This is a genomic window from Celeribacter indicus, assembly GCF_000819565.1.
Taxonomy (GTDB): domain Bacteria; phylum Pseudomonadota; class Alphaproteobacteria; order Rhodobacterales; family Rhodobacteraceae; genus Celeribacter; species Celeribacter indicus.
In genome coordinates this window covers 986,579-1,098,319 of the sequence record NZ_CP004393.1, presented here as the reverse complement: position 1 = coordinate 1,098,319, position 111,741 = coordinate 986,579, and the positions used below count along the sequence as shown (strand labels likewise).

Here is a 111,741-nt window from a genome sequence, read left to right as displayed (position 1 = left end):
ACTCCTGAGCGCGATCTGGGGCGATTACGGCACGCTGATCGGCTCCTTCGTGCCGCCGACCGATCCGTGGTATACCGACCTGACCGGCGTGAACGCCTACGATCCGGACAGCGCGCGCGAGATGCTCGCGGAGGCCGGCTATGCCGACGGCTTCAGCTTCACGCTCGACACGCCGGATTACGACCCGCACCCGGTGGTGGCGCAGTTCCTGCAAAACGAGCTGGCCAAGGTCGGGGTGGAGGTGAAGATCAACATCATCACCGCGAACGAATGGTACACGAAGATCTACAAGGCGCATGACTTCGAGGCGACGTTGCAGGAACATGTGAACCATCGCGACATCGTCTTCTACGGCAACCCGGATTTCTACTGGGGCTACGACAACCCGGAGGTGACCCGGCTGGTGACCGGGAGCGAGAATGTCGCGAGTGTCGAGGAACAGACCGAAATGCTGGCCGAGGCCAACCGGATCATCGCGGAGGACGCGGCGAGCATGTGGCTCTACCTCTACCCGCAGATCGTGGTCTCGACCTCGAACGTGACCGGCTATCCGCTGAACGGGCTGAACTCGCAATTCTTCGTCTCGGACATCCGGAAGGCCAACTGACCGAAAGGCGGGGCCGGTGCCTGGCCCTGCGTCCCAAAGGGTGCAACCCGCCATGCTGCGCTACCTCCTGCGGCGGATCGTGATCCTGCTGCTGTCCCTCTTCGTTGCCGCGCTCGTGCTGTTCGTCCTGTTGCGGCTGCTGCCCGGCGATCCGGCGGCGGCCCTGGTCGGCGTCGGCGCGACGCCGGAGCAGATCGCCGCCGCGCAGGAGCAGGTCGGCTCCGACCTGCCGCTCGGCGAACAGTTCCTGACCTACCTGCACGACCTGCTGCGCTTCGACCTCGGCCGCTCCTTCGTCTCGCGCGCCCCGGTGATCGAGGAGATCCGGGCGCGGCTGAGCGTGACCCTGCCGCTCACCTTCGCCGCCTTCGTGCTCGCGCTTCTCCTCGCCGTGCCGCTGGGCGTGCTGGCGGCGGTGACGTCGAAACGCTGGTCCGGGCTCGGCCTGTCGGTGATCAGCCAGGCGGGGATCGCCGTGCCGGTCTTCTGGCTCGGCATCATCATGGTCTACATCTTCGCGCTCAACCTGCGCTGGCTTCCTTCGGGGGGCTTTCCGCTGCGCGGCTACGACGACCCGGCGCGCGCGATCCGCTCGATCATCCTGCCGGTCCTCACCATCGCCCTCGTCATGTCCGCCTCGCTGATGCGCTACGTGCGCGCGGCGACGCTGGAGGTGCTCGACAGCGAGTTCCTGCGCACCGCGCGGGCGCTCGGAGAGAGCTTCACCGGCGCGTTGCTGCGCCACGGGCTACGCAACGGCGCGGTGCCGGTCGTGGCCGTGCTGGGGATCGAGCTGTCGACGACCTTCCTCGGCGCCGTGGTGGTGGAACAGGTGTTCTCCCTGCCCGGCATGGGCTCGATGCTGCTCCTCGCCATCCAGCAGCGGGACTATCCGAACATCCAGGGCGTGCTCCTCGTCTCGACGCTTCTCGTGCTGATCACCGGCTTCCTCGCGGATATCCTCCAGCGCCTGCTCGATCCGCGGCTGCGCGGAGGGGCGCGGCGATGAGCGGCGGCACCGCACCCCGCGCCGCGAAACGGCGGATGAACCCGGTGCACTGGCTGGGCATCGCCATCGTCTCGGTGATCTTCGCCTGCGGGATCCTGTCCTTCTTCTGGACCCCCTACGCGCTGAACGACATGATCGGCGGCCGGCTCGAGCCGCCGGGCCCGGCGCACTGGGCGGGCACCGACCGGCTGGGCCGCGACCTGTTCACCCAGCTCATGATCGGCGCGCGCATCGCGCTGGTGGTGGGCGCGGGCGCCGTGGCGATCGGCGCGGTCATCGGCGTGACGACGGGCATGCTCGCGGCCTTCGCGACGCGCTTTCTCGACGACGCCCTCGCCGCGGTCTTCGACATCCTGATCGCCTTTCCGACGCTGCTGATCGCCATGCTGGTGGTCGCCGCGCGGGAACAGGCGAGCCTCGGCACGGCGATCCTCGCGCTCGGCATCGGGGTCTCGCCCATCGTCGGCCGGGTGACGCGGATCCTGACCAAGCGCATCCTGTCGCAGGATTACATCACCGCCGCGCGCGTGTCCGGCACGGGCTGGCCGGCCATCGCGCTCTGGCACATCATGCCCAACATCGCGCCCTTCCTCGGCGTGACCCTCGCGCTGCAATTCGGGCTCGCCGTCATGGCCGAGGCGTCCCTGTCCTACCTCGGCCTCGGCGCACCGCCGCCGAACGCCTCCTGGGGCCGGATGCTACAGGAGGCGCAGGGCACGGTCTACGCGGCGCCCTGGGGAGCGATCCTGCCGGGGCTGGCGCTCTTTGCGCTGGTGATCGGGGTGAACCTCGTGGCGGACGGGCTGCGCGACCGGTTCGACCCGACGGGGAGGGCCGGCTGATGGCGGATATCCTCACCGTCGAGGGGCTCTGCCTCGGCACGACCGGGACGCGGCTGGTCGAGGACCTCTCCTTCACCATCGGCGAGGGCGAACGCTTCGGGCTGATCGGGGAGAGCGGGTCGGGCAAGTCGCTGACCGCGCTGGCGGTGAACGGCATCCTGCCCGCGGCGATCCGGCCCGAGGGGCGGATCACTCTCGCCGGCGAGGAGGTCGTCGGCGCGCCGGAGCGGCGGCTTGCCGGGCTGCGCGGCTCCGCCGTGGCCACGGTGTTCCAGGAACCGCTGACGGCGCTGGACCCGCTGATGACGCTGGGGCGCCAGATCGCGCTGCCGGTGAAACGGCGGCGGCAACGTACCGGAGAGGACACGCGCCGGGCGGCCGTGAACCGCGAGGTCCTGTCGCTGGTCGAACAGGTCCGCCTGCCGGAGCCGGAGCGGATCGTCCACGCCTTCCCGCACGAGGTTTCCGGCGGACAGCGGCAGCGGGTGGCCATCGCCATGGCGCTGGCCTGCCGCCCCCGCCTGCTGATCGCGGACGAGCCGACCACCGCGCTGGACGTGACAACGCAGGACGAGATCGTGAAGCTGCTGCTGGCACTGGTCGAGGAGCATGGCATCGCGCTCCTGTTCATCAGCCACGACCTCGCCGTGGTCGGGCAGGTGGCCGAGCGGGTCCTCGTCATGCGCGACGGTCGCGCGGTCGAGACGGGGCCCGCCCGACAGGTGCTGACCGCGCCGGCGGAGGCTTATACACGGACCCTGGTCGAGGCGGCGCGCCGCTTCGACGCCGCGCTGGAGGGACGGCCATGAGCCTGGTTTCGGTCGAGAATGTCGGCTTTGCCTATCCCGGAGGCGGCCCCGTGCTCGAGGACGTCTCCTTCACCGTGCCGCGCGGGGCGAATGTCGGGCTGGTGGGCGAGAGCGGGTCGGGGAAATCGACGCTGCTGCGGCTGCTTCTCGGCCTCGACCGGCCGGACAGCGGACGCATCCTGTTCGACGGCGCACCGCTGGAGGCGGGCCGGGCGCGCTACATGCGCGGATACCGGCGCCGGGTGCAGGCGGTGTTCCAGGACCCCTATTCCTCGCTCAACCCCGCCCACCGGGTCGAACGGATCGTGACGGAGCCGCTGCGGTCCCTGAAGATCCCCGGCGACCACCGGCAGATGGCGCGTGCCGCGATCGAGGCGGTGGGGCTGACGGGCGACGTCCTCACCCGCTTCCCGCACCAGTTCTCCGGCGGGCAGCGCCAGCGGATCGCCATCGCGCGGGCCATCGTCAGCCGTCCCGAACTGGTGCTGGCCGACGAGGCGGTGAGCGCGCTCGACCTCTCGACGCGGGTGCGGATCGTGGACCTGTTCCGCGAGATCTCGCAGCAGGTGACGATGATCTTCGTCTCGCACGACATGGGCGTGGTGGCCGCGCTCTGCGACCGGCTCGTGGTGCTCGACCGCGGCCGGATCGTCGAGGCCGGGGCGACCGCCGACATCCTGCGTGCGCCGCGCCATCCCTATACCCGTGCCCTTCTGGCCAGCATCCCCCGCATGCCGGCCGCGCCCCCTGCCCCCTGGCCTCCGACCGAAAGGATCCTGCCATGACCGACACATTCGCCCGCGCCCACAGAGCCTGGTTCGAGGACCGCCTCGCGAGGCTGACCGCAGAGGACGGCTGGCTCAATCTGGCCGGGCGCTGGTGGATCACGCCGGGCCGCTACCGCATCGGCAGCGGCGCCGGGGCGGACATCCCGCTCGAACGCGCGCCGGAGCATCTCGGCACGCTGGAGTTCGGGACGGGCGACCGCGGCCGCTACGACCCCGCGGAGGGCGCCCCGGTGGATCTGGACCGGGCGGAGGGGCGGTTCTGCTGGCGGGACGGGGATTTCCTGATGGAGATCACCACGCTGAACGAGCGGCGCGCACTGCGCATCCGCGACGCCGCGCTGCCCCGCGATCCGGGAAAGATCGCCTTCTTCCCGCTCGACCCTGCGCTGCGCATCACCGCGAGGTGGGAGGACCTGCCCGAGCCGATGGATCTGGTGCTCGACACGGTGATCGGCATTCCGACCCGCGTGCCGGTGACCCGCCGCGCGATCTTCGATCTCGGCGGGCAGGAGGTCGCCTTCCTGCCGACCTACGGCACGGCGGACCGGCCGCAATTCGTGTTCCGCGATCTCACCTCGCTCGACGAGACCTATCCCAAGGCACGGTTCGTCTTCGGCGAGGAGGTGAGCGGCGACAGAGTGGTGATCGACTTCAACCGCGCGATCAATCCGCCCTGCGCCTTCACCCCCCACGCCGTCTGTCCGCTGCCCCCGCGCGAGAACCTCCTGCCGCTCCGGGTGGAAGCGGGCGAGAAACGGCTCGCGCCGCGCGGCTGACGCCCCCTCTCCCTTCCGCGCCGCAGGAATGACGAGGTTCCTTGCGGCGCGGACATCTCCCCGCCCTGCACCTCCTGCGCCGGCCGCCTGCCCGGTGCTCTCCGCGCATGTCACACTCGGATTGCCCCCGCTCCCCGGCGTGCTTCCGGGAATGTCCTGCGCCGTCGGGTGCGGTCCGAAAGCGGTCGGCGGACGGGAGCCCGCCCTCTCCGGCGGCACGCGCCTGCGTCTCCTCTCCGGCATCGGGCGCCGACGGCCGGGACTGGACAAGCGGGCGGGCATGGGATAGGCGCTGCTGCGGTGCAGCCAGGCCCGACAGATCCGCCACACCTCCGAACTCCCTTCAGGCATGGCGTTTCAGTTTCAGATGACGGATCGAAAACGAGCCCTTCTCCAGATGACCGGCCACAGGACGGATCTCGTGGACTATGCCGCCCGGCTCCTCGGGGACAGGACGATGAGCGAGGATCTCGTGCAGGAGGCCTATCTGCGCTTCGCCACCCGCGCCCCGGCCCGGCTTTCGGAACCCTTCGGCTACCTGAAACGGATCGTGCGGAACCTCGCGCTCGACACCGGCCGGCGGCAGGGGCGCGAGCGGAAGATGCGGGTGGCGGACGACATATGGGAGAACCTGCCCGACCATCGCCCGGACCCCGAGACGATCGTCGCGGACCGGGAGCGGGTCCGGCTGGTCCTGCGGGCGGTCGAGGCGCTGCCGCCCCGGACGCGCCGGGCGCTGGAGCTCTACCGCCTCGAGCAGCGCACGCTTCAGGAGGTGGCCGACGAGATGAAGATTTCCGTCAGCACGGCGCATGGCCTCGTGCGCAAGGGGCTGATAGCGTGCAGTCGAGCTTTGGATGGCGAGCATGAGTGATCAACGGAGCAGCGAACCGCCCCTCCTGTCAGGCGCGGAGATCGAGGAGCAGGCGATCGACTGGCTGATGAGGCTGCGCGAGGCCCCGACGGATCCGGACCTGCGGGCCGCACATGAGCGGTGGCTGGGCGATGACCCGCACCGTGCGGACGCCTGGTCGCTGGCCTGCCGCAGCTGGGACATGCTCGGAACGCGGGAGGCATGGCCCGCCACCCCCGCCCCCGTCCCCCCTGCCCCGAAACGTCACGCCTCCCGCCTGGGTGTGCGCCTCGCCGGAGGCATGGCGCTCGCGGCCGTGCTGATGCTGGCGCTGCTCTTCGGCCCCGAGCTGACGATGCGTCTCCGGGCGGATTACATGACCCGTCCCGGCGAGATACAGCACCTGACGCTGTCCGACGGCAGCCGTGTGACGCTGGCCGCGGGAAGTGCCGTCGCCCTCGAATTTTCCGGGGCGCGGAGGGGCGTCACGCTTCTGGAGGGCACCGCCTTCTTCGAGGTCGCCCACGATCCCGCGCGTCCCTTCGTGGTGTCCACCCGGACGCTGGAAGCGCGCGCCATCGGGACGGCGTTCGAGGTCGACCGGATGGGCGCCTCGGCCAGCGTTTCGGTGACGGAGGGATCCGTGGGCCTCGACGGGCTGTCCGGCACCGGGGCGAAGGCGGTGTTGCAGGCGGGCGACTGGCAAAGGCTGGAGGCCGACGGCACGCTTTCCCAGGGGAGCGGCGATCCCGCGACCTTTGCCGAATGGCGCGAGGGCAAGCTCTTTGTCGAGGATCGCCCGGCGCTCGAGGTCGCCGAACGGCTGCAACGCGAGGCGGGCGGCACGGTGATCCTCATCGGCGGGGCAAGGGACCGGCGCGTGACCGGCTATTTCGACCTGTCGAGCCCCGAGGAGGCGCTGCGGACCTTCGCCGCCTCGCTGGACCTCGTGGTCCGCCGGGTCGGCAGCCTGAGGCTGATCTACGGGGCGACGTAAAAAAATCGCGCCGGAGCCGAAAATCCGCGCCCGTCCATCGTCCTGACAGGGAAGACCGAAAGAACCCCAGGTAGCCGCAAGACGCTGTCCCAGGCGAGGTCGCAGATCATGGGACAGACAAGATGACAAGATTTTCCAAGCTCTTCGGACGGCCGCTGGTGCTTGCGGCGCTGGCGATGGGACCGGTGGCCGCGCCCGCGGGATGGGCGCAGGAGGCCGCGCAAACGGGCACGATCTCCTTCGACATTCCCGCCCAATCCCTTGCCGGTGCCCTGGCGCAGTATGGCCGGGTGACCTCCTACCAGGTGGCGGCGGATGCCACCCTGCTGCGCGGGCGGACGGCCCCCGCGCTCAGCGGGCAGATGTCGGCGGAGACGGCGCTCGACCGCCTGCTGGCCGGCAGCGGCCTCACCTGGCGCACCGCCGGCGAGGGGCATATCGTGCTGTTCCGCCCCGTGAGCACCGATGCGGCGGGCACGGAGGGCGAGACGCTCCTCGATCCGATCACCATGACGACCGCCCGGCTGGCGGAGGCGCCCTATCGCACCGGCTCCGCCGCCAGCTACATCTCCCCCGACCAGATCGCCAGACGGCGCGGGGCCTCGCCCGGCGACATCTTCAAGGGGACGCCGGGCGTGATCGCCTCGGCCAACCACAACGGCAGCCAGCTCGACGTGAACATCCGCGGCATGCAGGGGCAGAACCGGACGAAGGTCGCGATCGACGGCACGCAGCAGACATCGACCACCTGGCGCGGCTATATCGGCGTGGACGAGCGGGTCTACCTCGACCCGGACCTGATCGCGGACATCGGCGTCGCCAAGGGGCCGACGGACACGGCGCAGGGCGCGGGAACGACGGGCGGCGTCGTCGCCGTGCGCACGCTCACCGCCAAGGACATCGTGCCGGAGGGGGAGACCCAGGGATGGCGCCTGCGCTTCGGCGCCGGCGACAACGCCGCCTCCGCGCCGCATTCGACGCCCCAGTCCCCGGTCTACGACCAGCGCGACGACGCGCCGGGGCTGACGGAGGCCGACAACCTCTCCGGCAGCCTCGCCTATGGATATCTCGGCGACAATGTCGACCTGTTCCTCGCCTATGCGCGCCGCAAGCGCGGCAACTATTTCGCCGGCACCGAGGGGCCGACCACATACGAGTTCAACGGCCGCGACTATCCGCTGTCCTTCACCAAACCGGGGGAGGAAGTCTTCAACAGTTCCGAGGACAGTTCGACGCTGATGGCCAAGGCGACCTTCTACTGGCAGGACGGGCAGGCGCTGCAACTGGGCTACACGGATCACCGCACGAAATTCGGTGAATCCATGGGCTCGCTGCTCTTCATGCAGGACAATGGGTTCCGGCAGGTGAAACTGAGCGACATCGAGGCGAAGACCTATACCGCGCGCTACCGCTGGCAGCCCGGTTCGGACCTGATCGACCTCGAGGCGAATCTCTGGATGACCGACGTGTCCGGCACGACGCGCGCGGTGGGCGGTGCTCTTTACTTCCCGCCGAATATCCTGCCGGCCGACGAGCCGCGCTATTCGAAGACGCTGACCTACGGCGTGGACGTGACCAACACCAGCCGCCTGACCGCCGGCGTCGGGGAGCTGAGCCTGCGCTACGGGATCTCCTGGCTGAGGGAAGACATGGATGCGGAGGAATATTGCAGCCGCTCCATGACGAACACGCCCTGCGTCCGGATGTCGCCCAGCAACGGCACCCGCGACGTGGCCAGCGTCTTCTCGAGCGGGACCTGGACGGCGGGCAACCTGTCGCTCTCGGCCGGGCTGCGCTATGACGCCTGGCGGCTGAAGGACCGCAATGCCACGGACTCCGCCGACGCCACCCGCGACGGCGGCCGGCTGAACCCCAGTGTCGGCGCGATGTGGGAGGCCGTTCCTGGCCTGCAATTCTTTGCCCGCTATGCCGAAGGCGTGCGGCCGCCGACCCTGCGAGAGACCATGGGCAGCGACGCCAATGCCACGCCCAACCCCGACCTGCGGGCAGAGACGGCACATACGGTCGAGCTGGGCGCCAATCTGCTGCGCAAGGATCTGTGGCTGGCCGAAGACACGCTCGGCCTGAAGCTCGTGGCCTTCCACAACAGCTATGACGACTATGTGTCGCGCGTCCCCGCGGATCCGGTGCCGGGCCAGCCGGTCTTCACCTTCGACAACCTGTCGCGTGCCGAGTTCACCGGGCTCGAATTCTCCGGCCGCTACGACAGCCGCCGCTTCTTTGCGGAGGCGTCCGCCACCTACTATCTCGATTACGAGTTCTGCTACACGGAGGGCTGCCAGGATACCGCCGTGCTCTATGACTACGCGACGAACCACCTGCCGCCCGAGCTGATGACCAGCCTGACCGCCGGCATGCGGTTTCTCGACGAGCGCCTGACGGTCGGGGCGACGATCCACCACGCCGGCAGCCGCATGGCCCCGCTGACCACCAGCGACCGGCAGCGCACCGCGGTCTGGCGGCCCTATGCCGTCGGGGATCTCTTCGTCGATTACGATCTCAACGACCGGACGCGCCTGTCGCTCAGCGTCGAGAACGTGACCGACCGCTACTATATCGACGCCCTGGACGGCTGGACGCCGGCTCCGGGCCGGACCCTGCGCCTGAACCTCGAGACCACGTTCTGAGATGCGCGGCCGGGGCGGCGGGGCGCGACCCGCCACCGCCACCCCGGTGCGCACACCATCCACCCGCCGGCCCTGCCAGTCCAAGGTCGGGCCGCGCCCTTTCAAGGACCGGACTGCCAGATGACCGACACGACCGCCACGCTCGCGCTGCCCCTGAGCAAGAGGCTGAAAGCGGAGACCCGCGACACCCATGAACGGCTCGACCGGAGGATCATGGATGCAAACCCCTTCGACAGCCTCGGGAATTACCGGCGTTTCCTGAAGATGCAGCATGACCTGCACCGCGACGTCAGCCCGCTCTACGACATGCCCGCCCTCGGCGAGATCATCCCCGGCCTCTCCGCCCTGCCGCGATACGAGGCTGTGGCGCGCGACCTCGCCGATCTGGGCGGGGACGGTCCCGTCAGCGGGGCCTCGCCCGCGGCCACGCGAATCTCCGACCCCGCCGAGGCGCTCGGCTGGCTCTATGTCGTCGAGGGCTCCAACCTCGGAGCCGCCTTCCTGTTCAAGGCCGCGCAACGGCTCGGCCTGTCGGAAACCCGCGGCGCCCGGCATCTCGCACCGGCGCCAGAGGGGCGCGCGGAACACTGGAGGCAGTTCACCTCGGCCCTCGATGCCGCGGCCCTGAGCGAAGCGGAGAAGGACCGTGCCGTCGCCGGCGCCCGTGCCGCCTTTGCCCGCGCGGGAGAGCTTGTGCGGAGCCATCTCGGCTGAACACCGCCCCGCGCCCCGCCCTCCGCATCCGGTCTCAGACGGGACTGCGTGCGGAGGCGCGGCGGGTCTGTAGTCCCCTGCGGATGAAGGCGGCGAGGAAGATCGCGGTGAGGATGAGCACGATGGTCGGTGCGGGTGCGCTGTCGAGGAAGAAGCTGAGATAGGTCCCCGCCAGCATCGCGACCATGCAGACCGCGACCGAGACCGCCAGCATCCGTCCGAAGCTGCGCACCACGAGGAAGGCGATGGCGCCCGGCGTGATCAGCAGCCCCACGGCCAGGATGAGGCCGGTGGCCGAGAGCGTCGCGACGATGGTCAGCGACAGCACCGTCAGCAGCCCGTAATGCAGCAGGCCCACCGGCAGGCCCGAGGCCCGTGCCTGCGCCGGGTCGAAGGCGTGCAGCATCAGGTCCTTCCATTTCAGCAGCAGCGCCGCGGCGACACAGACAGAAATCACCCCGGCGGTCCAGAGATCGCCGGTTCCGACGCCCAGCATGTTGCCGAAGAGGATATGGTCGAGATGGACATTGGTGCGGATCGCCACGTATAGCACGATCCCCAGCCCGAACATGCCGGAGAACACGACACCCATCACAGTGTCCTGCTTCACCCGGCTGTTCTCCGACAGGTAGCCCGTGGCCAGCGCCGTCACCATGCCGGCGACAAAGGCCCCGAGGATCAGCGGCAGGCCGAGCAGATAGGCCAGCACGATCCCCGGCAGCACCGCATGGCTCACCGCGTCGCCCATCAGCGCCCAGCCCTTCAGCACGAGGAAGCAGGAGAGCAGCGCCGTCGGCACCGAAACGATGAGCGAGATCCAGAAGGCATTCTGCATGAAGCCGAACTGGAACGGCATCAGGAGCATGTCGATCATTGCACCTCCTCCGCCCGCAGCGCCTCGGCCGCCTTGCGCCGCGCCGCCAGAAGCCCGTGTTTCGGCGCGAGGACGAAGGTGGCGAGGAAGATCAGCGTCTGGAGGACCACGATGATCCCGCCGGTCGCGCCGTCGAGGAAATAGCTGACATAGGCGCCGGCAAAGCTCGTGACCGTGCCGATGGCCACCGAGGTCGCGATCAGCCGCGGGAAGCGGTCGCAGAGCAGGTAGGCCGTGGCGCCGGGCGTCACCACCATGGCGATGACGAGGAAGGCCCCCACCGTCTGCATCGCCGCCACCACGCAGGCCGAGAGCAGCACGAAGAACACCGCCTTCAGCAGGCCGGGACGCAACCCGATGGAGCGGGCATGGCTCTCGTCGAAGAAGACCACCATCAGGTCCTTCCATTTCAGGATCAGCACCGCCAGCGAGACGAAGCCGATGATCGCCAGTTGCAGCGTATCTTCCGGTGTGATCGCCAGGATGTTGCCCATGGTGATGGTCTGGATCGACACCGACATCGGGTTGACCGAGGCCATGAACAGCCCCAGCCCGAAGAAGGAGGTGAAGATGATGCCGATGATCACATCGACCTTGAGCCCCGAGCGGTCCGACAGGAACAGCATCGCCGCCGCCGCCAGCCCGCCGGAGAGGAAGGCGCCGAGCGCGAAGGGCAGGCCGAGGATATAGGCGCCGGCCACGCCCGGCACGACCGAATGCGACAGCGCGTCGCCGATCAGCGACCAGCCCTTGAGCATGAGATAGGAGGACAGGAAGGCACAGACCCCGCCGACCAGCGCCGAGACCCACATCGCGTTGGTCATGTAGCCATAGGAAAAGGGCTCGAGCAGCGCACTCATTTCCGCCCCTCCGAAACATGGACCTTGTCGCCGTACTGGACGAAGGGCCGCTCGTCATCGGTCAGGATCGAGAGGTGGCGCCCGTCGTCGTCATCGTGCAGGTCCGCCCCGCCGAGGGTGAAATGCCGCAGCACGCCGCCGAAGGCCGCCTCGAGGTTCTCGCGGGTGAAGGTCGTCTCGGTCGGGCCATGGGCCAGCACCGTGCCCTTCACCAGCACCACCCGGTCGCAGAATTCGGGCACGGTCCCGAGGTTGTGGGTCGAGACCAGCATCACCCGCCCCTCGTCGCGCATCTCGCGCAACAGCGCGATGATCTGTTCCTCGGTCTTCACGTCGACGCCGGTGAAGGGTTCGTCGAGCAGGATCACCTGCCCGTCCTGCGCCAGCGCGCGGGCGAGGAAGACCCGCTTCTTCTGCCCGCCCGACAGTTCCCCGATCTGGCGGTGGCGATACTCCTGCATGTTGACGCGGCCGAGTGCCGCCTCTACCGCGTCGCGGTCGGCCTGCGCGGGGCGGCGCAGAAAGCCCATGTGGCCGTAGCGCCCCATCATCACCACGTCCTCCACCAGCACGGGAAAGGACCAGTCGACCTCCTCGGCCTGCGGCACATAGGCGACGAGGTTGCGCTTCAGCGCCTCCTTCACGCTCATTCCCAGGAGGCTGATCTCCCCCTGTGCCACCGGCACGAAGCCCATGATCGCCTTGAAGAGCGTCGATTTCCCCGCCCCGTTCACCCCCACCAGCGCCGTGACGGTGCCGCGCGGAACCTCGAAGGAGGCATGCCGCAGCGCCGTATGGCCGTTGCGATAGGTGACGGTGACGTCCCGCGCCGCGATGCCGCCCCCCGAAGCTGCGCCTTCCGGAGTGGGGGGTGCGGTCTTGCGGGTCTCGTCTCTCATCTTGATCTTTCTGCCGGCAGGGCCGGCGCCTGATGCGGATATGAGCTGCCGGACGCGCATCGTCCGGCACGCCCGTTGGCGAAATGTCTCAGTTCATGCCGGCCCGGAGCCCCTCCGCGACCGTCTCGGACGTCACCTTCAGCAGGTCGAGATAGGAGGGAACGGCCCCCCCGGCCTCCGACAGACTGTCGACATAGAGCACGCCGCCGTAATGCGCCCCGGTCTCGCGCGCCACCTGCTCGGCCGGGGCGGTATTGACCGTGCTCTCGCAGAAGACCACCGGGATGTCGTTCTCCCGCACCCCGTCGATCACCGCGCGCACCTGCTGCGGCGTGCCCATCCGGTCGGCATTCATGGGCCAGAGATAGAGCTCCTTCATGCCGAAGTCCCGCGCAAGATAGCTGAACGCGCCCTCGCAGGTCACGAGCCAGCGCTGCGCCTCGGGGATCGTGGCGATCTCGGCCCGGAGCGGTTCCAGCGTGGCGCGCAACTCGTCCTTGTAGGCCGCGGCGTTCGCGGCATAGGTCGCCGCATTGTCGGGATCCTGCGCGCTGAAGGCGGCGAGGATGTTGTCGATATAGACGAGCGCATTGTCGAGCCCCATCCAGGCGTGGGGGTTCGGCCTGCCCTCATAGGCGCCCGCCGCGATCGGGATCGGATCTATGCCCTCGGTCAGCGTGACCGAGGGAACGTCCCCGAGATTGGTCAGGAACTGCTCGAACCACAGCTCGAGGTTCATCCCGTTCCAGAGGATGAGATCGGCATCCTGCGCCCCCACGATATCTCGCGGCGTGGGTTCGTACCCGTGGATTTCCGCCCCCGGCTTGGTGATCGAGACGACCTCCGCCGCGTCCCCCGCCACATGCTGCGCCATGTCGGCGAGCACGGTGAAGGTGGTCACGACCTTCATCCGGTCCTCCGCAGCCATCGCCGCACCGGCCAGCAGCACGGTCGCGGCCACGCCCCCCGCCAGTCGTATCGGTTTCAAAGACATGAGCGTTCCTTTCCTGTTGTCGAGATCCGGCACCCGCTCGCCCCCATTAGATTGCGAGCGAGTCGCAATATCAATAGCCCCCGTCAGAATTTTTGCAACTGCAATTCATTATTAATTACAATTCTCCGGACCGGATTGCGTGGAGAGGACCGCGCGAGCCGCTGACCGCCCCGCCCAGGCCTCGGGATCGGCACGCCCCGCACCTCCGCTCGGGCGTGTCGGGGAACCGTGAACGCGATGGTTTGGGAGACCGCGCGCCGGTCGCGCCGCGGCTCATGCCCCGGACAATGCGGTCATCACCCGCCTCGCGGTCACCCGGCGGGGTGCGACCGCAGCAGGGCCCGGATCCGGTCGGCATCGCCCTGCCGTACCGGGTTGTAGACGATCATGCCCAGGTCGGGACGGCCATCGACGGCAAAGCTCGAATATTCCAGCTCGATCAGGCCCAGCTCGGGATGGCGGATGCGCTTGGCCCCTTCGCCATGGGCGCGCACGTCATTGCCATGCCACAGGCGTTCGAAGTCCGGGCTGATGGCGCAGAGTTCCGCCACAAGGCCGCCCACCTCGGACATCGCCCCGGCACGGGCCACATCGGCGCGGAAGGCGGCGACCAGGAAGCTCGCCAGATTGTCCCAATCCGTCTGCGCCGACCGGATGCGGGCATTGCCGAAGACGAGCCGCAGGATGTTCCGCTGGTCCGGCGGGAGTGCGCCGTAATCCGTCAGCAGGGCCGCCGCGGCGCGATTCCAGGCGACGACGTCCCAGAGGGGGGTCTTGACGATGGCGGGGCTGATCTCCAGCGCGTCGAGCAGGCGCTGGAGCCGCGGCGTGATGCCCTCCGGGGGCGTGTAGCGGACTTCGGGCGGGCGGCCGAGGCCCAGCATGAAAAGATGTTCCCGCTCCGCATCCGTCAGCATCAGCCCCCCGGCGATGCGGTCCAGCACATCCGCCGAGGGCGCACCGCCCCGCCCCTGTTCGAGCCAAGTATACCAGGTGGGACTGATATTCGCGCGCTGCGCGACCTCCTCCCGCCGCAGGCCGGGCGTGCGCCGGCGCGTGCCGGAAAAACCGAAGGCCGCCGGATCGAGGCGCGCGCGGCAGTCTCTCAGATAGCGTCCGAGGGCAGTGTCTGGCGGTGTGCCCATGCCGAGCCTGTTGGTCCTTATACCGGGATAAAGTCCCTACTTTTCCCTGATAGAGAATAGCGCGATGGTGCCGTGCACAGCAATGTGGGAGACAGCACATGCGCGTTTTTCTGACAGGGGCCACCGGCTTCATCGGCTCTGCCGTCCTCTCCGAACTTCTTTCCGCCGGCCATGAGGTGCTCGGCCTGACCCGCTCGGAGCCGGGCGCGCAGGCGCTGAAAGCGGCAGGGGCCGAGATCCATCGCGGCGACATTGCCGATCCCGACAGCCTGCGCGCCGGCGCCGCCCTCTGCGACGGGGTGATCCACACCGCCTTCGACCACGACTTCACGCGCTTCGTCGAGAATTGCGAAAAGGACCGGCACGCCATCGCGGCGCTCGGCTCTGCGCTGGAAGGAACGGACCGGCCCCTCGTCCTCACCTCGACCACCGCGATCGGCACGCCGGCGCCGGGCCGGCCGGCCGTCGAGGATCATTTCGACCCAGAGCACCCGAATCCGCGCATTGCCTCGGAACTGGCGGGGCGCATGCTGTCGGCGCGCGGCGTCCACGTCTCGGTGATGCGGCTGTCGCAGATCCACGACACCCGCAGGCAAGGGCTCGTCAGCAATGTCATCGACCTGGCCCGCGACAAGGGCATCTCGGCCTATGTCGGAGACGGCGCGACCTGCTGGTCGGCCGCCCATGTCTCCGACGCGGCTCGGCTGTTCCGGCTGGCGCTCGAACGGCAGGAGCCGGGCGCCCGCTACCACGCCACGGCCGAAGGCGCGATCCCCTTCCGCGACATCGCGGAGGCGGTTGGCCGCCGCCTCGGCCTGCCTGTCGCCCCGATCCCGGCGGAAGAGGCGGCGGAGCATTTCGGATGGCTTGCGGCCTTTGCCGGTCGCGACATGTCGGCCTCGAGCGCATGGACGCAGGAACGGCTTGACTGGCATCCGGCGGGGCCGGGCCTGATCACGGATATCGACAACCTGCCACAGGGGAAGGGCTGACCCGCACGGCGCGGCGGTTCAGGACGGGGCGGACCCTCCGGCCCCGCCACCGGTACGGGCATCCCATGCGGCCATCGCGAGGTCTGCGGCGGCTTCCAGTTCGGCGCGGCCGATCCCGTCGCGGGCGAGGATCGACATCCCGTTCTGGACGGTCTGCACGAAACGGGCGAGCGCGTCGATATCGGACCCGACGGGGATCTCGCCCTCCTCCATTGCCTGTCCGAACCGCGCCTTCAGGCTGTCGAAGGTAAACGCCCGCGCCGCACGCACAAGATCGCCGAGCTCCGCATGGCCCTCGCTGCCGACGGAGGACAGGGTCACCATGCAGCCGTGTGGAATATCCACGACGCTGCCGGTGAGCGCGGCGGCGGAATCCATGAGCAGGACGTTCACCGCCTCGCGGGCCGTGGCCGCGGCGAAGAACCTGCCCCAGACCACCGACTCGTAGTTTTCCCGGTAGTACCGCACCGCCTCCGCATAGAGCGCCTCTTTCGAGCCGAAGGCGGCATAGAGGCTCGGCGCCCCGATCTCCATCGCCGCGGTCAGTTCGGAGATGGAGGTCGCCTCGTAGCCCCGCGCCCAGAACAGGCGGGTCGCCTTGGCCAGCGCCGCCTCGCGGTCGAAGGCACGCGGCCGGCCGCGCGCGCGTGCCGGGGCCTTGTCGTTCCTGCCGGTCGAATCCAATTTTTGCATCGGTCATTATATAAATTGGTTGACAGGCTCCGGCAACCCTTCTAGCCATTTAAATAGTGAGCGATACACAATAAGCGATGCGGGCTGCGACGAGGACTCGAGGACTCGCCGCAGCTCCGCCCGAGACAAGGAAAGACGATGGCAAGCCACCCAAACCGCCGGATCCTCCTGGCGACCCGCCCCGACGGCAGGGCCCGGCAGAGCGATTTCGAGCTTGTGGAAACGGCGATCCCCGCCCCGAAGGAGGGCGAGGTGCTGCTCCGCAACACACTCATCTCGATGGATCCCTACCAGCGCAACCTGATGGGCAACGGATCCTCCGAACTGCCGCCGATGGAGCTCGGAACTCCGATGTCTGGTCCGACCGTCGCCATTGTCGAGGAAAGCCACAACCCGGACTTCGCGAAAGGGGACTACGTTCAGACCTGGACCGGCTGGCAGGACTACGCGATCTCCGACGGATCCGACCTCAGGACGCTCGATCCCGGCATGGCGCCCCTCTCCACGGCGCTTGGCGTGCTGGGGCATACCGGGCTGACGGCGTGGGTCGGCATGACGAAATACCTCGACGACATGCCCGGCGGCACCTTCGTCGTCAGCGCGGCGGCGGGATCGGTCGGCTCGATGGTCGCGCAGATGGCAAAACTGCGCGACCATCGCGTCGTCGGCATCGCGGGTGGCGCGCGCAAGATCGCCTATCTGCGGGACGAGATCGGCGTCGATGCGGCGGTCGATTACAAGGCCGACGACTTCGAGGCACAGCTCGCGCGCGCCCTGCCCGATGGCGTCGACAGGTTCTTCGACAATGTCGGGGATTACATGTTCGAGGCGGTGATGCCGCATTTCAACCTGAACGCCCAGGCGGTCATCTGCGGCACGATCGCCGGCTATAGCGACACCGGGCTTCCCGACCGGCGCGATCACCTGCCCCGCCTGCTGAACCTGATCCTCTATCGCTTCATCCAGGTGCGCGGCTTCTCCATTCTCGATCACCTCGACAGCTATCCCGCCTTTCTCGAGGAGGTCGCGCCCTGGGTGACCGCGGGCCGGATCAAATACAGAGAAGAGTTCATCGAGGATTTCGAAAGGATCCCGGAAACCTTCCTCACGCTCTTCGAGGGTGGCAATACCGGCAAGCTCATCGCACGCGTGGGCTGACCGGTCTCCGGCGGAGCCGGCACCGGGATCAGATCACCTGCCCGGCCAGCGCCGCCAGCAGCAGCGGGATCGGCAGGCTGACCGCGAGGCGCATCATCGTGGCCTGCCGTCCCATGAAGGAGAGTTCGTAGGAAAGCAGTTTCGTCAGCGAAAAGAGCGACCACGCGGTGACATAGACGAGGACCGGCAACACACCCGCCCCCGCCTTCAGCGCGGCGGCTCCGATGGCGAAGCTGACGAAGGCGCCCCCCGGCGTCAGCGGCCCGAGCAGCATGGCCAGGGCAAGGGCCGACAGTCCCGCATCCTGCCCCAGATAGCTCCGCACCAGATCGGCGGGGAGCAGGTCGGCAAAGAACCCCGCCCCGAGCAGCGCCACGAGGACACGCGGCAGGGTGAATTTCAGCGTCTGGATCGCGGCCGCATAGGAGGCACGGCGCCATTCGGCATTCGGCAGGGTGCTCCAGAGCCAGACCGCAGCCGTGCAGATGAGGATCGTGCCGAACAGGATGTTCACGCCGGCACCCTCCCCCGCAAGGCCCGCGCACCAAGCCCCACGAGCACGGGGAAAGGCAGGGACAGCAGGTAGCGCGTCCAGACGAGATCATGGGGAAGGAAGGAAAATTCCCAGATCAGGGTCCGGTTCAGGCTCAGGAGGCTCCAGCCCGTGACGAAGGCCAGCATGGTCCCGATATCCGCCCCGGCCATGCCGAAGCCTGCCGCGAGGGGAAAGGTCATCATCGGTCCGCCGGGGATCGCCGCCCCCGCGACCGTGGCCAGGACGAGCCCGCGCAGCCCGCTTTCCGCGCCGATCCAGCGCCCGATCTCCTTGCCCGGAAGCACGAGGGGCAATGTCGCGGCGATGAAGACGCCCGCGACGATCTTCGGGGAAAGCAGCAGCAGAAATCCGAAGGTCTCCTGCGTGATCTCCCAGACGCGGAGCGGTCCGCGGGTCAGCAGGACCAGACCGCCGGACACGAGCGTGAGGCTCAGAAGAACGAGGAAGCCGCCGTCGACGATCCTGCGCCGGCGCGGCTCCGGGGGCGGATCAGCCGCCGTATTTCGCAATGAACGCATCAATATCCAGCGCCCGGATGTCCGGCAGCGCCGCCCTGTATGTTTCCCGCGGCCAGTCCCAGACGGCAATCTCCATCAGGGCCTCCGCCTGGGCCTCGGAAAACCGGCGCCTGATGGGACGTGCGGGCACGCCGCCCACGATCATATAGGGCGCGACGTCCTTCGTCACCACCGCACCGGCGCCGATCACGGCGCCCGTGCCGATGGTCACGCCCGCCGTCACCGTGACGCCGTGGCCGATCCAGACGTCATGGCCGATGGTGACCCAGTCGCTCTTGCGCCATTCGAAGAAATCGCGGTCGTCCTCGCCCAGATCGTAGGCCTCGGCGCGATAGACGGAGTGATGCTGCACCGCGCGCCATGTCGGATGGTTGCCGGGATTGAGGCGCGTCGCATTGGCGATGGAACAGAACTTGCCGATGGTGGTCCAGACCACATGGCAGTCCTGGGTGATGTAGGAATAATCCCCCATCCGCGACGCCTTCATCATCGTGCCCTTGCCCACCTCGGTCCAGGCGCCGAGGTCACAATCGCTGACGCTCGCCTCCGGGTGAATGGTGGGAGCCTCGGTGAGGCTGTTCTTCGATCCTGCGCCGCTCATTTCACGCCCTCCCAGTTGCCGATGATCCGGGCCCGGATCAAGGCGGAGAAATAGTCGATCACATAGACCAGCGCGATGATCAGGAAGATGATCGACCAGGCCTCGTCCCATTTGTAGGCCGCGATCCGGTCGGAGAGCAGGAACCCGATGCCGCCCGCGCCCACGATGCCGAGGATCGTGCCGGATCGCACGTTGGATTCGAAATTGTAGAGCAGGATCGACAGGATCACCGGGTTGACCTGCGGCACGATGCCGAAGCGGATCTGCTGAAGCCTCGTTCCGCCCGAGGCCCTGACCCCGTCGGTCGGCCTGGTGGAGGTGTTCTCGATGGCTTCGGAGAACAGCTTGGCAAAGGTGCCCACTTCGGAGATGGCGATGGCGAGGATGCCGGCCAGCGGGCCGAGGCCGAAGGCGCGAATGAAGATCAGCGCGATGATCAGCGTCTCGAAGGCGCGGATGACATCATAGCCGCGCCGCACACCGAGGCGCAGGACATTGAGCCGGTTGATGTTCTTCGCTCCGAGAAAGGACAGCGGGAAGGCGACGATGGCCCCCAGCACCGTGCCGAGGAAGGCGATGGAGAGGGTTTCGCCCAGCCCCTTCAGGATCTCGGAGAATTCCGCCCAGCTTTTCCAGACATAGGGCGGGAACATGAAGCCGAGGACGTCCCCGAGCCGCCCGAGCCCGGTCCAGATGCGCAGCGGCGAGACGTCGAAGGCCCAGAGGCAATAGCCCGTCAGCAGCGCGAACCCGGTCCAGAGGGCGATCCGGCGCATGCGCAGGGACAGCGGGGTTTCAAAAGCCTGCGGGGCACGGGCGCGCGCTGCTTCGATCTGTGCGGGTGTCAGGCTCATGTCCGCTCCTCCAGTCCGATGATCTTGTGTCGCAGTTTCTCCGAGCCGTAGTCGATGACGATCACGGTCACGAGGATGATGAGGAACAGGGCCGAGAGGTCGGTGTATTCCTGGAAACTCATCGCGATGCGGAATTCCTGCCCCAGCCCGCCGGCGCCGACATAGCCGATGATCGAGGAGGAGCGCACGTTGAGCTCGAACCGCAGCAGGGTATAGCTGACGATGTTCGGCAGCACCTGCGGCACGGCGCCGTAGCGGATCTGGTCGAACCATGTGCCGCCTGCCGCGCGGACGCCCTCGAGCGGGCGCATGTCCAGATTTTCGTTCGCCTCGGAATAGAGCTTGCCCAGCGCGCCCGTGGCATGCGTGCCGATGGCCAGGATGCCGGCCAGGGGACCGACGGAGAAACAGAAGACGAAGATCAGCGCCCAGACGATGTCCGGCACGGTGCGCGTGATCTCGAGAAACCGGCGTGTCAGCCACAGGACCCAGCGGTTGGGCGAGAGGTTCCGCGCCGCGGGGAAGGACAGCAGAAACCCGCCCGCCACGCCGAGCGTCGTGGCCATGAAGGCGATCAGGACCGTCTCCAGCAGCAGGGACAGCCAGATTTTCCAGCGCCAGAACCAGTTCGCGAAATCGGACCAGAACGTGTCCCAATGCAGCGTCGGAAAGGTCTGGACGATATATTCGCCCAGCCGCGGAATGCCCGCCGGAATGATCCAGCGCCAGTCGCGCGAACCATCCGGCATCGTCACCTGGGTGACCCGGAAGAAATCTCCGATCCACGCGGAAAAGCCGAAGAGCAGCGCGAAAATCAGCGCGCCGACGCCCCAGGCCCGCCGCGCGCGGCGGCGTTTCCCGGCGAAATCCGTCTCGAATTGCGACAGGCGGTCGGGCGCGGGAACGCCGGCGGCCGTCGGGGCGGCGGTGAAGGCCATGGGCACCTCGTCAAGGTCATGCGTGAACGGGGAAAGGGGGCGAAACGACCGCCCCCTTCACGCCCGGAAAGTTTACGAGCCGCGGCGCTGGTCCTTGATCCAGTCCCGCATCTCCACGATCCACTGGTAGCGTTCCCGATCCACGCGGGTGTAGCCCACCTCGGGATTGGGATCGTCCTCGCTGAAGGAGGAATACTGGGCATAGCCCTCGGGATCCTCGCTTGGGAAGGCCTCGATGGCGTCGGTCAGATCGGCGATCAGCCCCGCCGGAAGATTGGTGCGGACGGTCCAGGGGCCGGTGGTGATTTCCGGGCTCTCCCAGATCTTGCAGATGACGCCGGGCTCGATCATCCCCTTGCTTTCCATCCGCTGATAGATCCCGTCATGTTCGTTGTTCTCATAGGTGGCGGCCGTGTCGAACGTGCCGTTGACGACACCGCTCACCCCGGCTTCGTGCGAGCCGGAAAAGGGCACGGCGGCGAAATACTCCTCGGGCTTGAAGCCTTCCTTCGTGATGAAGTTGAAATAGGGAACGGCATAGCCGGAGGTGCTGTCCGGATCGGCAAAGGCGTGAACCTTGCCCTTCGCGTCCTCGAGGGACGTGATCCCGCTGTCGCATCGGGTGACGACGATGGAGCGATAGCCGGTGTTGCCGTCCTCCTTGATGCCGGTCAGCACCGGCTCGACCCCGCCATCGGTCGCGGTGAAGGCCGCGGCATAGGCGGAGGAGCCGAACTGGGCGATCTCGATCTGGTCGGCGGCGAGGGCCTGGACGACGCCGTCGTAATTGCCGGCGGTGAAGATCTCGACCTCCACGCCCAGCCTGGCTTGCAGATAGTCTCGCAGCGGCTCGGTACGGATCAGCCGATCCTTTTCGTTCTCGCCCGACAGGATGCCGAACTTGATGACCTGATAGTCCTCTTTCCAACCCTCGGCGAGCGCCGGGGCCGCGATCAGGGCCGCAAGGGCCGTGGCAGTGATGAAACGCATGTGGATCTCCCCATTTCAGCGTTTTCGGGTAAGGTGAAGGTCAGGCCGAAACGACGGCCCGGACCGGGGCCACCGACGTGGAGGTGACCGCTTCGTCGAATTCGCGCAGCCCCTCGAGGCCGTAGATATCCCGCACCACATCATCGGTGAGCTGTGCGGGGGTTCCGTCGAAATAGACCCGGCCATGGCGCATCGCGATGATGCGGTCGCTATAGGCGCGGGCGGTGTCGAGCGTGTGCAGGTTCACGAGGACGGTGATCCCGTCCTCGCGGTTGATCGTCCTGAGCCCGTCCATGACCAGCGAGGCATTGGCCGGATCGAGCGACGCGATCGGTTCGTCGGCCAGCATGATCCGCGGCTGCTGCACGAGCGCCCTGGCGATGGCCACCCGCTGTTGCTGGCCGCCCGAGAGCGTTCCGGCGCGCTGGAGCGCCTGCGGCACGAGGTCGAGCCGGTCGAGCGCACGGATCGCCATGGCGCGTTCCTCGTCGGTGAAGCGCATCGCCATGGACGACAGGAACCCGTGTTCCGCAAGCCGCCCGATCAGGACGTTGGTCAGGACGTCGAGCCGTTCCACGAGGTTGAACTGCTGGAAGATCATCGCGCAGTCGCGCCGCCAGCTGCGCAGCGCCCGGCCCCGGAGCGCCGTGATCTCGGTGTCGCCAAAGGAAATCGACCCCGCGGAGGGGTCGACAAGGCGATTGAGAAGGCGCAGGAGCGTGGACTTGCCGGCCCCGGAGCGGCCGATCACGCCGATGAACTGGCCCGGCTCGATGGAGAGCGAGACAGTGTCGACGGCGCGCGTCTCTCCGAAATGGCGCGAGACATTGGACAGGATCAGGGCGGAACTCATGGCTTGGACTCCGGGGATTCATTCGGATGTTTCGCCCTGAGGTTTACGCGCCCAGCTTGACGTCCCGCCGACACTTGGGTGACGATGCGCTTATAGTTTTACGACAGAACGGTGACGCCGGCGGTCTCCCGCCACTCGGACCGCGCCGGCACCCTTCCCCGGAGCCGCCCGAGCGAATGCACCATCTCGCCCGCCACGAACGTGGCCGCGACCCGCGTGATCGGCCCGCGCTCGACAAGGGCAAGATCGGCCCGCAAGCCCGGCGCGAGATGCCCGCGATCGCTCAGCCCCAGCGCCTTCGCCGGATTGGCGGTCACGAGCGCCGCCGCCCCCGGCAGCCCCTTCGGATCGCTCTCCGCGAGGATCATCACCGCCGCCAGCATCGCCGCGGGGTGATAATCCGCCGCCAGGATGTGCAAGAGCCCCCTGGCATGGGCCTCGCGCGCCGAAAGGTTGCCGGAATAGCTCTGCCCGCGCATCGCGTTGGGGGCGCCCATCGCGTTGAACATGCCACGCTCCGCGGCGACCTCGGCCGCCTCGACGATCACGGGAAACTCGCTGATCGCCGCCCCCATCTCCGCCATGAGATGCGCCTTCTCGGCGGTGTCGTCGTCGTGGCTGGCCAGGGCGACGCCATGGGCACGGCACAGCTCGGACACCTGCCGCAGGTTTTCCAGAAGGATCTCCTGCGGGCGCGTGCGCTCCGCGATCCGGGTCGCCACGATCTGCCGCGCCTCCATTTCGGAGATGCCCTCGCGGGCGGCGACGAGGGTGATGTGACGCTCGATGTCGCGGTATTGACCCTGTCCGGGCGTGTGGTCCATGACCGAGACCAGATCGACCTGCTCGTCCTTGATCAGGGCGGCCAGCACGGCGACCGCATTGTCGAAGGTGATATCGAACCGCGCATGGATCCGGTGATCGACGCGGCAATGGCCGCGCAGCGCGTGCAGCGTGCGAATGGTCTGGCTCGTGTGCTCGAAGGAGCGCCGCTCCCCCTCCTTCGCCCCGCGCGAGAAGCTCACCGCGGCATAGGCCGTGGTCACGCCCGCCGCCGCGAGCCGCGCGTCGAGATGCGACAGAGCCACCTCCATCGGGAAATCGACCCGCGCACGCGGCTCCATCTCGATCTCGATCATGTCGCCGTGCATGTCGATGAAGCCGGGGAACAGCAACCTGCCGCCGCAATCCATTCCCTCGGTCATGGGACGGTCCGCGATCTCGGCAATCCGGTCCCCCTCAATGCGCAGGGCGCCGTTTTCCACGACACGGTCCGGCAGGACCAGGGAGAGATTAGACAACCACATCTTCGCGGTCCTCCATTTGAGGGGCATCAGGGGTCAGGTCGATGACCCGATCAATCAGGTGCTCGACGTCATCGGGATGGTGGAACACGCCGATCATCGCCGTGCCCCCGTCTTTCAGCTCACGCAGGCGCGCGACCAGAGCCGCCCGCGCGCCCGCGTCGAGCGAGGCGGTCGGCTCGTCCAGAAGCAGGAGTTTCTGCGGCAGGATCAGCGCGCGGGCGAGGTTCACCTTTTGCTGTTCCCCGCCGGAAAAAGTCGTGGGATAGGCACGCCAGAGGCTTTCCTTCACCCCGAAAGCCCGCAGCCAGTGCCGCGCCTCCTCAAGTGCCCGCTCCGCGCTCCACCCCGCCATGCGCAACGGTTCCGCGACCAGCGCCTCGGCGGAAACACGCGGACGTGCGACGAGGAACTGGGTGACGAAGCCGATCTCCGTGCGGCGCAGATGGGTCACATCCACATCCGCCGCGCGCACGAGGTCGATCACCCCGTGGTCGGAATGGAACAGGACCTTGCCATCCTGTGCAAGATAGGTGCGATAGAGCGTGCGCAACAACGTGGATTTCCCCGCACCGTTCTGTCCCTTGAGCAACAGGAACTCCCCCGCGCGCAGGTCGAAGGAAATATCGGAAAATGCCGCCAGCCGGCTGTCCAGATGGTGCATGGTGAAGCCTTTGCTCAGGCCTTGGACGTCGAGAACGATATTCATAGTTTCGCATGCACCAGTTGTTGTGTGTAAGGATGTTGCGGGTCCTGAAAGATCTGGTCGACCAGCCCCGCCTCGACCACTTCGCCACGCCGCATGACCATGACACGATCGGCCAGGGTGCGGATGACACCGAGATCGTGCGACACGATGACCATGGTGATCCTGCGCTCCTGCTGAAGCCGCTTGAGCGTATCGAGCACGAGCGCCTGCACGCTGACGTCCAGCCCCGTGGTCGGCTCGTCCAGCAGCAAAAGCGCGGGCTCCAGCGCGATCGCCTTGGCCAGTTGCACCCGTTGCTGCATCCCGCCGGACAGTTCGATGGGGGGCGCGTCCAGCCGCTCGAGCGGGAACTCGGACGCGGCCAGCGCATCGCCCGCCTTCTCGCGCAGCACCGCAAAGCGCCGCTCCCCCGCGACCAGCAGGCGTTCGGCGACATTGCCGGAACTGGAATGCTTCATCAGAAGGCCAAGATGCGGGTTCTGATAGACGATCCCGATTTTCGTGGCGCAGAGCATCCGGCGCGCGAAACGGTCGAGCTCGAACAGGTTGCCCTGAACGTCGGGCAGATCGAGGGTGTAGCTTCCGCTGTCCGGCGTCTCCTCGAGGTTCATCATCCGCAAGAGCGTCGATTTGCCCGATCCGCTTTCGCCGACGATGCCGAGCACCTCGCCGGGAAACGCCTCCGCTGAGACGTTTTTCACCGCCTGGACCTTGCCGTAGGTTTTCGTGACATTGCGCACGGTCAGCAAGGGCCGCGTGGTGACGATCCGCGGGGCATCCAATGTGATACTCATGCCGGCATCTCCCCGTTCCTGTACCATGTTTCGCCGAGCCTGACCTCTTCGCCATCCGCGTGGCGTATGGTCTTCACCCCATATTCGCTGTCGGAGATCTCGTATTTCGAAGACCCGTCATCCTGCGGAATTTCATTCATGAAGAACCCCTTGGCCCCCGAACGGGAACAGGTCAGGGCTCCGTGCTCCTCGACCTTGTAAGGCACGTCATCGAACACGAGCGGTTCGACGCGGGTATAGGGCGGCACGGCAAAGATCCGTTTCTCGCGCCCCGCAGACAGGATCGTCAGGTGACGGGCCATGTGCAGCTTGGGCACGTCCCAGCGCGGAATCGGCGAGGGCGTCATCACATGGCGCCCGTTGACCATCGACGGATAGCTCGCCCCCTGCATCACCCGGCCCGACCGCACGATCTGCTCATAGAGCTGAAGCCACATCCGCCCGTAATCGGCATCGGCATGCATCTGGCGCGCCACCGACATGTTCGGCTGCACCGGGCGCAGCGGCTCGGGGTTCGGCACCTGCAACACAAGCACCTGATCCTCGCGCAGCTTTTCCTCCGGGATGCGGTGACGCGACTGGATCAGGTCGGCCTCGAGCGTGTCGAGCGTCGTCGGCGCGCCGGAAACCCGCGCCAGAAAGCGTCGGATCGAAGCCGCGTTCACGCTGTCGTCAGCCCCCTGGTCGATCACCTTCACCCGCGTCTTCGGATTGATGAGCGTGAGCGAAACCTGCAAACCGCCCGTTCCCCAGCCCCGCGCCATCGGCACCTCGCGGCTGGCATAGGGCATCTGGCAGCCGGGAACGGCAACGGCCTTGATCATCTTGCGACGGATTTCGCGCTTGGCGGAAGCATCGAGGAAACCATAGCTCATCGCCTCCCAGTCGCGTGTCAGGGATTTGAGGCTCATTGCGCCGGCTCCTGTGCTTTCTTCCGTTTCGAATTCGCGTCCCGCATCGCATCCAGAGAGGACTGGAAGGTGACGTAATGCGGCAGCTTGAAGTGGATGCAGAAGCCCGAGCTTTCCACGCCCTCGGTGTGATAGAGGAAGAATTCCTCCTCCGTCGGCGCGCCCTTCGGCGCCCCCTTGCTGTTGAGGTCGAGCGTGGCCGCGGCGATACATTTCACCTCGTTCCAGCCCAAAGTCGCGGCAAATCCGAGGTCGAGCTTTTCGCCTTTCTTGGACACCACCTCCGCCTGAGAGACCTTCACGCGCCCCGCGGAAAATTCCGTCCCCTTCGGATGTTTCACGACAATCTCCGCCTCGGACAGCCGCAACTCGTTGACCGTCGGGTGCGCCTGTCCATAGCCACGCATCGCCGCATAGCCGAGCGCCAGCGCGCCGCCCGTCTCCGCCCGCGCGAGGCTTTGCAGCGTATGGGCGCGTTTCGCCGGGAACAGCAGCGGCTCGCGGGTCACATCGGGAATGTCCTCCGGCGCCGTCTCGTCACGCGGCGGCAGATCCACCAGACCGTTGTCCGCCTGCCATGCCGCAACGGAGGGTTGAAACGCCGGTGACGGTTCGGCGGCGGGATCGACCGGTGCAGGCGCGCAGGTCTCCCCCTCCAGCACCGCGGTCGCCAGAACCCGGTGCGAATAATCCAACGTCGGCCCAAGAACCTGGCCACCGGGAATATCCTTGAACGCCGCCGAAATCCGTCGATGAGTGAACAGCGCCTCCTGCCCGACCGGGCGCGCCACCTGCATACGTGGCTGGGTCGTGCGCCAGGCCCGGAGCAGGAGAACCGCCTCGAACATCTCGCCGCCGGTCTGCGCGAGTGCGAGCGCGGCGAGGTCTTCGTCATAGAGCGAGGCCTCCCCCATCACCCGGTCGATCAGATAAGGCAGGGCGGATTTGACTTCGGCCACCCGTTCAGGCGCGATCTCGCCCAGTTCGGAGCGGAACAAACGCTCCGCCTGTTCAATCGCACGTTCTCCGCCGCGCGTCGCCACATAGGCCATCAGAGCACCTCCACTTCGGTCGAACGCGGCAGGCCTATGACCTTTGCCCCGTCGACGAAAAACACATCGAACCCCCTCGGATAGCAGACAAGATCACGACGCAGCCGCCAAAACCCGTCGGGCAGACCGCCGATCCGCACCGTCTCACCGGTTTCGATCCCCGGCCCGGTGAGGCGCAGCCCTTGCCCCTCGCCGAGGCGCGCGCGGACCACCACCGTCGCGCCATCGTCGGGATAGAGATCGGACCCGAGGCGCACAGGCCGCAGGGCGTCGGGATCGGTCAGGGCGCCGAGGAAGACATGATCGGCCTCCTCGATCTCCGAAAGCATCGCACCGCTTGCCAGAACCTGCGGCATGAGCAGGGGATCGGCGCAGAACACGCGGCATTCCCGGTCGAGAAGCGCCGCGATGATCGGCGTTTCGCCCGGCTCCGGCAGATCCCGGATCCGGCCGGGACGGCTCAGCGACCGGATCAGCGCGTCGAATGCCGTGTTCGCAAGGTTTTCCGTTTTGGAAGGAATAGGAGTCTTCAGCATCAGAACGTCTCCATGTCGACGCGCGTCGCCTCGACCCGGCGCAGGGTGGCCTCGTCTTCCGCCATCTGGATCTGCGCCTGTTCCGCCACGAAAGCCGTGCAATCCGCGACCGCCCGCCCCGCGTCTAGCGCCAGATCGACCAGAGCCATGGCCATGGCCGCCTCGAGATCGCGGCCGCGCCGCATGCCGTAGCCGTCATGCCCGGCCATGCGGACATGGGCCTCGCTCATCAGGACCTCGCCGAGGTGAAAGGCCGTGCCCTGCGCGGTGTCGCGCATGGGCAGCATCACGAGGCCGGTCCGGTTCGCGAGCACGTCGATCGGATCGAGACGGGGCAGCAGGCGCTCGGCGAAGGACTTCAGCGCCTCCGCGTCGGCCCGTGCCAGAATGCTCAGGGTGTCGCCGTGGGGTGATATCATCCGTTCAGTCCTTTTCATTCGCCATGGTGAATTTGACCCGCACCGCCGACCAGATGACCTCGCTGAAACTCAGAGGCATGCCGTCGAGCGTCTGGTCGATGGCGCGAATGACCATGACCGGGGTTTGCGGGTGCTGGCGCAGCATCTTCGCCTCGTCGGGACGCGCCAGGCGGCTGTGCAGCGTGGTCTCGGCGCGCAGGTAGTCGTCGATCCCGTAGGATCTGTAGGTTTCCGTGGTGGAGCCGATGACATCGCGGCGCGTGGCGAAATCGGGGAAACGTTCCGCGCTCCGCCAGGAGGTGCCGAAGGAGATCGGCAGCCGGTCGGCATAGGTGATGCGTCGGCTTTCGATCACCGGCGCGCCTTCGATCAGGCGCAGGGCACGCGCGACCCGCCCCGCGGCCGGAACCCGCTCGGCCCCCAGCAGGTCCCCGGAGACCTCGACGCCCTGGGACATGAGGTTGCGGTGCAGCCGCGTGCGCGTCCCGATCGCGTATTCGAGCATCGGCCCGGTCTCGACGAAGGTGCCCCGCCCCTGCTCGACGCTCACCGAGCCTTCGCGCGCCAGTTCGGAAATCGCGCGGCGGACCGAGTGGCGCCCGGTGCCGTATCGCAAGGCCAGTTCCGGCTCAGTCGGAAGCCTGTCGCCCGGCTGCCACGCGCCCGTGGCTATCTCTTTCTCGATCCCGTCGCGGACGAGACGCCATTTCTCTCTGACCATGGTCCACCATTCATTCGGATGAATCTGGGATAGGCCATGCAGGTAACAGGGGAATGACAGGAAAGGAGAAATCTGCGACAGCGCGTCCGGCCGGCGCCCTGCACCCGGAGAGGTGCGGGGCTCCCGCTCGGCCGCCACCGATGCGACAGGACGTTCTGCGGCGCCGGATCCGGTCGCCGCCGCGGTCTCAGTCCGACGGCCAGTGCAGCGGAACGTTCGCCCGCAGCTCCTCGAGCCAGGGAGTCGCGACACTGTCGGAGGGCGCACGCCAGTCGCCGCGGGGGCTCAGCGCACCGCCCGCACTGACCTTGGGACCGTTCGGCAGGGCGGAGCGCTTGAACTGGCTGGTGGCGAAGAAACGGACGAGGAACCGTTCCAGCCAGTGACGGATGGTCGCGAGGTCATAGGCATTGCGCCGGGTGGCCGGGAAGGCCTCGGGCCAGCGGCCCTGCTCCGTGTCATGCCAGGCGTGCCAGGCGAGGAAGGCGGTCTTCGACGGCGGCAGCCCGTAACGCATGATGTGGAACAGGAAGAAATCGTTCAGCTCGTAGGGGCCGATCATGGCCTCGGTGCTCTGGATCTCCTCGTCCTCGCCGACAGGGACCAGCTCGGGGGAGATCTCCGTCGCGAGGATCGCCTCGAGCACGCGGTCCGTCTCCGGGTCGAACTGGCCGCTGCGCGTGGTCCAGCGGATCAGGTACTGGATCAGCGTCTTCGGCACGCCCGCGTTCACGGCGTAATGGCTCATCTGGTCGCCCACGCCATAGGTACACCAGCCCAGCGCCAGCTCGCTCAGGTCACCCGTGCCGATGACGAAACCCTGCCGCTGGTTGGCCAGCCGGAACAGGTAATCGGTGCGCAGCCCCGCCTGCACGTTTTCGAAGGTGACGTCATGGACCGGCTCGCCGCGGGCGAAGGCGTGGTTCATGTCGGTCAGCATCTGCCGCGCGGCCGGGCGGATGTCGATCTCCTCCGCCGTGACCCCCATGGCCCGCATCAGCTTCCAGGCGTTGGATTTCGTCCCTTCGGACGTGGCGAAGCCCGGCATGGTGAAGGCGAGGATGCGGTCCCGAGGCAGCCCCATCCGGTCGCAGGCCTTGGCCGCGACGATCAGCGCATGGGTGGAATCGAGCCCGCCGGAGACCCCGATCACCATGGTCCTGCCGCGGGTCGCCTCGAACCGGCGGCGCAGCCCCTCGACCTGGATGTTGAACGCCTCGTAGCAGTCCTGGTCGAGATGGCTTTCCCGGTTCGGCACATAGGGAAAGCGCCGCACCGGGCGGATCAGCCCCGCCTCCTCGCAATGCGGGTGGTGGTCGAAGCGGATCCGCCGGAAGGCGGGCGCGTGGTGGCGGGCGGCATCGTCGAAACTGCCCGTGCGCATCCGCTCCGACAGGATCCGCCCCGTGTCCACATCGGCCAGCGTCAGTTCCGGCTCCACCGGAAAGCGCGTCGATTCCGCCAGAAGGTCGCCCAGCTCATAGATCATCCCCTGCCCGTCCCATGACAGGTCCGTCGTGCTTTCGCCCGGCCCGGCGGCGGAATAGGCATAGGCGGCAAAGGCGCGCATGGATTGCGACTGGCTGAGCACATGGCGGTCCGAAGATTTGCCGATCACGATGTTCGAGGCGGAGAGATTGGCGAGGATCAGCGCCCCGGCCATCGCCGCCTCCGAAGACGGCGGTGCCGGTGTCCACAGGTCCTCGCAGATCTCGACATGGAAGATCAGGCCGGGCAGGTCGGCGGCCTCGAAGATCAGGTCGGTGCCGAAGGGAACGCGGACGCCGCCAACGGTGATCTCCCCGTCCAGGCCGCGCCCGTGGGCAAACCAGCGCTTTTCGTAGAATTCGCGGTAGTTCGGCAGGTAGGATTTCGGCACCACGCCCAGCATCCGCCCCCGCGCGATCGCCACCGCGCAATTGTAGAGCCGCCCCTCGCGCCGCAGCGGTGCGCCGACGAGGACGACGGGGGAAAGCGCCGCGCTCGCCTCGACCAGCCGGAGGAGGGCGGTCTCGACCTCGGCCAGGAGCGCCTCCTGCATGTGCAGGTCGTCGATGGCATAGGAGGAGAGGCAGAGTTCCGGGCAGACCAGCAGGTCGGCGCGGGCGCGGTCGGCGCGCTGCATCTCCTCCAGCAGACTGTCGCGGTTATAGGCGACATCGGCGGGGCGCACCCGCGGCGTGCTGGTGGCGACGCGGACGAAGCCGTGACGATGATAGGCGGCAAAGGGGGCATGTGCGGTTCCGGTCATGCGACTATGTCTTCCAGCATGTCCAGCACGGTTTCAAGGCATCTTTGCCGGATCGGATCGCGGCCAAGCGGTCCGAAGCCCTCCTCGCGGTGCAGGGTCTCGCCGTCTTGCCGGGCCAGGGCGAAATGCACCCGGCCTTCCTCGCCGCCCTCGGCCGACGGTCCGGCATAGCCGGTGACCGACACCGCGATATCCGCGTCCGAGCGGTGCAGCGCCCCCTCGGCCATGGCGATCGCGACCGCCGCCGACACCGCGCCGCAGCGCCGCAGCATCTCCCGGCTGACGCCCAGCACCTCATGCTTCGCCGCGTCGGTATAGACGACGAAACCGCGTTCGAAGGCGTGGGAACAGCCCTCGATATCCGTCACCAGCGCCGCGATCAGCCCGCCGGTGCAACTTTCCGCGGTGGTCAGTTTCAGCCCCCTGTCGCAGATTCGGATGAGTACGCGCCTGGTGCGCCGTGTCATCATGTCGGAGGAAATTGCCGTGTTCATCTCGCCATCCCGCCCCTTCGATCTCCATCCAATCTGCATCATACGGAAAACCGGTCGAAGCCCTGGCGGTTCCGCGGGCCCGCGCGGCCTGTCCGGCAGTCTCCCCCGACGACGGCCGGACCGCAAGCCCCGCGATGGCGCGCGCGTCTTCCCGGCGCGGTGAGGCGGCGCCCTCGGCATGGGCCGGAGATCCGGCGGCGGCGCCCGGTCCGGCCTCACCACGGCGCGGGAAAACTTTTACAAAACCGACGCGGTACTGTCATGGCCCGGTTCTACGGAAACAGCGCAACTTCCCGCGGGTGGCGGGGCAGAAACGACTGGAGCCAAAGATGACCATCACGTCCAAAGGACGCCTCACGCTTTCCGTGGCCGCTTTTGCGACCATCGCCGCGGGGGCCTGTGCCGAACCCTCCGAGGAACTGATCGCCGCCGCCAGGGCCGAAGGCATGCTGACCACCATCGCCCTCCCCCACAGCTGGTGCGGCTATGGCGAGGTCATCCAGGCGTTCAAGGACAAATACGGCATCGAGGTCAACGAGCTGAACCCGAACGCCGGATCCGCCGACGAGCTGGAAGCCGTGAAGGCCAACAGGGGCAACACCGGCCCGCAGGCGCCGGACGTTCTGGACGTGGGCCTGTCCTTCGGTCCGACGGCCAAGGAACAGGGGCTGCTGCAACCCTACAAGGTCTCCACCTGGGACAGCATCCCGGCCGATGCCAAGGATGACGAGGGCTACTGGTACGGCGACTATTACGGCGTGCTGGGCTTTGCCGTGAACAATGACATCTTTCCCGACGCGCCGCAGTCCTTTGCGGAGCTGAAGGACGGGCAATTCGCGAATTCGGTCGCGCTTCAGGGCGATCCGCGCACCGGCAACTCCGTGATGATGGCCGTCTATGCCGCCGGCATCGCCGAAGGCGGGGAACCGGGTGCGGATGCGCTGAACAAGGGGATCGCCTTCTTCAAGGAGCTGAAGGAGAGCGGCAATTACGTGCCCGTCAACGGCAGCGCGCAGAACATCGCACAGGGCACCACCCCGATCTATTTCGACTGGGACTACAACCTGCTCGCCATGCGCGACAAGCTCGACGGCAACCCGCCGGTCTCCGTGGTCGTGCCCACGGATGCCGTGATCGCGGGGGTGTATGTGCAGGCGATCTCCGCCCATGCCCCGCATCCGAATGCCGCGAAACTCTGGATGGAATACCTCTATTCCGACGAAGGCCAGCTTGGCTGGCTGAAAGGCTACTGCCACCCGATCCGCTTCAACGACATGGCGGAGCGCGGCGTGATCCCGCAGGAGCTGCTCGACAACCTTCCACCGGCGGAAAACTACGCCCGCGCGATCTTCCCCACGCTCCCGGAGCAGTCCGAGGCGAAGGACGCCGTGGCCGCCAACTGGGGCTCGGAGATGGGCGTCCAGTAAGCCGCCCCGCCAGACATGGACGCATGGCGGTCATCGGGCCGCCATTCGCCGTTCCCGCCGATCGCTTCCGAAGGAGATCGCCTTGGCCGACCAAGCCCATGCAGCGCCCCTGCCGCAGGCCGCCCGCGCTCCGCGCCGGGTGAACCTGTCCTGGCTGGGCGTCGCGCCCTTCATCCTGTTCACGGCGCTCTTTCTGATCTTCCCCATCTTCTACCTGATCAACGGCGCCTTCCGGACCGCCGAGGGCGCCTTTACGCTCGAGAACCTCATCGCCCTGACCGGCCCGGAGATCTGGCCGAGCTACTGGCTGTCGATCCGGCTGAGCTTCGCCTCCGCGCTGCTGGGAGGCATCTTCGGAACGCTTCTCGCCTGGGCGGTGCACCTGGGCGGCCTGCCGGGCTGGGTCAAGCGCGCCTTCCTGACGTTTTCCGGCGTGGCCTCCAACTTCGCCGGCGTGCCGCTGGCCTTCGCCTTCATCGCCACGCTCGGACGGCTCGGCCTCGTGACGCTGATCCTGCGCGACGTCTTCGGGATCAATATCTACGGCCAGGGGTTCACCCTCTTCTCCTTCTGGGGGCTGGCGATCACCTATCTCTATTTCCAGCTGCCGCTGATGATGCTGCTGATGATGCCCGCGATGGAGGGGCTGCGCCCCGAATGGCGCGAGGCGGCGGCAAGCCTCGGAGCCTCCGGCGGCCAGTTCTGGCGCATGGTGGCGCTGCCGGTTCTCGCGCCCTCCGCGCTCGGCTGTTTCCTGCTGCTCTTCGCCAACGCCTTCGGCACGCTGGCGACGGTCTACGCGCTGACCTCCGCCAACTTCCCGGTGGTGCCGATCGTGCTCTTCCAGCAGATCCGCGGCAACGTGCTCTACAACCCGAACCTCGGCTACGCGCTGGCGCTCGGGATGGTGCTGATCATGGCCCTGTCCAACACGCTCTATTTCCTGCTGCGCAACCGCGCGGAAAGGTGGCGCAAATGACGCGCTTCCCGTTTTTCGCAAGCCTCGTGGCGCTGCTCTGCGCCGCCTTCTTCCTGATCCCGCTGGCCGCCACGATCAACTTCTCGCTGCGCATGAAGCGCGGCGAGATTTCCCTCGAGGCCTATCGCTGGGTGTTCCAGGACGACACCTTCGTCTCGGTGCTTGGCTTTTCCGCGGCCGCCTCGCTCGCCGCGATCCTGCTCGGCGCGCTGCTGGTCGTGCCGACCGCCTATTGGGTGCAGCTGAAACTCCCGGCGATGCGCCCGGTGACGGAATTCCTGTCGCTCATGCCCCTGATCATCCCGCCGGTGGTGCTGGTCTTCGGCTATGTGCGGATCTACGGCACCTCCTCCATCCTGCCGCTGACGATGAGCGATGCAGGGACCAACCTGCTCCTGATCATCGGCTATACCGTGCTGTCGCTGCCCTACATGTACCGCGCGGTGGACAACGGCATGTCGGCCATCGACGTCGCGACGCTCACCGAGGCGGCCGAAAGCCTCGGCGCCTCGCGGCTGCGCACCATCGCCACCGTGATCTTTCCCAACGTGCGCTCGGCGATCATGTCCGGCGCCTTCCTGACCTTTTCCATCTCGCTCGGCGAATTCGTCATCACCTCGCTCCTGAACCGGCCTGCCTTCGGCCCCTATCTCGTGCAGATGGGGCAGGATTACGCTTACCAGCCCGCCGCGCTCGCCATCATGGCCTTCGCCTTCACCTGGGCCTGCATGGCGCTGATGGACCTCTTCGCCACGCGCCGGCCCGGTCAGGGCCTCCTGCCCTTCCTTCGGAGAAAGAACGCATGAGCTTCCTGAAACTTGACGGCATCACCAAGACCTTCGGCACGAACACCGTGGTCAAGGGGTTCGACCTGTCGGTGGGACAGGGCGAATTCGTCTCCTTCCTCGGCCCCTCGGGCTGCGGCAAGACCACGGTGCTGCGGATGATCGCGGGGTTCGAGACGCCCACCTCCGGCCAGATCCGCATCGGCGGCACCGATGTCACCGCCCTGCCCGCCAACCGGCGGCGGATCGGCATGGTATTCCAGGCCTATGCGCTTTTCCCGAACATGACCGCACGCGACAACGTGGCCTTCGGGCTGAAGATCGCGGGCCTGCCGAAGCGCGAGATCGACGCCCGCGTCGAGGAGATGCTGGCGCTGATCAAGCTCGGCCATCTCGGCGACCGCTACCCCTACCAGATGTCGGGCGGCCAGCAGCAGCGCGTGGCCCTCGCCCGTGCCCTGGCGCCGCGTCCGCAACTGCTGCTGCTCGACGAACCGCTCTCCGCGCTGGACGCGAAGATCCGGGTGGCGCTGCGCGACGACATCCGCGCCATCCAGCGCGACCTCGGCATCACCACCGTCTTCGTCACCCACGATCAGGAGGAGGCCCTGTCGATCTCCGACCGTGTGGTGGTGATGTACGAGGGCCGCGCAGACCAGACCGGCACGCCCGCCGAGATCTACAACCGGCCCGAAACCCGTTTCGTCGCCGGTTTCGTCGGCCATCTCAACATGTTCGAGGCCGAGAAGGCGAGCGAGACCCATGTGGCCTTCGCCGGGCACCACCTGCCCACGCCGCGCCCGCTCCCGAGCCTGCAATGCGGCGCGCCCGTGACCGTGGCCCTGCGCCCGGAGGCGCTGGCCCTCACGCGCCGCAGCGCCGCGGATGTGCCGATTTCGGGCCGGGTGCTCGACGTGAGCTTCCTCGGCTCGGTGATCCGCGCGAAGGTCGAGGTGCAGGGCCGGCCCATCTCCTTCGACATGTTCAACCAGGCAGGGGCAAGCATGCCGCCGGTCGGCCAGACGGCGGACCTGTGGTTTTCCGGCTCCGATCTCCTTGTCCTTCCAGAATGAGAGACCACATGCAGCTGACCGCATTTTCCGCCCCCGGCAGGTTCTGGCGCGGCAATCTCCATACCCATTCGACCCTGTCCGACGGCGTCCTCGACCCGGCCGAAGTCTGTCGCCGGTACAAGGCCGAAGGCTATGACTTCATCGCCCTGACCGATCACATGATCGGCCTCTACGGCTATCCCATCGCCGACACGCGGCCCTTTCGCGACGCGCAGTTCACCACGCTCCTCGGCGCCGAGCTGCATTCCGGGGCGATGCAGAACGGCGAGTTGTGGCATATCCTCGCCGTCGGGCTGCCCGGCGATTTCGCCCCCGCCAACGCGCCGGGGTTCCATCCCGTCGCGGATCAGGAGAGCGGGCCGGAGCTTGCGGCCCGTGCGGCAGAGGCCGGCGCCTTCGTCGCCGTTGCTCATCCGCAATGGTCCGGCATGACGCTGGCCGACGCACGCTCGATCACCGCTGCCCATGCGGTCGAGATCTACAACCACGGCTGCGCGACGGGCTGCGACCGGGCGGACGGGTTCCAGATCGCGGACCTGCTCCTTTCCGAGGGACGCGAGCTGTCGCTCGTCGCCACCGACGATGCGCATTTCTCCGAACCGGACCATTTCGGCGGCTGGGTCATGGTGAAGGCGGAAGAGAACGCGCCCGAGACCCTGCTCGACGCGCTGAAGGCGGGCGCGTTCTACGCCTCGACCGGCCCCGCGCTGCACGATGTCCGGGTCGAGGAGGGCACGCTTCATGTCGCCTGTTCCGCCGCCGTCGCGGTCATCGTCCAGGGCCACGGCTGCGCGGCCAGGGCGATCCACGGCGCCTCGATGACCCGTGCGGCCATGCCGCTCGACCGCTTCGCGCACAGCCCGTGGATCCGCGTCACCGTGATCGACCGCGCCGGCAGACGCGCCTGGTCGAACCCCCTGCGCGGCTTCTGACCGGGTCGGCCGATCCGGGGAACGACATCGCGACGGCGGCGGCTCGCTGATCCCTCAGTTGGCCGAGGCGGTCGGGCGGATGGTGATCTCCGTCGTGTCCACGCTGTCCGGCGCCTCGATCACCTGCCGCACGGCGCGGGCGATGTCGGCGGGCTGCAGAGCGATGGCACGATAGGCGTCCATCGCCGCCATCGTCTCCTCATGGGTGATCGTCGCGGCAAGCTCGCTTTCCACGACGCCGGGATTGACGCAGGTGACGCGGACCTTCGCGCTTTCCTGCCGCAACCCGTCCGAGATCGCGCGCACCGCGAACTTGGTCGCGCTGTAGACGGCCGCCGTCGGGACCACCGCCAGGGCCCCGATGGAGCCGATGTTGACGATCTGGCCGCTGCCCTGCGCCTCCATGACGGGAAGCACGGCGCCGATGCCCCAAAGTACGCCCTTGATGTTGACGTCGATCATGCGATCCCATTCGTCCAGCTTGCCGGCGGCCAGCGGCGAAAGCGGCATGATGCCGGCATTGTTGACCAACACGTCGATGCGCCCCCATTCGTCCATCGCAGCCTGCGCGAAACCGGCCATGGACCGGCGATCCGTGACGTCCAGCGCCAGCGCCTTTGCGGTGCCGCCAGCGGCGTGGATTTCCGCGGCGACCGCCTCGACCCGCTCGAGTCGGCGCGCGCCCAGCAGCACCCTTGCGCCGGCGGACCCGAGTTCCCTTGCGATTCCCTCACCGATCCCGCTGGAAGCGCCGGTGATCAGCACGACCTTGTCCATGACATGCTCCTTTTCCTTGTCCACAGCCAATATGGACGCAAGACGCTGTCTTCGGTATCCATCCAGCGATGGACCCTATGGTTAGCAGGATTCGACAATGAAGATCGACCTCAACCTCCTGCCGCTCTTTCTCGCCGTTGCGGAGGAGCCCAATTTCCGCGCCGCCGCCGACCGGCTCGGCGTCACGCGCTCGGCCGTCAGCCAGGGCATCCGGCGGCTCGAGGACAGGCTCGGCACGGCGCTGGTCCTGCGCACGACCCGCTCGGTCCGCCTGACCGAAGCGGGCGCGCGCCTGCATGAGGCATTGCGCGGGCCGCTCTCGGACGTCGGCGGCGCACTCGAACACATCGCCGAGGAGACCGCGCCGAGCGGGCTCTTGCGGATCGCGGCCACCTCCATCGCCGAGCAGTTCCTGTCGGGGCCGCTGATCGCCTCCTTTGCGCAGGCCCATCCGCGCATCACCCTGGACATCACCGTGACCGACGAGGAATTCGACATCGTGGCCGCCGGTTTCGATGCGGGCGTCCGGCTGGGCGAGGTGATCGAGCAGGATATGATCGCAGTTCCGCTGACTGGCGATCAGCGCGAGGCGGTTGTCGCGGCCCCCGCCTATCTGGAGGCGCACGGGGCACCGGCGCATCCCCGCGACCTGATCCATCATCGGTGCATCGGCTGGCGGCCGGCACCGAACATCGCGCCGCATCGCTGGGAATTCGAAGAGAACGGCGTAGCCTTCGACGTGGCCATCGAACCGCAGGTCACCACCAACGATCTGCGACTGATGCTCCGCAGCGCGCTTTGCGGCGGAGGGATCACCTTTGCGATGGAGGAGACGTTCGCCCCCTATGTGAAATCAGGGGAACTCGTCCCCCTGCTTCAGGATTTCCTGCCGCCGTTTCCCGGCTTCTTCCTCTATTTCCCGCAACGCCGGAACCTTGCGCCGAAATTGCGCGCCCTGGTCGACCATGTGCGACAGTGGCGGCGCGAGACGGAAGGCCGGCGCTGATCCTGTCCACCCCGTCAGCTCCGCCAGGGCAATGTGCCGCGCGGCAGGTGCGGGGCAAGCCGGTCGAGCGCCAGCGCGATCCCCAGCACGAGCGCGACGGAGGCAACCGAGACCGCGGCGGCGGCGGTGGAATTGCCCTCGTATTGCAGGGCAAAGACCATGACGCCGATGGTCTCGTTGCCGCTCGACCACAAGAGCGCCGACAGCGTGAGTTCGTTCACCGCCGTCATCACCGCCAGCATCGCCCCCGCCGACAGCGCCGGCAGGACCGCGGGGGCGAGGATCGCCCCCATCCGCCGCAGAGGCCCCGCCCCGAACAGGCGCGCGGCCTCGTCCTGCGCGGGTTCCATCGCCCCGGCGGCCGCCAGAACCGGGCGCAGGACCAGGGGCATGAACCGCGCCAGATAGGCCACCAGCAGGATCGTCCATGTGCCGTAGAGCGAGCCGATCAGCGGCAGCGGACGCAGGAAGGCGAGGATCATCGCCAGTGCGACCACCGTGCCGGGCACCACCCATGGCCCGTCCGCGAGCCAGTCCAGCACCCGGATCACCGGCCGCCGCACCATCACCCGCAGGAAGGCGAAGGGCACCGCCACCAGCGCGCACAGCGCCGCGGCCGCGACCGACAGCGCCAGCGAATTGGCGAAGGCGCGCAGGATTGTCGGATTGGCGAAGGCATCGGAGAAGTTGCGCAGGGTCAGGGTGGACAGCCGAAGCTCCACCCCCAGCGCCGGCGACAGCGCCGTGGCCAGCAGCGCCAGCATCGGCAGGATCGCGATGCCCGCCAGCACGGCCCAGACCGCCGCCTGGATCCAGAGCCGCGCGCGACCGGCCTCGAGAGGCCGCAGGGGCGCACCGCTTCCGGCGGGCACCGCCAGCCGCGCGAGCACCAGCGCCCGCAGCCCCAGCGCGGCCAGCGCGAGCGCCACGAGGATCATCGCCAGCACCGCCACCTGTCCCGCGACCGAGGGGCCGAACCCGTTCAGCCGCTGATAGATCAGCGTCGTCAGCATCGGAAACCGCCCCGGAATGCCCAGAAGCGCCGGGATGCCGAAGTTTCCCACCGCCGCGGCAAAGGCGAGGATCCCGCCCGCCAGCGCCGCGGGCAACGCCAGCGGCAGCAGGATGCGCGCGATGATCCGCGCCCGGCCGGCGCCGGCGACGCGGGCGGCTTCGACGAGGTCGCCGGGCAGGCCGGTCAGCGCCGCGCGCATGGCGATGAAGACCAGCGGCATGTGCTCGATCCCCATCAGCAGCGCGATGCCCCAGCCGGAATAGATCGGATTGGTCGTCCCCGGCGGCGGCGCGAGCCCGAGCGGGCGCAGGACGGGCGAGGTGCTGCCCGTCAGTTCGATCCAGGCGAGCGCCAGCGTCTGCGAGGGGATCAGCAGAGGCGACAGGACGAGGAAGGTCATCGCCACCCGCCCGCGCAGCGCGAAAAGCCCGGTCGCCAGTGCCAGACCGGCCCCCAGCACCAGCGACACGGCGACGGACCCGCCCGAGGCCGCCAGCGTGTTGAACAGCGCCCGCCGGGTGGACCGGGCGCCCAGCACCTCCGCCATCAGTCCAAGGGCGCGGCCGTCCTCGCCGGGGCCGAACGCCTCGAGGAACAGGCGCGCAAGCGGCCAGACCGACAGGCCCGCCACCCAGACGAAAACGAGGGCGACGAGCAGGTGCTCGCCGCCCCGGACCGGCCGCGACAGGGCCGGGTCAGCCGCCATAGATCTCGGCAAAGGCTTCCTTGTTGGCGCGGTCCTCGGACAGCATCGTCGCCAGATCCGCGGGCAGGATCTTCAGGCTGGCGGGATCGGGATAGCCCTCGGGCGGGGCGACGCCTTCGAGGATCGGGAAATACCCCTGCGCGACGGACTGCTCCTGCGCGGTCTGCGACAATTGCCAGTCCACGAAGACCTTGGCTGCCTCGACCGCGTCGCTGTCCTTCATGATCGCGACGGGCTGGGTGATGACCGAGACGCCCTCCTCCGGGAAGACGAAATCGACGGGCGAGCCCTTGGCCTTGGCGTTCAGCGCCATGTATTCGATGATGATGCCATAGGCTTTCTCGCCGCGCGCGACCGCCTCGACCACGGTGCCGTTGCCCTGCCCCGCGACCGCGCCGCCATCGGCCAGCGTCTCGTAATACTCCCAGCCGAACTCGGGCTGCTGCGTCATGGTGCCGACATGGATCACCGCCGCCCCGGAATAGAGCGGGCTCGGCATGATCAGGCTTCCCGCGACCTCGGGGCGCGCCAGATCGGCCCAGGACGCCGGCGCCTGCTCCACCATGTTCGTGTTGTAGATGATGCCGGTGGTGATCAGCTTGGTCCCGAAGAAGGTCATGTCGGGGTCGATCACCGCCTCGGGGATGCCAGCGACCGGCGCATCCTCATAGGCGAGCAGGCGGTCCTCGTTCTTCAGCTGGGTCATCGCCACCGCATCGGCGATCAGCATGACATCGGCGGGGGACTGGCCGGCGGCGAATTCGGCGGCGAGCTTCGCCATCAGCTCGGTCGTGCCCGAGCGGAAGATCTCGACCGTGATCTCGGGATGGTCCCTGTTGAACGCCTCGACCACGCCGGCCATCTGGTCCTGCGGCTGCGACGTATAAACGGTGATCGTCTGCGCATCCTGCGCAGCGGCGGCGCCGGCCACCAGCGAGCCGGCCAGCAGGGGAAGAAGGCGGAGGGTGTTCATCTTGTCCTCGTCGGTTGTCGTTCGCCGGGTTGGTAACGGCGGTTTTCAACGGTCGGGTGACAGTTTCGTGCAGATCCAGTGACAATCGCGGTCCTGCCGCCATTCCACCGCCTCCGCGTTCCCAAGGCGGCGAAACGGCACATCGGTCAGCACCGCATGGAGTTCGCGTGCCGTGCCGGAATGGGCGACGATCAGCACGGGAAAGGGCGCGGTGATCTCCGCGAGCGCGGCGCGGATACGGGCGCGGAAGGCTTCCGGCCCCTCGCCGCCGGGCGGGGTGGCCTCACGGATCAGGACGGCGCGGTCCTGCCCCTCCCAGACGCCCCAGTTGCGTTCGGCCAGGCCCGGCAGCGATCTCATCGGCGCTCCGGTCACGCGCGCCACCGCCAGCGCGGTCTGCCGCGCCCGGACCAGCGGCGAATGCCAGATCGCGCCCAGCGGCCGGTCCGCCAGCAGCCGCGCCGCCGCCTCCGCCTGCGCAAGGCCAGTCCGGTCCAGCGGGTCGTCGGTCGTCCCGCCGATCCGGTTCGCCGCATTCGCCGCCGTCTGCCCGTGGCGCAGGAAGAGAAAGGGATGGGACAGGAGCGGGATCACCACACCACCTCGGGCGTCGTGACGAGCGGACGGCCCAGCGCAGCAGCCAGGCCCGCCGATGCCTCGGGGGCGCAGAAGGCCGGCATCGCCTGGGCCGGACGCACGGCGCCGAACAGATCGCGGAGCCCGCTCAGCGTCGGATGCACGTTCCAGCGGCGGAACAGGGCGCTCCCGGCGGCGACCCAACCGGGGGCCGGGGTGCCCCGCGCCAGATGGCCGGTGAAGACCACGCGCCCGCTGCCCTCCGCAATCATGCGCCGGGCCAGTGCCGCGGCGGTATCGCGTTCCGCATTGGGCCCGGCGGCGACCATGACACCGGAGACGGGCCCGTCGGGCGTCAGCGTCCCGGCCTCGGCCAGAAGCCGCCCCAGCGCCCCGGCACCGCCCGGCACGAGCCAGTCCGGCCGGTCCGCCATCGCCCCGGCCACCGCCCGATGCGCCGCGCAGATCGAGACCCGGTGCCCCGCCGCCCGGAAGGCGAGTGCCATTTCCAGCCCCCGCCCACCCGCCGGGGCGGGCAGCAGCAGCGGCCTCTCCGCGAGTGTCAAAAGATCCGCCACCTGATCGGCCAGCGGCTCGTCCGCCGCGCCATAGGACGCATCGAAGACCATCACCCGCGCCGGCGGCGGCAGGGTGCCGCGGTAGAGCGTGCTTTCCGCCGACACATCGCCGGTATAGACCATCCCGCCGTCACCGCCGATCCGCATCCAGCAGGCCCCCGGCGCATGGCCCGCGGGACCGCAGTCGAAGGGAAGGCCGAATTGGGCGAAAGCCGCGAGCGGGCGCGCCGTCTTCATCGCCGGATCGCGGGACAGGGCGATGGCGGGTTCGGGAGCGAAGAGCGGCGGATCGCCCAGCCGCACCGCGAGAGGCAGCCCCCCGGTATGATCGGCATGGCCATGCGAGAACAGGATGGCATCGACCGGCCCCACCCCGGTCAGGTCCGGCAGGGTGTCCCCGTCCGGTCCCTTCCCGAGGTCCAGCATCAGCCGGCGCCCCGCGATCTCCAGCAGGAAACAGGCCGGCCCCTTGGTGCCCAGCCCCGAAAGCGCCGTGAGCCTCATGCCGTCGCGCCCGCCAGCAGCCGGTCCTGAAACGCCGTCTCGCCCCTCGGTGCCTCGCGCGAAAGAACCCAGCCTCCGCGTAGCGACAGCTCGATCCTCTCGCCCGAGGCGGGGGCGCGCGGCAGCATGACCTCGACCACGCCGCCCTCCTCCACCCCTTCGAGGGAGGCGGTGACCCGATAGCTCCCGCCCTGGAAGCGATGATCCAGGACCCGTGCCCGCAGCCCGCCTCCCGGCGCCGCCGCAAGATCGCCGGCACGCAGGCACAACCAGCCCGGACCGGGCGGCGCATCGCCGGGCGAAACGACGCTCCGCCCCTGCACCGAAAACCGGCACAGCCCGTTCTCCCGTCCGGTCACATGCACCGGCAGCGTCCGGCCATGCCCGACGAAGCGGGCGACCATCGGCGTGGCGGGGCGGCGATAGAGATCGGAGGGGCTGGCCAGTTGTTCCAGGCGTCCCCGGTTCATCACCCCGACCAGCCCGGCGACCGCCATCGCCTCGTCCTGATCGTGGGTGACGAAGACGAAGGTGGTGCGCGAGGCGGCGTGAATGCGGCGGAACTCGGCCAGCATCGTCTCGCGCAGATGGGCGTCGAGATTGGCCAGCGGCTCGTCGAGCAGGATCAGGCCCGGCCGCACCGCGAGGCTGCGGGCCAGCGCCACCCTCTGCCGCTGCCCGCCCGACAGCTCATGTGGGCGCCGGTCCTGCATTCCGGTGAGGCCGACCATTTCCAGCGCCTCGCCGATGCGCGCCTGTTCCTCGGCGCGCGACATCCTTTTCGCCCTCAGGCCGAAGCGGATATTGCCCGCGATGGTCATATGCGGCCAGAGCGCATAGGACTGGAAGACCATCCCGAGCCCCCGCGCCTCGGGCGGGACGAACCGCCCGCGGCCGGCGACCACACGCTCGCCAAGGGCGATCCATCCCGCGTCGGGCCGCTCCAGCCCCGCGATCAGCCGCAACAAGGTGGTCTTGCCGCACCCCGAGGGTCCCAGCAACGCCAGAAACGTGCCCGAGGGCACGGCCAGGGACATCCTGTCGACCGCCGGCGTTGCACCGAAGGCCCGTGACACCCCCTCCATCTCGATCGCTGCCATGTCAGCCCCCTTTCCCGCCCGTGCATTACGACGTGGCCGCGAAGGTTTTGTGACAGTCCCCCGGATTGAGCCGGGGAAAGACCCGCAGCAGGGGCGGACGCCGCCGAGACTGTGAGGGGTCTCGACCCTCCGGGCGGGGTCCGGGCCATGTGCGGGCGTCGGCCATCGAACCAGCCTCACGCGCATGCCACGCGATTGCGCCCGTGCGCATGGCCTCCTGATGCCGGGGCATATACCCCCCTCTACCGCGCAGGGGCGGGCGCGGTCTGCGGCCTGCGAGGACAGGAGGAGCAGGGTTTGACCCGCGCGTCCCCCGTGCGGCTAAGCTCCGCGGGATCGGAACCGCTTGTGGAACAAGCCTCTGAGTCGATGGAGAGAGCATGGATAAAGGCAACGGAGCAGCTCAGAAGGACCGCCAATTCATTGCCGCTCTGGCGAAGGAGCTGGTGGTTCTTCAGTGCTTCACACCGGAGCAATCCGAGTTGGGGTCGAGTGAACCCGGTTTATTCATCCAAATCGATGGGGGCAGGTTGCGTGCGCCTGAAAGCGCCGTAGAATCAAGTTGCTACACCAAAATCCGCCAGCAGCTTCGGACGCACGCATGGGTGAAACGCTACGGCCGGTCACGGCCGGATTCAACCGCTCTCTTTCGATCGAAACTCGCGCCGAGCGCCTGACGGGCGATCCTGGCGCAGTACTGCTGCGAGAAGCTCTCGACGCGACCGGGATTATCGGCTGGATGGCGGCGCGGATGAAGGACAGCCGCCGCCAAGCCGATGTCGTGCATGACCTGCCGTCGCTCTTGCGGACCATGGTGCTCCTGGTTGCTCAGGGTTGGCAGGACCACGACGATGCGGATGCCCTGCGGCATGATCCAGCGATGCGTGTGGCGGCCGCCTCGTCGGCCGGGCTGACGCCGCTGACTGGGCACCCTGGGCTGGCCTCTCAGCCCACGCTTTCGCGTTGCACAGCGATGCTGGCGGAGCCAGGCAACCTGAAGGTTCTGCGGGAGGCTGCCCTCGAACTCGCCGGTCGGAACCTGCGCGCCGAGAATGGCGGGCAGCGGCGCACTCGCATGACGCTGGACGTCGACAGTCTGCCCATCGAGGTGCATGGCCATCAACCGAAGGCCGAGTGGAACGGGCACTACCGGACCCGGGTCTATCACCCGCTGGTCACCTCCATCGCCGAGACCGGCGACATGCTCGACGCGCGTTTACGCCCCGGCAATGTCGGCACTGCCGACGGTGCGCTGGACGTCATTCTCGACGTCGTCGATCGGGCCGAGGCCAGCCTGTGCAAGATCACGACCGTGCGCATCGATGCAGGCTTCCCCTCTGGCGCGCTCCTGTCGGGCCTGGAGGGGCGCGGCATCCACCACGTCGCCCGCCTGCGGGCGAACGCAGCCCTCGACAGGCTCGCGGCGCCGCACATGAAGCGACCGCCGGGACGACGGCCGACGGAACCGCGGCTTTGGACGCATGAGCTGGAATACCAGGCGCAGGGCTGGGACGAGCCCCGCCGTGTGGTGCTGGTGGTCAAGGAGCGCGAGGGCGATCTGCTGCTCGACCGCTTCTTCCTCGTCACCTCGATCTCGCGCTTCCAGATGAAGGGGCAGGCCCTGCTGGACCATTATCGCCAGCGCGGCAAAGCAGAAGGCCACATGGGCGAGCTGATGGACGTGCTGTCTCCAGCGCTGTCCTCCACCAATCGCGCCAAGACCCATCTGCGCGGCAAGAAGCCGAAATCGGTCACGCCCCCCATCGATGCCTTCGCCTGCAACGAAGTCCGGTTGCTCGTCGCCATGCTCGCCTACCAGATCATGCACGTGGCGCGCCGGGCCATGGCGCGCGCCACGAAAGCCCCTTGGAGCCTGCGCCGCCTGCGGGAACGCGTGCTGCGCGCCGGCGCTCGTCTCATCATCTCAGCCCGGCGCATGACCTTGATACTTGCCGCAACGGCCGCGCCCTACTGGGCCGCCATCTGGCCGCAGATCCAGATGCTACGCGGGGCCGACCCATAATCGCGAGCAAGTTGCAGATGCCGCCGACAGAATGAACGCCCAGGGGCGGCCAGAAGTCGTGGCCGATCCAAAGGGCGAAATCATCCAAAGGATGTCGTCTCGTCCACTCTCTCAACCAAACCGGGATGCGTAGCTCTCATCGGCAACATGCTGGTGCCCAGAAGCCGGCAAGAACGGCTTCAACCCGCCTCCAGCGCGCCGCCGAGCCGGCTCGGCGAATAATGCGGGGTGAAATCGCCCAGCTCACCAAGATCGGGAGGTCGACGATATACTTCGCGGAATCTGCGACGGAATAGGACTTCAGGAAGGTGAAGGGGATGATGGCGCAGTCGATCTGTCCACGCGCCATGGCCTCGGCAATTTCCGGCGCCGTCACGACCACGCGCGTCGCGCCGAGCCTTTCGAGGAGCAGCGCCTGGGTGCCCGAGGCGACGCGGGCGCGCTTGTCCTGCCAGTCCGCGGCAGTCGGAACCGGCGCCCTGCACATGGCGTAATAGGACGAGGTCGCAAAGGGTGCGAGGGAGACCGCATTCATGGCCTCCAAGGCGACGACCAACCCCACCACCGGCAGAATCCATCGCGTCGGCCACGTCGTCAGAATACCGGTCGTCGTCTCCACGAATTCGGAATGCCGTGTGACATGCATGGCCACGAGCGCCGAAACCCATGCGAAAAAGGCTGCAACCCCATGCCTCGCCGACTTAAAAAGCGGGAATTTTCGTGCGGACCCTGATACAGGGGATATGAGAACGGGTGGTTTTTAGCCAGAGCCCGAGGCGCTCTGTCACACCCTGCGCTTCGGTCAACTCGCCAGGTTGCCCACAAGCTCGGCGACGAAATCCCAGTCCGAGGTGGTGACGAACAGATCCGCCACTCCTTGAAGGGCTCGAAGCTCCGGCGCAGGCGGGACAATAACGTCTATGTTTGCCTCGATCACCACCAGCGACAACATCGACGCCGTGCGCAGCACGGGTAAAGCCGAAACCACTGGCTCACCGTTAACATGCACAACGATCACGGCGTTCGGCACCTGTCCTGCCACCGGTAGATCGAGCCGCACGCCTTCCGTCGCTACCCGGTCGCAAAGCAGATTGGGCGGACCCTCATAGAGGATGTCCGCTACCAGTCTCTGCGCCCCGGCGCTTGCACCGAAAAGCTTGATATTGCGGGGAACCGAATTGCGGTAGCCATGAATACGCGTGCCGATGGCCATTTATGCTGTCCTTTCGCATGTATCTGTGGATAGGGCTCAGTCCATGAAACGTCCACCGGACATGTTCAGGGTCTCGCCGGTGATGTAACCGGCATCTGGCGCCAGCAGGAACAACACCGCATGCGCCGCCTCGACAGAGCGACCGAAGCGTCCGACAGGCACCTCGCGCAGCAGCCGGCTCCGCTTCTCCTCACTCATGCGCGCAGTCTGCGGCTCGAACAGCGCGGTCGCTATACCATTCGCGGTCACGCCGCTGCCAGCGATCTCGGCCGCAAGCACGCGCATGAAGGCAAGAAGCCCGGCCTTTGCGGCGGCATGGGGGGCGACGTGATGGTGAAGGCCGGTCTTGGCCGACATCGAGGCAAAGACCACGATCCGGCCGAAGCCGCGCGCGGCCATCCGCCGCGCCGCCTCCTGCATGACGAGCGCGGGACCGACCATCTCGGCCTCGGCAATTGCACGCATTTCCGCCGCGGTCATTTCCAGCACCGGTTTGTTGCTCACCGGCGGCGCGGCAAGTATCAGGGTATCAATCGGTCCTTCCGCCTCCTCGATCCCGTCCAACCAGGCGTCGGGCTCGGACCCGTCCAGGTCGCGGCGCAGCACGGCAGCCCCCGCAGCCTCGACCGTATCGGCGACGGCGGGACCAACGCCGTGCGATGCATCGATCACCAGAACCCGGCGACCATCGAGAGAAAAAATGGGGCTCATGCGGCGTCCTTTGGATAGCGGAGGAGGTTGCGGGTCGGATCGGCAAGGAAGGCGACATCCGCTGGACGGCCGCCAAGGATCAGCCCGCGCAACACCCGAATGTCGCGTGCCGCGTTGAAGCCGATCGCGCCGACGACACGGTCGCCAAGCATCTGCATTGCGAGAAAGCTGCGGTCGCCCGGCATGCCGCGCCAGATCAGTCGGTCATGGGCGGCTGGCAGGCCAGCCATTTGCACCATCCAGTCGTACTGCTCGGTCCAGAACGCGGGCAGTTCGGCATAGGGCTCCTGCCCTCCCGCCAGCGCCCGCGCGACAGCGATCCCCTGATTTTGGGCATTGGCCCAGCTTTCGAGTCGGATCGTGCGGCCCAGAAGCGGGTTCGGATGACGCGAGATGTCGCCGACGGCGAAGATGTCGGGGTCGGAGGCGCGGCCGAATTCGTCGGTCATCACGCCATCGTCACAGACGAGGCCGGCGGCCTCGGCGAGTTCCGTCCGCGGCCTGCTGCCGATGCCCATGAGCACCAGATCAGCCGGAATGTCGCCCGCCGTGCTGCGCACCGCTTCGGGGGTGATCATGGTGACACCGACGTTAAAGGCAAACCGCACCCCCTCGGCCCGATGTCGCGCCACAAGAACCTCGGCGACCTCGGCCGGCAGCACCCGGCCAAGCGCGCGCGCAGCAGTGTCGAGCACGGTCACCTCAGCCCCTGCCCGGACTGCCATGGCGGCGAATTCGAGTCCGACGAAGCCAGCACCCAGGCAGACCACCCGCAGGCCCGGCCGCAGCCGCGCCCGCAAGTCAAGCGCATCCTCCGCATCTCCCAGCACCCGGACATGCGGCAGTTCCGCCCCAGGCACTTGAAGCCGCCGGGGAGCTGAGCCAGTAGCCAGCACCAGTTTGTCATAGGCAATCGGCCCGCCCTGCGAGAGATGCACGCAACGTGCCCCCCGGTCGATATGCAGCGCCCGAGTGCCGAGGCGGAGATCGACTCCGGCCCCGGCCTGGAATTCCGCAGGGCGGATCAGCGCCGTCGACACGTCCGCCCCTGCCAGCACCGCCTTCGACAACGGCGGGCGTTCATAGGGCGGCAGCGCTTCGGCACCGATCAGCGTGATCTGCACCTCCGGTGCAGCCTCTCGCAGCGTCAGTGCGACCCAGGCCCCCGCTTGTCCAGCGCCGAGAATGACGACCCGCATCAGACCGCCACGAACGGTTCGCCGATTTTCATCTGCGAGGCCGCAAAGGCCGTCTCCTTGAACTCGGGCGAGTTTTCGGGAAGGATGAAGCTTGCGGATCGAACCTCCTGTGCCGCCGCGTCGAGCCCCGGCGGCACCTTCCCCGCCTCCAGCGCCTTCGCCGCCTTGCGCAGCCGCATCCGCGCCATGATGATCGCATTGTCAGTCGAGACGAGATTCTCCTTCGTGCGGTCGGCGATGAAGCCCATGCTCTCCTGTAGTGAAGAATCCTGAATAGAGATCCCCTTGATACCGGAATAGTGAATTTTCCTGCGCTGCGCCTCGCGGTCCATGAGGTAGTCATTGTCCTTGTTGGCAAGCGGGCGGAAAGTGCCTGGGATCAGCTCGCAATGAACGCCGCCGCCCGCCTTCATTGTGGCGAGCTCGGCCTCGGTCAAGTCGCGGGTCGGATGGAAGGTCATTGTCCAGGCCATGCAGTTGTTGTCGTCCATCGGCACCCAGGCATGGCCGTTGAGAGCATTGCCCTTGTAAGGCGGAATCAATGTATACCACGGCAGCATCCATTGCGTGATGCGCCAGTAATGATAGCCTGGATCGGCTTGGCGACGTGCGCCGATCAGAAGCCCGCCGCCGGATTCATGGATGTCAAAGGTGGTGCTGGTCGAACGGGCATATTTGGCGCCGTCGGTGCCCTTGTGCAGCGGGTCACGGTTCAGGTCACCGCTGTGAAGGAAGGAGACGTGGCTCGAATCGATGCCGCCCTCCATCGCCTGGAGGTAATTGCTCTCCTGCCAGCGCTTGGAGAGATAGCGCTGCTCCGGGCGGACGTGGACCCATTCAAAGGTAGGCGGTGCTGGCTTATGCTCAGACGGCCCCATATAAGTCCAGATGACGCCGCCTGTTTCCACGCAGGGATAGGCCTTCAAACGGATCTTCTGGCAAAAGCCCGAGGAGACCGGCTCCGACGGCACCTCCACGCACTGGCCGGTGACGTCGTATTTCCAGCCGTGATAAGGACAGCGCAGCCCACCCTCCTCATTACGGCCGAACCAGAGCGACACGCCGCGGTGGGCACAGAATTCATCCATCAGCCCGATCTTGCCGTCGGTGTCGCGGAATGCGATCAGCCGCTCGGACAGCAACTGGACACGCACCGGGGGGCAGTCCGGCGCCGGCAGTTCCTCGGACAACAGAGCCGGAATCCAGTAGCGGCGGAACAGATTACCCATCGGCGTTCCCGGCCCCGTACGGCAGAGGTATTCGTTCTGTTCTTCGGAAATCATGGCAGGTTCCTCTCGCGGCTTTGCTAGGTCATGAGGAAGATTGACCTCCGACAAATATTCAGTCCAATATAAATATTGCATCAGTTAATTCGGTGAGGTGAATGATGGAACTGCGCCAACTCCGCTACTTTGTAGCCGTCGCCGAGGAGTTGCACTTTACCCGCGCGGCCGAGCGGCTGCATATCGGTCAGCCGCCGCTATCGCTTGCGATCCAGGGTATTGAGCGTGAGTTGGGGGTGGTTCTGTTCAAGCGCACCAAGCGCAAGGTCGAGTTGACCGCGGCGGGTGAGCAATTCCTCCAGGAAGCACAACTCGCCATCGCACAGTTCAACCGCGCGGTTGAAACCGCGCGGCGCGCTGCCCGCGGAGAGACCGGAACGGTGCGGCTCAACTACGTCACCTCGCTGCCGCTGATCGATGTGTTCACCCGTGCGATCCGCCGCTTTCGCATCGAGAATCCCGAGGTGCATCTCGAACTTGGCATCCGCACCACACAGCAGATCGTCGACGCGGTGCTGTTGAAATCCATCGACGTCGGCTTCATCCGGCCCGCGCTGCATACGATCCTGCCGCGCTGCATTGAGGTCCACGAACTGTTCACCGACCGACTGATGCTTGTGCTGCCGGTGGATCATCCGCTGGCGGCACATGAGGGGCCGGTACCGATCGGACGTCTGCACAACGAGCCCTTCGTGCTACGCCCGCGCGGCACCGGGGCTGGTTTCTATGAACAAGTCTTCGCGCTCTGCGCCGAGGCGGGTTTCGTGCCCGAGATCGTGCAGGAGGCAGAAGAGGCCGCAACGATCTTGGGGTTGACGGCGGCTGGTGTGGGGCTGACGATCGCACCGAAGGCCCTTGGCGCGATCAGGATCAGCGACATCGTGTGGAAGGAACTGGAAACTGCATCGGACCTGACGAGCCGGGTCATCATGATCTCCAACAGCGAAGCGGAGAACGGCCTGCGTGATCGTTTTGTCGAGGAGATGATGCGCTGAACGGCGCCCGCACAAGGCACGGGCGCCAATGCTTCAGACGGGGTTGAGAGGGTCGATATGAATCGCACCGTCGATCACCACAGGTGCCCAGGCCGACACCGGATGCTCGCAGGGCGCCGCCGTAGCCACGCCGGTGCGGATATCGAAGCGGCCCTGATGAAACGGACACTCGACCTCGCAGCCCTCGACGAACCCGTCCGACAGATAGCCAGGCCCATGCGAGCACAGGTCTGCCAGTACGTAAAAGGCATCGCCGAGCCGGAAAACTGCGTAGCTCATGTCCCCGACCTCGACGCGCAGGGGCAGATCCTCCTGGACATCGTCGGCCGCGCAAAGGCGCAGCAGCGTCTCGCCCTTCACCGCCACGCCGATCATTCCGCCGCCACGCCGACGCGCGCGGCCTCCGCATCGAACGCCAGCAGATCAGTGAGCTCGCGCACGGATTTCAGGCTGTCGATCCGCGCCAGTGTTTCGATAATCCGCTCGGTCAGCGCCGGGCCCGCGAAGGGAACGGCGTTGACGCGGATCTTTTCGGCAATCTCCGCGTCGGTGAAGGGCGCCTCGGGGTGTCCGGGGAAGGGCTGCGCAGAACCATGTATCACAGTCTCGTCCTCGAGTTCGATCTCGACGCGCGACAGATAACCCGCCTTCGCACGCGAGATCTTCGGATCCGACAGACGACCGAGGGCAGGTTCCTTCTCGACCTTCACTGCCGCGACAAAAGCCTGTCGCACCGGATCGAGCACGCGGGCCGGATCGAAGCTCTCGGTCCGGATATAACCATCGAGGATGGCGGCACCGACGACGTAGGGCATCGAATGATCGGCCGTCTCGCGCGAGATCGGGTGCCATGGGTCCTGCCGCATCTCGACGAATTGCTGATACACCCCTTCGCAGCAATAAACCCGGACCTGCTTGATCCGCGAAAGGTCAGGCACCTGTGCCCGAGCCTCGAGCGCGGCGCGGATCGCCGATTGCGCCATCGAGCCGACCGGCCAATATTTCATATAGGTTCCAGCCACGCGCGAGGGCCGCTTCGCCGGGTCGAGCCGCGCGGCGAGGATCGGCAGCGGATCCCAATTGATGCCGAGCTTTGCGACGAAGCCCTGCCGGCCGGTGAACGGGCGCACCGCGCCCTCTGCCCCAGCCTGCGCCATCAGACAGGCGACCAGCGCGTTGCGCGAGGCATCGCCGGCATTAAACCGCTTCCACATAGTCAGGTCGCCACGTTCGTTCAGTTCGCAGCTCTCGACCTCATCGGCGGCGAGGTGATTGCCGACCATGATGCCGAGCGCCTCGCGCGTCTGCTTCTCGTCGAGCTTCAGTAGCCGGGCGATCGCGGCGCAGCTCCCGAACTGGCTGAGCGTGGTGTAGTCCCAGCCGCCCGGTGCGGTGGAGAAGGCATCCATCGCGGCGCCGACGAGCTCGTAGCCGATGACGATTGCTTCGAGCAGTTCGGTGCCGTTCGCGTCCACCCATTCGGCCGCCGCCACCGCGCCGGTGATCAGATCGCTGCCATGGCCGGAGTTCTTTTCCCCGACGAAGAAGTCATTGTAGTCGTAGCAGCGCAGCAGCACGCCGTTAACTATCGCGGCGCGGTCGGGCGCGGCGCGCATCCGGGTGCCCCAAATCACGCAACCACTCTCAGCCGAAAAGGGCGCAACGAACCGGCGCCCAACGGCGACGGCGGGATAGGCGAATGCGCCCAGCGCCACGCCGATCGAATCCGACAGCGCACGCCGGGCTGCCGCCTTCAGCTTGTCGTCGAGCCGGGCATCCGCCCTGACAATGTAATGCGCCATCAGCTGAGCGATATCGTCGGTATAGGTATCGACCGCGTTGGGTAAGGCCATCTGGCAAGTCTCCTTGTGCTTGATCTGCCGTTGCCGCCCGGACTCAGCGGAGGCACACCGCCTCTGCCTCGGGATCGGACAGAGAGTTCTCGAGAAGGTTAGCCAAAGGAAATCATCTTGGTCCAATATGAATGCATGGGATATATATTTGCATCGCAGCATTACTCTTCTGCTCCACCCTGCATCCGCGGAGCACAGAACGGCAGCAGCACAGTGAGCAGAAGGAACCGGGCGACCTGGAGCAGCACGACGAAACCGGCGTCGAGGTGGAGCGCAAGGGCGAGTATCGACATTGCGTCGATGCCACCCGGCGCGAAAGCAAGAAAGGCAAGCATCGGCGGCACCGAAAGCACCGCAGCGGCCCCCCAGGCGACGCCTAACGCGACGACGATCCCGCTGCCGGTCGAGGCGAGGGCAGGCAGGATCAGGCGGAGCAGAACATCCGGGCTGGTGCGGCCGAATCGGGTACCAATATGGGCGCCGATGACGACATAGGCCGGGATCAGCAGTGGCTGTGGCACATGCGCGGCGTTGAGCCCGGAACCGTGCAACAGGAGGCTGGCGAAAAACGGGCCGATAAGCAGGGCGGCGGGCAGCCGCAGCCTGTGGGCGAGGAACTGGCCTATCGCGCAGGTCGCCAGCAGAAGAAAGAGCGGCAGGTCGAACGGCACTTCCGCCACAGGCACCGGAACGGGCGCGCCGACCGACCCGATGATCAGCGGCACCACCGTAACCAGCACGATCAGCCGCAGCGTCTGCACCATCGCCACCACTGGCACATTTACGCCAGGCACCGCCTCGGCCAGCGCGACGGATTGCACCAGCGCACCGGGCACGGCGGAAAAAAAGGCCGTCTCCGCCCCCCAACCACACAGCCGCAGCACGACATAGCCCGCTGCCGTGGTCGCGAGAATCGCGAGGAGTATGGCGGTGGCAGAAACGGCGGGATGCCCGAAGTCCAGGAGTAGGTCGGGACGGACCGCCGAGCCCATGCCGGCGCCGAGTACGACATAGGCCGGCATCACCAGCGCCGGAGGCACCGCCAGCGGCACCTGCCGGATCGCCGCGACGGCGACAAACAAGGCTGCTCCGCAGAGCCAACCTGCGGATACGCCCGCCGCTGTGGCGAGCGCACCGCCGCAGCCGGCGAGCAGTAGCGCCAGAGCGGTGCGGGCGACAGTTTTTTGGGGGAAAGTCATGCGGAGCTCCGGTTCTGGGCTCCGGTCGGTTGCAGGCGCGGGCCCGGTGGCCGCCGAGGCAGCAGGGGGTCTGGGTGTGGTCGGCGGGAGGTCAACTCCGCGAGATCCGGGCGCGTGCCCAGTCTCCAATCAGGCTGACGGCGAGAGTAGAGAGGAAGATCGCCGCAGCGGGCATCGCGGCGATCCACCAGGCAGTCGTGAGGTAATTGCGCCCGAGCCCGACCATCGAGCCGAGCGAGGACATCGGCGGCTGAATCCCAAGGCCGAGAAAGGAGAGCGAGGTCTCCAGCAGAATCACCTCGGGAAAGTTGATCGTTGCGGTAACGAGCAGGGAGGAGGCGATGTTGGGAAGGACGTGGCGCAGGTAGATCCGCGGCCAGGAAAATCCAAGCGTGGACATCGCCAGCACATAGCCGCGCCCGCGCGCAACCAGTGTCATCGCCCGCGACAGCCGCGCGAAGCGTTCCCAGCCGAAGAGGCTCAGGATGAACAGAAACAGCATGAGATGGTTGCCGAAGAAGGCGGTGAGGGTGAGAGAGACAATAACGAAGGGCACCGAGGCCTGTGCGTCGACCGCGCCAACCACGGCCTGATCAACCCAGCCGCCGAAATGTGCGGCGAGGATGCCGAGCAGCGTGCCGAGGACGGCGGAGAGGATGGTGGCGAAGAAGGCGAGCAGCAGACTGGTGCGCATCGCCGCAATCAGCCGGGCGAGGATGTCGCGACCGAGATCGTCGGTGCCGAGCGGATGGACCGGCACGCCGCCGAGGCCAACGGGCGGATTGAGACGCGCGAGCAGGTCGAGCTTGTCAGGCGCGGGGATCGGCAGAAACGGCGCAAGCACGATCGTCAGCACCGCCGCCAGCAGCCACAGCATCGACAGAGCGACGCCGGGCGGGACACTACCCACGTGGAGGCGCCTGGGGATCGGCATATCGGTCATGTGGCGCTCCTCACGGTGCTGCGCGGGTCGAGCCAGGCATAGGCGACATCGACCAGCAGATTGGTGGTGATCATGATAAAGGCGATGAGCATGATCGTGGCCTGCAATACGGCGAGATCGCGCTGCGAGACGCTGTCGATCACCAGGCGGCCGATGCCGGGCCAGGCGAAGACGGTCTCGACCACCGCACCTGCCGAGATCATTGCGCCGACGAGCAAGGGCAGCATCGTGACGAGCGGGATCATGCAGTTGGGCAGGATGTGGCGGAAGAACACCTGCCCCGGCGGCAGACCGCGCGCGGTGGCCGAGGTCACGCAGGGCAGCTTAATCGCATCAAGCACGGCAGAGCGTACGAAGCGGGTGAATATCGACGCCTTTGCCAGCCCGACAGTGAGCGCCGGCAGGATGAGGTGCTGTGCACTGCCGGTACCGCCCGAAGGCAGCAGGCGGAACATCACCGAGAACACAAGGATCAGACCGATGCCGAGGACAAAGTTCGGCAAAGCGAAGCCAACGGTCGAGCCGGTCATGATCACGGTGTCGAGCCGCCCGCCCGGGTTCATCGCTGCGAGCGTACCGAGAGGCACGCCGATGCCCACCATAAGCACCGTGGCGATCGCCACGAGCTGGAGCGTCGCCGGCAGGCGCTCCAGCACCACCGTCACCGCCGGCTTGCCGCTGATCTGAGAGGTGCCGAGATCGCCCTGTACCACGCGGAGGAAATAGGTGGCATATTGGTCAAAGATAGAACCTGAATAGCCCCACTGTCGGCGATAGCTCTCAAGCATCTCGGACGACATGTCGTCGGGATTGACTACGGCGAGTACCGGATCCCCGGTCAGCCTGAGGCAGACGAAGACAAGCGTGACGATCAGCCAGAGCGAGATCACCGCGCGCAACAGACGTATGGAAAGGTTCATCGGAATCTCCTTCTCCTGTGCCTCGAGTTCATGCCGGGGCCCGCTCCTCGGTCACAGAGCCGGCGACGAGATTCCGGCCAGGGATCGCATCGATCAGCCGTTGGGTGTAAGGGTCGCGCGCGCCATCGGCGAAATCAGCCAGCGGCACGTCCTCGACGACGCGACCGTCGCGCATCACCACTACCCGGTCGGCAAGTTCGAGCACGATCCGCAGGTCATGGGTAATAAGCAGGATGGCGATGCCGAGTTCGTCACGCAGGCGACGGAAGCAGGCGACGATCTGTTTCTGGATCTGAACATCCACCGCCGAGAGCGGTTCGTCGGCGAGCAGCAGATCCGGTTCCAGCAGCAGCGCCCGAGCGATCACGGCGCGCTGCGCCTCACCGCCGGACAGAAAGCCGGGGCGCCGGTGGAGCAGCGCCCGACCGAGGCCGACGCTGTCGCAGATCTCCCCGATCCGAGCCTCGCGACGGGCAGCGTCACGCCAGCCGTGGACCCGCAGCACCTCGTGGAACTGTGCGTCGAGCGTCATCAGCGCGTCGAGCGAATCGCGCGGGTGCTGGAACACCATCTGCGGCCGCAACGGTCGGCCATCGTTGCGCGGCAGTTCGATCCGGCCGCTGTCGGGCTGCACAAGGCCCATGGCCATCTTCGCCGCCGTGGTCTTGCCCGAGCCGCTCTCGCCCACCAGCGCAACGATCTCGCCCGCGCCAACTTCGAAGGACACCTTTTCAGCCGCGACCACCCGCTCGCCCCCCGCGCGGCCTTGCGGCGCATAAGATTTGTTGACACTTTCGAAACGCAGCACCGGCACGGGGCGCATCGCGGGCGGCAGCGGCGCGGTGTTCCATTCCACCCGCGCAGCGGCAAAGAGCTTTCGCGCATATTCGGCCTTCGGCGCCGCCACGACATCGCGCGTCGGTCCGGCCTCCACGAGCCGCCCTCCTTGCATTACAGCGAGGCCGGTTGCGCGGTCGGCCACGATGCCCAGGTCATGCGTCACCATCAGCACTGTAAGTCCCTTTGCGGCACGCAACTCGTCGATCAGATCAAGGATCTCCGCCTGTACCGACATGTCGAGCGCGGTCGTCGGCTCGTCGGCAACCAGCAGCGCCGGGTCGCCCATCAGCGCGAAGGCGATCATCACCCGCTGATTGAGCCCGCCCGAAAGTTGGTGAGGATAGACCGAGAGGCGCTCGCCGGGCTTGGCCACCCGCACTGCACGCAACGCCTCGACCGCGCGATCCTCAAGCTCGGATTTCGGCGCATCGGGATGATGCAGGCGCAGCGTTTCGACCATCTGCGCCCCGATCCGGCGCACCGGGTTGAGCGCGGCCAGCGGATCCTGAAAGATCATGCCGACAGAACGCTGCCGGAACTGTCGCAGGTGGCCCGGCGACAGCGTCCAGACATCGGAGCCGTCGACGATGATCCTCCCCGAGATCTTCGGCCGGAACGGCAGGATCCGCATCATTGCATGGCAGGTTACGCTCTTGCCCGAGCCGCTTTCGCCAACCAGCGCGAAATATTCGCCCTGACGGATGGTGAAGGAGACATCCTCGATAATTTGCCGCCCGCCCTCGATCGCCACGCCCAGATTCTCAACGATGCAGACCCGGCGAGGATTGTCGTTGCGGCCCGTCCGGGGCCCGTTTCCCAAACCGCCCTCCATCACGCCACGACGCCACGGAAGTCCATGTAGACATTGGGAATTGGCGTCCAGCCGAGCGCCTTCCGCTTGCCGTAGAACAGGCCCATGTTGTGCAGGATGACTGCCGGCGGGTCGGCGTCGAAGATGTCGAGCATCTTGCGCAGCGCGGTCTGCCGGGTGGGGAGGTCCATGCTCGATTCGAAGATATGACCCGCCTCATAGAACGCCTCGTTGGACCAAACCTCGCGCTCGCTTTCGTTATAGGAGCGCCAGATACCGAACAGCGGCTCGTTCACCAGAACCGGATCGACGCCGTTGCGCATTCCGGTACCGGGGAACTCGAGCATCTGGGCAAAGTTCTCCTTGATCTGAAGGTCGATCTTCAGGCCCACCGCTTCCCACATCGAGACGAGGATCTGCGCCGTCGCGAGTTCGGGGCCGTACGCGTTGGTGCGAATACGGTAGGGGATCGGCGTGCCGTCGTAGCCGGCTTCCCGAAGCAGTGACTTCGCCTGTTCCGGATCATAGACATAGGCTGGATGATCAGCGAAGTAGAGCTCGCCGTAGGACTTCAGCTGATGACCGTTGGGCACGTCGACCAGCCCCTGCCAGAGCGCGTCGACGATTGCCTGCCGGTCGATCGCGAGACCGAGCGCGCGGCGCACGCGGGCGTCCTTCAGCGTTTCGTTGCGGGTGTCGAACTTGACCACCCGGATCGAGGAAATGGGTCCGCCGGTGATAGAGAGGTCATCCGAACCGGCAACAGCAGAGAACTGGTCGGGCGGAACATCGGCGATCACGTCAAACTCGCCCGCCTGCAGCCCGGCGATACGCGACGACAATTCGGGCACGGAGCGGAACACAAGCCCCGCCGCACCCGGCGCCCCGTCCCAGTATTCCGCGTGGGTGACCAACGTCACCGCCTCAGGCGAGAGCGCCTTGAACCGAAACGGGCCGGTACCGATCGGGGCCTGTGCGAAGCCATCCCATCCCGCTGCCTCGAACGCCGCCTTGGGAATGATCTGCGACCCCCAGGTGCTGAGCCGCTTCTCCAGCGCCGGATCGGGCACCGAGGACGTTACCCGTACCGTCTGGTCGTCGATCTTCGCCGCGCCGGAAATGGTCGAAAGGAATTGCTGGGCGGTACCGAAGCCGGGTGAATCCGGATCGGCGAGACGCACCTCCGAGAGCGAGAATATCACATCTTCGGCGGTCATTGTATTGCCGTCGTGGAATTTGACGCCCTGCCGCAGGACGAGGTCGATTGTCTGCGCATCGACCCGCGTCCAGTTCTCGGCGAGACCTGGGCGCAGCGCGCCATCAGCGGCATAATCCACCCGCAGCAGCGTATCGTACATGTTGGCCATCACCCGGTAGCCCGGATTGGTCTGGTAGCGCAGCGGGTCGAGCTGGTTCGGTACGGATTCGAGCGCGACAGTGAGCGTGGCATCGGCGCCGGCGAGGACACGTTCGGGTCGAGCGAGGATCGCGGCCCCGGCGAGCGTTCCGGCGGTCTGGAGGAATCGTCTGCGGTTGAGTGTCATCGTATTTCCCTGTTGTTTATGTTTCCGGGCCTCCCCTCCCCCTCAAGGCCAGTCCGTCACGTCGGGGCCGCCCTCCCGCGCGGCAGGTGTCCGCTCATCGCCGCACCGATATCGCGCGGCAGCCGCAGGAACATGAGCGCAGCCACGGCCGGCAGCGCCGCCAGTATCCCGAAAGTAAGGTTGATGTCGGTCGCCGACGGCTCCCCTCCCCCCGCGATCAGCACAAGCACCACGGCGGCGAGCGCGACACCAAGGCTGTTGGACAATTGCCGCACCATGCCGGCAAAGCCGGTGGCGGCACCGACATCGTTCGGCTCGATCTCGGCATAGGTGAAGGAAGCCACCACCGAGAATTGCAGCGACCGCGCTACCCCGTAGGCGACCAGCACCCCCATCAGCACCACGATCGGCATCGCCGGGCCGATCATCGCCGCACCCAGACTGGCGGCAGCGAGGATGGCGGCATTGGTGCAGAGCACCGTGCGGAAGCCGAAGCGGCGCAGCACGGTTGGGGTCGTCGCCTTCATCACCAGCGCAACAAGCGCCCAGACGAGTGTGAACATTCCGCTCTCGAAGGCATTACGGCCAAGACCGATCTGGAACAGCATCGGTAGCAAGAAGGGCACCGCGCCGGCGGTCATGAAGAACAAAGTGCCGGGGCCGATGGCGGCGGCGAAGCTCCTGCGGCGCAAAAGCGCGAAATCGAACAGCGGCACTGCCGCGCGCCGGTTGTACCAGAGTGCAAGCGCGCCCGTCGGCAACACCACCGCCATCAAGCCCCAGAACAGCAGACCGCTTGCCGCGCCGGCCGATACCATACCGAAAAGAATCGTCAGTCCCGCCAGCGCAACGCCGAAGAGCACGAAGGCGGCGGGGCTGAGAGGACGCGGCGCGATCGGCGCGCCGGCTGGCACATGGCGCAGCACCAGCACCGCTGCCGCCAGGGCGACTGGCAACTCGGCCCAGAACAGCCATCGCCAAGAGCCCCATGTCGCGGCCGCGCCGCCAAGCGAGGGTGCCAACACACCGCCCAGAATCGCTGGTGTGGTGACGATCGCCATTGCCCGAACGAATTCCGACCGGGGGAAGCTGCGCATCATAACCACCCGTCCGACCGGGACCATCATCGCTCCGCCGACCCCCTGCACCGCCCGAGCCAGCACAAGTCCCGTCAACCCGCTCGCGAGCGCCACCCCTGCTGCGCCCAGCCCGAAGACCGCGAGCGCGCTGGCCAGCACCCGCCGTCCCCCGAACCGATCGGCCATCCAGCCGGACACCGGGGTGAAGATCGCCAGGGCGACCAGATAGGCGGTAACGGCCATGCTCGCCGCACCCACCCCAGCACCAAAATCTCGCGCCACGACAGGCAGGATCGAAACGATGGCGGCGGCGTCGAAATTGTCGAGGTAGAATACCCCGGCGACAACCCAGGGCAAAATCCGGGGCGTTTCGATCACGCTTTTGTCGCTTGCTGTGCCGTGCATTTGCCTGCCTTGGAGGTCGGAGGAACCATCATTCACCCCCGAACTCTAGGTCCGATTCGCAGCGGCGGTCTAATACCGACTATTCCGGGTATTATTTTCAGCACATATAAGTTTACCCCTATTCTTCCGCCCACGGATATGAATGCCCGTTGATCGAACCGAAAGGTAAACACCTGAAACGGCGACTTTATTCACTCCCGACAACGCTGCTCCATCCACCATGGCGGCGCACATCTTTTCTGCGGCCTCCCTCGTCGGGACGAGGCATGCGGGGAGCGAACAGCTACAAAAGCTACAAACGAAATATCCGTTTGCCTAATAAGAGGGCGGGAAGAGCTACGCCGGGAACGGGGTGATCCTGCCGAGTGACCAGAATGTCGAGTCCGTTGCCTAAGGAATGTGTCATCCACCGATAAAGGAGAAGATGACCGCATTCGAAGCCCGCATGGCCGAGTTGACGGCTCTCCTCGCCCATGCGCCGGAGGACCAACCAGACCGCTGCCGACGGCTTCGGCGATCTATGCAAAAAAGGTCGCAAAGTTTAAGAGGCCTGTCTCTCTGCCGAGCGTCAGGAAGCGGCCGAAGCAGATCATACTCACGCCAAGCCCCAAACGCGGCGAAATCGACGCTACGCTCTACGGCAAACTGGATACATCCGGGACGTTTTGCGGCTACTCGAACAGGTCCAGCTCTTCATCAATAGCTGCCAAGGTGGAGATGCGCTGCCCGACAGCCTCGGGATTGCGGCCCATATAAGCCACAGCGATCAACCGCAAGACCGATGACATCGTGGCGTGTGTCGGAAAGGCGCCGTAACTGGCGACATGGCACGGAAGGACAATTTCGGAGAACCGCTCCGCCTGAGGTGCATAGACATGATCCGTGAGCGTGATCACCCGCATGCGCGTGGTGCGGGCATGGGCCAATAATGGTCGCAGCACCTTTGGACGCGGCTCGAAGGTCAAAAGTATCAATGCGTCACGGAGCCCTGTCATCGAAAGCTCATTCGCCCAAGACTGCCCTTGCCCTCTCAATTCGTGAACACCATGACGCAATCGCGCAAACAGCGACTGACCCAACCGGGCCAGCCCCTGTTCATCGCCAAAGCCCACGAACCAGATACGGGGCGCATCTTCCAGAACCTGGGCGATATCGGGCAAAAGATCCGACCGCAGCTCCTCGAACGTGCGTGTCAAGTTGCGCAGTTCCAGCTCCAGGTGATCGGAAATGGTTCGTCCGAATGTCGCAGGCTGGGCGACCGATTCGCTGTCCGCATAGGGTTCGCGCCGGTTGCGCTCTTCACGGGCCTGTAGCCGGACCTCTTCAAAGTCCGCATACCCCAAACTGCGGAAAAAACGGGCAGTTGTCGCTTTCGAAACCCCCGCCAGTCGGGCCAGCTCCGTGGCGGTATGCGTTTCAACAAGGCTCTGATTTTGCAGCAGAACCTGAGCGATCTTCTTCTCACTCGACGTCAGTCGCGCGGAACGCTCCTGAATTCTGAGGATCAGGCGAGAGGCCATAGGGTACGATTTCTCTTGATGTATGAAACCAATGTTTCATTCTTATGAAACAATGAAACGCACGAAATGGGCAAAATGTCGACCTCCAAGACAATCCGTGAAAAGATATGGGCGAAACTGAAGGATGTGGCGAGACCGGATACTCGGTTTCACATGAACTTTGCAGAAGTCATCCCCGATTTCGAAGGGTCCGAGGCGGCAACCGAGCGTGTCGTTCAGGATCCCGCCTACCAAAACAGCAGCTTTGCATTCATCACGCCCGACAACTGCCTTGCGGACCTCCGGCGTCGGATGATCGAGGCCGGTAAGCCCTTCGTGATGTCGACCTATGGCATTTACCGCGGTTTCCTTTACCTCGATCCCGCTACGGTGCCTGAGGGTGCCGCGCTTTACGCCTCTTGGCTGGACGGCATGGAGCATTTCGCTGTGCCGATCACGCTCGAGGAAATCGCGCGGAAAGGCCGGTTCGACTACCTCGTGACGGGCGCTTCGGCGGTGTCGCTCAACGGAGTCCGCTTTGGCAAGGGGCATGGCTTCTTTGACCTGGAATGGGGCATGTTCACCGACCTCGGCCTCGTGGACGAGGACACGCCCGTTCATGCAGTGGTGCATGACGTGCAGCTGGTCGAGGATCAGTTGCAACCGTCGGAAACCGACATTCTGGTGGACACCATATTTACCCCCACGCGCGTCCATGTCGTCAAACGCCGGGCCAAGCGGCCCTGTGGCGTGAAATGGCCCCTGCTCGAGCCCAAACAGATTTCCGACACACCGCCCTTGCAGGAGCTTCAGCGTCTGCAAGGCCTCGCCTGATCCATCCCAACCAGAGGAGCCCTCACAATGACCCTCCGACTGAACCGCCGTCACTTCCTGGGGACGGCAGCAGCATCTGCTGCCGCTGCTGCCGTTCCCCTGCGCGCACGCGCCGCCACACCCCTCACCATGCAGGCTGCATGGATCAATGACGCGGAATTTGCGGGGTATTTCCTCGGCATCGACGAAGGTTACTACGCAGAGGAAGGGCTGGACCTGACCTATCTGTCCGGCGGCCCCGACGTGATCCCAGAAAGCACGATCATCGCTGGCCGCGCGGACCTTGCCCTGACCACGCCCGACACCACGATAAAGGCGATTGCCGATCAGGGCGCGCCCTTGAAGATAATCGGTGCGCAGTACCAGAAAAACCCGATCGGGATCGTTTCACTCGTATCCAACCCCATCAACGAACCCCAGGAGCTGATCGGCAAGACACTGGCCGTGCCGCCGGTCAATGTGATTTCCGTGAACGCCATGCTGGCGCTGAACGGGATCGATCCGTCCGAGGTCAACATCGTTCCTTACGCCTATGACCCCACGCCGCTGATCCAGGGCGAGATCGACGCTAGTCTCGATTTCACCACAAACGTCCCGTACACGATCAGCCAGCACGGCGTCGAGGCGACGTCCTTCCTGCTCTACGATTTCGGCTTCACGATCTACAACGATACGGTCGTCGTGACCGAGGAAACGCTGGCCAGCAAACGGGCCGAGCTGGTGTCTTGGCTGCGTGCCTCGCGCAAGGGCTGGGTCGAAAACTTCAAAGACCCGAATCTCTGGCCGCCGAAATGGGCCGATTCGTGGTTTGCGGGTACCGGCCGAACCATCGAAAACGAGATTTTCTTCAACAATGCCCAGCAGCCGCTTATGGAAAGCCCGGCGGGCTTTATGGCGATGACCGAAGAAGGTATTGAGGCGAACCTGCGCGCGCTGGCTGAGGTCGGCATCAACGGCAGTCGTGACATGTTCGACACCACGCTTATCGAGGAGATCTGATGAAGGCCCCGGACGGGATCTCCCTTTCTGGTGTCTGCAAGACCTTCACGGGGCGGGGTAAGGTGGTTGAAGCGCTGCGCGACATCACCCTGTCCTGCCCCAAGGGATCGTTCACCGCGATCATCGGCCCATCGGGCTGCGGCAAGTCCACGGTCATGCGTATCGCGCTTGGGTTAGAGACTCCCGATGCTGGAGACGTGCGGATCGCGGGCAAGGTGCCGATGGCGGCAGCAAAGGCGGGCGAGACCGGTATTGCCTTCCAGGACGCAGCGCTGCTGCCCTGGCGCAGCGTCCGGCGCAACATCGAAGTCCCGTTAGAGGTTCTGGGGCGTCCAATTGCCAAAGCCGCAGGCCATATCCAGAACATGATAGAACTCGTCGGGCTCAAGGGGTTCGAGAATGCGCTGCCCGGCGAGTTATCCGGCGGCATGCGGCAGCGGGTCGCCATCGCGCGGGCGCTGGTGACACATCCGCAGATCCTGTTCATGGACGAACCCTTTGGCGCTCTGGACCAGATCCTGCGCCGCCAGATGAACCTCGAATTGCAGCGGATCTGGACTGAGACCGGTTCAACCGCACTTCTCGTTACACATGGCATCGACGAAGCCGTCTTTCTAGCCGACCGCGTTGTGGTCATGCATGCGAGCCCAGGGCGGATCGTCGATGTGATCGACGTGGCCTTTAATCGACCCCGCGCGCCCGAACTGTTCTCAAACCCGGATTTCCACCGCGTCTGCGACCACGTCGCCGAGGTGCTGCATGGCGGCTGAGACAACAGGACCTTGGCGCGGACTGCGCAATGCGGCGATCCTGTTCGCAGTCTGGGAAATTGTCGGACGGTTGGACCTTGTCGCGGGCGGCGCGCTGCCCGGCATCTCCGAAATCCTGATCCGGCTCTGGATCGATTGGGGCGACTATCCCCGCCACATCTGGGCGACACTCTATGCCTCCACAATCGGTTTCCTGATCGGCAACGCGTTGGGGATCGGCGCGGGAGTCATCTTTGCGCTCTCGCCCACGGCGCTGCGGCTGTTTCGGGGTGTGAATATCGCAGCCTTCGCGCTCCCTCCCATCGCCATCGCACCGATCCTCGTTCTGACGCTTTCCGGAATGGCACCGCGCATCGCTCTCGCCGCGCTCGGGGTCTATTTCGTCACGATGACAGCCACCGTGATCGGGCTGAGCCAGGCCGACAGCCGCGCGACAGACGTGATCCGCGCCTATGGCGGCACCCGATGGGACATCCTGCGCCGGGTGCAGTTCCGGGGCGCATTGCCTTCGATCCTAGCGGGGCTTCGCGTGGCCGCGCCCAATGCTGTTCTAGGCGCGATCCTGGCCGAGTTTGGCGGCGGCGGACGCTGGGGGCTGGGTGCCTATCTGCTGGGCTCGCTCGGACGCGGCGAGCCTGACCGGCTCTGGGGCATCGGCCTGGTGGCCACGCTGATCGCAGGTCTTTCCTATGGTGTTTTCGCGCTTCTCGCCACCCGGACCATCGGTGCCACGCGTGCGGTGACGCTGAACACCGCCATGCCCCAGGAGTCCAAAGCCGCTGGGCGCCCCGCCAAGCGGATTGTCCTGACGCTGGGCACCATCGCGCTCCCCTTCCTCGTCTGGTGGGCTTTCATCAAAGCAACAGGTGTCCCGGACCTGATCTCGAAAACACCCTGGGGCGTGGTCGACTACCTGTTTCTGGCCCCAACGGCCGAAAGCGCACAGACCCGCTTGCTGGCCGCACTGGCCGAAACCTTGCCGATCACGTTTGCGGGCATGGCCGCCGGGCTCGGGTTTGCCTTCCTGTTGGCGATCTCGTCACGGCTGTTTCCCCGCGCCATCGAGGCCTTCATGCCGGTGGCACTGGTCACGCAGACCATGCCGCTGGTGGCTCTGACGCCGCTTCTGGTGCTGATCCTCGGGCGCGGCACGTCGCTGACACTTTGGGCGACGATCTCGGTGACGTTCTTTCCTGCTTTCGTGACGCTGGCCCAGGGACTGGCGCTGGTACCACGCAGCGCACAGGATCTGCCCCGCGCCTACGGGGCGGGACGCTGGAAAGAGATGCGCATGGTGACGCTCCCCACCTCGCTGCCATATCTGTTCGCTGCGACGCGCCTGACCGTGCCACGCGCGCTGTTGGGCGTGATGATTGCAGAATGGCTGGCCACCGGGAAAGGCCTGGGCAATCTTCTGAACCAGTCCCGCGGATTTCTCGACTACGGCATGATCTGGGCCGTGGCAGCCGTCTCGGTTCTGCTGTCTGTGCTCTTTTACCTGGCGGTGGTCCTCGTTGAGCGACGAGTTCTTCAGCGGCTTGGTATGGCAACGGCGGAGTAAGGCGATGAGCGATCCGGAAAGCGGAAGTGGCAATCGTGTGGACGACTTGGTCGAGGCCCTTGCCGTCAGGGCCTAAAGCGTTTCGGCTTGAATTTGAATCGGCGGGGGTTTCCTTGAGGTGGCTGATGTGATTCATCCTGTTTGGGAGGATGGATCATGTCAGCACCTTTGCCGAATGCGCTTCGGGCGCGGTTTCAGGAGTATATTGAGGAAGGGTTAAGCGGGCGGGCGGCGGCGTTGCGCCTGAAAGTGTCTGCGGCGACAGGCGCGCGGTGGGCGCGTCAGGTTCGGACCAAGGGCCATGCGGAGCCCGCACCGCAAGGCCCGCCACGTGGTCGGGGAAAGCTGGCAGCGCATCAGGCTTTCCTGAAGGAACTGGTCGCGCAAGACCCCGACATCACGCTCTTTGAGTTGCGCGACGCGCTGGCGGCCGCGGCAGGCGTGCGGGTGCATCATTCTTCCATCGCCAACCTGCTGTCCCGGCTCGGTTTCACATACAAAAAAAGTCGCTGGTCGCCACCGAGCGCGGTCGCGCCAAGGTAAGACAGCAGCGGACTGAGTGGTTCAAGCATCGGCTGCCTGCCATTGCGGCCTTTCCCGAACGCGTTGTCTTTATTGATGAAACGGCAGTGAAGACCAACCTGACCCGTCTGCGTGGCCGGGCCAAGCGGGGTCATCGCCTGACCATGGATGCACCGTTTGGCAGTTGGGGAACCCAAACGCTGATCGCCGGGCTGGCCTCGGATGCTTTGATCGCACCATGGGTCATCAAGGGTGCCATGGATGGCCCCGCCTTTGCCGTCTACATCCGAGAAGTGCTTGTCCCGGAGATCGCCCCCGGCACCGTTGTCATCCTGGACAATCTGGCGACCCATCGGAACAAGGAGGCGGCTCAGGCCTTGCACGACCACGGCTGCTGGTTTCTGTACCTCCCGCCTTACTCGCCGGATCTCAATCCCATCGAGCAAGCATTCTCCAAACTGAAAGCTCACCTTCGAAAGATCGGCGCCAGAACCTTCACCGAAGTCTTCGACGCCATCGGCGCAATCTGCGAGCTCTACGACCCAACAGAGTGCTGGAACTACTTCAAGGCTGCTGGATATGTCTCGGGTTAAAGCCGAAACGCTTTATCGGCTTTTGCCCCGATCCTCCGCAATGAGGCGGCAGCGCTGGAGTAGGTGAACACCGGCTGGTTCCGCGACCTGCGCCCCTATCGTCTCTGAATGCGAAGGCAGGCATTCTGAACACCATTGTCTAACTCTGCCCTCCATAACTTTTTGCGCGCTTGCTTTGGAAAAGGCGGTTGGTTACTTGTCCGTTGTCGGTTTCCGCAAGGAATCAAAAGGGAATCCGCCGCCGGCCCGCCGGCGAACCGGAACTGCCCCCGCAACTGTAGGCGGCGAGCGCGCAGCGATAATGCCACTGTGGCCATGGGCCATGGGAAGGCTGCTGTCAGCAATGACCCGCCAGTCAGGAGACCTGCCGACACTGTCAGCAACGCGGCCCGGACGGGGTGTCCGGGGAGGTGTCGAATGAAGTCTTCCCAAAGACGTCCCGTCGCGGCCGTCACAGCCAGAACGGACCCACCCGCCGCCATTCCGGCGATGGCCGTCGGCCTGCGGGTCGGCATTCCCTCCCTGTCTCCGGTCGCATCACATACCGGAGACGATTCATGTTCATCAGACCCCTGACCGCGGCGGCCCTGGGCGCCGCATGGCTTGCGCTGCCAGCGCAGGCCGAAACTCAATACCCGCTGACGCTCGCCAATTGCGGTGTCGAGGTGACGTTCGACGCGGCACCGGAAAGCGTGGTGACGGTCGGGCAAGCCGCGACCGAGATCCTCTATTCGCTGGGCCTTGGCGACAAGGTGGTCGGAACCTCCGTCTGGTTTACCGAGGTGCTGCCCGAATTCGCCGAGTTGAACGCCGGGGTCGCACGGCTCGCCGACAACGATCCGAGCTTCGAAAGCGTCGTGGCCAAGCGTCCCGGTCTGGTCGCGGTGCAATACGAATGGCATGTGGGCGCGCAGGGGATCGTCGCCACGCGCGAGCAGTTCGCCGACCTCGGCATCCCGACCTATACGCTGCCTGCCGATTGCGTCGGCAAGGACAACACCGCGGGCTCGGACGGCACCCGGCTGGAGCTGTATTCCATGGACAGCCTCTATCAGGGCATCAGCGACCTGGCGCAGATCTTCGACGTGGCCGGGCGCGGCGAGGCGCTGGTCGCCGATCTGAAGGCGCGCGAGGCGGCGGCGATCGAGAAGGCGCAGGGCCTCGGCCTGAAGGAGGCATCGGCGGTGTTCTGGTTTTCCTCGGCAGAGATGGACATCGACCCCTATGTCGCCGGCCAGGGCGGCGCGCCGGCCTACATGATGCAGGCGCTCGGGCTCAGGAACGTGGTCGACAGTAACGAGGAATGGCCCACCGTAAGCTGGGAGACCATCGCCCGCGCCGATCCCACCGTGATCGTCGTCGCCCGCATGGACCGCCGCCGGTTCGAGGCCGACGATGTGGAGCGGAAGCTGGAATTCCTGCGCTCCGATCCCGTCGCAAGCCAGATGGAGGCGGTGAAGAACGACCGGATCGTCATCCTGGACGCGCATGGCATGGATCCGTCGATCCGCAATATCGGCGCGCTGGAAACACTCTCCGACGCGCTGGCGGAGTTCGACCTGCAATGACGGATACCGCCGCCCCCGCCGCAGTGCTGCGGCCCGTCGCGCTCTGGGCAGCGGCGGGGGCGGCCGCGCTTGCGCTTTCGATCCTCGCCGGTGTGATCATCGGCGAGACCCCCCTGCCCGTCGCCACCATCGCGGCAGTCTTTGCCAACAACCTGTGGGGCGCGGGCCATGCGGTCGATCCCATCGACGCCGGCATCGTCTGGAGCTACCGCCTGCCGCGCACGCTGGTCGCCGCGGCCTGCGGCGCGGGGCTTGCGCTGTCCGGCGTGGTGTTGCAGTCGCTGGTGCGCAACGCGCTGGCCGATCCCTACCTTCTGGGCGTTTCCGCCGGGGCCGGAACCGGGGCGGTGGCGGTCACGATCCTCGGCGTCGGCGGCGGCCTTGTCGGCATATCGGCCGGCGCCTTTGGCGGGGCTGCGCTGGCCTTCCTGCTGGTCGCAGCGCTGGCGCGGGCGGCGGGGGGCGGTTCGGCGCATCTGGTGCTGGCGGGGATCGCAGGTTCGCAACTGTTCAACGCGCTGACATCGTTCTTCATCGCCAAATCCGCCAATGCGGAACAGGCACGCGGCATCATGTTCTGGCTGCTGGGCAACCTGTCGGGCGTGCGCTGGCCGGATGTCACGCTGGCCGCGCCGGCGGTGGCGCTGGGGTTCCTCGCCTGTCTGTGGTTCGCCCGCGCAATGGACGCCTTTTCCTTCGGCACGTCCTCGGCCGCCGCGCTGGGTATTCCGGTGCGTCAGGTGCAGGTCGTGCTGATCGGGGCGACCACGCTCATGACCGCCACGATGGTCAGCCTCGTGGGCTCCATCGGCTTCGTCGGCCTGGTGATCCCCCATGCCATGCGCTTCGTCGTCGGTCCGCGACACGGGCGGCTCATTCCGGCCGCTGCGCTGGCGGGGGCGATGTTCCTGATCGCGGCCGACGTCACCTCGCGCATTCTCATTCCGGGACAGGTGGTGCCCATCGGCGTCGTCACCGCGCTGGTCGGCGCGCCGGGCTTTGCGCTGATCCTCGTGCGCAACCGGAGGCGGCCGTGAAGCTGCGGGCAACCGATCTGGGCTGGCGCGCCGGAGGGCGCAGCATCGTCGATGGCGTCAGCATCGACGTCGAACCCGGCGAGACCTTCGGCCTTGTCGGCCCGAACGGATCGGGCAAGTCCACGCTGCTGCGCCTGCTGGCCGGTCTTGCGCCGCGCCCGGCGGGGGCGGTGCATCTCGACGGCCGGCCGCTTTCCGCGCTGACAAGGCGCGAGGTGGCGCAGCGGATCGCACTGGTCGAACAGATGGCCGACACCTCCGAGGCGCTCAGCGTGCGCGACGCGGTGGAGTTGGGGCGCACGCCCTGGCTCTCGGCGCTGGCACCCTTCGGCCCCGCCGACACGCGGATCGTGGAGGAGGCGCTGGCCGCCGTCGACATGGCGCATATGGCGCGCGACGCCTGGTCGACCCTCTCGGGCGGAGAGCGCCAGCGCGTCCACATCGCCCGCGCGCTGGCGCAGCGTCCTCGCCTTCTGATGCTGGACGAGCCGACCAACCATCTCGACATCCACCACCAGCTTACGCTGTTGCGGCTGGTCAGCGACCTGCCGGTCACGGTGATCATGGCGCTGCACGACCTCAATCAGGCGATGGGCTGCGACCGGCTCGGCGTGATGGAAGACGGACGCCTGATCGCCTGCGGCCCGCCGGCCGAGGTTCTGACGCCCGACCGCCTCGCCGCCATCTTCCGGGTGCGCGCCACGCCGCTGCACGATCCGGCCGACGGCGCCACGATCTTCCGTTTCCATTGTCTGGAGAATGTCCGATGAAAACCGCTGCCGCCTTTCTTCTGACCTGCCTCACGGCAGGCACCGCCCTGGCCGAGACGCATGAGGTCGGGATGTATACGCGGAACGACCAGGGGCCGATGATCTACGAGCCGCAGTTTCTGGCCATCGCGCCCGGCGACAGCGTGCGCTTCGTCCCGGCCCAGCCGGGCCACAATGCCGCGGTCATCGACGGCATGATCCCCGAAGGGGCAGAGCCGTTCAAAACCCAGATCGACGAGGATGTCACGGTGACGCTGACCGAGCCGGGCCTCTACGGCATCAAGTGCAGCCCGCATTACGCCATGGGCATGGTGATGCTGATAGAGGTCGGCGGGCCGACCGCACGCGAGTTGCCCGAGGATCTGCCGGACCGCGCGCGGCAACGCTTCGAGGAAATACTGGAGGCGGTGGCCCGGTGACGGCAAATCACGATCTGACCGAGGAGATCCGCGATTACTGGTCGCGCCGGGCGCAGACCTTCGATCTGGCCTTCGGCCACCGCATCGCGCCGGGGCCGGAGGCGGACGCCTGGGCGCAGCCGATGCGCGACCATTTGGGTCCGGACCCGGCGCGGGTGCTGGAGCTTGCCTGCGGCACGGGCGAGGTCACGCGGCTGGTCCACAATCTCGGACATGAGGTGACGGCACTTGATTTTTCCGAGGACATGCTGCGCGTGGCGCGGGACAAGCACGCCGGAAAGCCGCGCCTGCGCTTTCTGCTGGCGGATGCCGGACGCACGATGGAACACGGCGAAAGCTATGACGCGATCCTCTGCCGCCATCTCGTCTGGACACTGGTGGAGCCCGAGGCCGCCTTCGCCGACTGGTTCCGCATCCTCCGCCCCGGTGGCCGGCTGCTGATCTATGACGGCGACTGGACCCGGCCGAAACCCACAGGCCGCTGGGCGGCGCTGTGTGACGTCAGCGCCAATGGGACAGCTTAGGGCGATTTGATAAGAGAGGATTTCTGGCTCATCGTAACCACCAAGGAGTGAAGATGAGACAGAAATCCGTACCCAAACAGAGCCATGGCGAGAAGGTTGTCAAAGACATCCGGCGCGCAACCCGCAAACAGTATTCAGCGGAAGAGAAGATCAGGATCGTGTTGGATGGCCTGAAAGGTGAGGACAGCATTGCTGAGCTGTGTCGCCGGGAAGGTATCGCTCAGAGCCTGTATTACAGCTGGTCGAAGGAATTCCTCGAGGCCGGCAAGAAGCGTCTCGCCGGCGACACGGCGCGAGAGGCAAACTCGACCGAAGTCAAAACCCTGCGTCGTGAATCCCGCGAACTCAAAGAAGTTGTTGCCGAGCAGGCGCTCGAGCTTCGCCTGCTCAAAAAAAGCATTCTCGGGGATGGGGGCGACGACTCATGAGATACCCTGCATCCGAGAAGCTGGAGATCATTCGTTTGGTCGAGCAGTCGCACTTGCCGACGAAGCGAACCTTGGACAAGCTGGGCATCCCCAGGGCTACCTTCTACCGCTGGTATGATCGGTATCTATCGGGCGGCCCCGAAGCGCTGGAAGATCGCAGTTCGAGACCGTCACGGGTCTGGAACCGTATTCCCGAGCCTGTTCGCAAGAAGGTCGTTAGCTTGGCGCTGGAGGAAAGCGAACTGTCGCCGCGGGAACTGGCCGTGCGCTTCACGGACACGGAAAAATATTTTGTATCAGAGTCTTCCGTGTATCGCGTCCTCAAGGAGCACGACCTGATCACAAGCCCGGCTTACGTGGTTTTATCCGCCGCCGATGAGTTCAAGGACAAGACGACGAGACCCAACCAGCTTTGGCAGACCGACTTCACCTATCTGAAGGTCATCGGTTGGGGCTGGTTCTACCTGTCGACCATCCTGGATGATTACAGTCGCTATATCATCGCCTGGAAACTCTGCACCACGATGAAGGCGGGGGATGTGACCGACACGCTGGATCTGGCGTTGCAGGCCTCCGGCTGCGATCAGGCAACCGTCGTTCACAAACCGCGGCTCCTCAGTGACAACGGAGCCAGTTACATCTCGGTTGAACTGGCTGAGTGGCTGGAAGATCAAAAAATGGAGCATGTTCGCGGTGCCCCATATCACCCGCAAACCCAAGGTAAGATCGAGCGGTGGCACCAGACCCTGAAAAACCGGATCCTGCTGGAGAACTATTACCTGCCCGGCGAACTCAGCAGCCAAATTGAGGCCTTCGTCGAGCATTACAACCACCGGCGCTATCATGAGAGCCTGCATAACCTCACGCCCGCCGATGTCTACTTCGGTCGCGGACAAGCCATTCTAAAACAACGAGAGAGGATCAAACGAAAAACCATCGAAACGCGACGTTTGCTTCACCGCAATTCCGCCGCATAATTAAATCAACCGGATGAGCCAGACCCTCTCTTAGTTCAGCCAACTAACTGCCCCAAATTATCTGACGACGGACACCGGACGACCTCGTCGCGTTCTTCGCGCAGTGCGGCATGGTGATGAAGCGGATTGGCCTTGAAGCCGGCGCTCCGTCGCAATGGCTTTACGGCGGCATGGCCGAAGCCGGTCTGCCAGTCGTGTGCATCGAGACGCGGCACGCCAAGGCGGCGCTGTCGGCCATGCCGAACAAGACCGACCGCAACGATGCGCGCGGGATCGCCAACATCATGCGCACCGGCTGGTTCCGCGCCGTGCATGTGAAGACGCAGACCGCGCAGGAACTGCGCTTCCTGCTGGTGGCCAGGCAGACGCTGGTGCGCAAGCTGATGGATATCGAGCTGGCGATCAGGGGCATGTTGCGCAGCTTCGGTCTGAAGATGGGCGTGGTGTCCAAGCGCAACTTCGAGGTGCGCGTTCTGGAACTCGCCGGCGACCGTGCGATGCTGATGCGGGCGCTCAATCCGATGCTGACCGCGAGGCGCGCTCTGGCTGTCGAATATGCCAACCTGCAAAAGGTGGCGATGAACTTCGTCCGTGACGATGACGTGTGCCGCCGGCTGATGACCGTTCCCGGCGTCGGTCCCATTGTGGCGCTGACCTATCGTGCGACCATCGACGTGCCATCTCGGTTCCGGCGCTCCAAATCGGTAGGCGCACATCTGGGGCTGACGCCGCGCGCCTACCAGTCTGGCGAGGTCGATTGGACTGGGCGCGTGTCCAAGAGCGGTGACGCGATGGCACGCGCGGCGCTCTACGAGGCCGCGCACATCCTGCTCATCCGCGTGAAGCGCTGGTCGTCGCTCAAGGCATGGGGCATGCGGCTGGTGAAAAACCGGGGCCATAAGCGCGCGGTCACCGCGCTTGCGCGCCGGATGGCCGTTCTGATGCACCGCATTTGGGTCGAGGGAACCACCTTCCTCTGGAAGACGGGTGACGGTCAGGCAATCGGGCCGAAGCCCAGTCCTTCTGTTTAACGCCGTTTGCCTGTCATCCGCATGGATGCCGGCTGACATAGGCTGAGAGTTCCGCTGCCGCGGAGAGATGTCCCCCGAGGGGACGAGGGTTCGGGTGAGCACGTTGAGAATCTTGTCCGCATCGCATTCTGCGACAGCGAAGACGCGAGTTAGCTTGGCCGCCCGACCTTCCGATCCCTGCTTGTGGCGATCCTGATATCGACCACGGAAAGAAGCGTGAGCCGCTCGGGGTGATATCGATGATCCGCTCATGGCGTGTCCTCCGGCTTGATGGCTGGAATCCACGGAAGACGGACAGATCGGGATGGCTCATATGCTGCTTGTTGCGAACGCCCAGGATCATTGGCAAGATGATCGCGGGTGGCACTGGGCGCGTGCTTCACACCCACAGAAACAGTTAAAGAAGATTCTTTGTTAGATTCTTCTATAGAGTCTGGCGAACGATTTGCGCCTGATGTCCCGATATTGCGTGCGCCTGATGTCCCGATAGGATTCACATGGTTATCAACAGGCACTGTGGATAGTTTTTCGGGAAGGAAACGCAGCAGCTCCTGCCCGTTCTCCCATTCGATCTGGAGCAGGTAGCCGGGCAGCGACTGGCGGGCAGCGATCCGCCGGAGGTCGAGCGCGAAGTCGGACGGCCGGGCGAGGCTGCCGGACTTCTGGTGAAGGTGAGCGACCTCGAAAGACCAGCCTTCCGGCTGGCGGCCGGCGTGCTTGCGCGCGACGCGGTAAAGCCAGCGCTCGATGCCACCCTTCAGCCGGAAATAGGCCGGATCAATCGCCAGCACGAGCGAGCGATCAATGACGCTGTTGTAAAACCATTCGGGCAGGACAAATTCCATGCCCTCGACGCGGCCGGCGCGCGTGGTCATTTCCTCCCATTCGTTGATCCAAGAAAATTGCCGCCGCCGCCAATGCGCGCCGTTGCGGATCGTGGTGGCGATGACAGTGGATTGCAGCCGTGCGAGTGCCGCCTTGAGCAGAAGATAGTCCCGGTTGCCCGTCGCCCGCCCGATGGCGCGCAGAAGCTGGTAGGGCATGAAGCGAAAGAAGCGCGACGTGATGAGGCCGTTGTTCTCGGCCGCGACGATCTGGCTCGCCGCCCATATCAGCACGTCGGCGTCCCAGATGGTTGCCATGCCGTGCTCGGGCATACCGAGGACTTGAACCTCGACATCGGCGGCTTTGTAGAGAATCGGCTTGGTGCGCGGCGATTTCGCCAGGGAGAAGAAAGGCCGCTCCATCAGGTCTCGCTGGTCGCGCGGTGCGGCGTCGCCGGTTGCGACCACGAAGGGGTGGAGGCGGCTGCGCTCGCTGGCGCTCTCCGGTCGGGCGGGGCTGTGATCGTTGTCCCGCAACATTCAGAGCCGATTCCGTTCGTCGGGCGTGAGCGGGTGCGGGGGAAAGACCGTGCCGGCGTCCTTGTCCCGCGTGCATTTGCGGGCGCCAGTTTCGGTCCAGGCTTCCAGATCGCGGATCGAATAGAGGACGCGGCCGCCAACCTTCCGATAAACCGGGCCGGTGCCATAGGTGCGATGCTTCTCAAGTGTTCGGCGCGAAAGGCCGAGGAAATACGCGGCCTCCTTGGTGCGCAGGAATCTCGGTGGCAGGTCCGCCAGCGGGTCGGGCATGGGATCACCTCAGGTTCGTCGGTCGATGCTGCTGTCAGCGGCGACAGCGGGCTGTGGCGAACCTTGGCGAGGAATCGGCGACCTGTAGCGGGCCGAATTTGTGTCTATACTTTCACGGCCCCCATTGCGGCCGTCTGCGATGGCGGGGCTATTCGTGTCGGCGCTTGACAGGATAGTGCAGCAGCAGACGGTAGCCGCCTTTCATCATGGCGAGGCCATGGGCGGCCAGGCGGCGGGCCCTGTTGCGGCGCGGGTCGTTCTCCCAATCGGTCTTGTCGCCGCGAAAACCGAGCAGCACTTCGGCGATGGTGCGATGGCTCTCGCCATGCAGCTTTGCGTCAAGCGCGCGCAGAGAGAGGATATGAAACTGGCGCAGCTGCGAGGGCATGGTGCGGAAATCCGGGCCTGGCGCGCGCCCGTTCAGGGACCGCCACAAGCGCCGCGCCGCATGGGCACGCAGCTCGAGAAAGGAATCCATTGGCAGGGTGACGGTATAGAACGCCGCCGCGTCGGGGACCGCCTCGGGAAGCCAGAACTGATGCGCGACGCCATCCACGCGCCAGAGTCCATGCCAGCCATCGTCCGCCCGCCGCAGATCGAGACCATCGAGGTGGGCGAGCGTGAAGCCCGGCGTCTCGGCGCTGGCCGGCTCCGGCGCTGGCGCCGGCGACAACATGACGGCCTGGGGCTGAAGGCTCGGAATCCAGAATTGGGATTGCCGGTCGGCGAGCGTTTCAGGATCGCAGGGGAAATCGCAACCCCCAGCGTCGTGCGAATGCATCGAGCCGGGAGCCTGTAGGGTTCTTCATTCGCGAAATTGCGCGGAAATCGTGATGATACTCGTCGTCGCGCCGCAGATATTCCCAAGCGAAACCGGCGGCAGGGATGGTCTTCGTATGTCTGTAGTCCGCCGATGTACGCCAATCGATGCCCAACAGCATGGCGTCACCTCCCTATGTAGGGCGGCGTTTCGATTTCAGTACTACCGCCCCTATCACAAGCGTCAGCCATGGCCAGTGGCGGAGGTAGCCATTCTTTCAAGATAACCGGATCGTATATCCAATGAACGCATTGGATGTGTGCGCCCTCAAAACCCCGTTCGCTTCGACTCGCGAGCCGGCGGTGCCGGCGAGCGCAATTTCCAACGCGGCCAGTGGGACATGCAGTAACAGCAGATCGTTCCAACTGATCTGGTAGATGCTTTCCATTGTTTTTGGCAGAGCACGGAGCCAAGCACAGGCTTCGGAACTCCTTCAACTCCCGCCTTAGCGTTCGGCTTATGGCTGCTTAAGCAAGCGCCAGGGTTCTTTGCTTCCAGCGCGGCGATAATAGAGGCGACGGCAACGGAACGTGTTCCAAGTCGCGATAAGCGGCTCAAAGCCATGCCACCAATCCGCTTCAATGTCGCCGCAACGGCCTTCGAACACCACGTTTTCCTTTGCGTCGCAAAGCCAGAACTCCATCGGCAGGGCGTCGGCCTGTTCCGGCGTGCCACGGGTAGGAACGCCGTCCGCGTCTTCTCCCATGCCAAGGCAGTTTCCCCAATAGTCGGCGGTCACGATCCAGCGCATTGCAAAATCCTCTCTCGGTCCGTTGGAAAGGTGGGGCGGCTCATGCCGCCGCCCTTCCGTTCTGCTGCTGCATCCATGCAAGCCGTCTGCTGGCCGTCTCGTGGTGCCGGCTGTCCAGTTCGACGCCGATCCAGTTGCGGCCGAGCTGCTGCGCTGCCGCCAAGGTGGAACCACTGCCGCTGAACGGGTCCAGCACAATGTCGCCGGGCTTCGTGAACGCCTCGATGAGCGGCGTCAGGGCCTCGACGGGCTTTTGCGTTGGATGAAGCTTGTTACCCGCATAGGGGAAGTCGATCACGTCCGGGATGGGGTTTTCGGGCAGACAAACATTGCCCTTCGCCAGCAAGTAAGCCTGCTCATGCTGATAGCGCAGGAACTTCGCCGATGACGCATAACGCTTGCGGAAAACGATATGCCCGACAACGCGAAAGCCTGCCGCCTTCCATGCGTCCATGAACAAATCGACCTTATTCCAGCCGTAGAAGCTGACGCAAAAACCACCATCCTTCAAAACGCGATGCATCTGATTGAAAGCGGGCCGCAGCCAGCGGGAGTTGTCGTCGTTCGCCACCTTCCTGCCGTTACGATCGCGATAGTTCACGAGATAGGGCGGATCGGTCAGAATGAAGTTCACTGATCCCCCGTCAAATGAGCGCATCGCCTGGATACAATCGGCATTGAAAATCACGTTGCGGGAGGTATCGGTGTTGCCGGTCATGTCTTTCTTCCTTTGGGTTTGGGGTTCAGAGAAGCGAAGCGCCGCTCCTGAACCCTTGCCCGTCGGCGAGACCGGGGTAGCAAGGTGCAAGGGAAGTCTTTGGCACCGTGGAATAAATGAGAGGGGACCCGCTTGCGGGGAGTGGGCCGTTTATGCCGCGAAAGGCCGGAGAGTTCCCTTGTGCCGCGCGAGGGCAGCGCCCTTAGTAATCTGGCGCGGCGCGTAGCCTACCGTTCGTGCCGAACTGACCAACCTGGAGATGTGGTTGATATCAACGGAATATGCTTCAGTGGAGTTGACGAGCGAAAATAGACGACCTGACTTGCCCACAAAAAGTCTTCGACAATGGATTATTCTACGGTCCACGCATCTTGACCGGAGGGAGGCTCAAAGCCTTGGATGTAGCGCTGTAGGAGATCGTCTGTAATTGGAAAGAGAGTGTCCGACCTTTTGTGTATGGCTGATCCGGTTCATGCTGCACCGAAAGGAAGCATGAATGACTATTTCGAAAGACATCTTGGACGAACTGCTTAAGGGTGTGGAGCGCCCTGAGGATCTGCTCGGCGATGCCGGGCTGATGAAAGAGCTGAAGATCAAGCTCATGGAACGAATGCTGGGCGCGGAGCTGACGGCGCATCTTGGCTACGAGGAAGGCAAAGACGCTCCACCCGGCCAGACCAACCGCCGCAATGGCGCCTCGAGCAAGGTGCTGAAGAGCCAAGACGGCGAACTGCCGCTGGCGGTGCCTCGCGACCGCGACAGCAGCTTCGAGCCCGAGCTGGTGAAGAAGGGCCAGACCCGGATCGACGGGATCGATGACAAGATCATCGGGCTTTATGCGGCCGGGCTGACGGTCCGGGACATCCAGGCTCACCTGCTTGATCTCTACGGCCTGAAGGTCTCGCCCGACCTGATCAGCCGCGTCACCGATGCGGTGCTGGACGAGGTCAGGGAATGGCAGACCCGCGCGCTGGATCGGATGTATCCCATCGTGATCTTCGACGCTCTACGGGTGAAGATCCGTGACGCCGACAGCCGGACAGTGAAGAATAAGGCCGTCTACGTCGCCCTGGGCGTCACCCGTGATGGGAGCCGTGAGGTTCTGGGCCTGTGGACCGCCGAGAACGAGGGCGCCAAATTCTGGCTCTCGGTGATGAACGAGTTGAAGAACCGGGGCGTGCAGGACATCCTGATCGCGGTCGTGGACGGGCTGAAGGGCTTTCCTGAGGCCATCACCGCCGCGTTCCCGGACGCCATGGTCCAGACCTGCATCGTGCATCTGGTGCGCCATTCCCTGAATTTCTGCTCTTGGAAGGACCGCAAGGCCGTGGCTGCGGACCTACGCCGGATTTACAGTGCCCCGACCGCCGATATGGCCGAGGCCGAGCTCGATGCCTTCGAGGAGAAATGGGCCGGGAAATACGCCTCCATCGCCCCGGCCTGGCGCCGGGCATGGCAGGAGGTGATCCCGTTCTTTGGTTTCGATCCCGCGATCCGGAAAATCATCTACACCACGAATGCCATAGAAAGCTTGAACCGCGTGATCCGGAAAACGATCAAGACGCGGGGCTCCTTCCCGACCGACGAGGCCGCAACCAAGTTGATCTATCTGGCAATCCGCAAATTCGAAAAGGATGGCCGAAATGTCCGGGAATGGTTTGCAGCCCGCAACCAGTTCGCCATAATGTTCGGCGAGCGCTTCGACGCTTGAGTATCTGAAACCGCATGGGCCGGGCCAGATACACATAGTTCATGACACTCCCATTGGAAAGGCCGCATTAGCATCGCGACGGGAAGCTCTATTAACTAATCGCTTCCGCAGCACGTTCTCTGGAACTTTCAGAAACACAATTTGGCAATGGTGACCATTACGATGCACAAGCTCACGGTAGTCAGCTCGCGTTTGGGATTTCCAGAAACTGAAGTCGATTACCGCCTTTGTTCCTGTCTGCAGCATTTCGACGAGTTGCTCGCGCAGTATTTTCTCTGCCGAAGCCTGCAAGATGGGATATTCATCCTCAGGATAGTCGACACCAAAGCGACCATAGGTACGCCAAATTTCCTCATCTATAGATAGCCGTCGGCAGCCCATGCCCTCTAATGCTTGGGCGAAGGTTGTCTTCCCTGATCCTGCTATCCCGCACATCATGAAGACGATGCGAGGATGAGTACGCAGGAGCGAGGACGCGCGATCAAGTGCTTGCTGAAAGCCCAAGGCTTCCCCGTCTTCACCGGCGCTGATCAACGTACCACTCCAAGCGTCACGAGGCGACTATGCCTGCAACAACCATCGCTCCCGCAACGACGACAGTTGCAGATACTATCATGTGAACCGCTCCGGGTTTGCCGGAGGCTCCAACTCTTGAGTAGGATGGAGCATCATGAGCAAGACAACGAACAAATATTCCCCTGAAGTGCGCGAGCGAGCGGTTCGTATGGTTTTGGACAACGCCGGTCAGCATGAGAGCCGCTGGCAAGCGATCGTATCGATCTCGGCGAAGATAGGCTGTTCGACGAACACGCTGAATGACTGGGTCAAAAAGGCAGAGATTGATCGTGGCGACCGTGCTGGGGTCAGTACCGAGATGGCCGAGAAGATGAAGGCGCTGGAGCGCGAGAACCGCGAACTCAAGCAGGCGAATGAGATCCTGCGGAAGGCGTCGGCGTATTTTGCGATGGCGGAGCTCGACCGCCGACCGAAGTCATGATCGCCTTTATCGACGATTATCGTGGAGAGCTCGGGGTCGAGCCGATCTGCAAGCACCTGCCGATTGCCCCGTCCACATACTACGATCATCTGGCCAAACGGGCCGACCCTGATCTGCGCTCGGATCGGTTCAAGCGCGACGACGAGCTTCGCCCCGAGATCGAGCGCGTGTTCGATGAGAATTACAAGGTCTATGGCGTGCGCAAAGTCTGGCGCCAGATGCGGCGGGAAGGATTTGATGTGGCCCGATGCACGATAGCCCGGTTGATGAAGGATTTGGGCCTGCAGGGCGTCATCCGGGGCAAGCCGCATAAAACGACGATCCCTGACAAGAAGCAGCCGTGCCCGATGGACAAGGTAAACCGGCAATTCCGGGTGCCGGCACCGAACATGCTCTGGGTCAGCGATTTCACCTATGTCGCCACCTGGCAAGGGTTCGTTTATGTGGCATTCGTGATCGACACGTTCGCGCGCCGGATCGTTGGGTGGCGCGTCAGCCGCACGGCTCACACAGGCTTCGTTCTCGACGCTTTGGAACAGGCTGTTCATCAGCGGCAGCCTGGTGTGGGACTGATCCATCACTCAGACCGCGGATCGCAATACCTGGCGATAAAATACACCGAACGCTTGGCCGAGGCAGGAATCGAACCCTCGGTCGGCAGCGTCGGTGACAGCTATGACAACGCTTTGGCCGAGACAATCAATGGTCTCTTCAAGGCGGAGGTCATCCACCGCCGTGGCCCGTGGCGCAGTCTGGACGCCGTGGAATACGCCACTCTGGAATGGGTCGACTGGTTCAACAATCGCCGCCTCCTCGAGCCCATCGGGAACATCCCACCAGCGGAAGCAGAGGCAAACTTCTACGCAGCTCTGGTAACTAAGACCATAGCCGCATAACTTAAACCAAACAGCCTCCGGCAAACCCGGAGCGGTTCAGCCGTGCTTCTGGTCAGCATTCTCGGTTGCGATACTGTCCAGAACCTTCGCCGCACGCAGCAGCGCCGTACCACCCCCAGGAAGGATGCCCTCCTCCACGGCAGCGCGGGTCGCGTGGAGTGCATCGTCGACGCGGTCCTTCTTCTCCTTCACCTCGACTTCCGTCGCACCGCCAACACGGAGCACCGCAACGCCGCCTGCGAGTTTTGCCAGCCGCTCCTGCAGCTTTTCGCGGTCGTAGTCGCTGGTGGTTTCCTCGATCTGAGCTCTGATCTGGGTGACGCGTGCCTCGATATCGGCCTTGGTGCCTGCCCCATCGACGATGGTCGTATTGTCCTTGTCGATGACGACCTTCTTCGCACGGCCGAGCATATCGAGCGTGACGTTTTCCAGCTTGATGCCCAGTTCCTCGCTGATCGCAGTGCCGCCCGTGAGGATGGCGATATCCTGCAGCATTGCCTTGCGACGATCACCAAAGCCCGGCGCTTTGACCGCCGCGATCTTCAGGCCACCGCGCAGCTTGTTCACCACCAGGGTCGCCAAAGCCTCACCCGTGACCTGCTGGACCGGGCCACGCGAGACAGTCTGATCGAGGGGCACCACGCACTGATCGCGACGCTGAGCTTGCCCGATCCTGAAGACTGGCACGTGCTGGCCGCCGCCATCACCGGGCGCTGCGACGTGATCGTGACCCAGAACCTCGTTGACTTCCCGGTCGATGCGCTGACGCCTTTCAGCATCGATGTGCAACACCCCGACGAATTCCTGGTCAACCATCTGCACCTAGCACCCGGCCTGCTCTGCGCCTCGGTCCGCAAGGTGCGCGCCCGGCTGAAGAATCCGCTCTACAGCGTCGACTACTATCTCGGTACCCTGACGCAAACTGATCTGGTCGCCACGGCGGCAGAGCTTGGCGGGTTTGCGGAACTACTTTGACGCCACCCGCCACAAATTCTGAATTAGTCGGCAGAACGCGGCTCATTTCCGGCGGTCGAGCTCAACAAATGCTCCTTTGCCGCATCCTCGAAAGCCGACGTTCGGCTAGCTCTGCAGCGAAGTTTCGGCCAAGGGATCTGACCTCACTCGTGTTGCTTCTGTCGAATTGCGGCCCGCAACCAGTTCGCGATAATGTTCGGCGAGCGCTTCGCCGCTTGAGTATGTGAAACCGCATGGTCCGGCGCAGATACACAGACTTTAGGACACTCACCTTTTATGCGTCAGCCTTCGGGCAATTAATTCAGGAATGACGGTCAGCTATCTTGCTCAGTCGAATAGCCTGTGGCCGCTCGACCTTTTGTAAGAGCTTCAATATCGGCCGCACTTGCAAATTCCTGGGCCTGCAATACCTCTTCCTCCAAAGGATCTACCGGGCGACCGTCGACCAGAACCTCATAGTGAAGATTAGGGCCGCTCACGAGACCTGTCGCGCCAACGGCGCCGATGCGATCTCCGGCACGGATGCGTGCCCCAGGGACAATTCCTTCGTTGAATGCTGAGAGATGGGCGTAGCGGGTGGTTACGCCTCCTCCATGGTCGATATCGACGGTCAATCCGTAGCCCCGCATTGTTTCGGCCCTGACAACCCGCCCGGCTCCGGTTGCACTTACAGGTGTTCCGGTCGCGGCAGCATAGTCTATGCCTGTATGCATACGGCGCCCGCCAAGAACCGGGTGGTTGCGATTTCCGAATACAGAGGACAATCTGGCGCCCATGATCGGTGGCGAGCTTCGTTGAACGAGTTCGCCGTCCTCGAAGAGCAGGACCGGACTTGTCGGATCTGTGGCGACCAATTCAAACTGATGCCCATTGAGTGAAAGACGAGCGTATGACATGCGCGGTTCGCCTGCCAGGCTCCCATCGGGCAATCGATCCTCCTGCCAAACCAGCGCGAATTCCTCGCCACCGCGCAGATCGCGCCTGAAATCCACCTGGCCTGCCATCAATGCCGTCAAATCGACAGCAAGGCGCGCCGGAGCATCCGCCGCGACCAGAGCGTCATAGAGCGAGCCATCGAGCACAAATGCCTCCTGACGATCCTGTGTCGTGACCTCAGGCTCGAGTCTTACGGCCTCGACCGCATCAGTGAAGGACAGCGATACTTCCACCCCATTGCTGACCAAAAGCTGAAGGCTGGAAAGCCGACTGGAATCGCCTGCCTGAGTGGTCCAGCGCAGCAAATCTCCTGGTCGCAAGTCTCGGAGATCATAGACGCCCTCAAGCGCCAAGGCAGCTTCTAAACGATTGGCCGGCAGAATACCGCTGCGCGCAAGAACCCGGTCCAGAGAGTCACCCACTGCGATAACAGCTTCGCTGGTGGTCGTTGTCACGACGGACGGGGTGTCGGTATCTGTTGCTGGAATTGCCTCGGCGTGAAGTGGGCCCGCCAGAAGGGCTAAGAGCAATGCGATCGTATTTTTGGTGTTGGTCATCTGGCAGGATGTCCTTGGTTTGTTAGTGAAATTTAGATCTTGGGTGTGGCGGGTTCGGGTGCTGTCAACTCATCCTGAAAACAGCACCCGCCCGATCCAGCGCCTCATAGAGCCGGGCATCGCGGCCATAGACATCCTTGCGGAAGTGAACCCCGCCGCGGGCATCGGTGAACGCCGTCCGGTATTCGAGATGAACCGGGACATGTTCGGCCAGTTGGATCCGGGTTTGCCGCTGGCTTCGAAGCGTCGACTGGAATAGGCCCACTGGGTCATCGGTCTGGCGCGACAGGAGTTCATAGGCGAAATCGTGTGGTCTTTGCAGCCGGATGCAGCCGGCGGAATAGGCGCGCAGCGTGTTGTCGAACAGGTTTCGTTCCGGGCTGTCGTGGAGATAGATCGCCCAAGGGTTGGGAAACATGAATTTGACCGTTCCAAGTGGATTGGTCGGCCCCGGTGCCTGCCGCAGGCTGTAGGGGAAATTGCGCGGCGTATAGCGTGAGAAATCAATCGAACTGCGCGGCACGACACGGCCTGCGCTGTCAATGACCTCCAGCTGCCTTGCCCCACCCGCTGAGAGGCTGTTCCAATAGGTGCGCGCAATGATCGAGCGCGGCAGGGTCCAATCGGGGTTGACCTCCAAATAGGACATCTCGTGCGAGAACTCTGGTGTCTGCATGTCATCCGGCCGACTGCCGATGATCGATACCGTGTCCAGTGTCACCAGATCGTTGTCCATGATCTGGGTGGTAAAATCGGCAAGGTTTACCCAGATGTGACGCTGTCCGCGCGGCACATTGAGCCAGCGTTCGCGTTCGAGGGCTACAGTCAGGGACCGCAGGCGCGCATCGGCAGATAGGTTGATTTCGTCCTGCGTGGCCTCATCGGCGATACCGTTGGGCGCAAGCGCGTGGAAACGCTGAAAGGCGGCAACGGCGGCCTGAATGCGGTGATCGTAGGACGCCGTTGCAGTGCGGGGCAGATATCCCATCTCGATCAGGCGATTGCGCAGGATCACCACGGATTCGCCTGTATCGCCGGGTCCGAGCCTGCGGGCGGTGATCTGCGGTCCCCAGCCTCCACCGGCGATACGTTCCTTCAGTTGGTAGATCGCGCGCAGCAGGCGGGAATATTCGGGGCAGGTTGGCACCAGACTTTGCATGAACATCGTGGGCTCGGCAGCCACGAACCCGTGCATCAGCTCCGCCACATCGGGCCGGGGAAGGGTGCGAACGATCTGCGGGATGATCCGGATGGGTTCCAGAACACCGCTGCTGATGTCTTTGGCATATTGCACGAAAAGGCTGGAGGTCCGCGCTTCCAGCCTTGCCCTGTCCCGTTCGCTCGAAACCTCGCGGTAAGCAGTGATAAGGCCCTCCAGATCGTAGCTATCTGTTGGCAATCCGTGATTTCCCGCCTGCGACAGGGCGGTAACAAGCGCCGATCTGCGCGCAGCATGCTCGGAACCGGTCCAGACCGGTGCATAGTTGGTCTCCCGGTAAAAGGTTGCCAGCCCGGGGTCATTGGAGACACTTTCTGCCAATGCAAAGCTGAAAGCCGGGAATCCTTGCGCAAACACCTGCCGAGGCACCAACCCCATCAACCCGCTTCCCGCCATCATTCCAAGAATGTGTCGACGGGACGCACCAGAGCGCAATCTGGGTCTTCTCTCAGTGCTCACGGTTCTCGGTCCTTTCGCAGTATCGGCGCTTCTGTGCCGACACAGAGACGGGACAGTGAACCAGCAGCCTGCCTTTAAGGCGGCCGGTCGGAAGGTGGGTTATTTCGGGGGTGATAGGACCTCTAGCTACTTGAGGTTCAAGACCAATATGTGGCTGGACGTCTGCCCTCACAGGAATATGAGGCTTCGTGAGCAGGAGGCGATTGGCCAGTGCCGCTCATTCCAGACCCAATAGACAAAGAATCCTGCCCAACCTATTCGAAGGTCTCAACGGTTCCTGTTCAGCCCCCGGCGATGGATGTCAGCAGGTTGAGATTCAGCCAGATAATGGTGACGGCGATCACGGCGCATAGTGAGGTCAGCCAAAGCGGCGCAACCAGATCGCCCATCTTCTTCCGGCTGGCGGTGAACATGACCAGCGGCACGATGGCAAAGGGCAACTGAAAGCTCAGTACCACCTGGCTGAGGATCAGAAGTCGCCCCATCTCGGCGCTGCCCCAGATCAGGATAACCAGCACTGCCGGCACGATGGCGATGGAGCGGGTGATAAGCCGCCTGAGAACCGGGCTGATGCGGAAATTGATGAAGCCCTCCATCACGATCTGCCCAGCCATGGTCGCAGTCACCGTGGCGTTCAGCCCCGAGCACAGAAGTGCAATACCGAACAGCGTCGGCGCCAGTGATCCACCCAGAAGCGGGGCCAACAGCGCATGGGCCTGATCTATCTCGACGATCTCGGTATTGCCGGTTGAGTGGAAGGTGGCCGCCGCCAGGATCAGGATCGAGGCGTTGATCACCAGCGCCAGCATCAGCGCGATGGTGGAATCCCATGTCGCCATGCGCAGCGCCTGATGCCGTGCGTCGGGGGCGGTGCCCCAGTTACGTGTCTGCACGATGCCCGAATGCAGATAGAGGTTATGCGGCATCACCGTTGCCCCGATGATGCCAAGCGCAAGATATAGCATTTCGGGGTTGGTCGCGATCTCGACCGAAGGGGCAAAACCTATGATCACCGCATTCCAGTCCGGGTCGGCCATGGCGATCTGCACGAAGAAACAGGCCGAAATCACCACAAGCAGCGTGATGACAAAGGCCTCGACCCAACGAAAGCCGCGGTTTTGCAGCCAGAGGATCAGGAACACGTCGACGGCAGTCAGGAACACCCCGATCTCCAGCGGGATGCCGAACAGCAGGTTCAGGCCGATGGCGACGCCGATCACCTCGGCCAGATCGGTGGCGATGATCGCGGCTTCGGCAAAGAGCCAGAGCGGCCAGGAGACCCAGGACGGAAAGGCGTCGCGGCAGGCCTGCGCCAGATCGCGCCCCGACCCGATGGCAAGCCGCGCGCACAAGGATTGCAGCAGGATCGCCATGATGTTCGACAACAGCGCAACGAACAGCAGCGTATAGCCGAATTTCGCCCCGCCAGCCAGCGAGGTGGCCCAGTTGCCTGGGTCCATGTAGCCTACGGCGACCAGATAGCCCGGCCCGACAAAGGCCATAAACCGCCGCCAAGGCGTGCGCCCCTGCGGCACCACGACCGAGCCATAGACCTCGGACAGCGAGGGCATCGGGCTTTGGCTGCGCCAGCCTTCGGACGGTTGGAAGCGTGGAGTGGGGGCCTTGACTGTCATGGCGACTCTGTTGCGAATGATTTGCAGTTGCAAGTTATTCGCAACAGAGCCCAGAGGTCAACTGCTGACGGCTTCTAGCCTCCAGTCAGACTTTGCGACTTGTCATGTAGGGCGCAGGCTCGAGGCATTGGTTTGGATGCTCAGAATGCTTGGCCACCATAGCGCTGAAAATTTTATGAGCTGGCTTGGTGAAATTCAGCCCAAGACCTTGATCGTTTCCCTGGAGTTTTGAGGTCGCGTTAAATTGAACTTTGGCTGCTGCGGCGAATTGTCAGAGACATAATGTCCAATCGTCAAATCCTGCAGATCAGATGAGTTATTTGGGCAGAACCAGCATGTGGCCACTTTTGAAGTGGTCGCTCTGATGAACCATGCGGACAACTCATGACTGTTAACCGATCCACTCGGCATGGAAGCCGTACGCTTGCAAGGCTGGACGGATCTCCGGCACTGCGGAGGGCCGCAATCCTTTCTATTTTGTCCGTGCTTGTCTGGCCGGTGCAGGCGGCGCTGATCGCTTGGGCCATATCGGATCTGATCGCGGGCGAGGTGCCGGCCTGGTATGCGGCGCTGCTGTTCATCCTGCTCAGCGGGGTGCGCGCGGGTCTGGACTGGCGGGCCGAAGCGGCGGCGCAGGTCGAGGCATCGCGCAGCATTGCCGATCTGCGATTGCAGCTGCTGGAGGCGGCGGTCTGGCGCTCCCCCTCGGGACCGGGCGAGGATGCGGCCGCACAGGCAGCTTTGATGGGCGAGAAAGCGGCTATGCTGCGCCCCTGGCTGGAGAAGTTCCTGCCCGCCATGGCCCGTGCCCGGATCGTGCCGTTGGTGATCCTGGGGCTGGTCGCCAGCCAGAGCTGGACAGCGGCGCTGGCACTTGCGGTCACAGGGCCGCTGATCCCGGTCTTCATGATGTTGATCGGCTATGCGGCGCAGGCGGCCTCGCGTGATCATCTGGTCGAAGCGGGGGCGCTGAACCGGCTGCTGATGGACCGCATCGCGGCCCTTGCCGACTTGCGGTTTCTGGGCGCCGTGGGCCAGGCCGGAGCCGATCTGGAAACCCGCGCCACTGATCTGCGCGAACGGGTGATGAAGGTTCTGCGCCTTGCCTTCCTGTCCTCGACGGTGCTGGAGCTGATGGCCTCGCTCGGGGTGGCGCTGGTCGCGGTGCAGATGGGGGTCTCGCTTCTTGGGCTGGTGTCCTGGGGCGGGTGGGGCGGACAGATCAGCGCCTTCGGGGCGATCTTCGTTCTGCTGATCGTGCCGGAGTTTTATCAGCCGATGCGGGATCTGGCAGCGTCCTGGCATGATCGGGCGGCGGCAATGGCGGTGATGGACGAGGCGCGGGCCGCTCTGGCGCAGGAGGGGCCGCGCATCCTGGGCGAGGGCGCAGCCCCTCCTGCCCGCTGCGACAGGCCCTTGCCGCTGCGCTGGCAAGGGCTGGTAATTTCGCCCGGGCAGGATGCTGCGATTGCTGTGCCGGACGGATGCCTGTTGCCCCGGACGGCCACGGCGGTCACGGGGCCAAGCGGGATCGGAAAGACCACATTGCTCGGCACGCTTGCGGGACTGCGCCCGGCCCTGTCCGGCACCATCCGCTATGGCGATATCCGTCTCTCGGACGCGACAGCTACAGGTCTGCGCGGTGCAATAGGCTGGCTGCCGCAACAGCCGCGCTTTCCGGCGATGAGCCTGCGCCGCTGGCTGCGCCTTGCCGCACCGGATGCCACTGACGACACCCTGACCGAGGCGCTGCATCGCGCGCGCGCCGGTCATGTCCTGGCCGCGCTGCCGCAGGGCCTTGGCACCCGTCTTGGCGAGACCGGCGGCGGTGTCTCGGGCGGTGAGGCGCGCAGGCTGATGATCGCCCGCGCGCTGCTTGCCCCCCCGACGCTTCTGCTGGCGGATGAGCCGACTGCGGATCTGGACGCGACCTCCGCGCAAGAGATTACCGGGGCGCTTCTGGCACTGCGCGAATTGGGCAGCGCGCTGCTGATCGCGACACATGACGCGCGGCTGATCGGGGCGATGGATCACGTCATCGCGCTGCGGGCCGGGAGGGAGGCTGCATGAGACATCTTGCCGCCGTCATCCGGGAAATGAACGCGGGCAATGGTCGTCATTTGCGGCGCGCGGCCGTTCTAGCGGCGATGGTGCCGCTTGCGGGGGCCGCCCTTCTGGGCCTCTCGGGATGGTTCATCACCGCATCCGCGATGGCGGGTGCGGCCGGGCTTGGCCTTGTCTTCGATTTTCTGCGCCCCTCGGGTGGCATCCGAACGCTGACGCTGATCCGCGCCGCCTCGCGCTATGGCGAGCGGCTGCTGGGGCATGATGCTACGCTGCGGGCGCTGGAACGGCTGCGGCTGCGGCTGTTCCGTGATCTTTCCGCTGTGCCGCTTCCTACGCTGGCGCGGCGCCATTCGGCGCAGATGCTTAACCGGCTGACCGCCGATGTGGAGGCGCTTGAAGGGCTGCTGATCCGTCTGGTCTTCCCGACGATTGCGGCGGCGCTGTCGCTGCTGGTCGGGCTGGCGGTGATCTGGATCATCGGCGGCGGGGCGCTTGCCGGGGCCTTGGCGGCCATCTGGGCGATGGGAATCCTGTGCCTTGCGCGGCTGGCCGGGGCCGGACAGCGCGCCCAGGCCCGTCGGGAAGAGGCGGCTTTGCAGGCGATCCGGTCACGCTCGGCTGGGCTGCTGGCGCTGCGCGGCGATCTGCTGATGCAGGGGCTGCTGCCGCAGGGGCTTGACCAGACAAAGGCGGCGATCGCCCACGCGGCTCTGGCGCGCAGCGGTCAGGATCTGATGGGTCGTCTGGCGGGGGTGGTGATGCACCTCACGCCGAGCATGGCGATTGCCGCGACGCTGATCCTAGGGGGCAGCCTTTCGCCGGCGCTGCTGCTGACGGTGATCCTGATCAATCTTGCCCTGACCGAATGCCTTCGGCTGTTGTGGCGTGGCTGGTCCGAGCGGGGTCGGATAGAACTTGCGGCCCGCAATCTTGCGCGGCGGGTTCCGGATGCCCAACCGGCGACGGCGGAGATGCCGGCACCCCTTCGCCCCGGCGCAGCACTCCTGACCGTCAACAAGCTTGTCGTGCGCGCCCATGGCAGCGGCAGGGAGCTGAGCGCGCCTCTGGATTTCACGCTGTACCCTGGCGAAACACTGGCGATCCATGCGCCATCGGGCGCGGGCAAATCCACCCTTCTGGCAATGTTGGCCGGAGCAGCCGCGTCAAAGCCGGGCGAGATCACCCTTCTGGGCCGCGATCTGTGCGAATGGCCCGAATCCGATCTGCGCGCCCGGCTGACGCTGGTGCCGCAGCGGCCCGCGCTGATCGCCGGATCGCTGGCCAACAATCTCCGCATTGCCGATCCGCAGGCCGATGACGCGGCACTTGCGGCGGTGATGCAGGCTGTGGCCCTGTCGCATTTTCTTACGACGCCCGAAGGGCTCGTGCGGCAATTGGGCGAGCGTGGCGCGGGCCTTTCGGGCGGCGAGACCCGGCGTCTCGCGCTAGCGCGCGCGCTGTTGCGGCAGCCGGACCTCCTTCTGATCGACGAACCGACCGAGGGGCTGGACCCGGCTAATGCGGCGTCTGTCCTGCAGGGGCTGCGCGCCTGTCTGCCCCGGTCGGGGATCATTCTCGTCTCGCATCGCGAAAGCGATCTGGCCGGTGCCGACCGGCGCCTGCAACTGCCACCGGCTGACCGTGACAGTCAGATGCCACCAGCCGCGCCACCCCTTCCCCACATCACAGTCCGGGGCACCGCCCCCTTCAGAAAGGAGGCCACTGATGGAAATTGATGTCGTTGATCTGTCACGACTGCAATTCGCCGTGACGGCCATGTATCACTTCATCTTCGTGCCGCTGACGCTTGGCCTCTCGCTGCTCGTGGCGATCATGGAGACGGTCTATGTCATGACCCGCCGCCCCATATGGCGGCAGATGACGAAATTCTGGGGCACGCTTTTCGGCATCAATTTCGTGCTGGGCGTCGCCACCGGGATCACGATGGAATTCCAGTTCGGCATGAACTGGAGCTATTACAGCGTCTATGTCGGCGATGTGTTCGGGGCTCCGCTGGCGCTGGAAGGGCTGATGGCCTTTTTCCTTGAGGCGACCTTTGTGGGCCTCTGGTTCTTCGGCTGGGACCGGCTTTCGGCCCGCGCCCATTGCATCGTGGCCTGGTGCGTGGCGATCGGCAGCAATTTCTCGGCGCTGTGGATCCTGATCGCCAATGGCTGGATGCAGAACCCGGTCGGTGCGGTGTTCAACCCCGATACGATGCGGATGGAGATCGAAAGCTTCTTTGAGGTCATCTTCAACCCGGTCGCCCAGGCGAAATTCGTCCATACCGTCAGCGCGGGCTATGTCGCTGCCTCGATCTTCGTCATCGGGGTTTCAAGCTGGTTCCTGCTCAAGGGGCGCCACACCGAACTGGCGCGGCGGTCGATCACGGTGGCCTGCTCTTTCGGTCTGGCCTCTGTCATGGCGGTGATCGTTCTGGGGGATGAAAGCGGCTACGAGACCACCCATGCGCAACGCATGAAGCTGGCCGCGATGGAGGGCATGTGGGAAACGCAGGCAGCCCCCGCATCCTTCACGCTTTTCGGTCTGCCCGACCAGGAGGCGCGCGAGACGCGCTATGCGGTGCATGTTCCCTATGTGATGGGGCTGATCGGCACTCGGTCCCTGACCGAGGAAATTGCCGGCATCGAAGATCTGGTGAAGGAGTCCGAGGAGCGTGTCCGCTCCGGCATCATCGCCTGGGACGCACTCCAGACCATTCGCACCCAGCGTGCGGCTACGCCGCCCGAGGTGCGCGAAACCTTCGAGGCGAACGGCGGCAACCTAGGCTACGGTATGCTGCTGATGCGCTATGTCGAGGATCCGCGCGACGCCACCGAGGCACAGATCGCCCAGGCCGCTGCAGATACGATCCCGACGGTCTGGCCGCTCTTCTGGTCCTTCCGCATCATGGTCGGCGCGGGTTTCCTGATGCTCGGCTTCCTGGCCTACATGTTCTGGCGCACCAATTTCCGCCAGGGGCGCTATCCCACGTGGGTCCTGCGCGGCGCGGTCCTGATGATCCCGGTGCCCTGGATCGCCATCGAGGCCGGCTGGTTCGTGGCCGAGTTCGGGCGCCAGCCCTGGACGGTGGATGGTCTGCTTCCGACCTTCCTGTCGGCAAGCCGCCTGTCTGTCGCAGATCTTCTGATCACGCTGGCGGGCTTCGTCGCGCTTTACACCGTGCTTCTGGTGATCGAGGTCCGGCTGATGCTGGCCGCGATCCGCAAAGGCCCGGTGCAGGATGCGGTAGAAACCGACGCCTGGAACAAAGCGCATCAGGCCCGCCTTTCCGGCGTGCTTGCCACCGATATCAAGCCAGCGGAGTGACCCGAGCATGATCCTGCATGAATTTATCAGCTACGAGATGCTGCGTCTGATCTGGTGGGGGCTGATGGGGTTCCTCCTGATCGGCTTTGCGATGACCGATGGCTTTGACATGGGGGTTGGCGCGCTGTTGCCCTTTGCGGCCCGCACCGATGTCGAGAGGCGCATCGCAATCAACACCATCGGCCCGGTCTGGGAGGGCAACCAAGTCTGGCTGATCCTTGGCGGCGGCGCGATGTTCGCCGCCTGGCCGCCGCTTTATGCGGTCAGCTTCTCGGGGTTCTATCTTGCGATGTTCCTGATCCTTGCGGCCCTGATCCTGCGGCCTGTCGGGTTCAAGTACCGCAACAAGAAAGAGGACCCGAAATGGCGGACCCGCTGGGACTGGGCGCTGTTCATCGGCGGCGCGGTTCCGGCGCTGACCTTTGGCATCGCGGTCGGCAATGCGCTGCAGGGCGTGCCCTTCCAACTGACCGAGATGATGGTGCCGCTTTACCCCGGCAATGCGCTGATGAAGCTGCTCGCGCTGCTTAATCCGTTCGCGCTGCTGGTTGGCATGGTCAGCCTGACCATGCTGATTACCCATGGCGCGGCCTGGCTTTCGTTCAAGGCGGAAGGCATGGTCGCGGTCCGGGCACGCCGGATCGGGGTTGTCACCGGGGCGATTGCGATCCTTGGGTTCCTGGTGGCCGGTCTCTGGCTGGCGGTCGGGATTCCGGCCTATCACTATGTTGGCGTTGTTGATCCCGCAGGCCCGTCAAACCCGCATCTGACTGCGATGGCGCGGGGAGGCTCCTGGCTTGCAACCTATCAGATCCGGCCCTGGATCGCGGTTGCGCCGGTGCTGGGGGTGATCGGTATCGCTCTGGCCGCCTTCGGCCTGTCGCGCGGGGCCGGCGGCTGGTCGCTGCTCGCCTCCAAGCTGGGCATTCTCGGGGTCATCTCGACCGTCGGGCTGACGATGTTTCCGTTCATCCTGCCATCCTCGCTGGATCCGAATTCCTCGCTGACCGTCTGGAATGCCTCCTCGTCGCACCAGACCCTGTTCATCATGCTCGGGGCCACGCTGATCTTCATGCCTGTCATTCTGGCCTATACCGCCTGGGTTTACCGGGTGCTCTGGGGCAAGGTCGGCGCTGACGAGCTGACAAAAAATCCCAATGCCTATTAACCCGGAAGGAGCTCTGAAATGTGGTATTTCGCCTGGATGCTCGGGCTGCCGGTGGCAGCGATGTTCGCAGTCATCAATGCGATGTGGTTTGAAATGAGCGAGGATCGCCGTCATTCCGGCACACCGGAAGGATGAGAACCGACCGTCATGCGGGGTAAGGCGCTGCTCGCAGTTTGCGGGCAGCTGCCGACCTTTCTTGTCTCATCCGCCTTGCTTCCCTGAAACACAACCCTCTCAGCCACTTACGCGGTGCTGACAATGACGGCGAATTGTTCGGGCTGTTGCGCCATCGGGCCAGACTGCTCTGGTCGCGTCCGGTTGAGCAGATTGCGCCCGCGAGGTTTTTCCTTGCACCTATAGTTACTAGAGGTGTCATAGGATGATTCATCAGAAGCCAACCCGCTGATGGGACGCAGGAGAATTAAGATGAGCACCTCTGGATCGGATCCCGCGGCCCACGGCCCGAATGATGGCCACGATCACGCCGAGGTCGTGACGGCCGATAACGAACGGCGCATTCGCTTTGTATTTTTCTTCACCGCATCTTACGCAGCCATACAGGCGGTGGGTGGCTGGATTTCCGGCTCGCTCGCGCTCATCGCGGATTCCGGCCATATGGTGTCAGATGCGGCGGCGCTGCTTCTGGCATTGATCGCCTATCGAGTCGCGCGACGCCCGGCGGACGGCACGCGCACCTACGGTTTTCACCGGGTGCGTGTGCTGGCAGCGCTGGCCAATGGCGCATCTCTGCTCCTTTTGGTGGCTTGGATCACATGGGAAGCGATCCAGCGTTTCAACGCGCCGGTTGAGGTCATGGCCTGGCCGATGCTGATCGTGGCAACAATCGGCCTCCTCGTAAACCTTGGCGGCGTCTGGATCCTGTCACGCGGTCGTAAGGGTGATAGCAACCTGCGCGGCGCAATGCTGCATGTGATCGGCGACCTGCTGGGCTCGGTCGGAGCGATTGCGGCGGCCATCGGCATCATGCTGACGGGCTGGACAGTCCTTGACCCGCTCCTGTCGGTGCTGGTCTCTGTGCTGGTGGTGCGCTCGGCATGGGGGCTGGTGCGCGACTCGCTGCGGGTTCTGTTGCAGGCGGTTCCACGCGGGTTCGACGCGCGCGAGGCCGAAGCGAAACTTTCCGAAGAACTGCCCGAAGTGGCCGAGGCCGGGCATTTCCACGCCTGGACCCTGACGGATGAGACGGTTGTGGCCACGGTGCATGTGACTCCCGCGCCCGGAACGGATCCGCTGTCGCTTCCCGTGCTCGTCGCCGACTGGCTGAAGGCACGTCACGATATTGATCACGTGACGGTTCAGGTCGATCCGCCCGGCGAGCTCTGGCGGGGCGAAGGGCTCTAGCGCCTGACGTCGTCGTGATCTTTGCTCACGCAAACGGGATTTGAACCTCTAGCTACTGGAGGATGCAGGAATTCCATGCCCGCATGACGGGTATGGACTTTCGAATAGGCGCAACATGGACCCTGTTTTTGCATCCGAACCCTCCCGCCGCAGTGGTGGTTTTCCCTGTCCCCATTGCCGGGTCGATCTGGTAATGTCTGACCGCCAGGGCATAGAGATCGACTATTGCCCGCAATGCCGCGGCGTCTGGCTGGACCGGGGTGAGTTGGACAAGATCATCGAGCGCAGCACGGTCGAAATGCCCGCACCCCGGCGGGCAGAGCCACCGCGCAACGATCAGCGCGCCCGGTATGGTGATGATTGCGACGGCGATCACGGTGGTCGGTCGCGTGGTCACGGGCACGACTCGGGCCATGATTCCGGCCACGGCAGAGACCGGCGCGATCACCATGGTTCCTTCCTGCGACGGCTGTTCGACTGAGGTCAGAAATCGCTTGAACCTCTAGTTGCCAGAGGTTGTAGCAATCCGAATCAGTGAAAAGAAGGCCCGGGGTTCCGGGCAGGAGACTGAGATGAGCGAGCCGAAGCGGCAGGAATGGACGGTCAGCGGGATGGATTGCGCCTCCTGCACCGTCAAGGTGACGAAAGCGGTCGAGAAACTGCCCGGGGTCAGCGAGGTTAGGGTCGCGCTGATGACCGAGCGGCTGTCGCTCAATCTTGTGCCGGGCACGACGGACACGTCCGAGATCGAGGGCATCGTCAAACGGCTCGGGTTCGGCATCGTTCCACGTGGCCAGAAACCCGAGGGCAAGAAGACCTTCGTGCTGCCCGAAAGTACCAAACCCGCCCATGTGCATGGCCCCGATTGCAAGGGCCATGACCACGACGATCACGATCATGCAGGGCATGACCACAGTGATCATGACAATTCGGGCCATGATCATTCTGCCCACGAACATGACCATGCAGGCCGGTCTCACAGCAAAGCGGAAAATGCGGTCGTGTCCGACAGCGGCCATGGCAGCCCGGGCCATGTGCATTACGATCCGGCAGATCGCGGCAAAAGCTGGTATCAGACGAAAAAGGGCCAGTTGGTGATCTTTACCGGCATCCTGTTGGCTGCGGCATGGATCTTTGAACTGCTGACCTCAACCGAATGGGGCTATTGGGCCTTTACGCTTGCCTGTGTGATCGGGGTCGCGCCAGTCGCCAAACGTGCGTTCGAGGCACTGCGCCTTGGCCAGCCCTTCACCATCGAAAGCCTGATGACCATCGCCGCCGTGGGCGCGCTGTTCATCGGCGCGGCGGAAGAGGCGGCGCTGGTCGTATTCCTGTTTGCTGTGGGTGAGGTGCTGGAGGGTGTGGCCGCCGGCAAGGCGCGCGACAGCATCCGCGCGCTGGCCAGTCTGGTGCCGAAAACTGCGCTTCTCGAGGAAAACGGCAAGACCCGCGAAGTGTCCGCCGAAAGCCTGCAGATCAATCAACGTGTTCTGGTGCGCCCGGGGGACCGCATTCCGGCGGATGGCGAGATCGCCGAGGGCACCTCTGGCATCGATGAAAGCCCCGTCACCGGCGAAAGCGTGCCGGTCACGCGCGGGCCGGGTGAAAATGTCTTCGCCGGCTCGATCAATACCGAAGCCGTGCTGCGCATCACGGTGACCAAAGCTGCCGCCGACAACACAATCAGCCGCATCATCCAACTGGTCGAAGAGGCCGAGGAGGCCCGCGCGCCGACCGAGCGGTTCATCGACCGGTTCTCGCGTTGGTACATGCCCGCCATTGTCGCCGTCTCGGCGCTGGTGATCCTGATCCCGCCGCTGGCCATGGGCGCCGACTGGGATACCTGGGTCTATCGCGGCCTCGCGCTTTTGCTAATCGGCTGCCCCTGTGCGCTGGTGATTTCGGTCCCGGCCTCCATCGCCTCTGCCCTGTCGTCGGGCGCAAGGAAGGGCCTGTTGATGAAGGGCGGCGCGGTGATCGAGGCCGCCGCCCATGTCAGCCGCATCGCTTTCGACAAGACCGGCACCCTGACCCATGGCAAGCCGCGCGTGACGGATGTCGTCACCGCCCCCGATGTCGCGGAAAGCGATCTGCTGGCGGTCGCGGCAGGCGTGGAAACCGGATCGTCGCATCCGCTGGCGCTGGCGATCCTGAAACGCGCTGAGGCGGCGGGGGTCGAGGCGTTGCCTGCGCGTGATGCCCGCGCCATGGTCGGCAAGGGGGTCGAGGCTCTGGTCGGTGGTGCCAAAGCCTGGGTTTCCTCACCGCGCCACGCTTCTGAGGTGCGCGGCCTGGCGGGCGAGCATATCCGCCGTGCCACAGAACTCGAATCCGAGGGCAAGACCGTGGTCGCGGTGTTCCGCGAGGGACAGCCGCTTGGTCTGATCGCCATGCGCGACGAGCCGCGCACCGATGCCGCCGATGCAATGCGCCAGCTCAAGGCCATGGGGATCTCGCCTGTGATCCTGACTGGCGATAATCCCCGCACAGCTGAAGCCATCGCAGACCAACTCGGCATGGATTTCCGCGCCGAGATGATGCCGGAAGACAAGCTGACCGTGATCCGTGAAATGGTCGCGCAGGGCGGCGTGATGATGATCGGCGACGGCATCAATGACGCCCCGGCGCTGAAACAGGCGGGCGTTGGCGTGGCCATGGGCTCGGGCACCGATGTGGCGCTGGAAACCGCCGATGCGGCGATCCTGCGGGACCGGGTTGTCGATGTGCCGGCGCTGATCCGGCTGGCGCGCGCCACCATGGGCAATATCCGCCAGAATGTGGTGCTGGCGCTTGGGCTCAAGGCGGTGTTTCTCGTGACCTCGGTTCTCGGGATCACGGGACTCTGGATCGCGATCCTCGCCGATACCGGCGCAACGGTTCTGGTGACGCTGAACGCCCTCCGCCTGTTGCGCTTCGATCCATCGAAGGAGGGCTGATCCATGCCATCAGCCATGGGCTGGGCCGCTTTTGCGGCCCTTTCCTTCTATCTGATCCTGTTTGCACTTGGTACCATGCGATTGGCATCGTCAGAACAACGGGTCTGGCTGTTCGCCACGGCCCAGGGGCGGGAAAGGCTTGCAGCTTTCGGGTTTCGCGCCGCCTTCGTGCTCGCCTTTCTCGGGCCTTTGCTGTGGATGGCCTTGCCCCTCCTGCACAAGACCGATCCGCTCTGGAGCGAGACCGGACTGCCATTGCTCGGCGCAGCAGGTGCCTCGTTGGCATGGCTGGGCACCGGGCTTGCGCTGCTGGCGCAATCGGGGATGGGTGCGTCATGGCGGGTTGGAGTCCAGTCCGGTCAGGCCGGGGCGCTGGTGACGACGGGCCTGTTCGGCCTGTCTCGCAACCCGACCTTTCTCGGGCAGGCGATGGTGCTGGCCGGGATGGCCCTTGCTGTCCCCTGCCTGCCCACCCTGGTCGCGCCGGTTCTGATGGTCTGGTCTGCCAGCATCCAGATCCGCAGCGAGGAATCTGTTCTGCTGGCGACCCATGGCGAGAGCTATGCCCGCTACATGGCCCGCGTGCCGCGCTGGATTGGCTTTGTAAAGGGTCAGAGAACATGAGCAGAGTTCTGTTTTTTGGCTTTGTGCTGTTGGCGCTCACGATCGACCAGATCACCAAGGGGATGGCGCTCGCCTGGCTGACGCCCTTCCAGCCGGTGCCGGTCCTGCCGGGCTTCAACCTGACGCTGGGCTTCAACACCGGCGCGAGTTTCGGAATGCTCTCGGGAATCATGGCCAATACGCCGCTTTTGATGGCGGCGCTGACCGGGGTGCTGACACTGGGCCTTGCCTGGATGGGCCTGCGCGCGAAACTACCCCTGGAGGCCGCTGGTTTCGCCCTGATCACCGGCGGATCGGCGGGCAATATCCTTGACAGGCTGCGCCAGGGCGCTGTGACAGATTTTCTGGATTTCTACTGGCGGGACTGGCACTGGCCCACCTTCAACGGTGCGGATATCGCGATTTTCCTCGGCGTCGTGGCGATCCTTTTCGCCGGGTTCCGGGGCTCGAAGGAGGCGAAAAATGCCTGACCTCGCAACGCGCCAGACGCTGGCTTTCCTGATCGCGCTGACGGCCACGCTGTCGGCGCTGTTCATCGGTGAAGTGCTGGGCCAGATGCCCTGCACGCTCTGCTGGTACCAGCGCATCGCCATGTTCCCGCTGGTGGCGGTGCTGGGCATGGCGCTCTGGTCCGATGACCCGAGGGGGCGGCTCTATGCCCTGCCGCTGGCTCTCATCGGTCTTGTCATCGCGGGCTATCATTCCGGGCTCTATGCCGGGCTGATCGCCGAGCCACTGGTGCCCTGCACGCAAAACGGTCCCTCCTGCACCGACCGCACGGGCCAGAGCATCCTTGGCCTGCCGATCCCATACCTGTCGCTGGCTGCATTCGCCGCGATTGCCATCCTGCTTGCGCCGAAAGGCCCACCTCTGACCAAAGGAGAAACCCGATGAACCGCCGCACTCTTCTTCTCGGTGCCAGCGCCCTTGGCCTTGCCGCCTTTGCAGGTGGCAGCTGGTATATCCGCGATCAGCGGGCTCGCGAGGCGGCAGCCGAGGCTGCGGCCCGCGCAGCAGCCGTGCCGGATCTGAACTCGGTCCTGCTGCGCCCGGCTGCCCCCGTGCTTGGCCCGTCGGATGCAAAGGTCACGCTCGTCGAATTCTTCGACCCGTCCTGCGAGGCCTGCCGCGCCTTCCATCCTGTGCTCAAACAATTGCGCGATGAGTTCCCGAATGATCTGCGCATCGTCATGCGCTATGCGGCCTTCCATCAGGGATCGGACGAGGCGGTGGCCATTCTCGAAGCTGCGCGCCGTCAGAACCTGTTCGAGCCGGTGCTGAACATCCTGCTGGAAACCCAGCCGAACTGGGCGCTGCACGACGGGCCAAACCTCGATATTGCCTGGGCGGCAGCGGCGCAGGCAGGGCTGAACATTGCCAACCGGGATATCGAGACTCGCGCCCCTGGCACGGTGGCGATCCTCAACCAGGATCGTGCGGATATCGAAACCCTCGGCGTTCGCGCGACCCCGACCTTCTTCCTGCAAGGACAGCCTCTCAATGTGGAGAGCTTCAATGCACTCATTTCGGCAGTTCGCAGTGCCGTAGAGGCCGAGGTCTGACATTCGCGTGAGAGCTGGGGTTTTGCTTTGAAGCTCTAGCAGGTTGAGGGTGTAGAGCCCCATCCTTGAGAACAAATGCCGGTCCTGACCGGCCGCAACCAGAAAGATATCGGGTGATTGCTGCAATGGGACTGGCGATTGGCGCCGGGTGGGGGGCGTTTGTTGCCCGGAGGCGCGGAGGAAAGCTCCTGGACATCTTGCAATACGCTGCAGGCTTCGGGTTGGCATTCGCCCTGGTCGCCATGTTCGCAGGTATTCTTTTACTTCGCCTTTCCTGAGTGGGTGCCGGATGCGTCTTCGCACAATCCAGATCGTCCTTTGGTCGGCTGCGCTTGCAGCAACAGCTGCGTTTTCCATCTGGAAGCTTCAGGAACCACCTGCGCCAGCTGTCTTGACCGAGACCGAGTTTCGACCGGTTTTCTCCTTGCCTGACGAAGCAGGACAACAGCGCGGGAGCGCCGAGTTCCGGGGCCGGTATTTGCTGGTGTTCTTCGGTTTCACCAATTGCCCCGATGTCTGCCCCACAACCCTGTCAGAGGTCGCGCAGGTGATGGAGGATCTGGGCTCGGATGCCGGTCAAGTGCAGCCCATCTTCATATCCATCGACCCCGAACGCGACCGCGCTCTGGGAATCGATGATTACACTGCGGCTTTTCATCCTGCCATTCTTGGGCTTGCCGGCGATCAAGTGGCGACAGCGGCTGCGGCCAGCAGCTTTCGCATCTATTTTGAACGCGAAGAAGATGATGCCGCGCCCGATGGCTACACCATGTCGCACAGCCCGGGTCTTTTCCTTATCGGGCCGGACGGGCAATGGTTGCGCCAATATGCCTATGGCACTCCCGCCGAAGATATTCTGAGCGATCTGAAAGAAAGGTTCTGAGCCATGCGCATTCCCGCTCTCGCCATGCCGTTGGTATTTCTCGCCTCGACCGCCCTGGCCGAATGCCCCATCTGGCAAACCGGCGATCTGACCGTGAGCGCAGCCTGGTCGCGTGCCACCATCGGTATGAACCGGCCCGCCGTATTCTACGCGACGATCTCGAATACCGGCAACGAAGACGATGCATTGCTGGATATTGCCACTCCGGTCTCGCGGATGCCGATGCTGCATGAAACGGTGGTAACGGATGGGGTTGCCAGCATGCCGCACGCCATGCGGATACCCGTCCCGGCAGGCGGATCGGTCGCGCTGGCCCCCGGTGGCTATCATGGGATGCTGATGGACCTGACGCAGGCGCTCGCGCAGGGTGAAACCTATCCGATGGTCCTGACCTTCGAGAAGGCAGGAGAGGTGACTGTCGATGTTGCGGTCACCGCTATGACTGCAAGGGGAGCGGAATGCCTGACAGACGCCAACTGATTCTTGGCGCGGGCGGCGTGCTGGCCGCAATGGCCGGCACCCTGGCCCTTGGTGCCTGGCGCAGCCGCGGAGACGAGACCTCAAGCCTTAACCCGGTGCTGCCCCTGCCGTTTCAGGCGATGGGCTGGCGGCTAACCGATCATCAGGGTCGTTTGGTCACCGCCCAGAACTGGCTTGGGCGCCCGGCCATGGTGTTCTTCGGCTTTACCTGGTGCCCGGACGTCTGCCCGACCACATTGATGGATATCGCGCTCTGGCTCGAAGAATTGGGTGACGACGCCGAACAGCTCACCGTGGCGCTGATCTCGGTTGATCCTGCGCGGGATACGCCTGAAGTTCTTGCTGAATATGTAGCGATGTTCGATCCACGCATCCTCGGGCTGACAGGAAGCGACGCACAGATTGCGCAGGCCGCGGCGGACTTTCGTATCCGCTATGAGCGCATCGAGCGTGAGGATGGTGATTACACCATGAATCACACTGCCGGCGTCTTCCTGTTCCGTGCTGACGGAAGTTTTGCCGGTATCATTGACTTCCATGAGGATCGGCAATTCGCAGTCCCGAAAATCCGCCGCATCCTGACGTGAAGGATTGCGCGGTCTCGACTTCCTGTATCCAGCCTGGCCCAGATCAGGCCGGTTCTGGGCAGTGTTCTTGCACCGGCCATCTTCACAATCTCTGAACTTCCCGTGAGATACGGCCCGAATGGGCGTTTCCGGTATTGAAGCTCAAGTAGCTAGAGGAATTACAACCGCCTCGCTTCACGAAGACGGATTACAATGCCTGAAACCATCCTGAACCCTTCCATCGGCATGCTTGGCGCTCCTGCGGGCCGTTCAGCGTCCGCCGGTTCCAAACTGATGCTGTGTATCGGCCTTTCTCTGGCGCTTGCAGGTTGTGCTCAACTCAACCCATCGGCTCCGCCTCGCCTGGATGAGACGGGGGCCTCCGTACAGGGGATCTATCCTGTCACGATGGAAAACATCGTGCAGATCAGGGCGCGGGCGGAAGCAACCGTCAACAACACGCGCACCGCACGGGGCCTTGCTCCAGTCACATTGGATTCTGCGCTTGTCGCGGCGGCTGATAGCCATTCGCGGTCCATGGCACAGCAGCGCCGAGCCTGGCACTTCGGGGCAGATGGCAGTTCTCCGATGGATCGCGCCCGACGCGCCGGTTTCGTGGGTGAGATCCTCGGTGAACTTGTCTCAGAAACCTATGAGAGTGAAGTACAAGCTATCGCGACCTGGATGGGAAGCCCGGCGCAACGCGCTGTCCTGCTGGATCCAATGGCACGTCGGATCGGTATGGGGGTGTTCCAGGAGCCCAACAACAAGCTGTGGTGGACCCTTACAGTCGCCAACTGAGCGCAGGAGAAGCAAGATGAACGAACTCCCGAACAGGCGCCGGGTTTTGGCATTCGGCATGACCGCAGCGACGGCTCTGGCCGCGCCTTCAATCCTGCGCGCCCAGGAGGTAACCATGGTTGCGCCCTCCGCAGCAAACCGCCACAATACGGCGAGTTTTCGGGCGCAGCGCTGGCAGGATCACTTTCAAAACCTGCGCAAGGGAGCGATCCTGTGCGATCTCGAATCCCGCGTGCTGCACTACTGGTCCGAGGATGAGAGCCTCTATCTTGTCCACCCCTCTTCGGTGCCCATGAGCGAGGAACTCACCCGTCGCGGCTACACAGAGATAGTCCTCAAGCGTCGAAATCCAACTTGGATTCCAACGCCCAATATGCGCGAGCGCGACCCAACCCTGCCGCGATCCATTGGCCCAGGTCCGGACAATCCGTTAGGAACCCGGGCGCTGAACCTGAGCTGGCAATACTATCGAATCCACGGCATCGATCTTGTTGAGAAAATCGGCAGACCGGCTTCGAATGGCTGTGTTGGTATCTATAATGAGAATATTGAGCGGCTGTTCGACCTGGTAGAGATCGGCACACAGGTGCGGCTTCTCTGATCTTCGCATCGATAATTTGATGGTTGGCTTTGACATGGGGGTGAACTGCCAACCATTTCAACCGGACAGCTATGCCTGAACATGAAGGCTGGCGTGCCAGTGAAATCGACGCAGAGGATTCTCAGGCCCTAGCCACCATTCAGCAGTAAAGAATTGGGCTCCGCATATCGACAGGCAGACATCGCAATCATTGCTTCGCAGGAAGGGAGCACATAATGAAGGAGGTCACACAGCACACATCAATCGAGTTGCGCCATCTCCGTCATTTCGTTGCGGCCGCAGAGCATGGCAGCTTTCGCAAAGCGGGTGCCGCGCTCGGACTGTCACAGTCGGCCATCAGCAGATGTATAGCCAAGCTTGAAGACCAGATCGGGGCCTCATTGTTTCATCGGCATACGTGGGGGGTATCCCAAACCTTCGCCGGTCAGCGCTTCCTCAGTACCGCTCGCAAGACTATCAGGATGGTTGGTGAGGGTGCCCAAGGTGTTTCAGCAGCGGGTCGAGGCGAGACCGGATGCGTGAGGATCGGCATCTATTCCTCGATTGCTTCGGGTTATCTCACTGACTTGCTGCAGAGCTATGGCGAGCGCCATCAAAAAGTTCGGATCGAATTAATCTACGGGAGTGCCGACGAGCATGTGGCCGCCATCCGCCAGTTGCGCCTCGATGTCGCCTTCCTCGCCAGAACACGGGACTGGACTGACTGTGAGCGCGCGCCTCTTTGGTACGAGCGTGTATTTGTGGCCCTGCCGGATAGCCACCGGCTCGCTGACCATGACGCTCTTACCTGGTGCGAACTGACCGGCGAGACCTTCATGGTCAGCGAAGCCCCGCCGGGAGAGGAGGTCCACGCCCACCTGGTGCGAGAGCTGACAGGGTTCGGGGGACGTCCTGAAATCCATGTGCAAGGAGTCGGGCTGGACAATCTTCTGCCACTGGTCGCGCTTGGGCGGGGGCTGACGCTGGTGTGTGAGGGGATGACCGTCGCGCGGTTTCCGGGTGTGACCTACCGCCCGATCCTCGACGAGATCCTTCCCTTCTCGGCTGTTTGGTCAGCCAAAAACGACAACCCTGCATTCCGGCGTCTGCTCAGCCTTGCGAAGGTCATGTCCGTGAGACCTGCTCCCTAATTGCAGGACAGGAACGCCGCGCCTTCGCAAAACCTCGATCCGTCGCAATGAACCGCTCCAGCATCGGGATGATCAGACGTAGTGGTTCGACCGGCGGGCTGCCGGGCTCGGCCAGAAGGCGCCCGTAGTCGACAAGGCTTCGGTACAATTGCGCGGGCAGCTCCACTGTCAATTTGACGGGTTTGTCGTCAGACAGCGGCCCGAGTTTCAGCTTGGTCATGGTCAACCTCCTGCCGGTTCGAACACGAGATCCCGGGTTAAAATAATCCTGACCGGGAAACCGGGCCGGATGGTCAGTGTCGGCGCGACCTGCAACTGGCGCTGGACGATCTGCTGGCCCGCCTGATTGATGGTGTCCTGCGCCCCATCGCGGATGGCCCGGACCAGCCGGTCCTCTTCGCTGGAAGCGAGTTCAGCCCCCACAGCGAGCAGCGTGGAGAGACCCGCCGCCCGCATCAGACCCCACCAATGGTAGTCAACGCCATCCTCAAGGCCCGCATAACCGCTGGCATCCGCGCCCGGCAGGCGCTCCAGAACAATGGACCGGCCACCGGGGAGGATCAGACGGTTCCAGACCAGCAGAACCCGGCGCTGGCCGAAGGTCACATCGTCATCATATTGCCCGATGATGCGCGTGCCCTGCGGGATCAGAAGCAACGCCCCGGTGGGACTGTCATAGACGTTTTCCGTGACCTGTGCGATGATCTGGCCAGGAAGATCCGAGCGGATGCCGGTGATCAGCGCGGCCGGGATGACGGCTCCGGCTTGAAGAATGTAGGGCGATGCTGGCGGGGCGACGCGATCCGGGGAATTAGTCTGACGATCCACCGGGCCTCCGAGGAAGGCGCTCGCGCGATCCTGCGGCCCGGAAGCTCCGCCGAGGTCGAGCCCTCCAAGCCCGAGCGCCCCGGGTCCCGTCGCGGCGCCAGCCCGCGGGCCGATCTGGAAGAGCACATTGCTCAGCCGCGCGGCTTCTTCCTCGGCAAGACGGCGCTGTTCCTCGGGATCGACTGTCGGGGTGGTGATGGGTGGAGGAACAACCGGCTGCCCCCGGCTCTGCGCCTCCAGGATCGGTCGCCCGAGATCGCCGGGTAATGCCGGCCCAAGAACAGGGCCGGTATAGTCGCGTGGCAGGCCAGCGAGACCATCGGCTGTCGGGCGATTTTCGGTCGAATAGAGCTCCCCACCGCCCTGCCCCGCATCACGGGTCTGAAGGGCGTAGATCAGCGCGCCGCCGATGCCGAGCAAGGCAACGGCACCGACGCCCGCCAGCATCTTGCGCGACAGACGGGTGACGCGGGGGGCTTCGGCACGGAGCCGCATGGATGAGGCCAGTTTCTCGGTCATGTCGGCGATCCTCCCGCCGTTGGCGCAGATGTCGCGGCCTCAGCCTGCGTCGGTTCGATGCGGACGATCCTGACGACCTGCTGGCGATTGCCGCTGCCAAGACGCAGTTCGGCCGCGCCGAACAGGCGGTCTACGATCAGCACATTCTGATGGACGCGGGTGTTGACGATCTGCGGTTCGCCATCACTGCCCAGCACAAACAGCGGCGGCATCTCGCCCTGAACGATCCCGCGCGGGAAGACGACATAGACGCGGCGGCCATCGTCGAAAACGGCAACCGGACGCCAGGGCGGGCTCTCGCCCGGAAGCTGCAAGCCGTAGCGATAGTTGCGGGCAGACTCGGCCGGAATGACCGGAGCAGCAGGTACGCTCGGACGCTGGCCCGGCGGCGGCGCGGGATAGGACCAGGACACGGCAGGCATGTAGAGCGCCTCCCGGGCGCGCAGTTCGATCATATAGATGCGGCGGTCGGTGGTGATGACGAGGTTGGTGGAGATATCGGGCCGTGTCGGCTTGACGAGGATCTGGACCCGCCGGTTTGCCCCACTGCCACTCTCGGTATCACCAATGACCCAACGGGCGGTATCGCCAGCGGCGATCGGCCCTGCCCCGGTCAGGCTCTCGCCCGGCTCCAGCGCAATCGTGGTGATCTGCCCGACTGCGGCATAGACCTGATAGAGAGCGCCTTCGCTCCAGGGGTAGATCTGGATGGCATTGTAATAACCCTCCCGGCGCGGCTCGACCCGGGCAGCGGCATTGGCGTTCTCAACCCGACCATCCGGCGTGCCGGCGGCGGTGCCGCCGCGCGCCACTGTCCAGGCGGGCGGCACATGCAGGGGTCTCGGTCTCGCGTCGGCGACAGCGGCCGGCACCGAGGCCGTCGGCGGCACATCGTCATCATAGCTGAACTGCGGCACCCGGTTTGTGGCACATGCCGCCAACAGGGAGGCGGAGAGCAGCAGGGCCGCAACAGCAGGTTTACGGAAAGCAGAGACTGCAGCTTTGCGGGACACTACAGAGGTCATTGGCTCATCTCCCGCGACCAAGAAACTGCGTTGACGTAGATCCCGAGCGGATTGGCCCGCAGACGCTCGGCATCCCGCGGGGTCTGGATCACAATGGTCAGGATCGCGGTCCACCGCTCGGTGGTGGACAATTGCCCGCTCTCATAATGCCGCTCGGTCCAGGCGACACGGAAACTGTCTGGCGAGGCCCGGATGACCGAGGAAACTTCCACCGCCACCTGCTGCCGGCCAACGCGGGCGAAGGGATCATTGGTGCGGGCATATTCGTTGAGCGCAGCCGCTCCCCGGTCCGTGGTGAACTCATAGGCGCGCAGCCAATTCTGACGCACGATGATGGCGTCCGCCGGGATCGCGCGGACCTGCTCGATGAAGCGGCCGAGATGGAAGGCGATCTGGGGATCGGTCGGCCGATAGTCGGCGGAGGCAGGTGCGACTGTCTGGGCCTGCCCGAGAGTATCAACCTGCACTACCCAGGGCACCACGGTCCCGCGCGCCGATTGCCAGACAAGGGCACCGGCAAACCCCGCAGAGAGGATAAGGCAACCGAAGGCCATGTAGCGCCAATTCTTCGCCTGGACACGAGCCGACCCGATCCGCTCATCCCAGACCTGCGCGGCCTTTTGATAGGGTGTCTCGGGCTGCGGCACCTTGCCGAAATGGTTGGAGGGACGTTTGAAGATGTTCATATGTGATCACTTTCGGACAGGCTGATCGAGGAACCGCCGCCACGGCTGTCACCGCATCGGACGGCATGGGCGGCGGCCCTTACGCCTTGGCTCATGGCGCGGCTGCGCTGCATGCGCTGTGCCCAGGCGGGCGGGCCATCGGCTGAAGCCGTGGCATCGGGCGCGGACGGGGCACCACCGACAGCTCCCATCGAGGTGGTGCCGCCGGTGGCGGCGAACCCTCCCCGCACCCCTTCCGCATAGCTGGATTTGACACTCTCGGCGGCGCGTGAGGCGGCGCGCTTCAGGGGTGATACGGCAGCGGATGAGCCTGCACGGGCAACGCCGCCAAGACCTGCGGCAACGCCCGCACCGCCGGACGCGCCCATAGATCCCAGAGTATAGGCAGAGGACGCGGCGCCTGCGGCAGAGGCCCCGCCGCGCGCCAGGGCCGCACCGCCGGAAAGGGCTGCACCACCGCCACGCGCGGCCAGCATGGTCGCGCCGCCTGCGGCAACGGCCGCTCCGCCAACCGCGAGGCCGGTGCCGACGGCCGCACCCGCGCTGAGTTGAGGACCGCCGGAGACGAGCCCGGAGGCGATGCCGGGACCGAAGATGCCGAGGCCGAGGAGAGAGAGAGCCGCCAGCACAATGGCCATGGCATCGTCGATGGTCGGGGTCGCGCCGCCGAAGCCGGCGGTGAACTGGCCGAACAAGGTCGATCCGATGCCGATGATCACAGCAAGCACCAGCACCTTGATGCCGGATGAGACGACATTGCCGAGCACGCGCTCGGCCATGAAAGCGGTCTTGCCAAAGAGGCCGAAGGGGATCAGCACGAAGCCCGCCAGCGTGGTCAGCTTGAACTCGATCAGGGTGACGAAGAGCTGCACGGCGAGAATGAAGAAGGCGAGGATCACCAGCGCCCATGCGAAGAACAGGCAGAGGATCTGCACGAGGTTCTCGAAGACCGCGATCCAGCCCATCAGGTCCGAGATGGAGTCAAGCAGCGGACGCCCGGCATCGAGGCCGATCTGGGCAACACGGCCGGGACGCAGGAGATCCGCTGCCGAAAATCCGGTGCCGGAGGCCATGAGGCCGAGACCTGCGAAGCTCTCGAAGACGATCCGGGCGAGATTGTTCCAGTTGGAGATGATATAGGCAAAGACGCCGACGAAGATGGTTTTCTTCACCAGACGCGCGAGGATGTCGTCATCGGCACCCCAGGCCCAGAACAGCGCCGCAAGCGTCACATCGATGACGATCAGCGTCGTCGCGATGAAGGCGACCTCGCCACCCAGCAGGCCGAAGCCGGAGTCGATATAGCTGGTGAAGATGCCGAGAAAGCTGTCGATGACCCCGGTGCCGCCCATGATCAGTGTCCCCCATCCGAGTCAGGGTTGGGCTGCGCAGGTGCCGGCTGCGCGGGCGCCCGGCCCAGAAAGCGGTCACGGCTCTCGGCCCAGACGCGCAGGCACTCCTCATCATTGGCTGCCCCCTCGCCCAACTCCTGGCAGCGCCGCAACTCCAGCCGGAGCGGATCGGCGAGTGTTTGCAGCGCCGGGGCGGAAGGTGCTGGCGCAGGGGTTTCCTCGCGCGTCATCTCTATGATTGCTGCGGTGATCGCGACGGCCACGAACACCACGGCTGCAATCCTGGCCAACACCTTCCCTTCCATGCCCTGCCCTCCCGCTGTCAGTTGAACATGCGGGCGTTGCCGGGCTGGTAGCCCGTACCCGGCGTCAGGAAGCGCTCGCGCTGGATTCGGCCCTGCTCGGCGGCGGTCGCCCGCTCGGCTTCCATCAGGGCTTCCGCCCGGCCGTTTGCCGAGATCACCGCAATCAGATCCGAGAGCTGCTGCGATTGAAGCGCAAGCAGCTGGTTCCCGGCCTGCGTGGCCTGCAGCGCGCCGGTAGCACCCTGGCTTTCGCCGACCAGCGCCGCCATCTCGGCACGGTTGCTGTCGATATTGCCGACAACACCGGCCTGCACCCGCATCGCGTCCTGCAAACCGCCCACGGTGTTTTCCCAGCGGCTGCGCGCCTCCGCGATCATCTGGGTATCAGTCGCGGTCAGGGACAGATTGCCGTAGTCCTGCTGGAACATCTGGTCGATGGTCTGCACGTCGAAGGCGATGTTCTGGGCCTGCCCGAGAAGCTGCTGGGTGCGGCTCACATTCTGCTGCAACGCCTGAAGCGAGTTGTAGGGCAGGCTCGCGAGGTTGCGGGCCTGATTGATCAGCATCTGCGCCTCGTTCTGAAGCGAGGTGATCTGATTGTTGATCTGCTCCAGCGTCCGCGCGGCAGTCAGCAGGTTCTCGGCATGGTTGGTCGGGTCGTAGACGATCCGGCCAAAGCCCCCGAAGAAGGCATGCGCCGGCGTCGTGAACACCGGGGCGAGTGCCAGCGGGGCGGCAAGCGTCAGGGCGAGAGCGGTTGCGTTGGCCATGCGCAGGATCGGCCGCGTGTTGCGGGTCATAGGGTGATCTCCTCTTCGTCCAGGGTGAAGTTGAACCCGTCATCCAGGATCGTGACGGGGGCGGTCTCCTCGGGGTCATCCGCGAGGTTGGTGAGGTTCGGGATCAGATCGGCCGCCCAATCGACGCCGCGCGCGCGCAGCCAGGCGTCGAGAAAGCCATCGCGCCCGTGAACTGCGAGAATCTCGGCGATCATCGCCTGGTCCGATTTGGAGGAGGCCGCGCATAGCGCGAGACCGACCTCGGACAGGCCGAGATCGAAGAGTCGGTT

The 111,741-nt window shown here is 65.1% G+C and carries 114 protein-coding genes, 1 pseudogene, 1 riboswitch and 1 other annotated feature (2 of these 117 only partly in view); of the genes and pseudogenes, 53 read left to right on the top strand and 62 right to left on the bottom strand.

Annotated features, from left to right (window positions below; all coding sequences use genetic code 11):
* The 10 genes from P73_RS05610 to P73_RS05565 form a co-directional block, all read left to right on the top strand.
* On the top strand, nt 1-607 hold the 3' end of the coding sequence (locus P73_RS05610; RefSeq protein ID WP_043868821.1) for an ABC transporter substrate-binding protein. It extends 887 nt beyond the left edge of the window; the window shows 607 of its 1,494 coding nt (coding positions 888-1,494); the start codon falls outside the window, past its left edge; its stop codon occupies nt 605-607.
* A 52-nt stretch (nt 608-659) separates the two neighbouring features.
* Nucleotides 660-1,616, top strand: coding sequence for an ABC transporter permease (locus tag P73_RS05605; RefSeq protein WP_043868820.1), 957 nt, complete (start codon nt 660-662; stop codon nt 1,614-1,616).
* Complete coding sequence (locus P73_RS05600) at nt 1,613-2,458, top strand: ABC transporter permease (RefSeq protein ID WP_043868819.1); 846 nt, start codon at nt 1,613-1,615, stop codon at nt 2,456-2,458. The genes P73_RS05605 and P73_RS05600 overlap by 4 nt, the downstream gene beginning before the upstream one ends.
* Complete coding sequence (locus tag P73_RS05595; protein WP_043868818.1) at nt 2,458-3,267, top strand: ATP-binding cassette domain-containing protein; 810 nt, start codon at nt 2,458-2,460, stop codon at nt 3,265-3,267. The genes P73_RS05600 and P73_RS05595 overlap by 1 nt, the downstream gene beginning before the upstream one ends.
* Nucleotides 3,264-4,052, top strand: a complete 789-nt coding sequence (locus tag P73_RS05590) for an ABC transporter ATP-binding protein (RefSeq protein WP_043868817.1) — start codon at nt 3,264-3,266, stop codon at nt 4,050-4,052. The genes P73_RS05595 and P73_RS05590 overlap by 4 nt, the downstream gene beginning before the upstream one ends.
* Nucleotides 4,049-4,831 carry a DUF1684 domain-containing protein gene (locus P73_RS05585; RefSeq protein WP_043868816.1) on the top strand — a complete coding sequence of 261 codons (783 nt, stop codon included), beginning with the start codon at nt 4,049-4,051 and terminating at the stop codon, nt 4,829-4,831. The genes P73_RS05590 and P73_RS05585 overlap by 4 nt, the downstream gene beginning before the upstream one ends.
* 397 nt (nt 4,832-5,228) lie before the next feature.
* Nucleotides 5,229-5,705, top strand: a complete 477-nt coding sequence (locus tag P73_RS05580; RefSeq protein WP_043868815.1) for a sigma-70 family RNA polymerase sigma factor — start codon at nt 5,229-5,231, stop codon at nt 5,703-5,705.
* A complete protein-coding gene (locus P73_RS05575) occupies nt 5,698-6,681 on the top strand; it encodes a FecR family protein (protein ID WP_158401914.1) in 984 nt (327 codons plus the stop codon). The genes P73_RS05580 and P73_RS05575 overlap by 8 nt, the downstream gene beginning before the upstream one ends.
* Nucleotides 6,682-6,803: 122 nt before the next feature.
* The gene (locus tag P73_RS05570) at nt 6,804-9,329 is read left to right on the top strand and encodes a TonB-dependent receptor (protein ID WP_043868814.1); all 2,526 of its coding nucleotides are present in this window, start codon (nt 6,804-6,806) and stop codon (nt 9,327-9,329) included.
* 120 nt (nt 9,330-9,449) lie between these two features.
* Nucleotides 9,450-10,043 (top strand): biliverdin-producing heme oxygenase, encoded by a 594-nt coding sequence (locus P73_RS05565; protein WP_043868813.1) that lies wholly within the window; start codon nt 9,450-9,452, stop codon nt 10,041-10,043.
* Nucleotides 10,044-10,077: 34 nt separating this feature from the next.
* Here the strand turns inward: P73_RS05565 and P73_RS05560 are convergent, their stop codons facing one another.
* The 5 genes from P73_RS05560 to P73_RS05540 all read right to left on the bottom strand — a co-directional run bounded on the left by P73_RS05560 (nt 10,078) and on the right by P73_RS05540 (nt 14,815).
* On the bottom strand, nt 10,078-10,917 hold the full coding sequence (locus tag P73_RS05560; RefSeq protein ID WP_043868812.1) for a metal ABC transporter permease: 840 nt from the start codon (nt 10,915-10,917) through the stop codon (nt 10,078-10,080).
* The gene (locus tag P73_RS05555; RefSeq protein WP_043868811.1) at nt 10,914-11,777 is read right to left on the bottom strand and encodes a metal ABC transporter permease; all 864 of its coding nucleotides are present in this window, start codon (nt 11,775-11,777) and stop codon (nt 10,914-10,916) included. Before P73_RS05555 ends, P73_RS05560 begins: the two co-directional genes overlap by 4 nt.
* Complete coding sequence (locus P73_RS05550) at nt 11,774-12,676, bottom strand: manganese/iron ABC transporter ATP-binding protein (RefSeq protein WP_043868810.1); 903 nt, start codon at nt 12,674-12,676, stop codon at nt 11,774-11,776. Before P73_RS05550 ends, P73_RS05555 begins: the two co-directional genes overlap by 4 nt.
* 88 nt (nt 12,677-12,764) lie before the next feature.
* Nucleotides 12,765-13,670, bottom strand: coding sequence for a metal ABC transporter substrate-binding protein (locus tag P73_RS05545; protein ID WP_043868809.1), 906 nt, complete (start codon nt 13,668-13,670; stop codon nt 12,765-12,767).
* Nucleotides 13,671-13,981: 311 nt separating this feature from the next.
* Nucleotides 13,982-14,815, bottom strand: a complete 834-nt coding sequence (locus tag P73_RS05540; RefSeq protein ID WP_043868808.1) for a helix-turn-helix transcriptional regulator — start codon at nt 14,813-14,815, stop codon at nt 13,982-13,984.
* A 98-nt stretch (nt 14,816-14,913) separates the two neighbouring features.
* Here P73_RS05540 and P73_RS05535 point away from each other — a divergent pair, with 98 nt between their 5' ends.
* On the top strand, nt 14,914-15,807 hold the full coding sequence (locus P73_RS05535) for an SDR family oxidoreductase (RefSeq protein WP_043868807.1): 894 nt from the start codon (nt 14,914-14,916) through the stop codon (nt 15,805-15,807).
* Between the two features lie 18 nt (nt 15,808-15,825).
* Here P73_RS05535 and P73_RS05530 read toward each other — a convergent pair whose 3' ends face one another.
* Nucleotides 15,826-16,500 (bottom strand): TetR/AcrR family transcriptional regulator, encoded by a 675-nt coding sequence (locus tag P73_RS05530; RefSeq protein ID WP_043868806.1) that lies wholly within the window; start codon nt 16,498-16,500, stop codon nt 15,826-15,828.
* 138 nt (nt 16,501-16,638) lie between these two features.
* On the opposite strand from P73_RS05530, the gene P73_RS05525 reads away from it, so the two are divergent.
* Entirely contained in the window at nt 16,639-17,658 is a 1,020-nt protein-coding gene (locus tag P73_RS05525; protein WP_043868805.1) for an NADP-dependent oxidoreductase, read from the top strand.
* 28 nt (nt 17,659-17,686) lie between these two features.
* Here P73_RS05525 and P73_RS05520 read toward each other — a convergent pair whose 3' ends face one another.
* The 17 genes from P73_RS05520 to P73_RS05440 form a co-directional block, all read right to left on the bottom strand.
* Nucleotides 17,687-18,172 (bottom strand): hypothetical protein, encoded by a 486-nt coding sequence (locus P73_RS05520; protein WP_052453057.1) that lies wholly within the window; start codon nt 18,170-18,172, stop codon nt 17,687-17,689.
* Entirely contained in the window at nt 18,169-18,732 is a 564-nt protein-coding gene (locus P73_RS05515) for a hypothetical protein (RefSeq protein ID WP_074743157.1), read from the bottom strand. The genes P73_RS05520 and P73_RS05515 overlap by 4 nt, the downstream gene beginning before the upstream one ends.
* Nucleotides 18,704-19,333 (bottom strand): DapH/DapD/GlmU-related protein, encoded by a 630-nt coding sequence (locus P73_RS05510; protein ID WP_043868804.1) that lies wholly within the window; start codon nt 19,331-19,333, stop codon nt 18,704-18,706. The genes P73_RS05515 and P73_RS05510 overlap by 29 nt, the downstream gene beginning before the upstream one ends.
* Nucleotides 19,330-20,187, bottom strand: coding sequence for a phosphonate ABC transporter, permease protein PhnE (gene phnE, locus P73_RS05505; protein WP_043868803.1), 858 nt, complete (start codon nt 20,185-20,187; stop codon nt 19,330-19,332). Before phnE (P73_RS05505) ends, P73_RS05510 begins: the two co-directional genes overlap by 4 nt.
* Nucleotides 20,184-21,125, bottom strand: coding sequence for a phosphonate ABC transporter, permease protein PhnE (gene phnE, locus P73_RS05500; protein WP_043868802.1), 942 nt, complete (start codon nt 21,123-21,125; stop codon nt 20,184-20,186). The genes phnE (P73_RS05505) and phnE (P73_RS05500) overlap by 4 nt, the downstream gene beginning before the upstream one ends.
* 72 nt (nt 21,126-21,197) lie before the next feature.
* Nucleotides 21,198-22,115 carry a phosphate/phosphite/phosphonate ABC transporter substrate-binding protein gene (phnD, locus tag P73_RS05495; RefSeq protein WP_052453055.1) on the bottom strand — a complete coding sequence of 306 codons (918 nt, stop codon included), beginning with the start codon at nt 22,113-22,115 and terminating at the stop codon, nt 21,198-21,200.
* 40 nt (nt 22,116-22,155) lie between these two features.
* Nucleotides 22,156-22,968: a phosphonate ABC transporter ATP-binding protein gene (gene phnC, locus P73_RS05490; RefSeq protein WP_043868801.1), complete on the bottom strand. Its 813-nt coding sequence runs from the start codon at nt 22,966-22,968 to the stop codon at nt 22,156-22,158.
* 98 nt (nt 22,969-23,066) lie between these two features.
* Entirely contained in the window at nt 23,067-24,275 is a 1,209-nt protein-coding gene (locus P73_RS05485) for an alpha-D-ribose 1-methylphosphonate 5-triphosphate diphosphatase (protein ID WP_052453054.1), read from the bottom strand.
* Entirely contained in the window at nt 24,262-24,981 is a 720-nt protein-coding gene (locus tag P73_RS05480; protein WP_043868800.1) for a phosphonate C-P lyase system protein PhnL, read from the bottom strand. Before P73_RS05480 ends, P73_RS05485 begins: the two co-directional genes overlap by 14 nt.
* A complete protein-coding gene (locus tag P73_RS05475; RefSeq protein ID WP_043868799.1) occupies nt 24,978-25,775 on the bottom strand; it encodes an ATP-binding cassette domain-containing protein in 798 nt (265 codons plus the stop codon). Before P73_RS05475 ends, P73_RS05480 begins: the two co-directional genes overlap by 4 nt.
* Nucleotides 25,772-26,686 carry an alpha-D-ribose 1-methylphosphonate 5-phosphate C-P-lyase PhnJ gene (locus P73_RS05470; RefSeq protein WP_043868798.1) on the bottom strand — a complete coding sequence of 305 codons (915 nt, stop codon included), beginning with the start codon at nt 26,684-26,686 and terminating at the stop codon, nt 25,772-25,774. Before P73_RS05470 ends, P73_RS05475 begins: the two co-directional genes overlap by 4 nt.
* Nucleotides 26,683-27,738: a carbon-phosphorus lyase complex subunit PhnI gene (locus P73_RS05465; protein WP_043868797.1), complete on the bottom strand. Its 1,056-nt coding sequence runs from the start codon at nt 27,736-27,738 to the stop codon at nt 26,683-26,685. Before P73_RS05465 ends, P73_RS05470 begins: the two co-directional genes overlap by 4 nt.
* Entirely contained in the window at nt 27,738-28,274 is a 537-nt protein-coding gene (gene phnH / locus P73_RS05460) for a phosphonate C-P lyase system protein PhnH (RefSeq protein WP_043868796.1), read from the bottom strand. Before phnH ends, P73_RS05465 begins: the two co-directional genes overlap by 1 nt.
* Nucleotides 28,274-28,693, bottom strand: a complete 420-nt coding sequence (locus tag P73_RS05455; protein WP_043868795.1) for a phosphonate C-P lyase system protein PhnG — start codon at nt 28,691-28,693, stop codon at nt 28,274-28,276. Before P73_RS05455 ends, phnH begins: the two co-directional genes overlap by 1 nt.
* Nucleotides 28,694-28,697: 4 nt before the next feature.
* Nucleotides 28,698-29,414: a phosphonate metabolism transcriptional regulator PhnF gene (gene phnF / locus P73_RS05450; RefSeq protein WP_043868794.1), complete on the bottom strand. Its 717-nt coding sequence runs from the start codon at nt 29,412-29,414 to the stop codon at nt 28,698-28,700.
* Nucleotides 29,415-29,601: 187 nt separating this feature from the next.
* Entirely contained in the window at nt 29,602-31,665 is a 2,064-nt protein-coding gene (locus P73_RS05445) for an NAD(+) synthase (protein WP_043868793.1), read from the bottom strand.
* The gene (locus P73_RS05440; protein WP_043868792.1) at nt 31,662-32,159 is read right to left on the bottom strand and encodes a CinA family protein; all 498 of its coding nucleotides are present in this window, start codon (nt 32,157-32,159) and stop codon (nt 31,662-31,664) included. Before P73_RS05440 ends, P73_RS05445 begins: the two co-directional genes overlap by 4 nt.
* 335 nt (nt 32,160-32,494) lie before the next feature.
* Between P73_RS05440 and P73_RS05435 the strand changes: the two genes are divergently transcribed.
* The 5 genes from P73_RS05435 to P73_RS05415 all read left to right on the top strand — a co-directional run bounded on the left by P73_RS05435 (nt 32,495) and on the right by P73_RS05415 (nt 37,355).
* A complete protein-coding gene (locus P73_RS05435; protein ID WP_420836132.1) occupies nt 32,495-33,586 on the top strand; it encodes an ABC transporter substrate-binding protein in 1,092 nt (363 codons plus the stop codon).
* A gap of 82 nt (nt 33,587-33,668) precedes the next feature.
* Complete coding sequence (locus P73_RS05430; protein WP_082033127.1) at nt 33,669-34,565, top strand: ABC transporter permease; 897 nt, start codon at nt 33,669-33,671, stop codon at nt 34,563-34,565.
* Complete coding sequence (locus P73_RS05425; protein ID WP_052453053.1) at nt 34,562-35,371, top strand: ABC transporter permease; 810 nt, start codon at nt 34,562-34,564, stop codon at nt 35,369-35,371. Before P73_RS05430 ends, P73_RS05425 begins: the two co-directional genes overlap by 4 nt.
* Nucleotides 35,368-36,423: an ABC transporter ATP-binding protein gene (locus tag P73_RS05420; protein ID WP_043868790.1), complete on the top strand. Its 1,056-nt coding sequence runs from the start codon at nt 35,368-35,370 to the stop codon at nt 36,421-36,423. The genes P73_RS05425 and P73_RS05420 overlap by 4 nt, the downstream gene beginning before the upstream one ends.
* 8 nt (nt 36,424-36,431) lie before the next feature.
* A complete protein-coding gene (locus P73_RS05415; RefSeq protein ID WP_043868789.1) occupies nt 36,432-37,355 on the top strand; it encodes a PHP domain-containing protein in 924 nt (307 codons plus the stop codon).
* A 54-nt stretch (nt 37,356-37,409) separates the two neighbouring features.
* Here the strand turns inward: P73_RS05415 and P73_RS05410 are convergent, their stop codons facing one another.
* On the bottom strand, nt 37,410-38,132 hold the full coding sequence (locus tag P73_RS05410) for an SDR family oxidoreductase (protein WP_043868788.1): 723 nt from the start codon (nt 38,130-38,132) through the stop codon (nt 37,410-37,412).
* Between the two features lie 97 nt (nt 38,133-38,229).
* Here P73_RS05410 and P73_RS05405 point away from each other — a divergent pair, with 97 nt between their 5' ends.
* Nucleotides 38,230-39,138: a LysR family transcriptional regulator gene (locus P73_RS05405; RefSeq protein WP_043868787.1), complete on the top strand. Its 909-nt coding sequence runs from the start codon at nt 38,230-38,232 to the stop codon at nt 39,136-39,138.
* Nucleotides 39,139-39,152: 14 nt separating this feature from the next.
* Here P73_RS05405 and P73_RS05400 read toward each other — a convergent pair whose 3' ends face one another.
* From P73_RS05400 to P73_RS05380, 5 genes are read right to left on the bottom strand one after another with little or no spacing between them, the layout of a single operon-like run.
* Nucleotides 39,153-40,859, bottom strand: coding sequence for an ABC transporter permease (locus P73_RS05400; RefSeq protein WP_043868786.1), 1,707 nt, complete (start codon nt 40,857-40,859; stop codon nt 39,153-39,155).
* A complete protein-coding gene (locus tag P73_RS05395; protein ID WP_043868785.1) occupies nt 40,849-41,832 on the bottom strand; it encodes an ABC transporter substrate-binding protein in 984 nt (327 codons plus the stop codon). Before P73_RS05395 ends, P73_RS05400 begins: the two co-directional genes overlap by 11 nt.
* 45 nt (nt 41,833-41,877) lie before the next feature.
* Nucleotides 41,878-42,426: a histidine phosphatase family protein gene (locus P73_RS25905; RefSeq protein WP_158401913.1), complete on the bottom strand. Its 549-nt coding sequence runs from the start codon at nt 42,424-42,426 to the stop codon at nt 41,878-41,880.
* Nucleotides 42,423-43,490 carry an MBL fold metallo-hydrolase gene (locus tag P73_RS05385; protein ID WP_052453051.1) on the bottom strand — a complete coding sequence of 356 codons (1,068 nt, stop codon included), beginning with the start codon at nt 43,488-43,490 and terminating at the stop codon, nt 42,423-42,425. Before P73_RS05385 ends, P73_RS25905 begins: the two co-directional genes overlap by 4 nt.
* Nucleotides 43,487-44,590, bottom strand: coding sequence for an ABC transporter ATP-binding protein (locus P73_RS05380; protein ID WP_043868784.1), 1,104 nt, complete (start codon nt 44,588-44,590; stop codon nt 43,487-43,489). Before P73_RS05380 ends, P73_RS05385 begins: the two co-directional genes overlap by 4 nt.
* A 601-nt stretch (nt 44,591-45,191) precedes the next feature.
* On the opposite strand from P73_RS05380, the gene P73_RS05375 reads away from it, so the two are divergent.
* Nucleotides 45,192-46,613 carry an IS1380 family transposase gene (locus P73_RS05375; RefSeq protein ID WP_074743528.1) on the top strand — a complete coding sequence of 474 codons (1,422 nt, stop codon included), beginning with the start codon at nt 45,192-45,194 and terminating at the stop codon, nt 46,611-46,613.
* A 136-nt stretch (nt 46,614-46,749) separates the two neighbouring features.
* Here the strand turns inward: P73_RS05375 and P73_RS05370 are convergent, their stop codons facing one another.
* From P73_RS05370 to P73_RS05350, 5 genes are all read right to left on the bottom strand, one after another.
* Nucleotides 46,750-47,259, bottom strand: coding sequence for a type 2 periplasmic-binding domain-containing protein (locus P73_RS05370; protein WP_043868783.1), 510 nt, complete (start codon nt 47,257-47,259; stop codon nt 46,750-46,752).
* Between the two features lie 156 nt (nt 47,260-47,415).
* On the bottom strand, nt 47,416-47,826 hold the full coding sequence (locus P73_RS05365; protein ID WP_043868782.1) for a hypothetical protein: 411 nt from the start codon (nt 47,824-47,826) through the stop codon (nt 47,416-47,418).
* Between the two features lie 36 nt (nt 47,827-47,862).
* Nucleotides 47,863-48,537 carry an SDR family NAD(P)-dependent oxidoreductase gene (locus P73_RS05360; protein WP_043868781.1) on the bottom strand — a complete coding sequence of 225 codons (675 nt, stop codon included), beginning with the start codon at nt 48,535-48,537 and terminating at the stop codon, nt 47,863-47,865.
* Entirely contained in the window at nt 48,534-49,736 is a 1,203-nt protein-coding gene (locus tag P73_RS05355) for an NAD(P)/FAD-dependent oxidoreductase (protein ID WP_043868780.1), read from the bottom strand. Before P73_RS05355 ends, P73_RS05360 begins: the two co-directional genes overlap by 4 nt.
* On the bottom strand, nt 49,736-51,019 hold the full coding sequence (locus tag P73_RS05350; RefSeq protein WP_043868779.1) for a Rieske 2Fe-2S domain-containing protein: 1,284 nt from the start codon (nt 51,017-51,019) through the stop codon (nt 49,736-49,738). The genes P73_RS05355 and P73_RS05350 overlap by 1 nt, the downstream gene beginning before the upstream one ends.
* 101 nt (nt 51,020-51,120) lie before the next feature.
* Between P73_RS05350 and P73_RS05345 the strand changes: the two genes are divergently transcribed.
* The gene (locus P73_RS05345) at nt 51,121-52,014 is read left to right on the top strand and encodes a LysR substrate-binding domain-containing protein (RefSeq protein WP_082033126.1); all 894 of its coding nucleotides are present in this window, start codon (nt 51,121-51,123) and stop codon (nt 52,012-52,014) included.
* Between the two features lie 33 nt (nt 52,015-52,047).
* Here the strand turns inward: P73_RS05345 and P73_RS05340 are convergent, their stop codons facing one another.
* The 9 genes from P73_RS05340 to P73_RS05300 all read right to left on the bottom strand — a co-directional run bounded on the left by P73_RS05340 (nt 52,048) and on the right by P73_RS05300 (nt 63,128).
* Nucleotides 52,048-52,389, bottom strand: coding sequence for a non-heme iron oxygenase ferredoxin subunit (locus P73_RS05340; protein ID WP_052453049.1), 342 nt, complete (start codon nt 52,387-52,389; stop codon nt 52,048-52,050).
* Nucleotides 52,386-53,867 carry an MmgE/PrpD family protein gene (locus P73_RS05335; protein ID WP_043868777.1) on the bottom strand — a complete coding sequence of 494 codons (1,482 nt, stop codon included), beginning with the start codon at nt 53,865-53,867 and terminating at the stop codon, nt 52,386-52,388. The genes P73_RS05340 and P73_RS05335 overlap by 4 nt, the downstream gene beginning before the upstream one ends.
* 161 nt (nt 53,868-54,028) lie before the next feature.
* Nucleotides 54,029-55,066 (bottom strand): AbrB family transcriptional regulator, encoded by a 1,038-nt coding sequence (locus P73_RS05330; protein ID WP_074743453.1) that lies wholly within the window; start codon nt 55,064-55,066, stop codon nt 54,029-54,031.
* A 91-nt stretch (nt 55,067-55,157) separates the two neighbouring features.
* Nucleotides 55,158-56,009 carry an ABC transporter permease gene (locus P73_RS05325; RefSeq protein ID WP_043868775.1) on the bottom strand — a complete coding sequence of 284 codons (852 nt, stop codon included), beginning with the start codon at nt 56,007-56,009 and terminating at the stop codon, nt 55,158-55,160.
* Entirely contained in the window at nt 56,006-56,929 is a 924-nt protein-coding gene (locus tag P73_RS05320) for an ABC transporter permease (RefSeq protein WP_043868774.1), read from the bottom strand. The genes P73_RS05325 and P73_RS05320 overlap by 4 nt, the downstream gene beginning before the upstream one ends.
* Before the next feature lie 28 nt (nt 56,930-56,957).
* Nucleotides 56,958-58,589, bottom strand: coding sequence for an ABC transporter ATP-binding protein (locus P73_RS05315; RefSeq protein WP_202966940.1), 1,632 nt, complete (start codon nt 58,587-58,589; stop codon nt 56,958-56,960).
* Between the two features lie 11 nt (nt 58,590-58,600).
* Nucleotides 58,601-60,124 carry an ABC transporter substrate-binding protein gene (locus tag P73_RS05310; RefSeq protein WP_043868773.1) on the bottom strand — a complete coding sequence of 508 codons (1,524 nt, stop codon included), beginning with the start codon at nt 60,122-60,124 and terminating at the stop codon, nt 58,601-58,603.
* Between the two features lie 56 nt (nt 60,125-60,180).
* A complete protein-coding gene (locus tag P73_RS05305; protein ID WP_052453047.1) occupies nt 60,181-61,608 on the bottom strand; it encodes an MFS transporter in 1,428 nt (475 codons plus the stop codon).
* A gap of 671 nt (nt 61,609-62,279) precedes the next feature.
* Nucleotides 62,280-63,128 carry a MurR/RpiR family transcriptional regulator gene (locus P73_RS05300; protein WP_043868772.1) on the bottom strand — a complete coding sequence of 283 codons (849 nt, stop codon included), beginning with the start codon at nt 63,126-63,128 and terminating at the stop codon, nt 62,280-62,282.
* 66 nt (nt 63,129-63,194) lie between these two features.
* On the opposite strand from P73_RS05300, the gene P73_RS05295 reads away from it, so the two are divergent.
* From P73_RS05295 to P73_RS05230, 12 genes are all read left to right on the top strand, one after another.
* The gene (locus P73_RS05295; protein WP_338032895.1) at nt 63,195-63,941 is read left to right on the top strand and encodes a 5-formyltetrahydrofolate cyclo-ligase; all 747 of its coding nucleotides are present in this window, start codon (nt 63,195-63,197) and stop codon (nt 63,939-63,941) included.
* Between the two features lie 27 nt (nt 63,942-63,968).
* Nucleotides 63,969-64,940 (top strand): ABC transporter substrate-binding protein, encoded by a 972-nt coding sequence (locus P73_RS05290; RefSeq protein ID WP_043868771.1) that lies wholly within the window; start codon nt 63,969-63,971, stop codon nt 64,938-64,940.
* Entirely contained in the window at nt 64,940-65,710 is a 771-nt protein-coding gene (locus P73_RS05285) for an ABC transporter ATP-binding protein (RefSeq protein WP_043868770.1), read from the top strand. The genes P73_RS05290 and P73_RS05285 overlap by 1 nt, the downstream gene beginning before the upstream one ends.
* Nucleotides 65,700-67,271 carry an ABC transporter permease gene (locus P73_RS05280; RefSeq protein WP_043868769.1) on the top strand — a complete coding sequence of 524 codons (1,572 nt, stop codon included), beginning with the start codon at nt 65,700-65,702 and terminating at the stop codon, nt 67,269-67,271. Before P73_RS05285 ends, P73_RS05280 begins: the two co-directional genes overlap by 11 nt.
* A gap of 156 nt (nt 67,272-67,427) precedes the next feature.
* Nucleotides 67,428-68,386, top strand: a protein-coding gene (locus P73_RS24805) for an IS630 family transposase (protein WP_144401203.1) whose coding sequence is annotated in 2 segments (ribosomal slippage) — nt 67,428-67,769 and nt 67,772-68,386 — 957 coding nt in all. Because the reading frame shifts where the segments join, the coding sequence is not laid out codon by codon here.
* 190 nt (nt 68,387-68,576) lie between these two features.
* Nucleotides 68,577-68,772, top strand: a riboswitch (cobalamin riboswitch).
* A gap of 171 nt (nt 68,773-68,943) precedes the next feature.
* Nucleotides 68,944-69,954: an ABC transporter substrate-binding protein gene (locus P73_RS05265; RefSeq protein WP_043868768.1), complete on the top strand. Its 1,011-nt coding sequence runs from the start codon at nt 68,944-68,946 to the stop codon at nt 69,952-69,954.
* A complete protein-coding gene (locus P73_RS05260) occupies nt 69,951-70,991 on the top strand; it encodes a FecCD family ABC transporter permease (protein WP_043868767.1) in 1,041 nt (346 codons plus the stop codon). Before P73_RS05265 ends, P73_RS05260 begins: the two co-directional genes overlap by 4 nt.
* Entirely contained in the window at nt 70,988-71,761 is a 774-nt protein-coding gene (locus tag P73_RS05255) for an ABC transporter ATP-binding protein (RefSeq protein WP_043868766.1), read from the top strand. Before P73_RS05260 ends, P73_RS05255 begins: the two co-directional genes overlap by 4 nt.
* Entirely contained in the window at nt 71,758-72,180 is a 423-nt protein-coding gene (locus tag P73_RS05250; protein ID WP_043868765.1) for a pseudoazurin, read from the top strand. The genes P73_RS05255 and P73_RS05250 overlap by 4 nt, the downstream gene beginning before the upstream one ends.
* A complete protein-coding gene (locus P73_RS05245) occupies nt 72,177-72,704 on the top strand; it encodes a class I SAM-dependent methyltransferase (RefSeq protein ID WP_082033125.1) in 528 nt (175 codons plus the stop codon). The genes P73_RS05250 and P73_RS05245 overlap by 4 nt, the downstream gene beginning before the upstream one ends.
* 53 nt (nt 72,705-72,757) lie before the next feature.
* A protein-coding gene (locus P73_RS05235; protein ID WP_139267244.1) for an IS3 family transposase occupies nt 72,758-74,109 on the top strand; the annotation gives its coding sequence in 2 pieces (ribosomal slippage) (nt 72,758-73,094 and nt 73,094-74,109; 1,353 coding nt in all).
* Nucleotides 74,110-74,219: 110 nt separating this feature from the next.
* Nucleotides 74,220-75,140 carry an IS110 family RNA-guided transposase gene (locus P73_RS05230; protein WP_052453046.1) on the top strand — a complete coding sequence of 307 codons (921 nt, stop codon included), beginning with the start codon at nt 74,220-74,222 and terminating at the stop codon, nt 75,138-75,140.
* Between the two features lie 248 nt (nt 75,141-75,388).
* On the opposite strand, the gene P73_RS05225 is transcribed toward P73_RS05230, so the two are convergent.
* From P73_RS05225 to P73_RS05205, 6 genes are all read right to left on the bottom strand, one after another.
* Nucleotides 75,389-76,504: a replication initiator protein A gene (locus tag P73_RS05225; protein WP_043868762.1), complete on the bottom strand. Its 1,116-nt coding sequence runs from the start codon at nt 76,502-76,504 to the stop codon at nt 75,389-75,391.
* Nucleotides 76,505-76,774: a helix-turn-helix transcriptional regulator gene (locus P73_RS05220; RefSeq protein WP_043868761.1), complete on the bottom strand. Its 270-nt coding sequence runs from the start codon at nt 76,772-76,774 to the stop codon at nt 76,505-76,507.
* A gap of 148 nt (nt 76,775-76,922) precedes the next feature.
* The gene (locus P73_RS05215; RefSeq protein WP_174446902.1) at nt 76,923-77,555 is read right to left on the bottom strand and encodes a DUF2285 domain-containing protein; all 633 of its coding nucleotides are present in this window, start codon (nt 77,553-77,555) and stop codon (nt 76,923-76,925) included.
* Entirely contained in the window at nt 77,509-77,715 is a 207-nt protein-coding gene (locus P73_RS26740; protein WP_247881899.1) for a transcriptional regulator domain-containing protein, read from the bottom strand. The genes P73_RS05215 and P73_RS26740 overlap by 47 nt, the downstream gene beginning before the upstream one ends.
* A gap of 336 nt (nt 77,716-78,051) precedes the next feature.
* Nucleotides 78,052-78,345 carry a hypothetical protein gene (locus P73_RS05210; protein WP_043868760.1) on the bottom strand — a complete coding sequence of 98 codons (294 nt, stop codon included), beginning with the start codon at nt 78,343-78,345 and terminating at the stop codon, nt 78,052-78,054.
* 40 nt (nt 78,346-78,385) lie between these two features.
* Nucleotides 78,386-79,063 carry a DNA methyltransferase gene (locus P73_RS05205; RefSeq protein ID WP_043868759.1) on the bottom strand — a complete coding sequence of 226 codons (678 nt, stop codon included), beginning with the start codon at nt 79,061-79,063 and terminating at the stop codon, nt 78,386-78,388.
* Between the two features lie 496 nt (nt 79,064-79,559).
* Here P73_RS05205 and P73_RS05200 point away from each other — a divergent pair, with 496 nt between their 5' ends.
* Nucleotides 79,560-80,774, top strand: a complete 1,215-nt coding sequence (locus tag P73_RS05200; protein WP_043867921.1) for an IS256 family transposase — start codon at nt 79,560-79,562, stop codon at nt 80,772-80,774.
* A gap of 39 nt (nt 80,775-80,813) precedes the next feature.
* Here the strand turns inward: P73_RS05200 and P73_RS24795 are convergent, their stop codons facing one another.
* Nucleotides 80,814-81,308 (bottom strand): P-loop nucleotide/nucleoside kinase family protein, encoded by a 495-nt coding sequence (locus P73_RS24795; RefSeq protein ID WP_202966939.1) that lies wholly within the window; start codon nt 81,306-81,308, stop codon nt 80,814-80,816.
* Between the two features lie 136 nt (nt 81,309-81,444).
* Between P73_RS24795 and P73_RS05185 the strand changes: the two genes are divergently transcribed.
* A protein-coding gene (locus P73_RS05185) for an IS3 family transposase (protein ID WP_420836116.1) occupies nt 81,445-82,667 on the top strand; the annotation gives its coding sequence in 2 pieces (ribosomal slippage) (nt 81,445-81,733 and nt 81,733-82,667; 1,224 coding nt in all).
* Nucleotides 81,726-81,842: a sequence feature (AL1L pseudoknot), on the top strand. It overlaps the preceding gene by 117 nt.
* Before the next feature lie 39 nt (nt 82,668-82,706).
* On the opposite strand, the pseudogene P73_RS05180 reads toward P73_RS05185, so the two are convergent.
* A pseudogene (locus P73_RS05180) lies at nt 82,707-83,315 on the bottom strand (TCP-1/cpn60 chaperonin family protein); the annotation flags it as partial.
* Here P73_RS05180 and P73_RS26305 point away from each other — a divergent pair.
* Nucleotides 83,265-83,642, top strand: coding sequence for a PIN domain-containing protein (locus P73_RS26305; RefSeq protein WP_338032918.1), 378 nt, complete (start codon nt 83,265-83,267; stop codon nt 83,640-83,642). The pseudogene P73_RS05180 and the gene P73_RS26305 overlap by 51 nt on opposite strands.
* Before the next feature lie 314 nt (nt 83,643-83,956).
* Here P73_RS26305 and P73_RS05170 read toward each other — a convergent pair whose 3' ends face one another.
* The 3 genes from P73_RS05170 to P73_RS05155 all read right to left on the bottom strand — a co-directional run bounded on the left by P73_RS05170 (nt 83,957) and on the right by P73_RS05155 (nt 88,447).
* Nucleotides 83,957-85,135: a M23 family metallopeptidase gene (locus tag P73_RS05170; protein ID WP_052453045.1), complete on the bottom strand. Its 1,179-nt coding sequence runs from the start codon at nt 85,133-85,135 to the stop codon at nt 83,957-83,959.
* Between the two features lie 64 nt (nt 85,136-85,199).
* A complete protein-coding gene (locus P73_RS05165) occupies nt 85,200-86,732 on the bottom strand; it encodes a L,D-transpeptidase family protein (RefSeq protein WP_158401912.1) in 1,533 nt (510 codons plus the stop codon).
* A 362-nt stretch (nt 86,733-87,094) separates the two neighbouring features.
* Nucleotides 87,095-88,447, bottom strand: coding sequence for an Nramp family divalent metal transporter (locus tag P73_RS05155; RefSeq protein ID WP_043868756.1), 1,353 nt, complete (start codon nt 88,445-88,447; stop codon nt 87,095-87,097).
* 483 nt (nt 88,448-88,930) lie between these two features.
* Between P73_RS05155 and P73_RS05150 the strand changes: the two genes are divergently transcribed.
* The 18 genes from P73_RS05150 (at nt 88,931) to P73_RS05065 (ending at nt 105,957) form a co-directional block, all read left to right on the top strand.
* On the top strand, nt 88,931-90,517 hold the full coding sequence (locus P73_RS05150) for an ABC transporter ATP-binding protein/permease (protein WP_245629269.1): 1,587 nt from the start codon (nt 88,931-88,933) through the stop codon (nt 90,515-90,517).
* Entirely contained in the window at nt 90,514-92,250 is a 1,737-nt protein-coding gene (locus P73_RS05145; protein ID WP_052453042.1) for an amino acid ABC transporter ATP-binding/permease protein, read from the top strand. The genes P73_RS05150 and P73_RS05145 overlap by 4 nt, the downstream gene beginning before the upstream one ends.
* Nucleotides 92,240-93,844: a cytochrome ubiquinol oxidase subunit I gene (locus P73_RS05140; protein WP_043868755.1), complete on the top strand. Its 1,605-nt coding sequence runs from the start codon at nt 92,240-92,242 to the stop codon at nt 93,842-93,844. Before P73_RS05145 ends, P73_RS05140 begins: the two co-directional genes overlap by 11 nt.
* Before the next feature lie 7 nt (nt 93,845-93,851).
* Nucleotides 93,852-95,012 carry a cytochrome d ubiquinol oxidase subunit II gene (gene cydB, locus P73_RS05135; RefSeq protein ID WP_043868754.1) on the top strand — a complete coding sequence of 387 codons (1,161 nt, stop codon included), beginning with the start codon at nt 93,852-93,854 and terminating at the stop codon, nt 95,010-95,012.
* 18 nt (nt 95,013-95,030) lie between these two features.
* Nucleotides 95,031-95,147: a cytochrome bd-I oxidase subunit CydX gene (cydX, locus tag P73_RS24790; RefSeq protein ID WP_074743364.1), complete on the top strand. Its 117-nt coding sequence runs from the start codon at nt 95,031-95,033 to the stop codon at nt 95,145-95,147.
* Between the two features lie 291 nt (nt 95,148-95,438).
* Nucleotides 95,439-96,374 carry a cation diffusion facilitator family transporter gene (locus tag P73_RS05130; protein ID WP_043868753.1) on the top strand — a complete coding sequence of 312 codons (936 nt, stop codon included), beginning with the start codon at nt 95,439-95,441 and terminating at the stop codon, nt 96,372-96,374.
* Between the two features lie 193 nt (nt 96,375-96,567).
* Nucleotides 96,568-96,855 carry a TFIIB-type zinc ribbon-containing protein gene (locus P73_RS24785; RefSeq protein WP_202966937.1) on the top strand — a complete coding sequence of 96 codons (288 nt, stop codon included), beginning with the start codon at nt 96,568-96,570 and terminating at the stop codon, nt 96,853-96,855.
* 91 nt (nt 96,856-96,946) lie between these two features.
* Complete coding sequence (locus tag P73_RS05120; RefSeq protein ID WP_043868751.1) at nt 96,947-99,310, top strand: heavy metal translocating P-type ATPase; 2,364 nt, start codon at nt 96,947-96,949, stop codon at nt 99,308-99,310.
* Nucleotides 99,311-99,313: 3 nt separating this feature from the next.
* Nucleotides 99,314-99,934 (top strand): methyltransferase family protein, encoded by a 621-nt coding sequence (locus P73_RS05115; RefSeq protein WP_043868750.1) that lies wholly within the window; start codon nt 99,314-99,316, stop codon nt 99,932-99,934.
* Nucleotides 99,931-100,404, top strand: coding sequence for a signal peptidase II (gene lspA, locus P73_RS05110; RefSeq protein ID WP_043868749.1), 474 nt, complete (start codon nt 99,931-99,933; stop codon nt 100,402-100,404). The genes P73_RS05115 and lspA overlap by 4 nt, the downstream gene beginning before the upstream one ends.
* Entirely contained in the window at nt 100,397-100,828 is a 432-nt protein-coding gene (locus P73_RS05105) for a disulfide bond formation protein B (RefSeq protein ID WP_043868748.1), read from the top strand. The genes lspA and P73_RS05105 overlap by 8 nt, the downstream gene beginning before the upstream one ends.
* Entirely contained in the window at nt 100,825-101,496 is a 672-nt protein-coding gene (locus P73_RS05100; RefSeq protein ID WP_043868747.1) for a DsbA family protein, read from the top strand. The genes P73_RS05105 and P73_RS05100 overlap by 4 nt, the downstream gene beginning before the upstream one ends.
* A gap of 289 nt (nt 101,497-101,785) precedes the next feature.
* Nucleotides 101,786-102,379: an SCO family protein gene (locus P73_RS05090; RefSeq protein ID WP_043868745.1), complete on the top strand. Its 594-nt coding sequence runs from the start codon at nt 101,786-101,788 to the stop codon at nt 102,377-102,379.
* 3 nt (nt 102,380-102,382) lie between these two features.
* Nucleotides 102,383-102,859: a copper chaperone PCu(A)C gene (locus P73_RS05085; RefSeq protein ID WP_043868744.1), complete on the top strand. Its 477-nt coding sequence runs from the start codon at nt 102,383-102,385 to the stop codon at nt 102,857-102,859.
* Entirely contained in the window at nt 102,838-103,446 is a 609-nt protein-coding gene (locus tag P73_RS05080; protein WP_043868743.1) for an SCO family protein, read from the top strand. Before P73_RS05085 ends, P73_RS05080 begins: the two co-directional genes overlap by 22 nt.
* Nucleotides 103,447-103,638: 192 nt before the next feature.
* Nucleotides 103,639-104,226 carry a CAP domain-containing protein gene (locus P73_RS05075; RefSeq protein WP_082033122.1) on the top strand — a complete coding sequence of 196 codons (588 nt, stop codon included), beginning with the start codon at nt 103,639-103,641 and terminating at the stop codon, nt 104,224-104,226.
* A gap of 16 nt (nt 104,227-104,242) precedes the next feature.
* A complete protein-coding gene (locus tag P73_RS05070) occupies nt 104,243-104,827 on the top strand; it encodes a L,D-transpeptidase (RefSeq protein WP_043868742.1) in 585 nt (194 codons plus the stop codon).
* Nucleotides 104,828-105,042: 215 nt separating this feature from the next.
* Nucleotides 105,043-105,957: a LysR family transcriptional regulator gene (locus P73_RS05065; protein ID WP_043868741.1), complete on the top strand. Its 915-nt coding sequence runs from the start codon at nt 105,043-105,045 to the stop codon at nt 105,955-105,957.
* Here P73_RS05065 and P73_RS05060 read toward each other — a convergent pair.
* The 8 genes in view from P73_RS05060 to trbE are tightly spaced (at most 17 nt apart) and all read right to left on the bottom strand, a layout consistent with a single transcriptional unit that may run on beyond the window.
* On the bottom strand, nt 105,932-106,177 hold the full coding sequence (locus P73_RS05060; RefSeq protein ID WP_043868740.1) for a DUF2274 domain-containing protein: 246 nt from the start codon (nt 106,175-106,177) through the stop codon (nt 105,932-105,934). The genes P73_RS05065 and P73_RS05060 overlap by 26 nt on opposite strands.
* Before the next feature lie 2 nt (nt 106,178-106,179).
* On the bottom strand, nt 106,180-107,304 hold the full coding sequence (locus tag P73_RS05055; protein WP_043868739.1) for a TraB/TrbI/VirB10 family type IV secretion system protein: 1,125 nt from the start codon (nt 107,302-107,304) through the stop codon (nt 106,180-106,182).
* Nucleotides 107,301-108,329 (bottom strand): P-type conjugative transfer protein TrbG, encoded by a 1,029-nt coding sequence (gene trbG / locus P73_RS05050; protein WP_043868738.1) that lies wholly within the window; start codon nt 108,327-108,329, stop codon nt 107,301-107,303. The genes P73_RS05055 and trbG overlap by 4 nt, the downstream gene beginning before the upstream one ends.
* Nucleotides 108,326-109,015, bottom strand: coding sequence for a conjugal transfer protein TrbF (trbF, locus tag P73_RS05045; RefSeq protein WP_043868737.1), 690 nt, complete (start codon nt 109,013-109,015; stop codon nt 108,326-108,328). The genes trbG and trbF overlap by 4 nt, the downstream gene beginning before the upstream one ends.
* Nucleotides 109,012-110,367, bottom strand: a complete 1,356-nt coding sequence (gene trbL, locus P73_RS05040) for a P-type conjugative transfer protein TrbL (RefSeq protein ID WP_043868736.1) — start codon at nt 110,365-110,367, stop codon at nt 109,012-109,014. The genes trbF and trbL overlap by 4 nt, the downstream gene beginning before the upstream one ends.
* A gap of 2 nt (nt 110,368-110,369) precedes the next feature.
* Entirely contained in the window at nt 110,370-110,672 is a 303-nt protein-coding gene (gene trbK-alt / locus P73_RS05035) for a putative entry exclusion protein TrbK-alt (RefSeq protein WP_043868735.1), read from the bottom strand.
* Nucleotides 110,673-110,689: 17 nt separating this feature from the next.
* On the bottom strand, nt 110,690-111,472 hold the full coding sequence (trbJ, locus tag P73_RS05030) for a P-type conjugative transfer protein TrbJ (RefSeq protein ID WP_043868734.1): 783 nt from the start codon (nt 111,470-111,472) through the stop codon (nt 110,690-110,692).
* A protein-coding gene (trbE, locus tag P73_RS05025; protein ID WP_043868733.1) for a conjugal transfer protein TrbE crosses the window boundary here: on the bottom strand, nt 111,469-111,741 show its 3' end. 2,238 nt of this gene lie beyond the right edge of the window; only the last 273 of its 2,511 coding nucleotides appear in the window; the start codon falls outside the window, past its right edge — the gene reads right to left on this strand; the stop codon is at nt 111,469-111,471. The genes trbJ and trbE overlap by 4 nt, the downstream gene beginning before the upstream one ends.

Excerpts from the sequence above, each read along its gene's own strand:
- P73_RS05555 (WP_043868811.1), bottom strand. The coding sequence starts at position 11,777 with ATGAGTGCGCTGCTCGAGCCCTTTTCCTATGGCTACATGACCAACGCG.
- P73_RS05300 (WP_043868772.1), bottom strand. The coding sequence starts at position 63,128 with ATGGCCTCTCGCCTGATCCTCAGAATTCAGGAGCGTTCCGCGCGACTG.
- P73_RS05485 (WP_052453054.1), bottom strand. The coding sequence starts at position 24,275 with ATGTGGTTGTCTAATCTCTCCCTGGTCCTGCCGGACCGTGTCGTGGAA.
- P73_RS05215 (WP_174446902.1), bottom strand. The coding sequence starts at position 77,555 with ATGCATTCGCACGACGCTGGGGGTTGCGATTTCCCCTGCGATCCTGAA.
- P73_RS05510 (WP_043868804.1), bottom strand. The coding sequence starts at position 19,333 with ATGAGCGGCGCAGGATCGAAGAACAGCCTCACCGAGGCTCCCACCATT.
- P73_RS05070 (WP_043868742.1), top strand. The coding sequence starts at position 104,243 with ATGAACGAACTCCCGAACAGGCGCCGGGTTTTGGCATTCGGCATGACC.
- P73_RS05570 (WP_043868814.1), top strand. The coding sequence starts at position 6,804 with ATGACAAGATTTTCCAAGCTCTTCGGACGGCCGCTGGTGCTTGCGGCG.
- trbG (WP_043868738.1), bottom strand. The coding sequence starts at position 108,329 with ATGACCTCTGTAGTGTCCCGCAAAGCTGCAGTCTCTGCTTTCCGTAAA.
- P73_RS05375 (WP_074743528.1), top strand. The coding sequence starts at position 45,192 with ATGGGTGAAACGCTACGGCCGGTCACGGCCGGATTCAACCGCTCTCTT.
- P73_RS05100 (WP_043868747.1), top strand. The coding sequence starts at position 100,825 with ATGAACCGCCGCACTCTTCTTCTCGGTGCCAGCGCCCTTGGCCTTGCC.
- P73_RS05400 (WP_043868786.1), bottom strand. The coding sequence starts at position 40,859 with ATGGCGGCTGACCCGGCCCTGTCGCGGCCGGTCCGGGGCGGCGAGCAC.
- P73_RS05115 (WP_043868750.1), top strand. The coding sequence starts at position 99,314 with ATGCCATCAGCCATGGGCTGGGCCGCTTTTGCGGCCCTTTCCTTCTAT.
- P73_RS05120 (WP_043868751.1), top strand. The coding sequence starts at position 96,947 with ATGAGCGAGCCGAAGCGGCAGGAATGGACGGTCAGCGGGATGGATTGC.
- P73_RS05545 (WP_043868809.1), bottom strand. The coding sequence starts at position 13,670 with ATGTCTTTGAAACCGATACGACTGGCGGGGGGCGTGGCCGCGACCGTG.
- phnD (WP_052453055.1), bottom strand. The coding sequence starts at position 22,115 with ATGCGTTTCATCACTGCCACGGCCCTTGCGGCCCTGATCGCGGCCCCG.
- P73_RS05360 (WP_043868781.1), bottom strand. The coding sequence starts at position 48,537 with ATGAGCCCCATTTTTTCTCTCGATGGTCGCCGGGTTCTGGTGATCGAT.
- P73_RS05480 (WP_043868800.1), bottom strand. The coding sequence starts at position 24,981 with ATGAATATCGTTCTCGACGTCCAAGGCCTGAGCAAAGGCTTCACCATG.
- P73_RS05540 (WP_043868808.1), bottom strand. The coding sequence starts at position 14,815 with ATGGGCACACCGCCAGACACTGCCCTCGGACGCTATCTGAGAGACTGC.
- P73_RS05080 (WP_043868743.1), top strand. The coding sequence starts at position 102,838 with ATGCCTGACAGACGCCAACTGATTCTTGGCGCGGGCGGCGTGCTGGCC.
- P73_RS05295 (WP_338032895.1), top strand. The coding sequence starts at position 63,195 with ATGGGCAAAATGTCGACCTCCAAGACAATCCGTGAAAAGATATGGGCG.
- P73_RS05345 (WP_082033126.1), top strand. The coding sequence starts at position 51,121 with ATGATGGAACTGCGCCAACTCCGCTACTTTGTAGCCGTCGCCGAGGAG.
- P73_RS05425 (WP_052453053.1), top strand. The coding sequence starts at position 34,562 with ATGACGCGCTTCCCGTTTTTCGCAAGCCTCGTGGCGCTGCTCTGCGCC.
- P73_RS05470 (WP_043868798.1), bottom strand. The coding sequence starts at position 26,686 with ATGAGCCTCAAATCCCTGACACGCGACTGGGAGGCGATGAGCTATGGT.
- P73_RS05140 (WP_043868755.1), top strand. The coding sequence starts at position 92,240 with ATGGAAATTGATGTCGTTGATCTGTCACGACTGCAATTCGCCGTGACG.
- P73_RS05155 (WP_043868756.1), bottom strand. The coding sequence starts at position 88,447 with ATGACAGTCAAGGCCCCCACTCCACGCTTCCAACCGTCCGAAGGCTGG.
- P73_RS05285 (WP_043868770.1), top strand. The coding sequence starts at position 64,940 with ATGAAGGCCCCGGACGGGATCTCCCTTTCTGGTGTCTGCAAGACCTTC.
- P73_RS05210 (WP_043868760.1), bottom strand. The coding sequence starts at position 78,345 with ATGCGCTGGATCGTGACCGCCGACTATTGGGGAAACTGCCTTGGCATG.
- trbJ (WP_043868734.1), bottom strand. The coding sequence starts at position 111,472 with ATGACCCGCAACACGCGGCCGATCCTGCGCATGGCCAACGCAACCGCT.
- cydX (WP_074743364.1), top strand. The coding sequence starts at position 95,031 with ATGTGGTATTTCGCCTGGATGCTCGGGCTGCCGGTGGCAGCGATGTTC.
- P73_RS05170 (WP_052453045.1), bottom strand. The coding sequence starts at position 85,135 with ATGACCAACACCAAAAATACGATCGCATTGCTCTTAGCCCTTCTGGCG.
- cydB (WP_043868754.1), top strand. The coding sequence starts at position 93,852 with ATGATCCTGCATGAATTTATCAGCTACGAGATGCTGCGTCTGATCTGG.
- P73_RS05530 (WP_043868806.1), bottom strand. The coding sequence starts at position 16,500 with ATGCAAAAATTGGATTCGACCGGCAGGAACGACAAGGCCCCGGCACGC.
- P73_RS05250 (WP_043868765.1), top strand. The coding sequence starts at position 71,758 with ATGAAAACCGCTGCCGCCTTTCTTCTGACCTGCCTCACGGCAGGCACC.
- P73_RS05205 (WP_043868759.1), bottom strand. The coding sequence starts at position 79,063 with ATGACCGGCAACACCGATACCTCCCGCAACGTGATTTTCAATGCCGAT.
- P73_RS05395 (WP_043868785.1), bottom strand. The coding sequence starts at position 41,832 with ATGAACACCCTCCGCCTTCTTCCCCTGCTGGCCGGCTCGCTGGTGGCC.
- P73_RS05280 (WP_043868769.1), top strand. The coding sequence starts at position 65,700 with ATGGCGGCTGAGACAACAGGACCTTGGCGCGGACTGCGCAATGCGGCG.
- P73_RS05055 (WP_043868739.1), bottom strand. The coding sequence starts at position 107,304 with ATGACCGAGAAACTGGCCTCATCCATGCGGCTCCGTGCCGAAGCCCCC.
- phnH (WP_043868796.1), bottom strand. The coding sequence starts at position 28,274 with ATGCTGAAGACTCCTATTCCTTCCAAAACGGAAAACCTTGCGAACACG.
- P73_RS05320 (WP_043868774.1), bottom strand. The coding sequence starts at position 56,929 with ATGAACCTTTCCATACGTCTGTTGCGCGCGGTGATCTCGCTCTGGCTG.
- P73_RS05600 (WP_043868819.1), top strand. The coding sequence starts at position 1,613 with ATGAGCGGCGGCACCGCACCCCGCGCCGCGAAACGGCGGATGAACCCG.
- P73_RS05090 (WP_043868745.1), top strand. The coding sequence starts at position 101,786 with ATGCGTCTTCGCACAATCCAGATCGTCCTTTGGTCGGCTGCGCTTGCA.
- P73_RS05455 (WP_043868795.1), bottom strand. The coding sequence starts at position 28,693 with ATGATATCACCCCACGGCGACACCCTGAGCATTCTGGCACGGGCCGAC.
- P73_RS05380 (WP_043868784.1), bottom strand. The coding sequence starts at position 44,590 with ATGGCAGCGATCGAGATGGAGGGGGTGTCACGGGCCTTCGGTGCAACG.
- phnE (WP_043868803.1), bottom strand. The coding sequence starts at position 20,187 with ATGAGCCTGACACCCGCACAGATCGAAGCAGCGCGCGCCCGTGCCCCG.
- P73_RS05350 (WP_043868779.1), bottom strand. The coding sequence starts at position 51,019 with ATGATTTCCGAAGAACAGAACGAATACCTCTGCCGTACGGGGCCGGGA.
- P73_RS05130 (WP_043868753.1), top strand. The coding sequence starts at position 95,439 with ATGAGCACCTCTGGATCGGATCCCGCGGCCCACGGCCCGAATGATGGC.
- P73_RS05475 (WP_043868799.1), bottom strand. The coding sequence starts at position 25,775 with ATGAGTATCACATTGGATGCCCCGCGGATCGTCACCACGCGGCCCTTG.
- P73_RS05440 (WP_043868792.1), bottom strand. The coding sequence starts at position 32,159 with ATGAACACGGCAATTTCCTCCGACATGATGACACGGCGCACCAGGCGC.
- P73_RS26740 (WP_247881899.1), bottom strand. The coding sequence starts at position 77,715 with ATGCTGTTGGGCATCGATTGGCGTACATCGGCGGACTACAGACATACG.
- P73_RS05105 (WP_043868748.1), top strand. The coding sequence starts at position 100,397 with ATGCCTGACCTCGCAACGCGCCAGACGCTGGCTTTCCTGATCGCGCTG.
- P73_RS05165 (WP_158401912.1), bottom strand. The coding sequence starts at position 86,732 with ATGGGGTTGGTGCCTCGGCAGGTGTTTGCGCAAGGATTCCCGGCTTTC.
- P73_RS05370 (WP_043868783.1), bottom strand. The coding sequence starts at position 47,259 with ATGCATGTCACACGGCATTCCGAATTCGTGGAGACGACGACCGGTATT.
- P73_RS05465 (WP_043868797.1), bottom strand. The coding sequence starts at position 27,738 with ATGGCCTATGTGGCGACGCGCGGCGGAGAACGTGCGATTGAACAGGCG.
- phnF (WP_043868794.1), bottom strand. The coding sequence starts at position 29,414 with ATGGTCAGAGAGAAATGGCGTCTCGTCCGCGACGGGATCGAGAAAGAG.
- P73_RS05265 (WP_043868768.1), top strand. The coding sequence starts at position 68,944 with ATGTTCATCAGACCCCTGACCGCGGCGGCCCTGGGCGCCGCATGGCTT.
- lspA (WP_043868749.1), top strand. The coding sequence starts at position 99,931 with ATGAGCAGAGTTCTGTTTTTTGGCTTTGTGCTGTTGGCGCTCACGATC.
- P73_RS05220 (WP_043868761.1), bottom strand. The coding sequence starts at position 76,774 with ATGCCCGACCCGCTGGCGGACCTGCCACCGAGATTCCTGCGCACCAAG.
- P73_RS05340 (WP_052453049.1), bottom strand. The coding sequence starts at position 52,389 with ATGATCGGCGTGGCGGTGAAGGGCGAGACGCTGCTGCGCCTTTGCGCG.
- P73_RS05535 (WP_043868807.1), top strand. The coding sequence starts at position 14,914 with ATGCGCGTTTTTCTGACAGGGGCCACCGGCTTCATCGGCTCTGCCGTC.
- P73_RS05445 (WP_043868793.1), bottom strand. The coding sequence starts at position 31,665 with ATGACCGGAACCGCACATGCCCCCTTTGCCGCCTATCATCGTCACGGC.
- P73_RS05565 (WP_043868813.1), top strand. The coding sequence starts at position 9,450 with ATGACCGACACGACCGCCACGCTCGCGCTGCCCCTGAGCAAGAGGCTG.
- phnE (WP_043868802.1), bottom strand. The coding sequence starts at position 21,125 with ATGGCCTTCACCGCCGCCCCGACGGCCGCCGGCGTTCCCGCGCCCGAC.
- P73_RS05415 (WP_043868789.1), top strand. The coding sequence starts at position 36,432 with ATGCAGCTGACCGCATTTTCCGCCCCCGGCAGGTTCTGGCGCGGCAAT.
- P73_RS05075 (WP_082033122.1), top strand. The coding sequence starts at position 103,639 with ATGCCTGAAACCATCCTGAACCCTTCCATCGGCATGCTTGGCGCTCCT.
- P73_RS05310 (WP_043868773.1), bottom strand. The coding sequence starts at position 60,124 with ATGACACTCAACCGCAGACGATTCCTCCAGACCGCCGGAACGCTCGCC.
- trbL (WP_043868736.1), bottom strand. The coding sequence starts at position 110,367 with ATGGGCGGCACCGGGGTCATCGACAGCTTTCTCGGCATCTTCACCAGC.
- P73_RS05065 (WP_043868741.1), top strand. The coding sequence starts at position 105,043 with ATGAAGGAGGTCACACAGCACACATCAATCGAGTTGCGCCATCTCCGT.
- P73_RS05225 (WP_043868762.1), bottom strand. The coding sequence starts at position 76,504 with ATGTTGCGGGACAACGATCACAGCCCCGCCCGACCGGAGAGCGCCAGC.
- P73_RS05305 (WP_052453047.1), bottom strand. The coding sequence starts at position 61,608 with ATGCACGGCACAGCAAGCGACAAAAGCGTGATCGAAACGCCCCGGATT.
- P73_RS05550 (WP_043868810.1), bottom strand. The coding sequence starts at position 12,676 with ATGAGAGACGAGACCCGCAAGACCGCACCCCCCACTCCGGAAGGCGCA.
- P73_RS05325 (WP_043868775.1), bottom strand. The coding sequence starts at position 56,009 with ATGACCGATATGCCGATCCCCAGGCGCCTCCACGTGGGTAGTGTCCCG.
- P73_RS05145 (WP_052453042.1), top strand. The coding sequence starts at position 90,514 with ATGAGACATCTTGCCGCCGTCATCCGGGAAATGAACGCGGGCAATGGT.
- P73_RS05585 (WP_043868816.1), top strand. The coding sequence starts at position 4,049 with ATGACCGACACATTCGCCCGCGCCCACAGAGCCTGGTTCGAGGACCGC.
- P73_RS05560 (WP_043868812.1), bottom strand. The coding sequence starts at position 10,917 with ATGATCGACATGCTCCTGATGCCGTTCCAGTTCGGCTTCATGCAGAAT.
- P73_RS05605 (WP_043868820.1), top strand. The coding sequence starts at position 660 with ATGCTGCGCTACCTCCTGCGGCGGATCGTGATCCTGCTGCTGTCCCTC.
- P73_RS05335 (WP_043868777.1), bottom strand. The coding sequence starts at position 53,867 with ATGGCCTTACCCAACGCGGTCGATACCTATACCGACGATATCGCTCAG.
- P73_RS05410 (WP_043868788.1), bottom strand. The coding sequence starts at position 38,132 with ATGGACAAGGTCGTGCTGATCACCGGCGCTTCCAGCGGGATCGGTGAG.
- P73_RS05405 (WP_043868787.1), top strand. The coding sequence starts at position 38,230 with ATGAAGATCGACCTCAACCTCCTGCCGCTCTTTCTCGCCGTTGCGGAG.
- P73_RS05590 (WP_043868817.1), top strand. The coding sequence starts at position 3,264 with ATGAGCCTGGTTTCGGTCGAGAATGTCGGCTTTGCCTATCCCGGAGGC.
- P73_RS05260 (WP_043868767.1), top strand. The coding sequence starts at position 69,951 with ATGACGGATACCGCCGCCCCCGCCGCAGTGCTGCGGCCCGTCGCGCTC.
- trbK-alt (WP_043868735.1), bottom strand. The coding sequence starts at position 110,672 with ATGGAAGGGAAGGTGTTGGCCAGGATTGCAGCCGTGGTGTTCGTGGCC.
- P73_RS05330 (WP_074743453.1), bottom strand. The coding sequence starts at position 55,066 with ATGACTTTCCCCCAAAAAACTGTCGCCCGCACCGCTCTGGCGCTACTG.
- P73_RS05515 (WP_074743157.1), bottom strand. The coding sequence starts at position 18,732 with ATGCGTTCATTGCGAAATACGGCGGCTGATCCGCCCCCGGAGCCGCGC.
- P73_RS24785 (WP_202966937.1), top strand. The coding sequence starts at position 96,568 with ATGTCTGACCGCCAGGGCATAGAGATCGACTATTGCCCGCAATGCCGC.
- P73_RS05595 (WP_043868818.1), top strand. The coding sequence starts at position 2,458 with ATGGCGGATATCCTCACCGTCGAGGGGCTCTGCCTCGGCACGACCGGG.
- trbF (WP_043868737.1), bottom strand. The coding sequence starts at position 109,015 with ATGAACATCTTCAAACGTCCCTCCAACCATTTCGGCAAGGTGCCGCAG.
- P73_RS05355 (WP_043868780.1), bottom strand. The coding sequence starts at position 49,736 with ATGCGGGTCGTCATTCTCGGCGCTGGACAAGCGGGGGCCTGGGTCGCA.
- P73_RS05085 (WP_043868744.1), top strand. The coding sequence starts at position 102,383 with ATGCGCATTCCCGCTCTCGCCATGCCGTTGGTATTTCTCGCCTCGACC.
- phnC (WP_043868801.1), bottom strand. The coding sequence starts at position 22,968 with ATGAGTTCCGCCCTGATCCTGTCCAATGTCTCGCGCCATTTCGGAGAG.
- P73_RS05365 (WP_043868782.1), bottom strand. The coding sequence starts at position 47,826 with ATGGCCATCGGCACGCGTATTCATGGCTACCGCAATTCGGTTCCCCGC.
- P73_RS05290 (WP_043868771.1), top strand. The coding sequence starts at position 63,969 with ATGACCCTCCGACTGAACCGCCGTCACTTCCTGGGGACGGCAGCAGCA.
- P73_RS05575 (WP_158401914.1), top strand. The coding sequence starts at position 5,698 with ATGAGTGATCAACGGAGCAGCGAACCGCCCCTCCTGTCAGGCGCGGAG.
- P73_RS05525 (WP_043868805.1), top strand. The coding sequence starts at position 16,639 with ATGGCAAGCCACCCAAACCGCCGGATCCTCCTGGCGACCCGCCCCGAC.
- P73_RS05230 (WP_052453046.1), top strand. The coding sequence starts at position 74,220 with ATGGTGATGAAGCGGATTGGCCTTGAAGCCGGCGCTCCGTCGCAATGG.
- P73_RS05385 (WP_052453051.1), bottom strand. The coding sequence starts at position 43,490 with ATGAGGCTCACGGCGCTTTCGGGGCTGGGCACCAAGGGGCCGGCCTGT.
- P73_RS05580 (WP_043868815.1), top strand. The coding sequence starts at position 5,229 with ATGACCGGCCACAGGACGGATCTCGTGGACTATGCCGCCCGGCTCCTC.
- P73_RS05420 (WP_043868790.1), top strand. The coding sequence starts at position 35,368 with ATGAGCTTCCTGAAACTTGACGGCATCACCAAGACCTTCGGCACGAAC.
- P73_RS05200 (WP_043867921.1), top strand. The coding sequence starts at position 79,560 with ATGACTATTTCGAAAGACATCTTGGACGAACTGCTTAAGGGTGTGGAG.
- P73_RS05060 (WP_043868740.1), bottom strand. The coding sequence starts at position 106,177 with ATGACCAAGCTGAAACTCGGGCCGCTGTCTGACGACAAACCCGTCAAA.